This window comes from Enterobacter sp. 22499 (assembly GCF_052044815.1).
Classification (GTDB): domain Bacteria; phylum Pseudomonadota; class Gammaproteobacteria; order Enterobacterales; family Enterobacteriaceae; genus Enterobacter; species Enterobacter bugandensis.
The window spans coordinates 1,417,778-1,531,345 of the sequence record NZ_JBQENR010000001.1 but is presented as its reverse complement, the minus strand read 5'-3'; the positions used below and the strand labels follow the sequence as shown (position 1 = coordinate 1,531,345).

General features: G+C 56.5%; 105 protein-coding genes, 1 other RNA gene and 1 pseudogene (1 of these 107 running past the window's edge). 69 read left to right on the top strand and 38 right to left on the bottom strand.

Annotation, left to right across the window (positions count from 1 at the left end):
• The 3 genes from ACTJI7_RS07490 to ACTJI7_RS07480 form a co-directional block, all read right to left on the bottom strand.
• Nucleotides 1-374, bottom strand: partial view of a catalase family peroxidase gene (locus tag ACTJI7_RS07490; RefSeq protein WP_236327504.1) — the start only. It extends 700 nt beyond the left edge of the window; the window shows 374 of its 1,074 coding nt (coding positions 1-374); its start codon is at nt 372-374; the stop codon falls past the left edge of the window.
• Nucleotides 375-684: 310 nt separating this feature from the next.
• Nucleotides 685-2,469, bottom strand: coding sequence for a diguanylate cyclase (locus ACTJI7_RS07485; protein WP_248177551.1), 1,785 nt, complete (start codon nt 2,467-2,469; stop codon nt 685-687).
• Between the two features lie 119 nt (nt 2,470-2,588).
• A complete protein-coding gene (locus ACTJI7_RS07480; RefSeq protein WP_028012104.1) occupies nt 2,589-3,698 on the bottom strand; it encodes an AI-2E family transporter in 1,110 nt (369 codons plus the stop codon).
• A 337-nt stretch (nt 3,699-4,035) separates the two neighbouring features.
• Between ACTJI7_RS07480 and mmuP the strand changes: the two genes are divergently transcribed.
• From mmuP to tauD, 6 genes are all read left to right on the top strand, one after another.
• The gene (gene mmuP / locus ACTJI7_RS07475) at nt 4,036-5,436 is read left to right on the top strand and encodes an S-methylmethionine permease (protein WP_041911121.1); all 1,401 of its coding nucleotides are present in this window, start codon (nt 4,036-4,038) and stop codon (nt 5,434-5,436) included.
• Complete coding sequence (mmuM, locus tag ACTJI7_RS07470) at nt 5,423-6,355, top strand: homocysteine S-methyltransferase (RefSeq protein ID WP_100170707.1); 933 nt, start codon at nt 5,423-5,425, stop codon at nt 6,353-6,355. The genes mmuP and mmuM overlap by 14 nt, the downstream gene beginning before the upstream one ends.
• Nucleotides 6,356-6,529: 174 nt before the next feature.
• A complete protein-coding gene (gene tauA / locus ACTJI7_RS07465) occupies nt 6,530-7,492 on the top strand; it encodes a taurine ABC transporter substrate-binding protein (RefSeq protein ID WP_028012107.1) in 963 nt (320 codons plus the stop codon).
• A 10-nt stretch (nt 7,493-7,502) separates the two neighbouring features.
• Complete coding sequence (gene tauB / locus ACTJI7_RS07460) at nt 7,503-8,270, top strand: taurine ABC transporter ATP-binding subunit (RefSeq protein WP_048957570.1); 768 nt, start codon at nt 7,503-7,505, stop codon at nt 8,268-8,270.
• The gene (gene tauC, locus ACTJI7_RS07455; RefSeq protein WP_041911117.1) at nt 8,267-9,094 is read left to right on the top strand and encodes a taurine ABC transporter permease TauC; all 828 of its coding nucleotides are present in this window, start codon (nt 8,267-8,269) and stop codon (nt 9,092-9,094) included. The genes tauB and tauC overlap by 4 nt, the downstream gene beginning before the upstream one ends.
• Nucleotides 9,091-9,939 (top strand): taurine dioxygenase, encoded by an 849-nt coding sequence (tauD, locus tag ACTJI7_RS07450; RefSeq protein ID WP_041911116.1) that lies wholly within the window; start codon nt 9,091-9,093, stop codon nt 9,937-9,939. Before tauC ends, tauD begins: the two co-directional genes overlap by 4 nt.
• 106 nt (nt 9,940-10,045) lie before the next feature.
• Here the strand turns inward: tauD and ACTJI7_RS07445 are convergent, their stop codons facing one another.
• Both ACTJI7_RS07445 and hemB read right to left on the bottom strand, forming a co-directional pair.
• On the bottom strand, nt 10,046-11,746 hold the full coding sequence (locus ACTJI7_RS07445; protein WP_440669971.1) for a lysophospholipid acyltransferase family protein: 1,701 nt from the start codon (nt 11,744-11,746) through the stop codon (nt 10,046-10,048).
• 72 nt (nt 11,747-11,818) lie between these two features.
• On the bottom strand, nt 11,819-12,793 hold the full coding sequence (gene hemB / locus ACTJI7_RS07440; protein ID WP_028012112.1) for a porphobilinogen synthase: 975 nt from the start codon (nt 12,791-12,793) through the stop codon (nt 11,819-11,821).
• A 445-nt stretch (nt 12,794-13,238) separates the two neighbouring features.
• Between hemB and ACTJI7_RS07435 the strand changes: the two genes are divergently transcribed.
• Both ACTJI7_RS07435 and ACTJI7_RS07430 read left to right on the top strand, forming a co-directional pair.
• The gene (locus ACTJI7_RS07435) at nt 13,239-16,013 is read left to right on the top strand and encodes an autotransporter outer membrane beta-barrel domain-containing protein (protein ID WP_227442158.1); all 2,775 of its coding nucleotides are present in this window, start codon (nt 13,239-13,241) and stop codon (nt 16,011-16,013) included.
• 89 nt (nt 16,014-16,102) lie between these two features.
• On the top strand, nt 16,103-16,729 hold the full coding sequence (locus ACTJI7_RS07430; protein ID WP_440669968.1) for a helix-turn-helix domain-containing protein: 627 nt from the start codon (nt 16,103-16,105) through the stop codon (nt 16,727-16,729).
• A gap of 2 nt (nt 16,730-16,731) precedes the next feature.
• Here ACTJI7_RS07430 and ampH read toward each other — a convergent pair whose 3' ends face one another.
• Nucleotides 16,732-17,892 carry a D-alanyl-D-alanine-carboxypeptidase/endopeptidase AmpH gene (ampH, locus tag ACTJI7_RS07425; protein WP_041911111.1) on the bottom strand — a complete coding sequence of 387 codons (1,161 nt, stop codon included), beginning with the start codon at nt 17,890-17,892 and terminating at the stop codon, nt 16,732-16,734.
• A 204-nt stretch (nt 17,893-18,096) separates the two neighbouring features.
• On the opposite strand from ampH, the gene ACTJI7_RS07420 reads away from it, so the two are divergent.
• The 3 genes from ACTJI7_RS07420 (at nt 18,097) to ACTJI7_RS07410 (ending at nt 21,077) form a co-directional block, all read left to right on the top strand.
• A complete protein-coding gene (locus ACTJI7_RS07420) occupies nt 18,097-18,630 on the top strand; it encodes an isochorismatase family protein (protein ID WP_440669966.1) in 534 nt (177 codons plus the stop codon).
• Between the two features lie 114 nt (nt 18,631-18,744).
• Complete coding sequence (gene sbmA, locus ACTJI7_RS07415; protein WP_028012117.1) at nt 18,745-19,965, top strand: peptide antibiotic transporter SbmA; 1,221 nt, start codon at nt 18,745-18,747, stop codon at nt 19,963-19,965.
• A gap of 14 nt (nt 19,966-19,979) precedes the next feature.
• Nucleotides 19,980-21,077: a DUF1615 domain-containing protein gene (locus tag ACTJI7_RS07410; RefSeq protein WP_126326894.1), complete on the top strand. Its 1,098-nt coding sequence runs from the start codon at nt 19,980-19,982 to the stop codon at nt 21,075-21,077.
• On the opposite strand, the gene ACTJI7_RS07405 is transcribed toward ACTJI7_RS07410, so the two are convergent.
• Nucleotides 21,074-21,373 (bottom strand): DUF2755 family protein, encoded by a 300-nt coding sequence (locus ACTJI7_RS07405; protein ID WP_014882725.1) that lies wholly within the window; start codon nt 21,371-21,373, stop codon nt 21,074-21,076. The genes ACTJI7_RS07410 and ACTJI7_RS07405 overlap by 4 nt on opposite strands.
• A gap of 249 nt (nt 21,374-21,622) precedes the next feature.
• Here ACTJI7_RS07405 and ACTJI7_RS07400 point away from each other — a divergent pair, with 249 nt between their 5' ends.
• On the top strand, nt 21,623-21,853 hold the full coding sequence (locus ACTJI7_RS07400; RefSeq protein WP_440669963.1) for a DUF2754 domain-containing protein: 231 nt from the start codon (nt 21,623-21,625) through the stop codon (nt 21,851-21,853).
• Here the strand turns inward: ACTJI7_RS07400 and ddlA are convergent.
• Nucleotides 21,850-22,950, bottom strand: a complete 1,101-nt coding sequence (gene ddlA, locus ACTJI7_RS07395; protein WP_440669961.1) for a D-alanine--D-alanine ligase — start codon at nt 22,948-22,950, stop codon at nt 21,850-21,852. The two genes, ACTJI7_RS07400 and ddlA, sit on opposite strands and share 4 nt — an antisense overlap.
• Nucleotides 22,951-23,053: 103 nt before the next feature.
• Here ddlA and ACTJI7_RS07390 point away from each other — a divergent pair, with 103 nt between their 5' ends.
• The 5 genes from ACTJI7_RS07390 to adrA all read left to right on the top strand — a co-directional run bounded on the left by ACTJI7_RS07390 (nt 23,054) and on the right by adrA (nt 27,393).
• Nucleotides 23,054-23,737, top strand: a complete 684-nt coding sequence (locus ACTJI7_RS07390) for an extensin-like domain-containing protein (RefSeq protein WP_440669959.1) — start codon at nt 23,054-23,056, stop codon at nt 23,735-23,737.
• 168 nt (nt 23,738-23,905) lie between these two features.
• A complete protein-coding gene (locus ACTJI7_RS07385) occupies nt 23,906-25,120 on the top strand; it encodes a multidrug efflux MFS transporter (protein WP_440669957.1) in 1,215 nt (404 codons plus the stop codon).
• 210 nt (nt 25,121-25,330) lie between these two features.
• On the top strand, nt 25,331-25,591 hold the full coding sequence (iraP, locus tag ACTJI7_RS07380) for an anti-adapter protein IraP (protein WP_049001853.1): 261 nt from the start codon (nt 25,331-25,333) through the stop codon (nt 25,589-25,591).
• A gap of 275 nt (nt 25,592-25,866) precedes the next feature.
• Complete coding sequence (psiF, locus tag ACTJI7_RS07375) at nt 25,867-26,187, top strand: phosphate starvation-inducible protein PsiF (RefSeq protein WP_041911105.1); 321 nt, start codon at nt 25,867-25,869, stop codon at nt 26,185-26,187.
• A gap of 102 nt (nt 26,188-26,289) precedes the next feature.
• Nucleotides 26,290-27,393, top strand: coding sequence for a diguanylate cyclase AdrA (gene adrA, locus ACTJI7_RS07370; protein WP_219258456.1), 1,104 nt, complete (start codon nt 26,290-26,292; stop codon nt 27,391-27,393).
• A gap of 14 nt (nt 27,394-27,407) precedes the next feature.
• On the opposite strand, the gene proC is transcribed toward adrA, so the two are convergent.
• Complete coding sequence (proC, locus tag ACTJI7_RS07365) at nt 27,408-28,217, bottom strand: pyrroline-5-carboxylate reductase (RefSeq protein ID WP_041911103.1); 810 nt, start codon at nt 28,215-28,217, stop codon at nt 27,408-27,410.
• A gap of 97 nt (nt 28,218-28,314) precedes the next feature.
• Between proC and ACTJI7_RS07360 the strand changes: the two genes are divergently transcribed.
• From ACTJI7_RS07360 to ppnP, 5 genes are all read left to right on the top strand, one after another.
• Nucleotides 28,315-28,773: a YaiI/YqxD family protein gene (locus ACTJI7_RS07360; protein WP_010428006.1), complete on the top strand. Its 459-nt coding sequence runs from the start codon at nt 28,315-28,317 to the stop codon at nt 28,771-28,773.
• Nucleotides 28,774-28,917: 144 nt separating this feature from the next.
• Complete coding sequence (aroL, locus tag ACTJI7_RS07355; protein ID WP_028012127.1) at nt 28,918-29,442, top strand: shikimate kinase AroL; 525 nt, start codon at nt 28,918-28,920, stop codon at nt 29,440-29,442.
• A 44-nt stretch (nt 29,443-29,486) separates the two neighbouring features.
• Nucleotides 29,487-29,678: a protein YaiA gene (gene yaiA / locus ACTJI7_RS07350; RefSeq protein WP_003859135.1), complete on the top strand. Its 192-nt coding sequence runs from the start codon at nt 29,487-29,489 to the stop codon at nt 29,676-29,678.
• Between the two features lie 237 nt (nt 29,679-29,915).
• A complete protein-coding gene (locus ACTJI7_RS07345; RefSeq protein ID WP_028012129.1) occupies nt 29,916-30,593 on the top strand; it encodes an AroM family protein in 678 nt (225 codons plus the stop codon).
• A gap of 71 nt (nt 30,594-30,664) precedes the next feature.
• Entirely contained in the window at nt 30,665-30,952 is a 288-nt protein-coding gene (ppnP, locus tag ACTJI7_RS07340; protein WP_008503270.1) for a pyrimidine/purine nucleoside phosphorylase, read from the top strand.
• A 46-nt stretch (nt 30,953-30,998) separates the two neighbouring features.
• Here ppnP and rdgC read toward each other — a convergent pair whose 3' ends face one another.
• Nucleotides 30,999-31,913 (bottom strand): recombination-associated protein RdgC, encoded by a 915-nt coding sequence (gene rdgC / locus ACTJI7_RS07335; RefSeq protein WP_014882739.1) that lies wholly within the window; start codon nt 31,911-31,913, stop codon nt 30,999-31,001.
• Between the two features lie 123 nt (nt 31,914-32,036).
• On the opposite strand from rdgC, the gene mak reads away from it, so the two are divergent.
• Nucleotides 32,037-32,942: a fructokinase gene (mak, locus tag ACTJI7_RS07330; RefSeq protein WP_063155368.1), complete on the top strand. Its 906-nt coding sequence runs from the start codon at nt 32,037-32,039 to the stop codon at nt 32,940-32,942.
• 80 nt (nt 32,943-33,022) lie between these two features.
• On the opposite strand, the gene sbcC is transcribed toward mak, so the two are convergent.
• Both sbcC and sbcD read right to left on the bottom strand, forming a co-directional pair.
• A complete protein-coding gene (gene sbcC / locus ACTJI7_RS07325) occupies nt 33,023-36,154 on the bottom strand; it encodes an exonuclease subunit SbcC (protein WP_063155367.1) in 3,132 nt (1,043 codons plus the stop codon).
• Entirely contained in the window at nt 36,151-37,356 is a 1,206-nt protein-coding gene (gene sbcD / locus ACTJI7_RS07320) for an exonuclease subunit SbcD (protein ID WP_192979058.1), read from the bottom strand. Before sbcD ends, sbcC begins: the two co-directional genes overlap by 4 nt.
• Nucleotides 37,357-37,543: 187 nt before the next feature.
• Here sbcD and phoB point away from each other — a divergent pair, with 187 nt between their 5' ends.
• The 7 genes from phoB (at nt 37,544) to ACTJI7_RS07285 (ending at nt 48,783) form a co-directional block, all read left to right on the top strand.
• Nucleotides 37,544-38,233: a phosphate response regulator transcription factor PhoB gene (gene phoB, locus ACTJI7_RS07315; protein ID WP_008503265.1), complete on the top strand. Its 690-nt coding sequence runs from the start codon at nt 37,544-37,546 to the stop codon at nt 38,231-38,233.
• 21 nt (nt 38,234-38,254) lie between these two features.
• A complete protein-coding gene (phoR, locus tag ACTJI7_RS07310) occupies nt 38,255-39,550 on the top strand; it encodes a phosphate regulon sensor histidine kinase PhoR (RefSeq protein WP_136486519.1) in 1,296 nt (431 codons plus the stop codon).
• 410 nt (nt 39,551-39,960) lie between these two features.
• The gene (gene brnQ / locus ACTJI7_RS07305; RefSeq protein ID WP_028012134.1) at nt 39,961-41,280 is read left to right on the top strand and encodes a branched-chain amino acid transporter carrier protein BrnQ; all 1,320 of its coding nucleotides are present in this window, start codon (nt 39,961-39,963) and stop codon (nt 41,278-41,280) included.
• A gap of 81 nt (nt 41,281-41,361) precedes the next feature.
• Entirely contained in the window at nt 41,362-42,735 is a 1,374-nt protein-coding gene (gene proY, locus ACTJI7_RS07300; RefSeq protein ID WP_028012135.1) for a proline-specific permease ProY, read from the top strand.
• Nucleotides 42,736-42,876: 141 nt separating this feature from the next.
• On the top strand, nt 42,877-44,694 hold the full coding sequence (gene malZ, locus ACTJI7_RS07295) for a maltodextrin glucosidase (RefSeq protein WP_069733288.1): 1,818 nt from the start codon (nt 42,877-42,879) through the stop codon (nt 44,692-44,694).
• 85 nt (nt 44,695-44,779) lie between these two features.
• The gene (locus tag ACTJI7_RS07290; protein WP_440669952.1) at nt 44,780-47,401 is read left to right on the top strand and encodes a DUF2339 domain-containing protein; all 2,622 of its coding nucleotides are present in this window, start codon (nt 44,780-44,782) and stop codon (nt 47,399-47,401) included.
• Nucleotides 47,398-48,783, top strand: a complete 1,386-nt coding sequence (locus ACTJI7_RS07285) for a DUF3999 domain-containing protein (RefSeq protein ID WP_440669950.1) — start codon at nt 47,398-47,400, stop codon at nt 48,781-48,783. Before ACTJI7_RS07290 ends, ACTJI7_RS07285 begins: the two co-directional genes overlap by 4 nt.
• Nucleotides 48,784-48,826: 43 nt before the next feature.
• Here ACTJI7_RS07285 and ACTJI7_RS07280 read toward each other — a convergent pair whose 3' ends face one another.
• Both ACTJI7_RS07280 and acpH read right to left on the bottom strand, forming a co-directional pair.
• On the bottom strand, nt 48,827-49,429 hold the full coding sequence (locus tag ACTJI7_RS07280; RefSeq protein ID WP_008503347.1) for a peroxiredoxin: 603 nt from the start codon (nt 49,427-49,429) through the stop codon (nt 48,827-48,829).
• Between the two features lie 127 nt (nt 49,430-49,556).
• Nucleotides 49,557-50,138, bottom strand: a complete 582-nt coding sequence (gene acpH, locus ACTJI7_RS07275; protein ID WP_047367600.1) for an ACP phosphodiesterase — start codon at nt 50,136-50,138, stop codon at nt 49,557-49,559.
• A gap of 92 nt (nt 50,139-50,230) precedes the next feature.
• Between acpH and queA the strand changes: the two genes are divergently transcribed.
• The 7 genes from queA to ACTJI7_RS07240 all read left to right on the top strand — a co-directional run bounded on the left by queA (nt 50,231) and on the right by ACTJI7_RS07240 (nt 56,896).
• Nucleotides 50,231-51,301 (top strand): tRNA preQ1(34) S-adenosylmethionine ribosyltransferase-isomerase QueA, encoded by a 1,071-nt coding sequence (queA, locus tag ACTJI7_RS07270; protein WP_047367601.1) that lies wholly within the window; start codon nt 50,231-50,233, stop codon nt 51,299-51,301.
• Nucleotides 51,302-51,354: 53 nt separating this feature from the next.
• Nucleotides 51,355-52,482, top strand: coding sequence for a tRNA guanosine(34) transglycosylase Tgt (gene tgt / locus ACTJI7_RS07265; RefSeq protein WP_045259930.1), 1,128 nt, complete (start codon nt 51,355-51,357; stop codon nt 52,480-52,482).
• A 22-nt stretch (nt 52,483-52,504) separates the two neighbouring features.
• The gene (gene yajC, locus ACTJI7_RS07260) at nt 52,505-52,837 is read left to right on the top strand and encodes a preprotein translocase subunit YajC (RefSeq protein ID WP_000007630.1); all 333 of its coding nucleotides are present in this window, start codon (nt 52,505-52,507) and stop codon (nt 52,835-52,837) included.
• 27 nt (nt 52,838-52,864) lie between these two features.
• The gene (secD, locus tag ACTJI7_RS07255) at nt 52,865-54,712 is read left to right on the top strand and encodes a protein translocase subunit SecD (RefSeq protein WP_072031998.1); all 1,848 of its coding nucleotides are present in this window, start codon (nt 52,865-52,867) and stop codon (nt 54,710-54,712) included.
• 10 nt (nt 54,713-54,722) lie between these two features.
• Nucleotides 54,723-55,694, top strand: coding sequence for a protein translocase subunit SecF (gene secF / locus ACTJI7_RS07250; RefSeq protein WP_045259890.1), 972 nt, complete (start codon nt 54,723-54,725; stop codon nt 55,692-55,694).
• A gap of 141 nt (nt 55,695-55,835) precedes the next feature.
• Complete coding sequence (locus ACTJI7_RS07245) at nt 55,836-56,201, top strand: VOC family protein (protein WP_045259891.1); 366 nt, start codon at nt 55,836-55,838, stop codon at nt 56,199-56,201.
• Between the two features lie 14 nt (nt 56,202-56,215).
• The gene (locus tag ACTJI7_RS07240) at nt 56,216-56,896 is read left to right on the top strand and encodes a helix-turn-helix transcriptional regulator (protein ID WP_028012145.1); all 681 of its coding nucleotides are present in this window, start codon (nt 56,216-56,218) and stop codon (nt 56,894-56,896) included.
• Between the two features lie 118 nt (nt 56,897-57,014).
• Here ACTJI7_RS07240 and ACTJI7_RS07235 read toward each other — a convergent pair whose 3' ends face one another.
• On the bottom strand, nt 57,015-57,899 hold the full coding sequence (locus tag ACTJI7_RS07235; protein ID WP_028012146.1) for a nucleoside-specific channel-forming protein Tsx: 885 nt from the start codon (nt 57,897-57,899) through the stop codon (nt 57,015-57,017).
• A gap of 270 nt (nt 57,900-58,169) precedes the next feature.
• Entirely contained in the window at nt 58,170-58,709 is a 540-nt protein-coding gene (locus tag ACTJI7_RS07230) for a DUF3251 domain-containing protein (protein WP_232948754.1), read from the bottom strand.
• Nucleotides 58,710-58,859: 150 nt separating this feature from the next.
• Between ACTJI7_RS07230 and nrdR the strand changes: the two genes are divergently transcribed.
• The 5 genes from nrdR to thiL all read left to right on the top strand — a co-directional run bounded on the left by nrdR (nt 58,860) and on the right by thiL (nt 62,465).
• Nucleotides 58,860-59,309 carry a transcriptional regulator NrdR gene (nrdR, locus tag ACTJI7_RS07225; protein ID WP_008503337.1) on the top strand — a complete coding sequence of 150 codons (450 nt, stop codon included), beginning with the start codon at nt 58,860-58,862 and terminating at the stop codon, nt 59,307-59,309.
• Between the two features lie 4 nt (nt 59,310-59,313).
• On the top strand, nt 59,314-60,417 hold the full coding sequence (gene ribD, locus ACTJI7_RS07220; RefSeq protein WP_049001889.1) for a bifunctional diaminohydroxyphosphoribosylaminopyrimidine deaminase/5-amino-6-(5-phosphoribosylamino)uracil reductase RibD: 1,104 nt from the start codon (nt 59,314-59,316) through the stop codon (nt 60,415-60,417).
• 87 nt (nt 60,418-60,504) lie between these two features.
• Entirely contained in the window at nt 60,505-60,975 is a 471-nt protein-coding gene (gene ribH / locus ACTJI7_RS07215) for a 6,7-dimethyl-8-ribityllumazine synthase (RefSeq protein WP_006176874.1), read from the top strand.
• 21 nt (nt 60,976-60,996) lie between these two features.
• On the top strand, nt 60,997-61,416 hold the full coding sequence (gene nusB, locus ACTJI7_RS07210) for a transcription antitermination factor NusB (RefSeq protein WP_006809908.1): 420 nt from the start codon (nt 60,997-60,999) through the stop codon (nt 61,414-61,416).
• 77 nt (nt 61,417-61,493) lie between these two features.
• Nucleotides 61,494-62,465 (top strand): thiamine-phosphate kinase, encoded by a 972-nt coding sequence (gene thiL / locus ACTJI7_RS07205; protein ID WP_422711889.1) that lies wholly within the window; start codon nt 61,494-61,496, stop codon nt 62,463-62,465.
• A 49-nt stretch (nt 62,466-62,514) separates the two neighbouring features.
• Here thiL and ACTJI7_RS07200 read toward each other — a convergent pair whose 3' ends face one another.
• The 4 genes from ACTJI7_RS07200 to xseB all read right to left on the bottom strand — a co-directional run bounded on the left by ACTJI7_RS07200 (nt 62,515) and on the right by xseB (nt 66,580).
• A complete protein-coding gene (locus ACTJI7_RS07200) occupies nt 62,515-63,489 on the bottom strand; it encodes an aldo/keto reductase (protein ID WP_028012150.1) in 975 nt (324 codons plus the stop codon).
• Nucleotides 63,490-63,550: 61 nt separating this feature from the next.
• Nucleotides 63,551-65,413 carry a 1-deoxy-D-xylulose-5-phosphate synthase gene (dxs, locus tag ACTJI7_RS07195; protein ID WP_252014912.1) on the bottom strand — a complete coding sequence of 621 codons (1,863 nt, stop codon included), beginning with the start codon at nt 65,411-65,413 and terminating at the stop codon, nt 63,551-63,553.
• Between the two features lie 24 nt (nt 65,414-65,437).
• Nucleotides 65,438-66,337, bottom strand: coding sequence for a (2E,6E)-farnesyl diphosphate synthase (gene ispA, locus ACTJI7_RS07190; RefSeq protein ID WP_028012152.1), 900 nt, complete (start codon nt 66,335-66,337; stop codon nt 65,438-65,440).
• A complete protein-coding gene (gene xseB, locus ACTJI7_RS07185) occupies nt 66,338-66,580 on the bottom strand; it encodes an exodeoxyribonuclease VII small subunit (protein ID WP_048957510.1) in 243 nt (80 codons plus the stop codon).
• Between the two features lie 178 nt (nt 66,581-66,758).
• On the opposite strand from xseB, the gene thiI reads away from it, so the two are divergent.
• Complete coding sequence (thiI, locus tag ACTJI7_RS07180) at nt 66,759-68,207, top strand: tRNA uracil 4-sulfurtransferase ThiI (RefSeq protein ID WP_045259896.1); 1,449 nt, start codon at nt 66,759-66,761, stop codon at nt 68,205-68,207.
• A gap of 87 nt (nt 68,208-68,294) precedes the next feature.
• Here the strand turns inward: thiI and yajL are convergent, their stop codons facing one another.
• Together yajL and panE are read right to left on the bottom strand one after the other, a co-directional pair.
• Nucleotides 68,295-68,888, bottom strand: coding sequence for a protein deglycase YajL (gene yajL / locus ACTJI7_RS07175; RefSeq protein ID WP_045259897.1), 594 nt, complete (start codon nt 68,886-68,888; stop codon nt 68,295-68,297).
• Entirely contained in the window at nt 68,851-69,762 is a 912-nt protein-coding gene (gene panE / locus ACTJI7_RS07170) for a 2-dehydropantoate 2-reductase (RefSeq protein ID WP_049137505.1), read from the bottom strand. The genes yajL and panE overlap by 38 nt, the downstream gene beginning before the upstream one ends.
• Nucleotides 69,763-69,883: 121 nt before the next feature.
• Here panE and ACTJI7_RS07165 point away from each other — a divergent pair, with 121 nt between their 5' ends.
• Nucleotides 69,884-70,375, top strand: a complete 492-nt coding sequence (locus ACTJI7_RS07165) for a YajQ family cyclic di-GMP-binding protein (protein ID WP_023293165.1) — start codon at nt 69,884-69,886, stop codon at nt 70,373-70,375.
• 34 nt (nt 70,376-70,409) lie between these two features.
• Here the strand turns inward: ACTJI7_RS07165 and ACTJI7_RS07160 are convergent, their stop codons facing one another.
• The 8 genes from ACTJI7_RS07160 to ACTJI7_RS07125 form a co-directional block, all read right to left on the bottom strand.
• Nucleotides 70,410-71,771: an MFS transporter gene (locus ACTJI7_RS07160; protein WP_088205232.1), complete on the bottom strand. Its 1,362-nt coding sequence runs from the start codon at nt 71,769-71,771 to the stop codon at nt 70,410-70,412.
• Nucleotides 71,772-71,919: 148 nt separating this feature from the next.
• On the bottom strand, nt 71,920-72,807 hold the full coding sequence (gene cyoE, locus ACTJI7_RS07155; RefSeq protein WP_003859062.1) for a heme o synthase: 888 nt from the start codon (nt 72,805-72,807) through the stop codon (nt 71,920-71,922).
• Nucleotides 72,808-72,818: 11 nt separating this feature from the next.
• Nucleotides 72,819-73,145: a cytochrome o ubiquinol oxidase subunit IV gene (locus tag ACTJI7_RS07150; RefSeq protein WP_006176899.1), complete on the bottom strand. Its 327-nt coding sequence runs from the start codon at nt 73,143-73,145 to the stop codon at nt 72,819-72,821.
• Nucleotides 73,145-73,759: a cytochrome o ubiquinol oxidase subunit III gene (locus tag ACTJI7_RS07145; RefSeq protein ID WP_003859057.1), complete on the bottom strand. Its 615-nt coding sequence runs from the start codon at nt 73,757-73,759 to the stop codon at nt 73,145-73,147. Before ACTJI7_RS07145 ends, ACTJI7_RS07150 begins: the two co-directional genes overlap by 1 nt.
• The gene (gene cyoB, locus ACTJI7_RS07140; RefSeq protein WP_028012157.1) at nt 73,749-75,740 is read right to left on the bottom strand and encodes a cytochrome o ubiquinol oxidase subunit I; all 1,992 of its coding nucleotides are present in this window, start codon (nt 75,738-75,740) and stop codon (nt 73,749-73,751) included. Before cyoB ends, ACTJI7_RS07145 begins: the two co-directional genes overlap by 11 nt.
• Before the next feature lie 16 nt (nt 75,741-75,756).
• Nucleotides 75,757-76,704, bottom strand: coding sequence for a cytochrome o ubiquinol oxidase subunit II (cyoA, locus tag ACTJI7_RS07135; RefSeq protein ID WP_440669944.1), 948 nt, complete (start codon nt 76,702-76,704; stop codon nt 75,757-75,759).
• Nucleotides 76,705-77,181: 477 nt separating this feature from the next.
• Nucleotides 77,182-78,657 carry a muropeptide MFS transporter AmpG gene (gene ampG / locus ACTJI7_RS07130; protein WP_192978584.1) on the bottom strand — a complete coding sequence of 492 codons (1,476 nt, stop codon included), beginning with the start codon at nt 78,655-78,657 and terminating at the stop codon, nt 77,182-77,184.
• Nucleotides 78,658-78,702: 45 nt separating this feature from the next.
• Nucleotides 78,703-79,281: a lipoprotein gene (locus tag ACTJI7_RS07125; RefSeq protein WP_028012160.1), complete on the bottom strand. Its 579-nt coding sequence runs from the start codon at nt 79,279-79,281 to the stop codon at nt 78,703-78,705.
• Between the two features lie 306 nt (nt 79,282-79,587).
• Here ACTJI7_RS07125 and bolA point away from each other — a divergent pair, with 306 nt between their 5' ends.
• The 11 genes from bolA (at nt 79,588) to ACTJI7_RS07070 (ending at nt 90,665) form a co-directional block, all read left to right on the top strand.
• Nucleotides 79,588-79,905 (top strand): transcriptional regulator BolA, encoded by a 318-nt coding sequence (bolA, locus tag ACTJI7_RS07120; RefSeq protein ID WP_003859051.1) that lies wholly within the window; start codon nt 79,588-79,590, stop codon nt 79,903-79,905.
• A 330-nt stretch (nt 79,906-80,235) separates the two neighbouring features.
• On the top strand, nt 80,236-81,534 hold the full coding sequence (gene tig, locus ACTJI7_RS07115; RefSeq protein WP_008503318.1) for a trigger factor: 1,299 nt from the start codon (nt 80,236-80,238) through the stop codon (nt 81,532-81,534).
• Between the two features lie 260 nt (nt 81,535-81,794).
• Nucleotides 81,795-82,418, top strand: a complete 624-nt coding sequence (gene clpP, locus ACTJI7_RS07110) for an ATP-dependent Clp endopeptidase proteolytic subunit ClpP (protein ID WP_010428105.1) — start codon at nt 81,795-81,797, stop codon at nt 82,416-82,418.
• Between the two features lie 125 nt (nt 82,419-82,543).
• Nucleotides 82,544-83,818, top strand: a complete 1,275-nt coding sequence (clpX, locus tag ACTJI7_RS07105) for an ATP-dependent protease ATP-binding subunit ClpX (RefSeq protein ID WP_028012161.1) — start codon at nt 82,544-82,546, stop codon at nt 83,816-83,818.
• Nucleotides 83,819-84,001: 183 nt separating this feature from the next.
• The gene (gene lon / locus ACTJI7_RS07100; protein WP_023334706.1) at nt 84,002-86,356 is read left to right on the top strand and encodes an endopeptidase La; all 2,355 of its coding nucleotides are present in this window, start codon (nt 84,002-84,004) and stop codon (nt 86,354-86,356) included.
• A gap of 210 nt (nt 86,357-86,566) precedes the next feature.
• A complete protein-coding gene (gene hupB / locus ACTJI7_RS07095; protein ID WP_002444653.1) occupies nt 86,567-86,839 on the top strand; it encodes a nucleoid-associated protein HU-beta in 273 nt (90 codons plus the stop codon).
• A gap of 212 nt (nt 86,840-87,051) precedes the next feature.
• Complete coding sequence (gene ppiD / locus ACTJI7_RS07090) at nt 87,052-88,923, top strand: peptidylprolyl isomerase (protein ID WP_028012162.1); 1,872 nt, start codon at nt 87,052-87,054, stop codon at nt 88,921-88,923.
• A 148-nt stretch (nt 88,924-89,071) separates the two neighbouring features.
• Entirely contained in the window at nt 89,072-89,452 is a 381-nt protein-coding gene (locus tag ACTJI7_RS07085) for a helix-hairpin-helix domain-containing protein (protein WP_041911079.1), read from the top strand.
• Nucleotides 89,453-89,549: 97 nt separating this feature from the next.
• Complete coding sequence (locus ACTJI7_RS07080) at nt 89,550-89,948, top strand: YbgC/FadM family acyl-CoA thioesterase (protein ID WP_440669941.1); 399 nt, start codon at nt 89,550-89,552, stop codon at nt 89,946-89,948.
• 47 nt (nt 89,949-89,995) lie between these two features.
• On the top strand, nt 89,996-90,349 hold the full coding sequence (locus tag ACTJI7_RS07075) for a type II toxin-antitoxin system RelE/ParE family toxin (RefSeq protein WP_028012164.1): 354 nt from the start codon (nt 89,996-89,998) through the stop codon (nt 90,347-90,349).
• Nucleotides 90,336-90,665: an addiction module antidote protein gene (locus tag ACTJI7_RS07070; protein ID WP_028012165.1), complete on the top strand. Its 330-nt coding sequence runs from the start codon at nt 90,336-90,338 to the stop codon at nt 90,663-90,665. Before ACTJI7_RS07075 ends, ACTJI7_RS07070 begins: the two co-directional genes overlap by 14 nt.
• A gap of 2 nt (nt 90,666-90,667) precedes the next feature.
• Here ACTJI7_RS07070 and queC read toward each other — a convergent pair whose 3' ends face one another.
• On the bottom strand, nt 90,668-91,363 hold the full coding sequence (gene queC, locus ACTJI7_RS07065; protein WP_008503311.1) for a 7-cyano-7-deazaguanine synthase QueC: 696 nt from the start codon (nt 91,361-91,363) through the stop codon (nt 90,668-90,670).
• 66 nt (nt 91,364-91,429) lie between these two features.
• On the bottom strand, nt 91,430-93,130 hold the full coding sequence (locus ACTJI7_RS07060) for an SgrR family transcriptional regulator (RefSeq protein ID WP_047367610.1): 1,701 nt from the start codon (nt 93,128-93,130) through the stop codon (nt 91,430-91,432).
• A 101-nt stretch (nt 93,131-93,231) separates the two neighbouring features.
• Here ACTJI7_RS07060 and cof point away from each other — a divergent pair, with 101 nt between their 5' ends.
• Nucleotides 93,232-94,053: an HMP-PP phosphatase gene (gene cof / locus ACTJI7_RS07055; RefSeq protein ID WP_048961227.1), complete on the top strand. Its 822-nt coding sequence runs from the start codon at nt 93,232-93,234 to the stop codon at nt 94,051-94,053.
• 39 nt (nt 94,054-94,092) lie between these two features.
• Here cof and ACTJI7_RS07050 read toward each other — a convergent pair whose 3' ends face one another.
• Nucleotides 94,093-95,139 carry a PLP-dependent cysteine synthase family protein gene (locus ACTJI7_RS07050; protein WP_028012169.1) on the bottom strand — a complete coding sequence of 349 codons (1,047 nt, stop codon included), beginning with the start codon at nt 95,137-95,139 and terminating at the stop codon, nt 94,093-94,095.
• Between the two features lie 115 nt (nt 95,140-95,254).
• On the opposite strand from ACTJI7_RS07050, the gene ACTJI7_RS07045 reads away from it, so the two are divergent.
• The 5 genes from ACTJI7_RS07045 (at nt 95,255) to amtB (ending at nt 101,171) form a co-directional block, all read left to right on the top strand.
• A complete protein-coding gene (locus ACTJI7_RS07045; RefSeq protein WP_008503307.1) occupies nt 95,255-95,713 on the top strand; it encodes an Lrp/AsnC family transcriptional regulator in 459 nt (152 codons plus the stop codon).
• Between the two features lie 30 nt (nt 95,714-95,743).
• Nucleotides 95,744-97,516 carry a SmdA family multidrug ABC transporter permease/ATP-binding protein gene (locus ACTJI7_RS07040; RefSeq protein WP_048961228.1) on the top strand — a complete coding sequence of 591 codons (1,773 nt, stop codon included), beginning with the start codon at nt 95,744-95,746 and terminating at the stop codon, nt 97,514-97,516.
• The gene (locus ACTJI7_RS07035; protein ID WP_028012171.1) at nt 97,509-99,290 is read left to right on the top strand and encodes a SmdB family multidrug efflux ABC transporter permease/ATP-binding protein; all 1,782 of its coding nucleotides are present in this window, start codon (nt 97,509-97,511) and stop codon (nt 99,288-99,290) included. Before ACTJI7_RS07040 ends, ACTJI7_RS07035 begins: the two co-directional genes overlap by 8 nt.
• Before the next feature lie 220 nt (nt 99,291-99,510).
• Nucleotides 99,511-99,849, top strand: coding sequence for a P-II family nitrogen regulator (gene glnK / locus ACTJI7_RS07030; RefSeq protein ID WP_008503304.1), 339 nt, complete (start codon nt 99,511-99,513; stop codon nt 99,847-99,849).
• A 35-nt stretch (nt 99,850-99,884) separates the two neighbouring features.
• Complete coding sequence (amtB, locus tag ACTJI7_RS07025; RefSeq protein ID WP_014882787.1) at nt 99,885-101,171, top strand: ammonium transporter AmtB; 1,287 nt, start codon at nt 99,885-99,887, stop codon at nt 101,169-101,171.
• Between the two features lie 94 nt (nt 101,172-101,265).
• Here amtB and tesB read toward each other — a convergent pair whose 3' ends face one another.
• On the bottom strand, nt 101,266-102,126 hold the full coding sequence (gene tesB, locus ACTJI7_RS07020) for an acyl-CoA thioesterase II (protein WP_028012172.1): 861 nt from the start codon (nt 102,124-102,126) through the stop codon (nt 101,266-101,268).
• A gap of 203 nt (nt 102,127-102,329) precedes the next feature.
• Between tesB and ACTJI7_RS07015 the strand changes: the two genes are divergently transcribed.
• A complete protein-coding gene (locus ACTJI7_RS07015; RefSeq protein ID WP_028012173.1) occupies nt 102,330-102,857 on the top strand; it encodes a YbaY family lipoprotein in 528 nt (175 codons plus the stop codon).
• A gap of 33 nt (nt 102,858-102,890) precedes the next feature.
• Here ACTJI7_RS07015 and ACTJI7_RS07010 read toward each other — a convergent pair.
• Nucleotides 102,891-103,287, bottom strand: a pseudogene (locus ACTJI7_RS07010) (MGMT family protein).
• 84 nt (nt 103,288-103,371) lie between these two features.
• Between ACTJI7_RS07010 and ffs the strand changes: the two are divergent.
• The 3 genes from ffs (at nt 103,372) to ACTJI7_RS06995 (ending at nt 104,190) form a co-directional block, all read left to right on the top strand.
• Nucleotides 103,372-103,468: signal recognition particle sRNA small type (ffs, locus tag ACTJI7_RS07005), an RNA gene on the top strand.
• Between the two features lie 258 nt (nt 103,469-103,726).
• Complete coding sequence (locus ACTJI7_RS07000; RefSeq protein WP_063155355.1) at nt 103,727-103,978, top strand: hypothetical protein; 252 nt, start codon at nt 103,727-103,729, stop codon at nt 103,976-103,978.
• A complete protein-coding gene (locus tag ACTJI7_RS06995) occupies nt 103,975-104,190 on the top strand; it encodes a hypothetical protein (protein ID WP_028012176.1) in 216 nt (71 codons plus the stop codon). The genes ACTJI7_RS07000 and ACTJI7_RS06995 overlap by 4 nt, the downstream gene beginning before the upstream one ends.
• An 80-nt stretch (nt 104,191-104,270) precedes the next feature.
• On the opposite strand, the gene yczR is transcribed toward ACTJI7_RS06995, so the two are convergent.
• Nucleotides 104,271-105,692, bottom strand: a complete 1,422-nt coding sequence (yczR, locus tag ACTJI7_RS06990; protein WP_192978577.1) for a MocR-like transcription factor YczR — start codon at nt 105,690-105,692, stop codon at nt 104,271-104,273.
• 86 nt (nt 105,693-105,778) lie between these two features.
• On the opposite strand from yczR, the gene yczE reads away from it, so the two are divergent.
• From yczE to ACTJI7_RS06975, 3 genes are all read left to right on the top strand, one after another.
• Nucleotides 105,779-106,390: a membrane protein YczE gene (yczE, locus tag ACTJI7_RS06985; protein ID WP_028012178.1), complete on the top strand. Its 612-nt coding sequence runs from the start codon at nt 105,779-105,781 to the stop codon at nt 106,388-106,390.
• 76 nt (nt 106,391-106,466) lie between these two features.
• Nucleotides 106,467-107,537, top strand: a complete 1,071-nt coding sequence (locus tag ACTJI7_RS06980) for a LacI family DNA-binding transcriptional regulator (RefSeq protein ID WP_063155418.1) — start codon at nt 106,467-106,469, stop codon at nt 107,535-107,537.
• 102 nt (nt 107,538-107,639) lie between these two features.
• Entirely contained in the window at nt 107,640-110,732 is a 3,093-nt protein-coding gene (locus ACTJI7_RS06975; protein ID WP_440669936.1) for a beta-galactosidase, read from the top strand.
• A 33-nt stretch (nt 110,733-110,765) separates the two neighbouring features.
• On the opposite strand, the gene ACTJI7_RS06970 is transcribed toward ACTJI7_RS06975, so the two are convergent.
• Nucleotides 110,766-111,590 carry a nickel/cobalt efflux protein RcnA gene (locus ACTJI7_RS06970; RefSeq protein WP_193052464.1) on the bottom strand — a complete coding sequence of 275 codons (825 nt, stop codon included), beginning with the start codon at nt 111,588-111,590 and terminating at the stop codon, nt 110,766-110,768.
• A 133-nt stretch (nt 111,591-111,723) separates the two neighbouring features.
• Between ACTJI7_RS06970 and ACTJI7_RS06965 the strand changes: the two genes are divergently transcribed.
• Nucleotides 111,724-111,996: a metal/formaldehyde-sensitive transcriptional repressor gene (locus ACTJI7_RS06965; RefSeq protein ID WP_028012182.1), complete on the top strand. Its 273-nt coding sequence runs from the start codon at nt 111,724-111,726 to the stop codon at nt 111,994-111,996.
• On the opposite strand, the gene ACTJI7_RS06960 is transcribed toward ACTJI7_RS06965, so the two are convergent.
• Complete coding sequence (locus tag ACTJI7_RS06960; RefSeq protein ID WP_045259911.1) at nt 111,989-113,554, bottom strand: EAL domain-containing protein; 1,566 nt, start codon at nt 113,552-113,554, stop codon at nt 111,989-111,991. The two genes, ACTJI7_RS06965 and ACTJI7_RS06960, sit on opposite strands and share 8 nt — an antisense overlap.
• Nucleotides 113,555-113,568: the final 14 nt, after the last annotated feature.

The window sequence follows — 113,568 nt, the reverse complement described above, 5'->3', positions numbered from 1 at the left end:
TTATCGTCTGTTCTGAACATCAGGGCCATGCTCAGAGTTTTCGTTGAGCTATCCGCCGCGTGGGGGTCGCCAGTGCCGATGGAAAACCGTCCGACAACAGGGGTGTGCTGCTGGGAAAAAAGGCGCGCGGTTGACAAAGACGTTGCTGAACCGGCTGGAATGAAGTTTCCCGTAAAACACATTCCTTTGCCATGTGCCCGGCGAAATCCGGGAGGAAACGGCGTTGATGTTTCCGAGACTAATGCCTGACTGGTGGTGCGAGAACCGATCCAACCCGCCGTCCACGCAAATGCGGATGCTATCGCGCCCACGATCGCGGCGATGATGGCCAGCGCTACCCAGGATTTTTTGGATCGTAAATCCACATTAGACATAGACGTTTTTCCAGTGTGAAAGAATAATGCCTGACACGCGCACGAACATCTGCGAGCCACGCATTAATACAGGGATAAAGTTGAGGCGATTATTTTTTTATAATCGCGGTAATATGCCAGAGGATATTTTTATGATGAGGCGATTATAGACGCGCTAAAGAATAATAGACTGAAAAGCCACTATTTTTATAACGTGCGTTTTACGCTCTGAGAAGAGTATATAAGGTAAACTTTATTAAAAAAGAATATCACGAAAAGTTTATAATTTTTTGATGCCAGATATTTTCGCGTTCGCCACCCGGCGGGCGGTCTAGCCCGCCTCCAGCATCCCAAAACTCACAATTCGCGAGCGTCCCAGCTCTTTCGCCCGGTACAGTGCCACGTCCGCGGCGCGCAGCAGGTTGTCACTTTGAGCATGCTCTGGATAGCTGGCGATACCAATCGACACATCCACCGGCCCAATCTCGGTCAGCCCGTAGCGAAGCGATAGCGCATGCACGCCGTTGTAAATCTTCTGCGCGCAGGCGTGCGCTTCTGCTTCACCGGCCCCGGGAAGCAGAACCAGAAACTCCTCGCCCCCGTAGCGGAATGCCAGCCCGCCGTCGTGCGCGGCCCGCTGAACAATCGTCGCCACGTTTTTGATTACCTGATCGCCGGCCTCGTGACCAAAGCGGTCGTTAATGCTCTTGAAGTGATCGATGTCGATCATCATGCAGCTTAACGGCTCGCCGTTGCGCATGGCCTGCGTCATTTGCGTGTGCAGGGTGTCTTCCAGATGATGACGATTACGCAGGCCGGTAAGCGGGTCAAACAAGGCTTTTTCCAGCAGCGCGTCGCGCAGGCGCTGATTCGCCAGCGCCAGTCCGAGCGCCTCGGCCATCAGTTCCAGATACGCGCGTGCAGGAGCATTTTCCGGGGCGATGTTCTGGAACGAGAGCAATCCAATGGCCTCGCCCTGGGCGATAAGCGGTACGCACAGCGCGCTTTCCGCCTGTGATTCCGGGAGATGATAGCAGGCGACATCCGGTTCACCGTTAACCGGCGGGTGGCTCTGACCGCGACGCACGGCCCAGCACGCATCGGGGTGGAATGTGGCCTTATCATCTGCCGGTGAAAGCCACTGGGCGACGCAGCGCATTTGCCACGGATCGCGGTCAAAAACGTAGAGCCGGCCCGCTATCCCCGGCGCGATATTGGGCGCAAACAGCTCCGCCACGTTGATCACATCGTCAAAGTTTTCACACCCCTGCAGCCGCTGCGTCATGCGCGCCAGCAGCTCGCGGATGGCCCAGTCGGCGTCACGCTCTTTTTCCAGACGTTGTCGCGCAAGGCCGTTTTCACGAAAGATGCGGATGGCCTGGGCCATATCGCCAATCTCATCAATCTGGTTAAAGTTGGGCGTTTCAACGGCGAAGTCCTGAGAGGCCAGACGGTGAACCACGTCGCTCAGGCGTACCACCGGGCGCAGCACGCGGCGTTTTAATATAAAGCCGAGCACAAACAAGAACAGCAGGGCGGTCAGGCCAACCATCACTTCAGAAGCCGTGCGCAGCGCTTTCGATTTTTTCGTCGCCTCCCGCACGGAGGCGATGACACGTTTGTCGAGTATCTGGCGAAAGCGATCGATTTGGGTTTGTGCGCGCTCAAGCTCCTGCTCGTAGGGCATGCCATAGAGCAGGGCAACGGCCTGCGCATCTTCACCCCGGGCCGCGCTCGTCAGTGCCTCCTGCTGCTCATCCTGCAGTGCATCAATGATTTTTAAACCATCATGTAGCAGGGCCAGCTCGTCATCTGAAGCGCCGGTGTCCTGCAGTTTCTCCAGCTTCAGCTCGATGCTCTTCAGTTTTTTCTCTGACGCATTGTACTCATCGAGGATTTGCGGATTTTTTTTGATGACATACAGGCGCGCTAAATCGGACTGTTTCCAGGCGTCGGTTTCAATATTTTCTGTAAGCTCATCAAAATTTTGACGTAGTTCAATGGCCTGACGTTCGGCGGTGTCAGCTCCGGAGGCCATCAGCATGATAATGCCGGAGGCGATAGTCAGGCAGACCGTGGCACCGTAGGCCCAGTTGGTTATTGTCGCGATTCGCACCTGGAGATCCTTTTACCGCATAAAGAGGATGGCGTTCTTCAAATTATAGAAAACGTTTGATTTAAGGCGAAAAAAAAGGCGGCACAGCGCCGCCTGATGTGGTCGTTATCGTCACGTCCCTACAAATCTGGAGAGTTTTTTCCCTCTTCGATGAACTCGGCGTCCAGCTCTTCGGCATTACCCGCGTGATCGCGGCCGGAGAAGAGGTTCCAGCAGGCGATAAACAGCGCGGCGATGAGCGGCCCAATCACAAAGCCGTTAATGCCGTACAGCTCCATGCCGCCGAGGGTGGAGATCAGAATCAGGTAGTCCGGCATTTTGGTGTCTTTCCCCACCAGCAGCGGGCGCAGGATATTGTCCACCAGCCCGACAATAATCACGAAGAAGCCAACAATAAACAGCCCCTGCCAGAGCTGGTGCGTGGCGAACAGGTAAATGGCGGCTGGCACCCAGACAATCGCCGAGCCGACGGCGGGGACCAGCGAGAGGAACGCCATCAGCGCACCCCAGAGCACGCTGCCGTCGATGCCCACGATGGCAAACGCGATCCCGCCGAGCGTGCCCTGAACGACGGCCACCACCGCCGTCCCTTTCACCGTCGCCCGGGAGACGCCGACGAACTTGGCGAACAGGTGCTGTTTAACAAAATCAGACAGCGGCAGGGAGTCGAGGATCTGGCGTACCAGATACGGTCCATCCTTCAGCAGGAAGAACAGCAGGTAAAGCATGATGCCGAAGCTAATCGCAAAGCCAAACGTGCCTTTGCCGATCAGGAACGCGCTGCCTGCCAGATACTGCCCGCCCTGCAGCGCAACGTCGGAGAGTTTTTTCTGGATCTGCGCCGCGTTGGTCAGGTTGTGATCCGCCAGGAAGCCGCTGGCCCAGTCCGGCAAGTGGTTGAAGATGCTCGCCACTACCTCCGGGAATTGGGTGTTGTTCTCCTGAAGCTTCGTGTAAACCACGTTCAGCTCGATGGCGAGCGAGGAGAGGATCACCATCAGCGGGATAAAGACGATCAGGCAGATAATGCCAATCGTCAGCAGCGAGGCCAGCCCGTTGCGATCCCCCAGCGCGGCGCGCAATTTGTTTTTTACCGGGTTGAAAATGACGGTCAGAATAGCGGCCCACAGTATCGCGGAGAAGTAGGGCGACAGCACGTCGAAGAAGGCCCAGGTCACAAGGGCGAGAATGAAAATAAAGAAACCTTTGGTCAGTCCGTTAAAGCGCATCAGTCAGTCCTGGTTACTAAGAAACTGTGACGACTATAGAACCGATTGCGAGAATTACCAACCCGGCGGCCAGTTCAGCAATATCGCAGTATGAATTTGCGCTTCACGGATAGCACTTTTGACTGACCGAAGATCGCATGCTCCCGCACCATGCTGTTAGTATCTGCTTGCGGAGGTGCTTATGGCCTGGCGTCCCATTCTTTATGTGATCCTCACAACCCACCCCAGACTCAGCGCGCGACGTGCCCGTTTACGTCTGGTCATCTAGCTTTTTATTAACAATCGCGGTATAACACCTTCTTTGGATGTTTAGATGTCCATACGTATAGAAGGTAATATGCAAACACAACAAGAAAATGGACAGCTTAAGCGCACCATGAAAACACGCCACCTGATTATGCTCTCGCTGGGCGGCGTGATTGGGACAGGGTTATTCTTTAATACCGGATACATCATTTCCACCACCGGTGCGGCGGGCACGCTGCTGGCGTACCTGATCGGCGCGCTGGTGGTCTGGCTGGTGATGCAGTGTTTGGGTGAACTCTCCGTGGCGATGCCGGAAACCGGCGCGTTCCACGTCTACGCCGCCCGCTATCTCGGCCCGGCGACGGGCTATACCGTGGCGTGGCTCTACTGGCTCACCTGGACGGTGGCGCTCGGCTCGAGCTTTACCGCCGCCGGGTTCTGCATGCAGTACTGGTTCCCGCAGGTGCCCGTCTGGGCGTGGTGCGTGGTCTTTTGCGTGGTGATATTCGGCCTTAACGTCATCTCCACGCGCTTCTTTGCCGAAGGGGAATTCTGGTTCTCGCTGGTGAAGGTCATCACCATCATCGCCTTTATCATCCTCGGCGGGGCGGCGGTCTTTGGTTTCATCCCGATGCAGGACGGTTCACCCGCGCCGGGCTTAAGCAACCTCACCGCCGAGGGCTGGTTCCCGCACGGCGGCCTGCCGATCCTGATGACCATGGTGGCGGTGAACTTTGCCTTCTCCGGGACCGAGCTTATCGGCATCGCGGCGGGTGAAACGGAAAATCCGCACAAGGTCATTCCGGTTGCGATCCGCACCACCATCGCGCGGCTGATCATCTTCTTTATCGGCACCGTGTTTGTGCTGGCGGCGCTGATCCCGATGCAGCAGGCGGGCGTGGAAAAAAGCCCGTTCGTGCTGGTGTTTGAAAAAGTCGGTATTCCTTATGCCGCTGATATCTTTAACTTCGTGATCCTGACGGCGATCCTCTCGGCGGCGAACTCCGGGCTGTACGCCTCCGGGCGCATGCTGTGGTCGCTCTCGAATGAGAAAACGCTCCCGCGCTGCTTTGCCCGCGTGAACAAAAACGGCGTGCCGCTGACGGCGCTCTCGGTTTCCATGCTCGGCGGCGTGCTGGCGCTGTTCTCAAGCGTGGTGGCCCCGGACACGGTGTTTGTCGCACTCTCGGCCATTTCTGGCTTTGCGGTGGTGGCGGTGTGGATCAGCATCTGCGCATCGCACTTCGTTTTCCGTCGCCGTCATCTGCAGTCTGGCCAGCCGCTCTCTGCGCTGCAGTACCGCGCGCCGTGGTATCCGCTGGTGCCGGTGCTCGGTTTTATCCTCTGCGTGGTGGCCTGCGTCGGCCTGTGGTTTGACCCCAGCCAGCGCATTGCCCTTTATTGCGGGCTTCCGTTCGTCGCCCTGTGTTATGGTGCCTACTACCTGACCCGAAATATGACATCGCAGGAGCCTGAACATGTCGCAGAATAATCCGCTTACCGCCATCCTTGAAAAACAGCCGTTTGTGGTGCTGGATGGCGCAATGGCAACGGAGCTGGAAGCGCGCGGCTGTAACCTTGCAGACAGCCTCTGGTCGGCCAAAGTGCTGGTGGAAAACCCGGATCTTATCCGTGAAGTGCATCTTGATTACTACCGCGCGGGCGCGCAGGTGGCGATCACCGCCAGCTACCAGGCCACGCCTGCGGGCTTTGCGGCACGCGGTCTGGATGAGGCGCAGTCCCGCGCGCTGATTGGCAAAAGCGTGGAGCTGGCGCGTAAGGCGCGCGAAGCGTACCTGGCCGAAAACCCGCACGCGGGCACGCTGCTGGTAGCGGGCTCCGTTGGGCCGTACGGCGCGTATCTGGCAGACGGCTCAGAGTATCGCGGCGACTACGTGCGCAGTGCCGAAGAATTCACAGAATTCCATCGCCCGCGCGTGGAAGCGCTGCTGGACGCGGGTGCAGACCTGCTGGCCTGCGAAACGCTGCCGTCGTTCACGGAAATAAAGGCGCTGGCCGCGTTGCTGACGGCGTATCCCCGCGCGCGGGCATGGTTCTCCTTCACCCTTCGCGACAGCGAGCACCTGAGCGACGGCACGCCGCTGCGGGAGGTGGTTTCTTCTCTGGAGGACTATCCGCAGGTCGTCGCGCTGGGCATCAACTGTATCGCGCTGGAAAACACCACGGCGGCGCTGAAGCAGTTGCATAGCCTGACGCCGCTGCCGCTGGTGGTCTACCCGAACTCGGGCGAGCATTATGATGCGGTAACCAAAACCTGGCACCACCACGGCGAAGCGTGCGAGACGCTGGCGGGGTATCTGCCGCAGTGGCTGGCGGCGGGAGCGAAGTTAATCGGCGGATGCTGTCGCACCACGCCGAAGGATATTGCAGAGCTGAACGCGCAGCGCTGAGTTTGTGCCGGGTAAGGCGCAGGCGCCACCCGGCACAAACCAACCGCACAAAATCAACTATCCTTTCCCGCTTTTTTTCTAAAAACGAATCGTCATTAGCGATTCTTTTTTATTCCTTTATCAAAATTCCCGCGCCGGAAATACTGCCCTCATAACAACAGGGGAGCAGGCACTATGGCAATTTCATCGCGAATCACACTTCTCGGCGCGCTGGCGCTGTGGGCATTTCAGGCGCAGGCGGTGGACGTTACCGTCGCGTATCAAACCTCGGCTGAGCCGGCGAAGGTTGCGCAGGCGGACAATACCTTTGCGAAGGAGAGCGGCGCGAAAGTCGACTGGCGCAAGTTCGACAGCGGCGCGTCCGTCGTGCGTGCGTTAGCGTCCGGCGACGTGCAGATTGGCAATATCGGCTCCAGCCCGCTGGCGGTCGCGGCCAGCCAGCAGGTGCCGATTGAGGTTTTCCTCCTCGCCTCTCAGCTCGGTAATTCCGAAGCGCTGGTGGTGAAGAAAAACATCACCAAACCGGAAGACCTGATCGGCAAACGCATCGCCGTGCCGTTTATCTCCACCACCCACTACAGCCTGCTGGCGGCGCTCAAACACTGGGGCATCAAGCCGGGGCAGGTGCAAATCATCAATCTTCAGCCGCCGGCGATTATCGCCGCCTGGCAGCGCGGGGATATTGACGGGGCCTACGTGTGGGCACCGGCAGTAAACGAGCTGGAAAAAGACGGCACCGTGCTGACCGACTCCGAGAAAGTGGGCCAGTGGGGCGCGCCGACCCTCGACGTGTGGGTGGTGCGCAAAGACTTTGCCGAGAAACATCCTGAGGTGGTGAAAGCCTTCGCCAAAAGCGCAATTGCCGCCCAGCAGCCGTACATCAGCAACCCGGATGAGTGGCTGAAGCAGCCCGCCAATCTGGAAAAACTCTCCCGCCTGAGCGGCGTGCCGGAAGCGGACGTGCCGGGGCTGGTGAGGGGCAATACTTATCTGACCCCCGCGCAGCAGGTGCAGCAGCTAAACGGGCCGGTGAGCAAAGCGATTGTGGATACCGCAACCTTCCTGAAAGAGCAGGGCAAAGTGCCTGCGGTCGCGGCGGATTACAGTCAGTACGTCACCGATCGCTTTGTGAAATAAGGAGTCCGCCATGCTGAACATTACGAACCTGTATGCCGATTACGGTGGTAAACCCGCGCTGGAGGACATCAACCTGACGCTGGGCAGCGGTGAACTGCTGGTGGTGCTCGGCCCGTCCGGCTGCGGAAAAACCACGCTGCTGAATCTGATTGCCGGGTTTGTACCGTATCAGCACGGTACCATTCAGCTGGAAGGCAAAAAGGTGGATGGCCCTGGCGCCGAGCGCGGCGTGGTCTTTCAGAACGAAGGATTGCTTCCGTGGCGCAACGTGCAGGAGAACGTGGCGTTTGGGCTACAGCTTGCGGGTGTGAACCGTGAACAGCGGCTGGCAACCGCGCGGGCGATGCTGAAAAAAGTGGGGCTGGAAGGGGCGGAAAAACGCTTTATCTGGCAGCTTTCCGGCGGCCAGCGTCAGCGCGTCGGGATCGCCCGCGCGCTGGCGGCGAATCCGCAGCTGTTGCTGCTGGACGAGCCGTTCGGGGCGCTGGACGCCTTTACCCGCGAGCAGATGCAAACCCTGCTGCTGCGCCTGTGGCATGAGACGGGCAAGCAGGTGCTGTTAATTACCCACGATATCGAAGAGGCGGTGTTTATGGCGACCGAGCTGGTGCTGCTCTCGCCGGGGCCGGGGCGCGTGCTGGAGCGGCTGCCGCTGGATTTCGCCCGCCGCTACGTCGCGGGAGAACCCGTGCGCAGCATCAAATCCGATCCGCGGTTTATTGAGCAGCGTGAATACGTCTTAAGCCGCGTGTTTGAACAGCGGGAGGCCTTCTCATGAGCATCGTCTTCAGTGAAAAAACGCGTCGCACGCGTCTGGCGCTGCGCTGGCCTTTCTCACGTCAAATTACGCTGAGCGTCGGTACGCTGCTGGTGCTGCTGGCAGCGTGGTGGGCGGTTGCGGCCCAGCAGTGGGTCAGCCCGCTGTTTCTGCCGCCGCCGGGACAGGTGCTGGCAAAACTCATCTCCATCGCCGGGCCGCAGGGCTTTATGGACGCTACGCTCTGGCAGCATCTCGGCGCAAGCCTGACGCGCATTCTGGTGGCGCTGCTGGCGGCGGTGGTTATCGGTATCCCGGTCGGGATCGCGATGGGCCTAAGCCCGACGGTGCGCGGCATCCTTGACCCGCTCATTGAGCTTTACCGCCCGGTGCCGCCGCTGGCCTATTTGCCGCTGATGGTGATCTGGTTCGGTATCGGCGAAACGTCGAAAATTCTGCTGATTTATCTGGCGATTTTCGCGCCGGTTGCCATGTCGGCGCTGGCGGGCGTGAAGAGTGCCCAGCAGGTGCGCATTCGTGCGGCGCAGTCGCTGGGGGCCAGCCGTACGCAGGTGCTGCTGTTCGTGATTCTACCCGGTGCGCTGCCGGAGATTTTAACCGGGCTGCGCATCGGCCTCGGCGTGGGCTGGTCCACGCTGGTGGCGGCAGAGCTGATTGCCGCCACGCGAGGATTAGGGTTTATGGTTCAGTCGGCGGGAGAGTTCCTGGCGACTGACGTGGTGCTGGCAGGGATCGCGGTAATTGCCGCGATCGCCTTCGGATTAGAACTGGGGCTGCGCGCGCTACAGCGCCGCCTGACGCCCTGGCATGGAGAAATACAATGAGTGAACGACTGACCATCACCCCGCTGGGGCCGTACATTGGCGCGCAGGTGTCGGGCCTGGATGTGTCCCGCCCGCTGAGCGATAACCAGTTTGAGCAGCTGTACCACGCGGTGCTGCGCCATCAGGTGGTGTTCCTTCGCGAGCAGGCGATCACCCCGCAGCAGCAGCGCGCGCTGGCGTTGCGTTTTGGCGACCTGCATATTCACCCGGTCTATCCGCATGCGGAAGGGGTGGAGGAGATTATCGTTCTGGATACCCACAACGATAACCCGCCTGACAACGACAACTGGCACACGGACGTCACCTTTATAGAGACGCCGCCCGCCGGGGCAATTCTGGCAGCAAAATTACTGCCAGAGACCGGTGGCGATACGCTCTGGGCGAGCGGGATTGCGGCGTTTGAGGCGCTCTCTGCGCCGTTCCGGACGCTGCTGAGCGGCCTGCGGGCGGAGCACGACTTCAAAAAATCGTTCCCGGAATACAAGTACCGTAAAAGCGAAGAGGAGCATCAGCGCTGGCTGGAAGCGGTGGCGAAGCATCCGCCGCTGCTGCACCCGGTGGTGCGCACCCATCCGGTCACGGGCAAGCAGGCGCTGTTCGTGAACGAAGGATTCACGACGCGCATTGTGGACGTGACGGAGAAAGAGAGCGACGCGCTGCTGGGATTCCTGTTCGCACATATCACTAAACCGGAGTTTCAGGTGCGCTGGCGCTGGCAGGAGAACGACCTGGCGATCTGGGATAACCGCGTGACGCAGCACTACGCCAACGCGGACTATCTGCCGCAGCGAAGGATTATGCAGCGGGCGACGATTTTGGGTGATAAGCCGTTTTACCGCCCCTGATCCTGGAGTACCCGTAGGCCGGGTAAGCGCAGCGCCACCCGGCGAAAACGGTGCACAATTGCCTGGTGGCGGCTACGCCTTACCCGGCCTACCTATCCCCGGCCAATTAAAGGTGCGCCTCAATATACCGCTGATAGCGGTTCGCCTTCAGGTAGCACAAATCCACCAGCACCAGACCGTCTACGCAATTGTTGAACGCCGGGTCGCTGCCAAAATCAATAAACTGCACGCCGCCGGGCTCGCATAGTTCGGAATACTGTTTATACAGCGGCGGTATGCCGCAGCCCAGATTGCAGAGCAGGGATTTCAGCTTCGTCAGATCGTCCACGTAATCCACGCCGCCAAACTGTGCCAGCACGTCCGGTAAGGATGCCGGATACGGCTGACGTGACGCGGCTAGCGGATGCGTCGCCGGGAACCACAGGCGGTAAAAGGCGACCAGCAGATCCCGTGCCGCAGGCGGTAAGCCGCCGGAGATGGAGACGGGGCCAAACAGGTAGCGATAATGTGGGTAACGCGCCAGGTAAGCCCCGATGCCGGACCATAAATAGTCCAGACCGCGACGCCCCCAGTAGCGCGGCTGAATAAAGCTGCGCCCGAGCTCAATGCCGTGCTCAAGCACGTCCTGCATTTTGTCGTCGTAGTGGAACAGGCTGTAACTGTACAGACCTTCAACGCCGCGCTTTTCGATCTGCATGGCCGTCGGCATAAAGCGATACGCCCCGACGATCTCCAGATCCTCTTCATCCCAGAGGATCAGGTGCAGATAATCGTCATCGTAGCTGTCGGTGTCCCGGCGTTTACCGCTCCCTTCCTCCACCGCGCGAAACGCAATCTCGCGCAGGCGGCCCAGTTCGCGCAGAAGAGGCGCCTCTTCCTGCCCGTTGCGCTGCCACAGGTAGATGGTTTTACCGTCGCTGGTTTTACCCAGACACTCCGCCTGCGCCAGCTCGCGTTTCAGGGTGGCCCGGTCTTCCGGACGGGCAATGGCGCACTGGGTTTTGAAGACGCCAGGCAATCCCTTGCCAAGACGTATCACGTGCTGACGGCACTGCTCGGCCATCTCACGTGACGAAAGCGTGGCGCTATGCCAGTGATGCCAGGCGATTTGCTGGCCGATTTTAATCGGCAGCTGGCTGTGGCGGCGGCGGAACATCTGCTGCATTAGCAGCAGCATCGACAATGTCGGCGACACCAGCGTGCTGGCATAAAAGAGCAGGCTGTTATGCGCCGGAATATGCACCGGCAGCAGCGGGGCGCGCAGCTTGCTGGCGAGTTTGATAAAGCCGGAGTGCCATTTTTTATCGCGAATGCCTTTGCGCGTGGGGCGTGAAACTTCACCCGCCGGGAAGAAGATCAGCACGCCCGCGTTTTGCAGATGCTGCTCCATCTGAACCAGAGACGATTTCGCCGTCCTGCCGCCCATATTGTCCACCGGAATAAACAGCGAACTGAGAGGCTCAAGGTGGGTCAGCATCCGGTTGGTCACGACTTTAACGTCGCGCCGCACGCGGGAGACGGCATACATCAGCGCCAGCCCGTCCAGCGTGCCTGTCGGGTGGTTGGCAATAATAACCAGTGGGCCATGTTCGGGGATTTGTTCGAGATCGCGGGCGGAAACGGTGCAGAGAATATCAAGGTGCTCCAGAACTTGCTCCACCATATCCAGTCCTTTCAGGTGGCGGTGAGCGGCGGCAAACTGCTGGAATTCTTCTTCGTAAAACAGCCTTTTTAACAGACTTTTTTGCCAGGGTGCAGGCCTCGCCTGAGGCCAAAGATCGTCGAGAACGCTATCGAGGCTAAACATGATTACTCCTCCTGCCGTCTTGCGAAGACAGTAGAAGGAGCAGATGTCGGTTGTATTGCAGTTTGGTGAAGATTAGCGGAGGATTTTTTTCTCGGCCAGATCCAGCGCGAAGTAGCTGAAGATCAGATCCGCGCCCGCGCGTTTGATCGCGCCCAGGCTTTCGAGGATCACTTTCTCTTCGTCGATGGCACCGGCCAGCGCGGCGAATTTGATCATCGCGTATTCACCGCTCACCTGGTATGCCCCCAGCGGCAGTTCGGTGCGCTCGCGGATGTCGCGCAGAATATCGAGATAGGCGCCAGCAGGTTTCACCATCAGGCAGTCTGCGCCCTGGGCTTCATCAAGCAGGGATTCACGAATCGCTTCCCGGCGGTTCAGCGGGTTCATCTGGTAGGTCTTACGATCGCCCTTCAGCGCCGTACCCGCTGCTTCACGGAACGGACCGTAGAAGGAGGAGGCAAACTTGGTGGAGTAGGACATGATGGCGGTGTCGGTAAAGCCTGCCGCATCCAGCGCCTGACGGATAGCCTGAACCTGTCCGTCCATCGCCGCAGACGGCGCGATGAAGTCCGCACCCGCAGCGGCAGCCACGACCGCCTGCTTGCCGAGGTTCAGCAGGGTGGCATCGTTGTCCACGCCGTGATCGCACAGCACGCCGCAGTGCCCGTGGGAGGTGTATTCGCAGAAGCAGGTGTCGGACATGACCACCATTTCTGGCACGGTATCTTTGCAGATGCGGGACATGCGGGCCACGAGGCCATCCTCTTTCCATGCATCGCTGCCGGTGGCGTCGGTATGGTGGGAGATGCCGAAGGTCATCACCGAGCGGATCCCCGCGTTGGCAATGCGTTCAATCTCGCGGGCCAGATGCTTCTCAGGAATGCGCATCACGCCCGGCATGGCTTCGATGGCTTTGTAGTCATCAATCTCTTCTTCAACAAAAATCGGCAACACCAGATCGTTTAAGGTCAGTGTTGTCTCTTCAAACATAGCGCGCAGTGCGGGTGACTTACGCAGGCGGCGGGGACGTGCAATTAAATCGGTCATGGTATGCCTGATGTTTGTGGAACAAAGAAGGTTAGTGTACCTCAAAGTGAAGTGAGGTGTTTTACTAAAGTGGGCATTTTGATACCGATTAATGCGGCCTGTCTATGATTGCCAGTGAAATATATATAATTAACTAATCCTGCGGAATGTCGGTTCGAATTATTGATGTTAATTCTATTACGAAGGGAATGTATAAATAAAAATGATCTGTTTATAAAACTTATATTACCTTTGCTTGTTTAGTTTATTTTGACTTTTTCTTTATAGTATTTATATTTAGCGCTCTTTTTCTCTCGTTTTACATCTGCTGATTGTCTGTATACGGACTTAAATGAATCATTCATTGAACCTTTTCTGAATGAAACTGCATAATTCACTCCGCAATTAAACATTGCTAATTGATTTACGGACAAACATGCTTACGTCCCTGAGGAGGGATGACCCAATGCAAACATGGAAAAAGAAACTGGTTGTATCTCAACTTGCATTAGCTTGTACGCTGGCTATCGCTTCTCAGGCTAATGCGAAAGATATTTCCGGTACGACATATAATACTTTTGGATATGATAATACCGCATCTACGCCGTGGTATTATGGCTACGCAGATTGGGATTACTCGGATGCCACCCATGATGGTGACATTTATCCGGTCATCAATAAATCAACCGTAAACGGTGTTATTTCGACTTACTATCTGGATGATGGGGTCAATGGCCGTACGAACGCGTTGAGTATTTCTAACAGCACCATTAACGGCATGATCACGTCAGAGTGTATGACCACGACGTGTGCAGATGGCGTGGATACTGACGGCACCAGTCATACCCAGTACGATCGTTTTAGCCTGACCGTTGATAACTCCACCATCAACGATGCCTACGAGCATTACGCGTATGATGTCGTCAATGGCGAGAATACTGAAACGCATTATCTGGACACCTATGGTCTGGGTAACGCAATTACCCTGGACGTTGAATCTGATATCGTTATTCAGAACAACTCCCACGTCGCGGGTATCACGCTGACGCAGGGTTATCAGGAACTGGATAACACACCATACGACGGCGTTGAAGGCGTTGCTAACAGCAGCAATGTCTTTACCGATACGCTGGTGGTGAAAGACTCCGTGCTGACCTCTGGTGCGTACAGCGATCTGGGCACCAACGGGTTCTACGGTCAAACGGCGAAGCCGAGCGACTACGGTGAAACCAACGCCTCGGCTGCGGATGATGCGGCGTTGATCGTTGCGGCCGGCGCGTCTGATAACGCCATGCAGACCACCGCTACCTTCGATCACTCTACCGTAACGGGTGACATTCTTTTCTCCAGCACCTTTGATAACAACTTCTACGAGAATGGCGATCCGGCAACGGATACCACTGAAGATGGTGTCTATAACCCAACCACCAACGGCTGGGACGGTACCGATACACTGGATGTTACGCTGACTAACGGCAGTAAGTGGGTCGGTGCAGCGCAGTCCAGCGTTGAAGCTATCGGCACTGCGCAGATGTATGGCCAGGGCTACAGCAACGTTGACTGGCACGCTCTGTCCCCGAACAGCATCTGGCCTGATTCTACCTTCGACAGCAACGGTCACGTTGCCGGTGAAGAGGTGTACCAAAGCGGCCTGTTCAATGTGGCGCTGGATAACGGTTCCGAGTGGGATACCCGCAAGGTCTCCAACATTGATGCGCTGACGGTGAACAACCAGTCTCAGGTCAATGTTGAAAACTCCGGCCTGCTGGCGGATTCAATCACCCTGACCAATGCTTCAACCATGAATATTGGCGACAGCGGAGCCGTGGCAACCGACAGCTTGTATCTGGACAGCTATAGCCGTGCGGCACTGACTGAAGAGACAGCAGAGCTGTATGCCAACACCATTACCGTAGACAACGGTGCCGAGCTGGCGCTGGGTCTGGGTCAGGTTGATACGCACAATATGGTACTGACCGATGGCGGCGTGCTCAACGTTGCCAGCCGCGATTATGTGCTGAACAGTGATCTGAACAACGCACGCTATATCACCAACGATCGCTACAACGCGGAGTATGACTACGGTGTTGTCGCGCTGAACTCCGACGGCCATCTGGCGGTGAACGGTGACGTTGCCGGTAACTACAAGGTGCGCATCGACGATGCAACCGGCGCTGGTTCAGTTGCCGACTACAAAAACAAAGAGATCGTTCGCGTCTACGACAATAACGCAGATACCGCAGCCAGCTTTACTGCTGCAAACAAAGCTGATTTAGGTGCTTACACCTATCAGGCGCAGCAGGAGGGTGACACCGTTGTTCTCCAGCAGAAAGAGCTGACTGACTACGCCAACATGGCGCTGAGCATTCCTTCTGCCAACACCAATATCTGGAATCTCCAGCAGGATACCGTGGGTACGCGTCTGACCAACAGCCGTCATGGCCTGGCAGACAACGGCGGAGCGTGGGTGAGCTATTTCGGCGGCAATTTTGACGCGGATAACGGCACCGTCAGCTACGATCAGGACGTAAGCGGCATTATGGTCGGTCTGGACACGCAGATTGACGGTAATAATGCTAAGTGGATCGTCGGTGGTGCAGCTGGTTTTGCGAAAGGCGATATCAGCGATCGTACGGGTCAGGTCGATCAGGACAGCCAGACTGCGATGATCTACGCGTCTGCGACGTTTGCGAACAACGTCTTCCTCGACAGCTCACTGAACTACACCCGCTTTAACAATGACCTCTCTGCAACCATGAGCAACGGTCAGTATGTTGACGGTGACACCACCTCTGACGCTGTTGGCTTCGGGATGAAGCTGGGCTATGACTGGAAACCAAACCTGTCAGGCTACATCACTCCTTACGCGGCGGTATCTGGCCTGTTCCAGTCAGGCGACGACTACCAGCTGAGCAACGACATGCGTATCGATGGTCAGTCTTACGACAGCATGCGTTATGAACTTGGCCTGGATGCGGGTTATACCTTCAACTACGGCGGCGAACAGGCGCTGACCCCGTACTTCAAGCTGGCTTACGTCTATGACGATGCTGACAATAATGCTGATATCAACTCTGACAGCATTGATAACGGCGTCGAAGGCTCTGCGGTTCGCGTGGGACTGGGCACCCAGTTCAGCTTCACCAAAAACTTCAGTGCTTACACCGATGCGACTTATCTGGGCGGCGGCGACGTTGACCAGAACTGGGGAGCAAACCTGGGTGTGAAATATACCTGGTAAATAGAAAGCGCGGGGGATATTTTCCCCCGCTTTTTTATATGGTTTAAAAATAATAAAGAACCGACAGATACAGATGCTTTGAGGTATGCATGAACGTTAATGCGAAACCACTTTCTGAATTAAGCCGGCTCGCAAAATGTCTGGAAGTCGCCGGTACCCCCTTTAAGATCGAACCACAGCAATTAATAACAACCGGCAATAATGATGATGAGCCATTTACTTTTGTAATACAGTCTGGTCTTACCGCTATCCATCGTAAATCTGATGAACTTCTGATGGGCATTGCGCAGGCACCTTTTATCTATGGTTTGAATGCATGGATAAATGATAGTTATCTGGAATATTCCATGATGACACACACAACCTGTTCTGGATTTTATTTACCGGTCTCTGCCACGCGTCAACTTATTCAGCAAAATCATCTCTGGCAGGATGCTTTCTGCTGGGTGTCATGGATTAACCATATTCTGGGCAAGCGTGACCTGCAGCTGGTGGGAAATAACTCTTATAGTCAGATCCGGGCGATGTTGATCAATATGGCCGAGTGGGATGACTCGCTGCGCTCAAAAATTGGCGTTATGAATCATATTCAGCGTAGCACACGTATTTCACGTTCGGTCGTTGCAGAAGTCCTGGCTGCGCTGCGTCAGGGGAACTACATCAATATGAGCCGGTGCAAGCTGGTCAGCATCAACCGCTTGCCCACGGAATATTAAGATCAGTTAGACGCAGTAAGCACCTGGGCTTTATTGGCGCTCAGCTCGGCCACCAGGTTATTGATGCCGTCACTCATATTAACGAAGCGCGTGTTCGGAGAACGGGTGACTACCACAAACGCGCCCACGTTGGACTGCGGAATCATTGCCATGTAGGTAATGAATCCGCCGCCGCCGCCGGTTTTCTGAATGATGCCCGGACGACCATTTTTCGGTGCCATATAGACCCAGCCCAGGCCGAGCGCATCGGCTTTACCCGGCACGTCCATCCCGATGACGCGATGCAGCTGAGTACGCTGATAGATAAGAGTCTGCATACGATCGGCCTGGCTGCTGCGGGAGTAAAAATCCGAAGAAAGGAACTGCTGCATCCAGCGCATCATGTCGCCAGGGGTGGAATAGACCCCGCCGCTGCCCACGGCCGCCAGCGTGTTGTTACAGGGGCTTGCGCCTTTCTCTGCCACCATCAGGCGTTTGCACTGGTCCGGGGAAGGGGTAAAGGTGGTGTCTTTCATGCCCAGCGGACGCGTGATCTGCTCTTCAAAAAGCTGCGGGTAAGGTTTGCCCGCCGCCGTTGAAAGCGCATCCGCCAGCAGATCGAACGCCAGGTTCGAGTAAGAGGCCTGCGAGCCCGGGGCGGATTTCAGCGTGGCGGTGCTCAGATAGTTCCAGCGCTGTTGGCGCGTTGGCCAGACAAAAACGTCGCGGTGCGCCGCGCCGCCCGGCTGCTCGCGCGGCAGAGCGCTGGTGTGCGTCGCGAGGTTCACCAGGCGAATTGGCGTGCCCTGATACGTCGGCACGCGGGCACCCGGCGGGGCGTATTTGCTGAGCGGATCGTCGAGCTTTACCACGCCCTGGTCGAGCAGCTTCACCAGCATTTCGCTGGTCATCAGCTTGGTTAAGGACGCGACGCGCACAACGGAATCCAGCTGCGGGCGAACGTTATTACCAGGACGCGTTTCACCAAAGCTGCGGAAAACGCGCTGGTTGCCGTCGATGACCACCATTGCCATTCCTGTCGCGCCGCTGCCGTAATAGATAAGGTTCGCGTAGCGATCGGCAATATCGGAAGCCAAAACGGGCGCCGTCAGCGGCTGGGCTGCCTGGGCGGTGGAGAAGCTCACCGCACACAGCGCGGCAAAAGAGAGCAGACAACGTTTCAACGAAAAGCATCCATGAAGTGAATGAGGAAAGTAATGGGTATTTATACTACTAATCGGCACCGTGCAATGCCCCGAATAGCATAACCATAGCGAGAAAAACGTAACCATGGGTAAATATGAAGAATTTCCCTGCGAGCGCTCTCCCATTTTGTGACATCGGGCTTATGATAGGCACCAGTGTTACTCAATCTTGCGGAGAACGGTATGTCTGAAAAGCGTGTGGTAATGGTGGTTGATATGCAGAACGGGGTGTTTGAAACCCCGCGTCATCAGCGCGAGACGTGTGTCTCTCTGATCAACCAGCTTACGCAGGCTGCCGACACGGTGATTTTTATTCAGCATACCGAGGCCGGGGGGCTGGAAGAGGGAAGTGACGGGTTTGCGTTGCTGCCTGAACTCCATCAACCTGCCGGCGCGCTGTACGTGACCAAAACCGCCTGCGATGCCTTCTATAACACCGGGCTTGAGGCGCTGTTACGCGAGCAGGGCATTCGCGAGTTTGTCATCTGCGGCTGTGCCACCGATTACTGCGTTGACGCCACGGTCAAGAATGGCGTCAGCCGGGGTTACCATATTACCGTGGCGGAAGATGCCCACACCACCGCCAACCGCCCGGCTGCCGAAGCACAGATCCTGATTCACCACCACAACGACGTCTGGCGAAACTTCATTGCGCCAGCGAACCCTGTCGCGGTGAAACGCACCGAAACAATTCTCGAAAACTGGAAAGCGAACTAATAATCAACCCACGGGTCTGACCTTTTTGCCCGAGCCGGGGTCCGGCTCGGGCAAGGTATTCGTGTGGTAATGTGTTGAGCACAGCAACAACCATAACAACAAGAAGGAAGTATCATGTTTAAGTCTTTTTTCCCAAAGCCGGGGCCTTTTTTCCTGTCGGCATTTATTTGGGCACTGATCGCAGTCGTGTTCTGGCTGGCGGGCGGCGGTGCATGGCTGACGCGCATCGTGGGGGCGACAGGCGAGGTGCCGATTAGCGCGGCGCGCTTCTGGTCGTTCAGCTATCTGCTGTTTTATGCCTATTACGCGCTTTGCGTCGGGCTATTTGCGCTGTTCTGGTTTAATTATTCCCCTCATCGCTGGCAGACGTGGTCCATTCTCGGAACGTCGCTGATTATTTTTGTCACCTGGTTTCTGGTCGAAGTGAGCGTAGCCATTAACGCGTGGTATGCCCCGTTCTACGATCTCATCCAGAAAGCGCTTAGCGCCCCTAACAGGGTGCCAATTGGCGAGCTTTATAATCAGTTAAAAATTTTTATGGGCATTGCGATGATCGCTGTCACCGTGGCGGTGCTGAATAATTTCTTCGTCAGCCATTACGTCTTCCGCTGGCGTACGGCGATGAACGAATTCTACATGACTCACTGGGAGCGTCTGCGCCATATTGAAGGTGCTGCTCAGCGTGTTCAGGAAGACACCATGCGTTTTGCGTCAACGCTTGAGGATATGGGCGTCAGCCTGCTTAATGCCATCCTGAAACTGTTTGCGTTCTTACCGATTCTGGTCGCGCTTTCTCCCCATATTTCAGCATTGCCGATTGTCGGACATTTACCGTACGGCCTGCTCATCCCGGCGCTGATTTGGTCGCTTATGGGCACAGGCCTGCTTGCCGTCGTCGGGATTAAGCTGCCGGGCTTAGAGTTTAAGAATCAGCGTGTGGAAGCGGCCTATCGTAAGGAGCTGGTCTACGGAGAGGACGACCCAACGCGCGCTGCGCCCCCGACGATAAAAGAGCTGTTCCGCAACGTCCGTTTCAACTATTTCCGGCTCTATTTCCACTACATGTATTTCAATATTGCCCGTATTTTCTATCTGCAGGTCGATACTGTTTTTGGACTATTCCTGTTGTTCCCGTCTATTGTTGCGGGAACAATCACGCTGGGCTTACTGACCCAGATTACCAACGTGTTCGATCAGGTCAGAAACTCGTTCCAGTATCTGATCAACTCCTGGACCACGCTGGTGGAGCTGATGTCCATCTACAAACGTCTGCGCAGCTTTGAACATGAGCTGGACGATCGGGACCTGCAGGAAGTCACCAACACATTTAGCTAATACAGGGAGTTGCTATGTCTTTTGCCGTACCGCGTGCGTTACCGCTGTCCTTGCTGGCTGCCCTCGTTCTGGCGGGCTGTGCCGAAAAAGGGGCTGCTCCGCTTAAAAAGGGCGAGAAGCCCGTGGATGTCGCAAGCGTTGTGCGGCAAAAAATGCCCGCCAGCGTGAAGGATCGCAATGCGTGGGCGGATGCGCTGGCAAAAACCTTTGAAAGCCAGAAGATTGCCCCAACCGAGGAGAATATCTGCTCGGTGCTGGCGGTGGCGCAGCAGGAGTCGATGTACCAGTCAGACCCGGCGGTGCCGGGTCTCAACAAAATTGCCTGGAAAGAGATCGACCGCCGCGCGGAATCGATGCATATCCCGGTATTCCTCGTGCATACCGCGCTGAAAATCACTTCGCCAAACGGCAAAAGCTACAGCGAGCGGCTGGACACGGTGAAAACCGAAAAACAGCTCAGCGCCATCTTTGATGATTTCATTAACATGGTGCCGATGGGGCAGAAACTGTTTGGCTCACTGAACCCGGTTCACACCGGCGGCCCGATGCAGGTGAGCATTGCGTTTGCCGAGAAGCATACCGACGGCTACCCGTGGGAAATTGACGGTACGGTGCGTCAGGAGGTCTTCTCCCTGCGCGGCGGGCTGTGGTTCGGCACGTATCATCTGCTGAACTATCCGGCGAACTACAGCGAACCCTTGTACCGCTTTGCAGACTTTAACGCGGGCTGGTATGCCAGCCGTAACGCGGCGTTTCAGAGCGCGGTTAGCCGCGCAAGCGGCGTCAAGCTGGCGCTGGACGGCGATCTTATCGCCTACGGCAGCAGCGAGGCGGGAAGCACCGAGCGGGCGATCCGGAAATTATCGACAACGCTTGATATGAGCAACAGCGACATTCGCCGTCAGCTTGAGAAAGGCGACAGCCTGGCATTTGAGAAAACGGATCTCTACAAGAAAGTGTTTGCGCTTGCCGATAAGAAGAGTGGGAAGACGTTGCCGAGGGCAATTCTGCCGGGGATTCAGCTGGAAAGCCCGAAGATCACGCGTAACCTGACCACCGCATGGTTCGCAAAACGCGTGGACGATCGCCGGGCTCGCTGTATGGGGCTTTAATGGCGACGACGAAAGCGCAGGACGAGCGCGACAACGCCTAAAATCATACACCCCGCGAGGAAGGGAACGAGGCCAAACAGCGTGCTCACGCCAAACCCGATTTCAACCCGCGGGCGTCCGTTATCCTGCACCTGCATCAGGTGTTCATAAACGCCCGGCGCATGCACCAGCATATTAAGCAGCTGTGAGCCAGCCCAGAAGCAGAACAGGACAAACAGGGCATACGCGATATTACCCGCCGTGGAGGTTTTTGGTTTGCCGCCAAAAATCGGTTTCGACAATGTAAAGTCAGCCATGTTGACCTCCCGAAATATCACTCTGTTTTAATACGCGTCTTACGGGGTGAGTTTGACAGGTCATCGCATTTGTCAATATCAGAATCGTGGTAATTTTCGCTCAGGATTTCTCCTGGATTGTTGATTTCTGCAGCATGTCACAATTTGTTAACTTAAATGAAACTGCACCGCATTTCAGAATTTCCGCATCTGCCACAGACCTGGCGGTGAAACTGTGAGAGGATGTCTTTTTTTCCTGCCGGAGTTGTTATGAAGCTCACGTCTAAACTTCGCCGTGACTGGCACTACTACGCCTTTGCTATCGGGCTGATCTTTATTCTTAACGGCGTCGTGGGGCTGTTGGGATTTAAAGCGAAAGGCTGGCAAACCTATGCCGTGGGCCTGGTGACCTGGGTAATCAGTTTCTGGCTGGCAGGGCTGATAATCCGCCGCCGTCCGGAAGAGACGACAGCGGAGGAGACGGCTAAGGGTGCCGATTAGCCGTTAACGGAACTTTTCAGGGCGCTGTCGGCGGCATGACGCTCCAGCGCCAGCTCGATCAGGCGGGTGATCAGCTCAGAGTAGCCAAGCCCGCTGGCCTGCCACAGTTTTGGATACATGCTGATATTGGTGAAACCCGGCAGCGTGTTGATTTCATTGATCACCACCTCGTTCTCCGGCGTCAGGAACACGTCCACGCGCGCCATGCCGCTGCAGCCGAGCGTCTGATAGGCCTGAATGGCGATCGCCCGGATCTTATTGTTGATGGCCGGATCGATTTCCGCAGGAACAACAACCTGGGCGCCTTTATCATCAATGTATTTGGTGTCGTACGAGTAGAAGTCGCTGTTTAAGACCACTTCACCGCAGGTGCTGGCCTGTGGGAAATCGTTGCCCAGCACCGCGCACTCAATTTCGCGGCCTTTGATCCCCTGCTCAACCACCACTTTATGGTCGAACTCAAACGCCAGACGGATGGCTTGCGTGAACTCTGTTTCGGTGGTGACTTTGCTGACGCCCACGGAGGAGCCCTGGTTGGCTGGCTTCACAAACAGCGGCAGACCCAGTTCAGCGCTAATTTGCGCGAAGCTGTGCTTGTCGCGGTTGGCGCGGGTGAGCGTCACGAACGGCGCGATATTCAGCCCGGCATCGCGCAGCAGGCGTTTGGTGACGTCTTTGTCCATGCAGGCGGCGGAGCCCAGCACGTCCGAGCCCACGAACGGCAGGTTGGCCATGCGTAACATTCCCTGCAGGGAACCGTCTTCGCCGAGGGTGCCGTGCACGATGGGGAAGACCACGTCGATCTGGGCGAGAGCCTGCGCGTTGCCGGCGTCGATGAGCTGACCCTTCACGACGCCGGGTACGGTGGCGACGCTAATTTCCGAAGGATTAAGGGCGATGTGTGCCGGATCGTTGGCATTCAGCAGATACTGGCTGGCATCGTTAACATGCCACTGGCCCTGTTTATCAATGCCCAGCAGCACCACGTCGAAACGGCTTTTATCGATCGCATCGACGATATTTTTAGCCGATTGCAATGACACCTCGTGCTCCGCTGATTTTCCCCCAAAGACAATACCTACGCGCTGCTTTGCCATCTCACTCTCTTCCAGTCTGACGAAAAGCCAATAACATACCACGATGCCCTGCGGGTTTCGCGGCCTTCTGCCATAATGTTTTGGGGAACAGTGAGGGGGGAGAGTGAAAGGAAAAACGCTGCTGACCATTTTCATCCTTGGGGCAATCGCAACGGCGGGCTATCGCTGGCTGCCGTCTTACTACAACCCTTTCACGCCGCTGAACCTGGACGACCCGCCTGGCCGCATTACCCAGTATAAGCTGCGGCACTTAACGCCCGAAGCCTGCGCGAGCCTGTTAGCGCAGGCTAATCAAAAAAAACTGATCCGCACGCAGGCGGTCGCTGACAGCGGCGGGGAGTGCCCGCTGAACAACGTCGTGCGCGTGCGTGACTTTGGCCCGGTGAGCCTGAACGGCAGTTTTCTTGCCAGCTGTCCGCTGGCGCTCAGCTCAGCCCAGTTTGTCAGCCAGCAGGCCCGGCCCCTGACTAAACGCTTTACCGGCAGTGAACTGACGCGCATTGAGCACCTCGGGAGCTTTGCCTGCCGCAATATCTACCACCGGCCCGATGCGCGGCGCAGCGAGCATGCCACGGCAGAGGCGCTGGATATCGCCGCTTTTCGGCTGGCGAACGGAGAGCGCGTTATGGTACTTAACGGCTGGAAATCGGCAAAAACGCAGCCCTGGCTGAAGGCTCTGCTGGCGGCAAGCTGCGGTTACTACGGAAACGGTCTTGGGCCGGAATATAACGCGGCGCACGCCAGCCATTTTCATCTGGGAATGCGCGGCTTTGGTCTCTGCCGCTGAAGCATAATCTTCCGCCAGAAAATGGATGAATTGTGACTTATTTCGCAAATATGATGACTGGGAAGATAAAACACCAAAGTCAGCGAGGCCGCATCTCTGGTGCGACGTTAAGACGCGTAACTTGCTAATCTGACGGCGAATTCGCCTAAAAATGAAGACTATTTCTGTATGGAATCCTGGAAAGTTAATCTCATCTCGGTCTGGTTCGGCTGCTTCTTCACCGGGCTTGCCATCAGCCAGATCCTGCCGTTCCTGCCGCTGTACGTGTCACAGCTGGGGGTCAGCTCCCACGAAGCGCTGTCCATGTGGTCCGGGCTGACGTTCAGCGTCACGTTTCTGGTCTCCGCCATTGTGTCACCGATGTGGGGCAGCCTGGCGGATCGGAAAGGGCGCAAGCTGATGCTGCTGCGCGCCTCCCTCGGGATGGCGATTGCTATTCTGCTCCAGGCCTTCGTCACCAACGTCTGGCAGCTGTTTTTCCTGCGGGCGGTGATGGGGCTGACGTCCGGGTATATTCCCAACGCCATGGCGCTGGTTGCCTCTCAGGTGCCGCGCGAGCGCAGCGGCTGGGCGCTGAGTACGCTCTCCACCGCCCAGATCAGCGGCGTTATCGGCGGCCCGCTGCTGGGAGGCTTTTTGGCTGACCATGTCGGTCTGCGCGCGGTATTCATCATCACCGCAATCCTGCTGGTGATCAGCTTTCTGGTTACGCTCTTTCTTATCAAAGAGGGGGGCCGCCCCGTTATCAGTAAATCTGAGCGCCTGAGCGGCAAGGCCGTCTTCGCCTCGCTGCCATACCCGGGACTTGTGATTAGCCTGTTTGTCACCACCATGGTGATCCAGCTCTGCAACGGTTCGGTCGGCCCGATTCTGGCGCTGTTTATCAAGTCGATGGAGCCGGACAGCAACAATATCGCCTTTCTCAGCGGCATGATTGCCGCCGTGCCGGGCGTCTCCGCGCTGATCTCTGCCCCGCGTCTGGGAAAACTGGGCGACAGGATCGGCACGGCGCGCATCCTGATGGCGACGCTGATATTTGCGGTGGTGCTCTTTTTCGCCATGTCGTTTGTTACCTCTCCGCTTCAGCTGGGCGTGCTGCGGTTTTTACTCGGCTTTGCGGATGGCGCTATGTTGCCCGCCGTACAGACATTGCTGGTCAAATATTCCAGCGACCAGGTCACGGGGCGTATTTTTGGCTATAACCAGTCGTTTATGTATTTAGGCAACGTCGCCGGTCCGCTTATTGGTGCGTCCGTTTCTGCAATGGCGGGTTTTCGCTGGGTATTTGCCGCGACGGCGATTGTCGTTTTAATCAATATTATCCAGCTGGCTATTGCCCTGCGTCGCCGCAGGCAATTAGCGGAGGCGAAATCAGCGAAATAATCTTTTCGCAGATGTATTATATATTCTTATGGTAGCCGCATTTTTATATAACAAAATGCGGCGTTTTTTTATAGGAAAACGTTTCGCTGAAAAGATCGCTGCGCTAATTTGGCGGCAATGTCACTTTTGCATAAGATAATACTTTTCTCCGCTTTGCATATTTCATTCCTGGTGTTAATTTCAGAGGAAATCCCATAAGGAAATAGCACGATGAAAAATCTCATTGCTGAGTTGCTGGTTAAGCTTGCACAAAAGGAAGAGGAGTCGAAAGAGCTGGTCGCCCAGGTCGAAGCGCTGGAAATAGTTGTCACCGCACTGCTGCGGCAGATGGCAACATCGGATCAGCAGGCGTTAATTGAAAGCATTGAAGGCGCGCTGGATAAGGCGCGGCCCGATACGCAGGTTCCGCCACAAGATGCCGAGTTGCTGCAGCAATACGTAAAGAAGCTGTTGAGGCATCCGCGCAGTTAAGCCGTTACTGACATGTCATAGGATTGTCATGCAGGATGCCTGGAGTCGCTCTGTTTTATTTTTGTATTTGTACATGAAGAAAATAAATTGAAACAGAGCGCGCTTTTTAGCGCGTTACATTCCCTGTTAATTACCCCTGCCATTTATGCTGATACCGTCAATTCCTGCGTGCTGGAACTGAAATGATAAATTCCCGGCCGAAATCACATCTGCCGGGTGGTTTTTTTCCTGTCACGAACCAGACTTACAGGGAATGTTCACAAAAGGATGGTGCAATGAAAACAACATTACTGGTTACTCTGCTCTCCGGCCTGTTCCTGATCTCCTCGGCGAACGCGGAAGAAAAAACATTAACGCCGCAACAGCAACGCATGACCACCTGTAATCAACAGGCGACGTCCCAGAGTCTGAAGGGGGATGCACGTAAAACCTACATGAGCGACTGCCTGAAAAACGGCGCCGCGAAACCCGGCGAAAAAAGCCTGACGCCGCAGCAGCAAAAAATGCGCGAGTGTAATGCGAAAGCAACAGAACAGTCCCTCAAGGGCGACGATCGCAGCAAGTTCATGAGTGCCTGCCTGAAGAAAAAAGTGTAGTTCTAACGGGTGAGCGGCTCCGGCGGCTCACCCGAAATTTCATACTTTCCCCGCAGACCCCCTCTCTATAATTTGGGAAAATGTTTCAGAATATTCCCAAAAATGATGAATGATGACATTTATTACTACAAAAAGCGCATTCGGGAAGAGTGGAGTTTAACCCTTTCTCAGGATGACCCTCACCGTACCGGCATCCAGTTTGCCAGGCGAGCCCGGCTGGCGCGCGTTGTCGGGCTGGCGGCGATGTTTGTCCCGGTGGCGGAAATTCTGGTCAGCCATTTTTTACCCGGCGGCTGGTGGTTGTTGCTGGTGGGGTGGGCATTCATCTGGCCGCACTTTGCCTGGCAGTTATCCTGCCGCGCCGCTTCACCTCATCAGCAGGAAATTTTTAACCTCAAGATGGATGCCGTTATCGCCGGGGTCTGGATCGGCGTGATGGGGATGTATGTATTACCCACTGCGGCGCTGGTGATGATGGTGGGGATGAACATGATGGGCTCTGGCGGCTGCCGCCTTTTTATCGCGGGGATCGTGCTCACCCTGCTTACTGCGCTGCTTACGTTACCGCTTGCTGGCAGAGCGCTGCCCTTTAATCCGGGGGGGCTGGAGTGGGGCTTAACGCTTCCTGTCCTTATGCTTTATCCCATGCTGTTTGCCTGGCTTAGCCATCGAACGGCCGTCAGGCTGGCGGAACATAAGCGGCGGCTGGAAATGATGAGCACCCGTGACGGTATGACCGGGGTCTTTAACCGCCGACATTGGGAAATGCTGCTGCGTAATGAATTTGAGCACTGTCGCCGGAGCCACTGCACCGCCACGATATTGCTGATTGATATCGACCACTTTAAAAACATCAACGATACCTGGGGGCACGACGCAGGCGACAAGGCCATCGTGGCCATTACCCGCCAGCTTCAGATGTCGGTACGGTCAGGCGATGCGATAGGCCGGTTTGGCGGGGATGAGTTCGCGGTGATTATGTCCCAGACGGCCGCTGAAAGCGCCATCGCCGTCATGTCGCGGGTTCACGCGCGGCTGGAGACGCTGTCGTTACCGTGTGCGCCGAAGGAGCGTCTGCGCATCAGCGTGGGCGTGGCCCCCTGGGGGCCGCAGTTTGTACACTATCGGGAATGGCTGAAGGCGGCAGATGTGGCGCTGTATAAGGCGAAAAATGCCGGGCGCGGCCGCACCGAAGTGGCCGCCTGACGCCCGGCCAGACATCAGGATTTACTCAGCTTCTCTGACTTTTCCATGCATTTTGCCATCGCTTCGATAACCGCAGAACGGAACCCGCGTTCTTCCAGCACCCGCACCGCTTCGATGGTGGTACCGGCCGGGGAGCAGACCATATCCTTCAGTTCACCCGGGTGTTTACCGGTCTCCAGCACCATTTTGGCGGAGCCCATCACTGCCTGCGCGGCGAATTTATACGCCTGCGCGCGCGGCATACCGCCAAGCACGGCGGCGTCCGCCATCGCTTCTAAAAACATGAAAACGTAGGCGGGGGCTGAACCGCTCACGCCGACCACCGGATGGATCATGGATTCTGCAATCACTTCCGCCTCGCCGAAGCAGCGGAAAATGTTCAGCACGTCCGCCACCTCTTCTGAAGTCACCAGCGCGTTAGGGGTGACGGAGGTCATACCGGCGTTGACCAGTGAGGGGGTATTCGGCATCGCGCGGACGATTTTACGATCGTGGCCCAGCGCGCGCGCCAGCTGATCGAGCGTCACGCCTGCGGCAATCGACACGACCAGCGTCTCTTTATTCAGGCTGGAGGTGATGTCGCTTAACACTTTGATCATGATGTTCGGCTTAACGGCACCAAAGACGATATCGGCAACCTGGGCCACCTCCTGCGCGCTTTCGGCGGCGTTGATCCCGTATTGATCGCGCAACGCGGCGACGTTATCCGGTGACGGGGTATAAACCCAAATCTGACCCGGCAGAACCTGCCCGCTGGCGATCAGGCCGCCCAGGATGGCTTTGCCCATGTTACCGCAGCCGATAAACCCGATTTTCTTGTCCATCATGATTCTCCGTCATTATGCGTTGTTTTCTCTGATTGATAGCTTAACAACGAAATGCAGGCGACAATAGTCGGCAGAGTCATTATGGGGAGACAACATGGCGATTTGGGTTGATGCGGACGCGTGTCCGAATGTGATTAAAGAGATTTTATTCCGCGCCGCCGAGCGCGTTCAGATGCCGCTGACGCTGGTGGCGAACCAGAATATTCGCGTCCCGCCTTCGCGGTTCATTCGCTCCCTCCGCGTGCCGGCCGGGTTCGACGTGGCGGATAATGAAATTGTTCGTCTGTGCAGCGCGGAAGATCTGGTCATCACTGCCGATATTCCGCTGGCGGCGGAAGTGCTGGAGAAAGGGGCGGCGGCGCTCAATCCGCGCGGCGAACGTTATTCGCCTTCAACCATCCGGGAAAAACTCACTATGCGTGATTTTATGGATACGATGCGGGCCAGCGGCGTGCAGACCGGTGGACCGGATAGCCTGTCCCAGCGCGATCGCCAGCAGTTTGCTGCCGAACTGGATAAATGGCTGCTGGAAGTGAAGCGCCGTACGGCGTAATGATAATTATTGTCAATATGTGGTACAGTGTGGCCTCCACAGGGTTGTCATCCCGTACCGCTTTGCAGTAAAGTATTCGACACATCTTCTGCAATTATTTCTTTACACTCTTCAGCCATTCGGCATCAAGGGGAACACCTGGCTATGACCCAACCCATCTTTTTAGTTGGCCCCCGCGGCTGTGGGAAAACCACCGTTGGTGTGGAACTGGCACGCGCATGTCATCGTCAGTTTGTTGATACCGACCACTGGCTTCAGACCGAGGCCGGCAAAACCATCGCAGACATCGTGGAGCAAGAGGGATGGGAAAGCTTTCGCGCCCGCGAAACGGCCGCGCTGAAAGCGGTCACCACGCCGTCAGCCGTCATTGCGACGGGAGGCGGTATTGTTCTGGCCGAATGTAATCGTCACTTTATGCGCGAAAAAGGCATTGTGATCTATCTCTGCGCGCCGGTGGCGGCTCTGGTAGGGCGACTTGAAGCATTTCCTGAAGAGGGACAACGCCCGGCGCTGACGTCACGACCGCTCAGCGAAGAGGTGAGCGAAGTGCTGGCCGAGCGTGATGCCCTCTACCGTGAAGCGGCACACCATGTTGTGGATGCCTCTGCGGCCCCGGAAGATGTGGTAATTCAGATTATTACCGCCCTGCGTCTGGCGTGTGCCAGCTAACCGCCGTCTATACTGATAGCTCAGACATAAAAAAAGGATGAGCTATGCCAACCAGACCTCCCTATCCGCGCGAAGCACGTATTGTTACCGTTGAAAAAGGCAATGGCGACCAGACCGTCACCTGGTACCAGCTGCGTGCCGATCACCCCAAACCGGACTCGCTGATCAGTGAACATGAGACTGAACAGGAAGCGCTGGATGCCAAACGGCGCTACGAAGATCCCGAAAAGTCGTGAATGTTTTCCTAAACGCTCCAATACCGTGCCTGAATCACACTTTTTACTCATCGCAAATGTTAAGCAGGAGTTAATATTTAGTTATTACAGGTAGCTCCGTTACCGGCAGGCGATCTTTACATTTCAGGGCAGAGATCGCCTGCTACGCTTGGTGCTGTTTTGTTGAAAAAACGAACTGTACAGCGTAGAGAGCCTGTACCTGTGTATACGTTTTTGTAGTGATGGAAGGCGAAGAAGATGAAGGCAACGTTGGCGATCCTCACCATTGGTGTGGTCCCTGTAAGCGAAGTGTTACCGCTCTTAACCGAGCATGTATCTGAACAACAGATCACGCATCTCAGCCTGCTGGGTAAGATGAGCCGGGAAGAGGTCATGGAAGACTACGCTGTAGAGGCGGGGGAGGATCCCCTGGCGACGTTATTAAGCGACGGTAAACTGGCGCATGTTTCTCGGCAGAAAATTGAGCGTTCGCTACAGGCAGTAATAGAAGTACTCGATAATCAGCAATATGACGTTATTTTGCTAATGAGCACCGCCCCCATTAAGGGACTCATCGCGCGCAATGCGATTTTGCTTGAGCCGATGCGCATTATTCCTCCGCTGGTAGCCTCCATTGTTGACGGGCATCAGGTGGGGGTCATTGTGCCCATCGAGGAGCTTATGGACAACCAGGAAGCAAAGTGGCACGTGCTCGAAAAAACGCCCCTGTATGCGCTGGCAAACCCCTTCTGGGACAGCGAGGCTAAACTCATTGCTGCCGGGAAGGAGCTGCTGGAGAGAGGGGCGGATGTATTGATTCTGGACTGTCTTGGTTTTCACCAGCATCACCGGGATTTACTGCAAAAGGCGCTGGACGTGCCGGTGCTGTTATCCAACGTTCTGATGGCTCGCCTGGCCTCAGAACTTCTGACGTAATGATTTTGCGTGACAGGTGATGAGCATGGCCCCTATAGTGAATTTTTATCTCTGAATATAAGGGCCAGTTCATGCTTCAAAGTAACGAATACTTTTCCGGTAAAGTGAAATCCATCGGTTTTACCAGCAGCAGCACTGGCCGCGCCAGTGTGGGCGTTATGGCTGAAGGGGAATACACCTTTGGCACGGCGGAAGCGGAAGAGATGACGGTGGTCAGCGGCGCGCTGAACGTCTTACTGCCGGGTGAAACGGAATGGAAAGTTTACGCTGCCGGACAAGTTTTCAACGTCCCTGGCCACAGCGAATTTCATTTGCAGGTCGCTGAACCGACCTCTTATCTGTGCCGCTATCTGAAATAATCGTCTTTCCTCTCCCCTTTGGGGAGAGGATCAGAGTGAGGGGAAATTATCTCTGCGCTTCGCCGCCGAGACCTTCCACCAGATTCTGAATTAACGCGGCCAGTTCGCCGGTCATCAGGATAAAGTCCGCGTCAAAGCGCTGGGCGTAATCTTCCCGGTCGATATCTTCGTTTTGATCGCGCAGCTCGTCGCAGAACTTCAGACGCTTCACGGAACCGTCGTCGCACATCACGAACTGAATGCGCTGCTGCCAGTCGAGCGCCAGTTTGGTGACCACTTTGCCCGCTTCAATGTGTACGGCGATCTCGTCGCTCACCAGATCCTGCTTTTTCGCGCGGATCACGCCGCCATCTTCCAGCAGGGCTTTCAGCTCGGCTTCGTCCAGGATCTGGAAACCTTGCGCCGCGGTACCGCTGCGGACCCACTCGGTCAGGGTCAGCTCAATCGGCGTTTCCAGCGCCAGCGGTACGACCGGTAAAGAGCCGATGCTTTTACGCAGCAGGGCCAGCGTATCTTCCGCTTTTTTGGCGCTGGCGCAGTCCACCATGATCAGCCCGTTAACGGTATCGATCCACATCATCGTCTGGCTGAAGCGGCTGAAGGCGCGCGGCAGCAGAGAGTGCAGCACTTCATCTTTCAGCGAATCTTTTTCGGTTTTTTTCAGCTTGCGGCCCTGCTCGGCTTCCAGCTTGAAAATTTTTGCTTCAAGCGCCTGCTTAACCACCGGCGTGGGCAGAATTTTCTCTTCTTTGCGGGCGCAGACGATGATTTGACCCGTGCTGCTGGCGTGGGTCAGTGCATCGCTTTGCGAACCCATTGGCGGAACCCAACCGGTTTTCGCCATATCCTGGCTACCGCAAGGGGAAAAGCTATAAGCGGCTAACTGTTTTTCCATCTCTTCTGCGCGCAGCGAAACGTCGCGGCTGAGACGGTAAACCATCAAATTTTTGAACCACAGCATGATAATTTCCACGGCCTTGTCGTTAAATCAGCGGGCATGATAACGAATTGTCGCATCGCTTGCATTGCTAATCGGGAAGCGTGCTTCTACTCTGTTGATAATCAAAATAATGAGGAGAGTCTTGTGCGTATTGGGATTGATTTGGGCGGCACCAAAACAGAAGTCATCGCATTAAGCGAGCAGGGGGAACAGCTGTTCCGCCACCGTCTGCCGACGCCGCGCGATGATTATCACCAGACGATCGAGACGATTGCCCGGCTGGTTGATATGGCCGAGCAGGCGACGGGCGAGAGGGGCACGGTCGGGATGGGGATCCCCGGCTCCATTTCGCCTTATACGGGTGTGGTGAAAAACGCCAACTCTACCTGGCTCAACGGTCAGCCGTTTGATAAGGATTTGAGCCAGCGTCTGAACCGGGAAGTGCGTCTGGCGAATGACGCTAACTGCCTGGCGGTCTCAGAGGCCGTTGACGGTGCAGCCGCAGGAGCGCAGACCGTGTTTGCGGTGATTATCGGTACCGGCTGCGGCGCGGGCGTGGCCTTTGGCGGACGTTCACATATCGGCGGCAACGGCACGGCGGGTGAGTGGGGGCACAACCCGCTGCCGTGGATGGATGAAGATGAACTCAAATACCGCGCCGAGGTGCCGTGCTACTGCGGCAAGCAGGGCTGTATTGAGACCTTTATCTCCGGCACCGGTTTTGCAACCGACTACCACCGCCTGAGCGGCCAGCCGCTCAAGGGGAACGAGATTATGCGTTTGGTGGAAGAACAGGATCCGGTGGCCGAACTGGCACTTAGCCGCTACGAAATGCGTCTGGCGAAATCGCTGGCGCACGTAGTGAACATTCTCGATCCGGACGTGATTGTGCTCGGCGGTGGCATGAGCAACGTTGACCGGCTGTACGCCACGGTACCAAATCTGCTGAAACAGTGGGTCTTCGGCGGCGAGTGCGAAACCCCGATCCGCAAAGCCGTCCATGGCGACTCCAGCGGCGTGCGCGGCGCGGCGTGGTTATGGCCGCAATAAACGCAAAACGGCAACTTGCGTTGCCGTTTTTGATGTTTAGAGGGCCAGGGAGAGGGCACCAGACCGAATCGACCCAACACTCACCCCACCGCAAACTCCCTGTCCAGCCTGCTATACCCCAGTCCGTTGATCTTCTTCACCTTGATCTGCACCGGAATGCGCTCTTTCATCGCCTCGACGTGGCTAATCACCCCGATGGTTTTCCCGGTGGCGTTCAGCGCGTCGAGCGCATCCAGCGCGGTATCCAGCGTTTCACTGTCGAGCGTGCCGAATCCCTCATCCAGGAACAGGGAATCAATCCGCGTTTTGTGACTGACCAGGTCAGAAAGCGCTAACGCCAGCGCAAGGCTCACCAGGAAGCTCTCGCCGCCGGAGAGCGTGCGCGTATCGCGCACCGCATCGGCCTGCCAGGTGTCGACCACTTCCAGCTCCAGCGCCTCGCTGGCCTTACGCTGTAGGAGATAACGGCCGTGCAGGCGGTTAAGCTGCTGGTTTGCGAGCCAGACCAGGTTATCCAGCGTCAGCCCCTGAGCGAACTTGCGGAACTTGTCGCCGGTGCTGGAGCCGATCAGCGCGTTGAGATAGCCCCAGTCGTCGGTCTGGCGCGCGGCCTCTTCAATTTGCAGCATTAACGCCTGCTGATGCTGGCGGTTATCGCTGTCCTGCTTAAGCTGCTGGCGGATCTCGCCCTGATGCGTGGTGTTCTCACGAAGCCGTTGCGCCAGCTGCTGCAGCTGGCTTTGCAGGGTAGACGCATCCGCGTCAAGTTCTTCCGGGCGCAGCGCAAGGTGCGCCTGCAGCTGCTGATTAGCCTGGCCGGAAAGGGCCGCGGCCTGCTGTATCTGGTTTTCCAGCGACTGTTTCAGCTGTTCGAGGCGGCGAATAGCATCGTCATCCAGCAGCGCGGCAAGGAATGCATCCCGATCGGCAAAACAGCTTGCGGAGAGCGCCGCGGTGAACTGCGTCTGCGATTGCTGCAGGCGCTCGCGCTCCAGCGCCTCCTGCTGCTGCAGGGCGGCGAGCTGGCTTTGCAGCGACACGCATTCATTGTGGATGTCGCGCCAGTCATCAGGAATGGCCGGTTCAGCCTCTTCACCGTGTGTTGCCGGAAGCGTGTCGAGCAGCGGCTTCAGCGCGCTCACGCGTTCCTGAAGCACGCCGTGCTGCGTTTGCTTCTCCTGCCAGTGGGCAAATTCCGCTTCGCGGGCGTGCAGCCAGTCGGCTTCATTGCCCTCTTCGGGAACGCTAAGCGAGAGCGCGAGCAGAGTATGTTCCAGTGCCTGGCGCGTTGCGGTGCGCTGCTGCTGATACTGGCGTTCCTGCGCTTCCTGCTCGTTCAGCTGGTTTTGCAGGGTCAGACGCTGGCTGAGCTGATAAAGCTGGCGCTCGTAGTGTTCCTGCTCGTTCAGCCATGGCGCGATATCCTCCTGAATATTCAAAGCGATATTCAAAGACGCGCACGCCTCCAGCCACGCTTTAGTGAGCGCTTGCTCTTCCTGAGACAAGGCCTGCGCTTCGTCTGTCTCACGCTGGATCTGTTGAGCCAGGGCATTAACCTGTCCCAGTACCAGCAGGCCTTCCTCTTTAAGCGCGGCGACCTCTTTTTCGAGTGCATCACGGCGACGCTGGTTATCCGTCAGCTCAAGCGACCGGTAGGTCTCCACGGCAGGATGCTCGTGGGAGCCGCACAGCGGGCAGGGTTTGCCTGCCTCAAGCCGTGAGCGATAGCTTTCCAGATTTTTAATCGTCGCTTCACGTTCGCAAAGGGCTTTCAGGTCCAGATAGTGCTGGTGTTTCTCTTTGTACTGCTGGCGGCGCAGCGCCAGGGTTTCATTGAGCTTTCTCTGCTCCGCCTGGGCTTTCTGCACGCTTTCACCGTTCTGGCTAAGGCGCTTTTGCAGCGGCTGATAGCGGGCATGCAGCGACGTCAGCTGCTGGCGCAGCGTGCGGGACCGGGACTGCTGCTCCATGGCCGCGCTGACCTCATCCGCCGTCAGCGTCAGCGTATTTTCCGGCATCTCAGCCAGCTTCTGACGTAGCTCAGTCATCCGCGTAGCAAGCGCGACGAGCTGACTTTTTTCACGGTTTAGCTGTGAGAACTGGGCGCGCCAGCCGGCAATTTCCTGGCCCAGCAGGCGATAACGCTCATTCTCCGCCAGCCACTGTCCCAGCGCCGTCAGTTCGGCCTGTAGTCGCTCATGGGTACGCAGGGCGGTATTGCGGATCCGCGCGCGCAGTGCGGTTTTGGTCTGTAAGCGAGTATTTACTTCGTTAATTCGCTGCTGGGTTTGCGTCAGACGTGCGGTTTGCTCCTGCTGATGCTCCCAGAGCGGACGAAGCTGGGCGGCGGGCTGGGCAAGCTGGAGTTTTGCCAGTTCCGGCGCCGCGTTCGCCTGCGCCTGTTGCGCCTGCTGCTGCAGGGCGGCAACGCGCTGCTGCTCCCGCACGAGCTCGTCATGACGCGTAAGCCACTGAAAATCTTTCTGTTGGCTTTGCTGCTGGGCCAGCAGGGTTTTCTCTTCGTCAGTAAGTGCCTGCAAACTTTGCTGCAACTGCTGCTGTTGTTCTTCGCTGAGCAGCACGACACCCGCCGCCTGCGCCTCGCATTTTTCCAGCACGCTGCGGGCGGCTTTGTGTTTCTCAAACACCATCGCGGAAATCTGGCCGTAGATTTCGGTGCCGGTGAGTTCTTCCAGCAGTTCTGCGCGGTCGGCCGGTTTGGCATTCAGGAAGGCGGCAAATTGCCCCTGCGAGAGCAGCATTGAACGGGTAAAACGGCCGTAGTCCAGCCCGGTGAGCGCCGCGGTTTGCTCCAGTTTATCCGACACCTTATCGGCCAGAATCTTGCCATCCTCGCAGCGGGCCAGTTCCACGCGCGGTGCCTGCAAGTTCCCGTCCGGCTGGTTGCGCGCCCGGTTCTGGCTCCAGAATGCGCGATAGGCAACGCCTTTCACCTCAAATTCCACTTCCGCCAGGCACTCGGCGGTATCGCGCGTCATCAGATCGTTTTGCGCCTGAGAGACCTTATTCAGGCGCGGGGTTTCGTGGTAGAGCGCCAGGCAGATGGCATCGAGCAGGGTGGTTTTACCCGCGCCGGTTGCGCCAGTGATGGCAAACAGGCCGTTGCTGGCAAAAGGCTCCGCGGTGAAGTCAATTTTCCACTCGCCCTTGAGGGAGTTGAGATTTTTCAGGCGCAGGCTCAGAATTTTCATGCGTTTTCTTCCTCGTCATTGAGGGCGTGCAGAGTATGGCTGAACAGCTCGTTGAGCCTGACGCGCTTCGCATCATCGAGCTCTTCCTGCGACAGTCGGCGCTCGAACACCTCTTCTACGCGCAGTTCGCTAAGCGTTTCGCGCTGGGCGCCGAGCAGAATTTTCTCGCGCTGCTCGCGGCTGCGGCGCACCAGCAGCACCTCAACCGGCAACTCTTCGGTCAGCGCCTGAATTTTCCGCTGCATATCGTGCAGGTAGTCATCGGTGGTGATTTCAATATCCAGCCAGACGGGCGGGTTAAGCTCAGCGCCACGCCACTGCTCAAGCTGGGCGGTGATGGCAGCCAGATCGCCCTTCAGCACCGCCAGCGGCTGGGTGACCGGCACTTCCAGCGTCTCGACGGCGCTGAGTTTGCCCTCATCAAAGCTCACCAGATGCACGGATTTGGCTTTTCCGGTTTCATCGAAGCTGAGCGAAATAGGGGAGCCACAGTAGCGGATATGCTCGCAGCCGCCGATGACCTGGGCGCGGTGAATGTGCCCGAGTGCGATGTAGTCCGCGGGCGGGAAGTTTTGCGCGGGAAAGGCGTCCAGCGTACCGATATAGATCTCGCGGACCGCGTCACTTTTGCTGGCCCCGACGGTAGTGAGGTGCCCGGTGGCAATGACCGGAATGGCCTGTTCACCGCGCAGGGCACAGGCTTCCGCGTGCTGCTGGTGATAGTAGTCGGTGATGGCCTGCAATAAATGCTGCTGCTTTTCCGCGCCCGACAGTCCCGCCTGGCTTTGCACGATGTCGCGCGGACGTAAAAAGGGAATCGGACACAGTACCGCGCCCGGCGACCCGTCGCGTTTTTTCAGGATCTGCGGCGCGTGCCCGGCGCTGGCGACCACGGTGGTATTGAGAAACGCCAGGATGTCGCGGGATTCATTGAGCGTGGCGACGGAGTCATGGTTACCGGCGACAATCACCAGATGACAGCCGGTCTGCTGCAGGTTCACCACGAAGCGGTTATACAGTTCACGCGCATAGCTCGGCGGCGAACCGGTATCAAAGATGTCACCCGCCACAATAATGGCATCCACCTCGTGCGCCTGGGCCGTTTTCAGAAGCCAGTTCAGGAACGCTTCATGTTCAGCCGCACGGCTTTTGCTGTAAAAATTTTGACCCAGATGCCAGTCCGAGGTGTGAAGTATGCGCATAGGAGATCCGTGGCGAAAAACGATGCGGGCGATTATAAACTGTCAGGGAGAGGAAAATAACCGCTGTAATAAAACAACAGTTTGCCATTTATAGTGGTACTGTTTTTCATAAATCTGTCATAAATCTGACGCATAATGGCGCCGCATTACAAACTTGTAACTTAAATAAGATAAGACAGGGCAAAGTATGGCGAGACGTATTCTGGTCGTAGAAGATGAAGCTCCAATTCGTGAAATGGTGTGCTTCGTGCTCGAACAAAATGGCTTCCAGCCGGTTGAAGCGGAAGATTATGACAGCGCGGTGAACCAGCTGAATGAACCCTGGCCCGATCTGATTCTGCTTGACTGGATGTTGCCCGGCGGCTCCGGACTGCAGTTTATCAAACATCTGAAGCGTGAAGCGCTGACCCGCGACATCCCGGTGGTGATGCTCACGGCGCGCGGAGAGGAAGAGGATCGCGTGCGCGGTCTGGAGACCGGCGCGGACGATTACATTACCAAGCCTTTCTCCCCGAAAGAGCTGGTTGCCCGCATTAAGGCCGTCATGCGCCGTATTTCCCCGATGGCGGTGGAAGAGGTGATCGAGATGCAGGGCCTCAGCCTTGACCCAACGTCACACCGCGTGATGACCGGCGAAAATCCCCTCGACATGGGGCCTACCGAATTTAAACTCCTGCACTTCTTTATGACCCATCCGGAACGCGTTTACAGCCGCGAGCAGTTGCTGAATAACGTCTGGGGAACTAACGTGTATGTCGAAGACCGGACGGTTGACGTACATATCCGCCGCCTGCGAAAAGCGCTGGAACTGAGCGGCCACGATCGCATGGTACAGACGGTCCGCGGTACGGGTTATCGTTTCTCGACCCGTTTCTGAATAATGACAGGAGTGTGACGCGTGCTGGAACGTCTGTCATGGAAAAGGCTCGTCTTTGAACTGATCTTATGCTGTATTCCGGCTCTTCTTCTGGGGGCCTTACTTGGGCATCTGCCGTGGTTTCTGCTGGCGGCGGTCACCGGGCTGTTAGCCTGGCATTTCTGGAACCTGCTGCGTCTCTCCTGGTGGCTGTGGGTGGACCGCAGTATGACCCCGCCGCCGGGAAGCGGCAGCTGGGAGCCGCTGCTGTACGGCCTGCACCAGATGCAGATGCGTAATAAAAAGCGTCGCCGCGAGCTGGGAAGCCTGATCAAACGCTTTCGCAGCGGCGCAGAGTCGCTGCCGGATGCGGTGATCCTGACGACAGAAGAAGGAACTATTTTCTGGTGTAACGGGCTTGCGCAACAGCTGCTGGGCCTGCGCTGGCCGGACGACAATGGTCAGAACATCCTCAACCTTCTGCGTTATCCCGAGTTCACGCTGTATCTGAAAAAGCGTGATTTCACCCGTCCCCACAATCTGAAGCTGAATAACGGTCGCCATCTGGAAATCCGCGTGATGCCCTACAGCGATCGCCAGTGGCTGATGGTGGCGCGCGACGTCACCCAGATGCACCAGCTGGAAGGGGCGCGTCGTAACTTCTTCGCCAACGTCAGCCACGAACTACGCACCCCGTTGACCGTGCTGCAGGGCTACCTGGAGATGATGCAGGAGCAAACCCTGGAAGGCGCGCCGCGTGAAAAAGCGCTGCATACGATGCGCGAGCAAACGCACCGTATGGAAGGGCTGGTGAAGCAGCTGCTGACGCTGTCAAAGATTGAAGCGGCGCCTTCTCTTGCGCTGAATGAGACCATTGATGTGCCAATGATGCTGCGCGTCGTCGAGCGTGAAGCGCAGACGTTAAGCCATAAAAAACATCAGCTGACCTTTGACGTCGACAACACGCTGAAGGTGCTGGGCAGCGAGGATGAACTGCGTAGCGCCATCTCCAACCTGGTGTACAACGCGGTAAACCATACGCCGGAAGGAACGGATATCGTGGTGCGCTGGCAGCATACGCCGGCAGGCGCCGAGTTTAGCGTTGAGGATAACGGGCCGGGGATCGCCCCGGAGCATATTCCGCGCCTGACCGAGCGCTTCTACCGGGTGGATAAAGCGCGATCGCGGCAGACGGGGGGAAGCGGCCTGGGGCTGGCGATTGTGAAACACGCGGTGAATCACCATGAAAGCCGTCTTGATATCCAGAGTACCCTGGGTAAGGGAACCCGCTTTAGTTTCGTTATCCCGGAACGATTAATTGCCAAAAAGAGCGCCTGACGGCAGGCGTGTCATTTTACCTTTCCACGGGTCAGCCATCGCTGGCCCGTTTGCTTTGCAGTCAAGCGAAACGCGTGTGAATTTTATACGGTTGGCTGTTTTTTGTTCGCATGATTAGCCATGGGTTTTTCCTATAATTAGCGCATTGTTCTGGTGCGCGTTTTCATACTGGCATATTGTTCTGGTTTTGCGATCCCTCCTTGCCTTTAAACGTTATAAGCGTTTAAATTGCCCCCCAGATACTGTCAGACCGACTGTATTTGCGTGGTAAATCGAAAAACTATTCTTCTCCACGCCAGGACGGGAGCATTTCCCGCTGAAATTGAGCAAATTTTCGGCTGTATCGTCCCGTCAGGGAAATCGAAAAATCTCAACGTTTTCAACACCACATCCACAGGCAGTAAGGTTTTATGACCCATCACTTAAAATCGCGTGACATTATCGCGCTGGGCTTTATGACATTTGCGCTGTTCGTTGGCGCAGGCAACATCATTTTCCCTCCAATGGTTGGCTTACAGGCGGGTGAACACGTCTGGACCGCCGCGTTCGGTTTCCTGATTACGGCCGTGGGCCTGCCGGTACTGACCGTTATCGCACTGGCGAAAGTCGGTGGCGGCGTGGATAGCCTTAGCACCCCGATTGGCAAAGTGGCTGGCGTTCTGCTGGCTACCGTCTGCTATCTGGCCGTTGGTCCGCTGTTTGCCACCCCGCGTACCGCGACTGTTTCCTTCGAAGTGGGCATCGCCCCGCTGACCGGCGACGGCGCGATGCCGCTGTTCATCTACAGCCTGATTTATTTCGCCATCGTGATTCTGGTTTCCCTCTATCCGGGCAAGCTGCTGGACACGGTAGGTAACTTCCTGGCGCCGCTGAAAATTGTAGCGCTGATCGTGCTGGCCGTGGCGGCCATCATCTGGCCAGCCGGCCCGATTAGCGACGCGATGGATGCCTATAAAAACGCCGCGTTCTCTAACGGCTTTGTGAACGGCTACCTGACGATGGATACGCTGGGCGCGATGGTGTTTGGTATCGTTATCGTTAACGCCGCGCGTTCCCGCGGCGTGACCGAAGCGCGTTTGCTGACCCGTTATACCATCTGGGCTGGCCTGATGGCCGGTGTGGGCCTGACGCTGCTGTATCTGGCGCTGTTCCGCCTGGGCTCTGACAGCGCGATGCTGGTTGATCAGAACGCGAACGGTGCGGCTATCCTGCACGCTTACGTTCAGCACACCTTCGGTGGGGCGGGCAGCATGCTGCTGGCGGCGCTGATCTTCCTGGCGTGTCTGGTAACAGCGGTTGGCCTGACCTGCGCCTGCGCAGAGTTCTTTGCGCAGTATCTGCCGCTCTCTTACCGTACCCTGGTGTTTATTCTCGGTATCTTCTCCATGGCGGTGTCTAACCTCGGTCTGAGCCACCTGATTCAGGTCTCTATTCCGGTGCTGACGGCAATCTATCCGCCGTGCATCGTGCTGGTTGTGCTGAGCTTCACCCGTCCGTGGTGGCATAACTCCTCACGAATTATTGCGCCAGCCATGTTTATCAGCCTGATTTTTGGTATCCTTGACGGGATTAAAGCATCAGCGTTCGCTGAAATTCTGCCAGCCTGGACACAGCGTCTGCCGCTGTCCGAGCAGGGCCTGGCCTGGCTGATGCCTACCGTTGTTGCACTGGTTCTGGCGGTTATCTGGGACCGTGCTGCAGGGCGTCAGGTCACATCGAACGCTCATTAATCAACGGCAACAAACTGTTTAACCACGGGGCTTAAGGCCCCGTGGTTTTTTGTTTTTTTCGTGTTGAATGGCAAGATTTAAATGGAAAGCACTAACAAACTTAAACGTGGATTGAGCACGCGCCACATCCGCTTTATGGCGCTGGGCTCTGCTATCGGCACCGGTCTTTTTTATGGCTCGGCAGATGCCATCAAAATGGCCGGTCCAAGCGTGCTGCTGGCGTACATCATCGGCGGTGTGGCGGCGTATATCATCATGCGCGCCCTCGGCGAAATGTCGGTTCACAACCCGTCTGCCAGCTCCTTCTCCCGCTACGCGCAGGAAAACCTCGGCCCGCTGGCCGGGTTTATCACCGGCTGGACCTACTGCTTCGAAATTTTGATTGTGGCGATTGCCGACGTAACCGCATTCGGCATCTACATGGGCGTCTGGTTCCCGGCGGTGCCGCACTGGATCTGGGTGCTGAGCGTGGTGTTGCTCATTTGCGCCGTCAATCTGATGAGCGTGAAGGTGTTCGGCGAGCTGGAGTTCTGGTTCTCCTTCTTCAAGGTCGCGACCATCATCATCATGATTGTGGCGGGTTTCGGGATCATCATCTGGGGGATTGGCAACGGCGGCCAGCCGACCGGCATCCATAACCTCTGGAGCAACGGCGGCTTCTTCAGCAACGGCTGGCTCGGGATGGTGATGTCGCTACAGATGGTAATGTTCGCCTACGGCGGCATCGAGATTATCGGCATCACCGCCGGGGAAGCGAAAGATCCGGAGAAATCCATTCCGCGCGCCATCAACTCGGTGCCGATGCGTATTCTGGTGTTCTACGTGGGTACGCTGTTCGTGATTATGTCCATCTACCCGTGGAACCAGGTAGGCACTAACGGTAGCCCGTTTGTCCTGACCTTCCAGCATATGGGCATTGCCTTTGCTGCCAGCATTCTGAACTTTGTGGTGCTGACCGCGTCGCTTTCGGCCATCAACAGTGACGTCTTTGGCGTGGGCCGCATGCTGCACGGCATGGCGGAGCAGGGCAGCGCGCCGAAGGTGTTCGCCAAAACTTCACGCCGCGGCACGCCGTGGGTGACGGTGGTGGTGATGACCGTAGCGCTGCTGTTCTCGGTTTACCTGAACTACATCATGCCGGAGAACGTCTTCCTGGTGATTGCGTCCCTGGCGACCTTCGCGACCGTGTGGGTTTGGATCATGATCCTGCTGTCGCAGATTGCCTTCCGCCGCCGTCTGTCGCCGGATGAGGCGAAAGCGCTGAAGTTTAAGGTGCCGGGCGGGGTGGCGACGACCGTGGTCGGGCTGATCTTCCTGGTGTTTATCATTGGCCTGATTGGCTACCATCCGGATACCCGCATTTCCCTGTACGTGGGCTGTGCGTGGATCGTTCTGCTGCTGATCGGCTGGGTGTTTAAGTGCCGCCGTGACCGTCAATTGGCAGAAGCACAGTAATATTTTTATCCCCCCTCCCTCCCGGGAGAGGGGATTTTTGCCTCCTCCCCCGTCCTCCTCCCCCAATAAATCTCGTCATGGTGAGCTATCCTTAACCACCCTGTGGCAAGGTGACGTCAATTTCATCAGAGGGGATTCGTGATGTTAAACGCCTGGCACCTTCCGGTTGCCCCATTTGTTAAGCAAAACAAAGACAACCTTGTGATTACGCTCTGGCTGGCGGGGGAAAATCAGCCGGAACGCGTGACGCTCCGCGCCGAAATTGATAACGAAGAGACCGGGCTGAAAATGCACAAGCTGCGCAGCCAGCCGCAGCCGGGGATTACGGCGTGGCGGGCGAATATCGATTTGCGCAGCGGGCAGCCGCGCCGTCGCTATAGCTTTAAGCTTTTATGGAACAACCGCCAGCTGTGGTTTACCCCGCAGGGGTTTAGCCGTTTCCCTCCGGCCCGGCTGGAGCAGTTCGCCGTCGATTACCCGGATAACGGCCCGCAGTGGGTTAACGATCAGGTCTTTTATCAGATTTTCCCGGACCGCTTTGCGCGCAGCGAAAAACGCACCGCCGGCCAGGACAAGGTCTATTACCATCATGCCGCGGGTCACGACATCATCCTGAAAAAATGGGATGAACCGGTGACGGCGCAGGCGGGCGGCTCGACGTTCTACGGCGGCGATCTCGACGGCATCAGCGAAAAGCTGCCGTACCTGAAAAAACTCGGCGTGACGGCGCTGTACCTCAACCCGGTGTTTAAAGCCCCGAGCGTACACAAATACGATACCGAAGATTATCGCCACGTTGACGAGCAGTTTGGCGGTGACGAGGCGCTGCTGCGCCTGCGTAAGAACACCCAAAAAGAAGGCATGCGCCTCATTCTGGACGGTGTCTTCAACCACAGCGGCGATTCGCACGCGTGGTTTGACCGGCATAACCAGTCGATGGGGGGAGCATGCCATAACCCGGATTCGCCGCAGCGCGACTGGTACAGCTTTAGCGAGGAGGGCCGCGCGCTGGACTGGCTGGGCTACGCGAGCCTGCCGAAGCTGGACTTCCAGTCGCCGTCACTGGTGAACGAGATTTACGGCGGGGAAGACAGCATCGTGCGTCACTGGCTGAAGGCGCCGTGGAATATGGACGGCTGGCGTCTGGACGTGGTGCATATGCTCGGTGAAGCGGGCGGGGCGCGAAATAACCTTCAGCACGTGGCCGGGATCGCGCGTTCGGCGAAAGCGGCTCAGCCGGAGGCGTTTGTCTTTGGCGAACACTTTGGCGACGCGCGCCAGTGGCTGCAAAACGATGCCGAAGATGCGGCGATGAACTATCGCGGCTTTACCTTCCCGCTGTGGGGATTCCTGGCTAACACCGATATCTCCTACGATCCGAACCATATCGACGCCGAAACCTGCGCCGCGTGGATGGATAACTATCGCGCTGGCCTGTCGCATCAGCAGCAGCTGCGGATGTTTAACCAGCTCGATAGCCACGATACCGCGCGCTTTAAATCCCTGCTCGGCAAGGATGTGGCGCGTCTGCCGCTGGCGGTCACCTGGCTCTTCACCTGGCCGGGCGTACCGTGCATTTACTACGGAGACGAAGTGGGGCTGGACGGCAACAACGATCCGTTCTGCCGCAAAACCTTCCCGTGGGAGGCAGAGAAACAGGATAAGGTGCTGTTTAGCCTGTATCAGCGGCTGGCGAAGCTGCGCAAACAGAGTCTCGCCCTGCGCTACGGCGGCTGTCAGGTGGCGTACGCCCACGATAACGTGGTGGTCTTTGTCCGCGTCTATAATCAGCAGCGCGTGCTGGTGGCGATTAACCGGGGCGAGGCCTGCGAGGTGGTGCTGGATGATTCGCCGCTGCTTAAGGTGGCGACGTGGACGAACAAAGAGGGCAAGGCGACGATACAGGATGGCGTGCTGGCGCTGCCTGCGGTATCCGCGACGGTCTGGCTCGGCAGCTAATGCGCTAAAGTTTCCCCTTTTAAGATGGCGCAAATGCAACGATTTGTGTCAATCTTAACGGATCGTTTACGGTGAAGGTGGAAACATGGACGAGCTTTACATCCTTGGCTGTTTATTCCTGGTTTTTGCGCTGCTGGTTGCGCCCGTGCTTGCGGTTATCGGGTTTAATCGAAGCACGGCGGCGCAGCAGGAGATCGCCCGGCTACGCCAGCGCATTGAGGTGCTTGAGCAGCGCGGCGCAGCTCAGGTAGCGCCGGAGGCAGAACAGGTGCATGCGGTCACTCCGGCTGTCGTGACCGCGCCTGTGGCTGAGGACGCGCCCGCGCCTGTCGATCCCTGGCGTCCCGACATTCCCGCAGCCGAGGCAAAACCCGCTCCGGCCTCTGCGCCTGCGGCTAAACAGCCTTCTGCCTTTGGTGGCATAGTGACGTCGCTGACGCGCTGGTTTATGCAGGGTAATCCCCTGGCGAAGCTTGGCATTCTGCTGCTCTTCCTCGGCCTCTCTTTCCTGCTGCGCTATACCGTTGAACACTCCCTGTTCCCGCTTGAGCTGCGCCTGGTGGCGACGGCGCTGTTTGCCATCGTGCTGCTGGCGGTTGGGTGGCGGCTGCGGCACAAGCAGCCGATCTACGCGCTTATCTTACAGGGCGGGGCGACGGGCATTCTCTACCTGACGGTCTTCGGCGCCTTCCGGCTCTGGCAGATGCTGCCGATGACGCTGGCCTTTGCGCTACTGGTGGTGATTTGCGCCGCGAGCGTTGGGCTGGCCGTGCTGCAGAAAGCGCTGAGCCTTGCCATGCTGGCGAGCCTCGGCGGGTATCTTGCGCCGCTGCTGCTATCTACCGGGGGCGGCAGCTTTGTGGCGCTGTTTTCCTTCTATCTCCTGCTTTCCACCGGCATTCTCGCCATCAGCATCTGGCAGCACTGGCGCGAGCTCAACCTGCTCGGGCTGCTCTTTACCTTTGGCGTGGGCGGCCTGTGGGGGCTGAGTGAGTACCAGCCTGAAGACTATTGGATCTGCCAGCTGTTCCTGATTGCCAATACGCTGATATTCGGCGTGCTGAGCGTGGCGCTGTCGCTGCGGGCGCAGGAGAAAGGAAAGCAGATTATTGACGGCGTGCTGCTGTTTGCCCCGCCGCTGATAGGCTTTGGGATGCAGTACGGTATGACCCGGCACTGGGAATATGGTCCGGCCCTGAGCGCTTTGGGATACGGCGCATTTTATCTTGCCCTCGCTTTCCTTGCGCTGCGCCGCTATCCGTCCATCGGGCGACCGCTGGTGATGGCGGCGCTGGCGATCGGCGGCGGGTTTGCCACGCTTGCGATTCCGCTCGCGCTCTCCGCGCGGTGGACGGCGATGGCCTGGGCGCTGGAGGGGCTGGGCATCCTCTGGCTGGGCGTGCAGCAGCACCAGCGACGCATGAGCTATAGCGGGACGGCGCTGCTGGGGCTGGCGCTCGGCAGCGCGCTGTGGGCGCAGATGAACGGCGTTACGCCGCTGAGCCTGCTGCTTATCTTCGCCATCCTTAGCCTTTGCTGGCTGGCTGCGGCCTGGCTGTGGCGGAACCTCTTTCTGCCGGTTAGCTGGGCGCTGCTGGCAGGCGGGCTGCTGTTCTGGCTCGTGGCGCTATTTGGCGCGTCGCGGCTGGTGTTGAAGCAGGAACTGCCTGTTCTGGCAGGCGTGCTGGCGCTGACGGCGGCGTCGGTCTGGGGCTGGCGGCAGGCTGCCGTTCGTCTGGCGTGGCGGGAGCTGGATGCCAGCAAATGGCTGCTGTGGCCGCTGATGCTGGTGATGGTGGGCTATCAGCTCTCGCACCAGCAGATGTTTGCCGCCGGCTGGTCAAATCTGGCCTGGGGTATTGCGCTTCCCGCCGCGCTGATGCTGCTGCGGCGCGACGGCGCTCGTTTAGCGCCGCGCATCTCTATGGGGCTGCATCTGGCGCTGTTCTGGATGATATTACTGGCGCTGGCGGCGGAGCTTTACTGGTTTGCCCGGTCACTGCCGTGGGGCATGGCGGCCTGGGGCAGCGGGCTGGCGATGGCCGCAGGCGGCGGGGTGATTATGGCGCTCTCTGCGGCGGTGCGCCGTCGCGGGTGGCCGTTCCGGGAGTGGCCCGCGCTCTACGCGTGCATAGCACCGATCCCCGTGCTCGCGGCGCTGCTGGTATTGCTGGTGGTGACCAATTTCCAGGACGGCGTGGTTTATCGTCAGACCTGGCTGCCGCTGGTGAACCCGCTTGAAGAAGGCGCGGCGTTCGCGCTGCTGGGGCTGGTGGTCTTTTACCGGGCGGTGGATCGTTACTACCCGACGCAGCTCTCGCAGGCCCGTCCGTGGCCTGCCGTCGCGATTATGGCGTTTGGCTTCTGGTGGCTTAACGGTGCGTTGATGCGCGCCCTGGCCTGGTACGGCGACGTGGCCTGGAATATGGCGTCGCTGTGGGATTCGCGGCTGATCCAGACCACGTTTGCCCTGTTCTGGATGCTGAGCGCGCTGGTGATCATGGTCCACGCCACCCGTAGGGTTTCCCGTCAGGAGTGGCTTGGCGGTGCCGCGCTGCTGGGCGTGGTGATGGTTAAACTGATGCTGGTGGACAGCGCGGGTGGAGGCGGTCTGTCGCGTGCGGTGGCGTTTATCGGCGTGGCAATACTGGTGCTGATCGTGGGGTATTTCTCGCCGCTACCGCCCAAAACAGGAGATGAAAAATGAAATGGATGAAAGCGGTAGCTTGTACCGCTCTGCTGGCGCTTGCAGGCCCGGCGTTCTGCGACGAGGTACAAACGGAATCGCCCCGGGACTATGCCTTTGGCCGCTCGCTGGATACGTCTGCTCCTTCCCAGTGGTATCGGGTGACGCTGCCGCTCGCCGTCTATACGCAGAGCACGTCGCCGGATCTGCATGACGTTCGCGTCTTTAACCAGTCGGGCGAGCCGGTTCCTTTCAGCCTGGTCACCGCGACGCGTCCGCAGGTGGCAGCGCAATCCACGGCGCTGCGCCTCTTTCCTCTGGACGCCTCACCGCTTGCGCCTGCGCGTGGGGATGAGGGCAGCGATAAGATCCTGCTCCGTTCCGGAAACGGCGTAGAGATTGTGCTGGAGGGGCAAAAAGCCGCCGCAGCCGGGCAGCATTATCTGCTGACCCTGCCGGAGCAGGCTACGGGTGAGATTGCCCTGTCCCAGCTGCAGCTGCTCTGGAATACCCCTCAGGCGCCGTGGCAGGGAACGGCGTCGGTCTATTACAGCGAGGATCTTAAGCGCTGGTATACCCTGCGCGAGGATATGCCGCTGCTGGACGTGATGAGCGGGCAGGATCGTCTTAAGCTCGATCGGATCGATACCGATATCGTTTTGTCTCCCGATACGAATCGCTATCTCCTGGTTGTGCTGGATGCTCAGAGCCAGGGGGTGACCTTAACCGGCGTTAACGCGATTAGCGCCCCTGCGCGGGCGACGCCGGACGCGATCGATCTTGAGGGGGTAGGGGAGCAGCTATCGACAAGCGAAGCGCAGTGGCACTGGGCGCAGCCGCAGCCGCTGAGTGCTATCAGCATTTTACTGAATGGCGACGGCGTCCTTCCCGTGGAGATAGCGTGGCGGAGTACGGAAAAAGACACATGGCACCCCCTGAAAAAAGAGGTGCTTTACCGTCTGGAGGGCAAAACGTCTCCACCGGTTTCGCTTAGCGGAGGCCTGGTGCAGGCGGTGAAAATCACGACGCTGAATGCGCGCCTGCCGGAATATCTGCCGGGCGTCACCGGGCATCGTGACCGCTATGACCTGGTGTTCAACGCGCAGGGAAAAGCGCCGTACGTGCTTGCCTGGGGCAATGGCGCTGCAAAGCCTGCCAGCGTGGAACCTGACATGCTGATCCCCGCCGACCTGCGCAAAACCTATGATATGGAGCGCCTGCCGCAGGCCGACATTCTGGATGATGTCGCGTTAGGCGGCGAGGGGCGTCTGACCGCTACCTCTGCGTCCGAGCGGGAGAGCCGGATGAACGCGCTGCTGGTGTGGGGCGTGCTAATTGCGGGCGTAATTCTGCTGGCGGGAATGGCCTGGCGCATCTGGCGAGAGACGCAGCGTAAGGCATAAAAAAAGGCCCGCATAAGCGGGCCTTCTTCGTAAACCGTGCCGATTACAGGCTGGATACGTTCTCTGACAGGTATTTAGCAACGCCGTCTGGGGAAGCAGCCATACCTTCTTTACCTTTTTCCCACTGAGCCGGGCACACTTCGCCGTGCTCTTCGTGGAACTGCAGCGCGTCAACCATGCGCAGCATTTCGTCGATGTTACGACCCAGCGGCAGATCGTTCACAACCTGGTGACGAACGATGCCGTTTGCGTCGATCAGGAAGGAACCGCGCAGCGCAACGCCAGCGTCCGGATGTTCGATACCGTAAGCCTGCTGGATTTCGCGTTTGATGTCCGCAACCATCGCGTATTTCACCGCACCGATGCCGCCTTTGTCGACAGGGGTGTTACGCCATGCGTTGTGTACAAATTCAGAGTCGAAGGAGACGCCAACCACTTCCACGCCACGCTTCTGGAATTCTTCATAACGTTTGTCGAACGCGATCAGCTCAGACGGGCAAACGAAAGTGAAGTCCATTGGCCAGAAGAACAGAACGGTCGCTTTACCGTTGGTGTGCTGTTTGAAGTTGAAGTTTTCAACGATTTCACCGTTGCCCAGAACTGCTGCAGCTGTAAAATCCGGAGCCGGACGAGTTACCAGAACCATATGATTCTCCTGTAGATACTAAGGTTATTTGGAACGCAACGCGAGCCAGTATAGAGAGTGTTCGTTGATAAGACAAAGAGGTGGTGACAATCGTTCCGCCAGCTTTTACCTATCAATGATCGTGCTGTCAGAGCTGCTTGTTTTTCGCCTGCGCCATCATGCGCGGATAGAACTGCCAGAATTGGCTCTCCAGCGCATCGTAATGCTCATCCAGGTCGTACCAGGAGTCGCGCAGCGCATCCAGCCGCGGGCGACGGCTCGCCATGCCATTCAAGACATTCTGGATAAAGTCCATCTCGCGATAGCGCTCCAGCCAGCGCTCCGACCACAGGTAGTTATTCAGATTCACAAAGCGCGGCGGCGAGTCGGGCAAAATGATCGACACCTGCTGGTGGGCGTAGCGCACAAAAGCCGGCAACGGCATCTCCGGCGAGAGCTGTTCCCAGTGGCGAGACAGGAAGTGGTCCCACATCACATCGAGCGTGATCGGCGCAACGCGGCGCGTTTCAGGGCGAAACCACGCTTTCGCTTCCGCCACCTCGGGCAGATTATCAGTGATGACATCAATGCGGCGGTGCATAAAAATCCCGTCGACAACCTCGGGAGAATACGCTTCAGCGGGGTTGCCGCGCACGAAATCGGCCAGCAAATTGCCGGAAAGGGAGCTGTCAGCGAGGTGTGCGAGATGCAGGTGAGCGAGAAAATTCATGCGTTTTATTTGTCCAGTGGCGGCTAGTTGTTGCAGCAAAAGGGTGTGAGCACTAGACTATGCCGCCTGTTTTTAAGTCACGAGTATACGTCATGCGCGTCGCCGATTTCTCCTTTGAACTACCTGAATCCCTGATTGCTCACTATCCCATGCCTGAGCGCAGCAGCTGTCGCTTACTGTCACTGGATGGGCCAACGGGCGAGCTGACGCACGGTACTTTCACCGATTTGCTCGACAAGCTCAACCCTGGCGATCTGCTGGTCTTTAACAATACCCGCGTGATCCCGGCGCGCCTGTTTGGCCGTAAGGCCAGCGGCGGCAAGATTGAAGTGCTGGTCGAACGTATGCTCGATGATAAACGTATTCTGGCACATATTCGCGCTTCCAAAGCGCCGAAGCCGGGCGCGGAGCTGCTGCTGGGTGATGACGAAAGCATCAAGGCGACCATGACCGCGCGCCACGACGCGCTGTTCGAGGTGGCGTTCGACGACGAGCGCACGGTGCTCGATATCCTGAACGCCATCGGCCATATGCCGCTGCCGCCGTACATTGAGCGCCCGGACGAAGAGGCCGACCGCGAGCTGTACCAGACCGTCTACAGCCAGAAGCCTGGCGCGGTCGCGGCGCCAACCGCAGGTCTGCACTTTGATGAACCGCTGCTGGAAAAGCTGCGCGCGAAGGGCGTTGAGATGGCGTTTGTGACGCTGCACGTTGGCGCGGGCACCTTCCAGCCGGTGCGCGTGGACAGCATTGAAGACCACATCATGCACTCCGAGTATGCCGAAGTGCCGCAGGATGTGGTGGACGCGGTGCTGGCGGCGAAAGCGCGCGGTAGCCGCGTCGTGGCCGTCGGTACGACGTCCGTGCGTTCACTGGAAAGCGCCGCGCAGGCTGCAAAGCGCGATCTTATCGAGCCGTTCTTTGGCGATACGCAGATCTTTATCTACCCGGGCTATCAGTACAAAGTGATTGACGCGCTGGTGACCAACTTCCATCTGCCTGAATCGACGCTGATTATGCTGGTCTCTGCGTTTGCGGGTTATCAGCATACGATGAATGCGTACAAGTCTGCGGTAGAACAAAAATATCGCTTTTTTAGCTACGGGGACGCGATGTTTATCACGTACAATCCGCTGGCTTTGAATGAGCGTGTCGGGGAATAAGTCCGCGGCACCGTATGACAACGTTGGACTGTTTTTCTGACGTCGGAGAAAAAATGAAATTTGAACTCGATACCACCGATGGCCGCGCGCGTCGCGGTCGCCTGGTGTTTGATCGCGGCGTGGTGGAAACCCCCGCGTTTATGCCTGTGGGCACGTACGGCACCGTAAAAGGGATGACGCCGGAAGAAGTTGAAGCCACGGGCGCACAGATTATCCTCGGCAATACCTTCCACCTGTGGCTGCGTCCAGGTCAGGAGATCATGAAGCTCCACGGCGATCTGCACGATTTTATGCAGTGGAAAGGCCCGATCCTGACCGACTCCGGCGGCTTCCAGGTCTTCAGCCTGGGCGATATCCGCAAGATCACCGAGCAGGGCGTACACTTCCGTAACCCGATCAACGGCGATCCGATTTTCCTCGATCCAGAAAAGTCGATGGAGATTCAGTACGATCTCGGCTCCGACATCGTGATGATCTTCGACGAATGTACGCCGTACCCGGCAGACTGGGACTACGCGAAACGCTCTATGGAGATGTCTCTGCGCTGGGCGAAGCGCAGCCGCGACCGTTTTGACTCCCTGCAGAACAAAAATGCGCTGTTCGGCATCATTCAGGGCAGCGTTTACGAAGATTTACGCGATATCTCTGTTAAAGGTCTGGTAGAGATAGGTTTTGATGGCTACGCTGTCGGCGGTTTGGCTGTGGGTGAGCCGAAGGAAGACATGCACCGCATTCTGGAGCACGTCTGCCCGCAAATCCCGGCGGATAAACCACGATACCTGATGGGTGTGGGTAAACCCGAAGATCTGGTGGAAGGCGTACGTCGCGGCATTGATATGTTCGACTGCGTGATGCCAACCCGCAACGCGCGTAACGGTCATCTGTTCGTTACCGATGGCGTGGTGAAAATCCGTAACGCGAAGCATAAGAGTGACACCAGCCCGCTCGATTCCGAGTGCGATTGCTATACCTGTCGCAATTATTCTCGCGCGTATCTGCATCATCTCGATCGTTGTAATGAGATTTTGGGCGCGCGTCTCAATACGATTCATAATCTTCGCTACTATCAGCGCTTAATGTCTGGTTTACGCAAGGCTATCGAAGAGGGTAAATTAGAGAGCTTCGTGACCGATTTTTACCAACGTCAGGGGCGGGATGTTCCACCGTTGAACGTTGATTAATATTAATAATGAGGGAATTTGAATGAGCTTTTTTATTTCTGATGCGGTAGCGGCAACAGGTGCTCCGGCGCAGGGCAGCCCGATGTCTCTGATCCTGATGCTGGTTGTGTTCGGTCTGATCTTCTACTTCATGATCCTGCGCCCACAGCAGAAGCGTACCAAAGAGCACAAAAAGCTGATGGACTCCATCGCGAAAGGCGATGAAGTGCTGACCAACGGTGGTCTGGTCGGCCGCGTAACCAAAGTGGCTGAAAGCGGCTACATTGCTATCGCCCTGAACGACACCACTGAAGTGGTTATCAAACGTGACTTCGTAGCTGCCGTTCTGCCGAAAGGCACCATGAAGGCGCTGTAATCCCAACTTTTCCCAAAGGGAACTGCCGTGTTAAACCGTTATCCTTTGTGGAAGTACATCATGCTGGTCGTCGTGATTATCGTCGGCCTGCTGTACGCGCTTCCCAACCTGTATGGTGAGGATCCGGCCGTTCAAATCACTGGCGCGCGCGGTGTCGCCGCCAGTGAGCAAACGCTGATCCAGGTCCAGAAAACGTTACAAGAAGAAAAAATTACCGCTAAGTCTGTGGCTCTGGAAGAGGGTGCAATTCTTGCTCGCTTCGACACCACCGACACGCAGCTCCGCGCTCGCGAAGCGCTGATGGGCGTGCTGGGTGACAAATATGTCGTGGCGCTTAACCTTGCTCCTGCAACCCCTCGCTGGCTGGCTGCGCTGAACGCAGAGCCAATGAAGCTGGGTCTTGACCTGCGTGGCGGCGTTCACTTCCTGATGGAAGTGGATATGGATACCGCGCTCGGCAAGCTGCAGGAACAGAATATCGACAGCCTGCGCAGCGATCTGCGCGACAAAGGCATCCCATACACTACCGTGCGTAAAGAAGATAACTACGGCATGAGCATCACGTTCCGCGACAGCGCGGCGCGCGATCAGGCTGTAGATTACCTGACCCAACGTCACCGTGACCTGGTGATCACCTCTCAGGGCAGCAACCAGCTGCGCGCGGTGATGACCGATGCGCGTCTGAAAGAAGCGCGTGAATATGCCGTTCAGCAGAACATCAACATTCTGCGTAACCGTGTAAACCAGCTGGGCGTGGCTGAGCCGCTGGTACAGCGTCAGGGTGCTGACCGTATCGTGGTTGAACTGCCGGGTATCCAGGATACCGCGCGTGCGAAAGAGATCCTCGGTGCGACCGCGACGCTGGAATTCCGTCTGGTGAACTCCAATGTCGATCAGTCTGCCGCGGCGTCTGGCCGTATTCCGGGTGACTCCGAAGTGAAACAGACCCGCGAAGGTCAGCCGGTTGTGCTGTACAAGCGCGTGATCCTGACCGGTGACCACATCACCGACTCCACTTCAAGCCAGGATGAGTACAACCAGCCGCAGGTTAACATCTCGCTGGATAGCGCGGGTGGTAACATCATGTCTAACTTCACCAAGGACAACATCGGCAAACCGATGGCGACCCTGTTCGTGGAGTACAAAGACAGCGGTAAGAAAGATGCAAACGGCCGTGCGGTGCTGGTGAAAGAGGAAGAGGTGATTAACATCGCCAACATCCAGTCTCGTCTGGGTAACAGCTTCCGTATTACCGGTATTAGTAACCCGAACGAAGCGCGTCAGCTCTCGCTGCTGCTGCGTGCCGGTGCGCTGATTGCGCCAATTCAGATTGTTGAAGAACGTACCATTGGTCCAACCCTGGGTATGCAAAACATCCAGCAGGGTCTGGAAGCGTGTCTGGCCGGTCTGGCGGTCTCTATCCTCTTCATGATCTTCTTCTATAAGAAGTTCGGTCTGATTGCGACCTCCGCGCTGATCGCAAACCTGGTGCTGATCATCGGCATTATGTCCCTGCTGCCGGGGGCGACGCTGACCATGCCGGGTATTGCGGGTATCGTTCTGACCCTTGCGGTGGCGGTCGACGCCAACGTACTGATTAACGAACGTATCAAAGAAGAGTTGAGCAATGGTCGCTCTGTTCAGCAGGCGATTGATGAAGGTTACAAAGGCGCGTTCAGCTCTATCTTCGATGCGAACGTAACAACACTGATTAAGGTTCTTATCCTGTATGCAGTGGGTACTGGCGCGATCAAAGGCTTTGCGATTACAACCGGTATCGGTGTCGCAACGTCAATGTTTACCGCTATTGTCGGCACCCGTGCCATCGTGAACCTGCTGTACGGCGGCAAGCGCGTCAAAAAGCTGTCTATCTGAGGAGTGCGTTGTGGCACAGGAATATACTGTTGAACAATTGAACCACGGCCGTAAAGTCTGGGACTTTATGCGCTGGGACTACTGGGCCTTCGGCATTTCAGGTTTCCTGCTGATTCTGTCCATCGTCATTATGGGCGTGAAAGGCTTTAACTGGGGTCTCGATTTCACCGGTGGTACGGTCATCGAGATCTCCCTGGAAAAACCGGTCGATATGGACCAGATGCGCCTGTCTCTGCAGAAAGCGGGCTTTGAAGAGCCGCTGCTGCAGAACTTCGGCAGCAGCCGCGACATCATGGTGCGTATGCCGCCGGTGCACGATGCCAACGGCAGCCAGGAGCTGGGCAGCAAGGTCGTACAGGTCATTAACGAAACCACCAGCCAGAGTGCGGCGGTGAAGCGTATTGAGTTCGTCGGCCCGAGCGTGGGTGCGGACCTGGCGCAAACCGGCGCCATGGCGCTGCTGGTGGCGCTGATCTCCATCCTGGTGTACGTCGGTTTCCGCTTCGAGTGGCGACTGGCGGCCGGTGTGGTTATCGCCCTGGCGCACGACGTGGTGATCACCATGGGCATACTGTCTCTGTTCCACATTGAGATTGACCTGACCATTGTGGCATCCCTGATGTCCGTAATCGGTTACTCACTGAACGACAGTATCGTGGTATCTGACCGTATCCGTGAAAACTTCCGTAAGATCCGTCGCGGCACGCCGTACGAAATCTTTAACGTGTCGTTGACCCAGACGCTGCATCGTACCTTGATCACCTCCGGTACTACCCTGATGGTGATCCTGATGCTGTTCCTCTTCGGTGGCCCGGTGCTGGAAGGCTTCTCGCTGACCATGCTGATCGGTGTCTCCATCGGTACGGCGTCGTCTATCTACGTGGCGTCCGCCCTGGCACTGAAGCTTGGCATGAAGCGCGAGCACCTGCTCCAGCAGAAGGTCGAGAAAGAAGGGGCAGATCAGCCGTCCATTCTGCCGTAAGGCGACGTTTAGCGCGTTATCGGAATCCCGGTCTGTTGACCGGGATTTTTTTATCTGCTCCTGACAAACACTCCTGACAGTATGCTGTCAGGAGCCCTGCCGTAGACTCCTTCTGAACCCAAACAACAGGCAGGAGGATGTATGAAAAGCGTAATTAACTGGTTTGAAATTCCGGTTTCGGATATGGATCGCGCCATCAAATTTTATGAGCCGGTGATGCAGCTCGCGCTGCGTCGCGAGAAAATGGACATTGCCGAGCTGGCGGTTTTCCCGCATGAGGATCCCGCAACCGGAGGAGCGCTGGCAAAATTTGACGGCGTTACGCCCTCTTTGCAGGGCGCTATTATTTACCTGCATACTGACAATCTGGCGGCCACGCTCGATCGCATTGCCTCTGCGGGCGGCGAGTGCGTGTTTGGCCCGCTGGAACTGCCGCATGGTATCGGCACTATCGCACTGTTTACCGACAGCGAGGGTAACCGCGTCGGCCTTCATCAACCTGCCTGAGAGCGAATGACGTTATGACCCGACGCGCTGACCGTTTGTTTCAGATTGTGCAGATCCTGCGGGGCAGGCGTCTGACAACGGCAGCGCATCTGGCGGACCGGCTTGGCGTGTCCGAGCGCACGGTCTACCGCGATATCCGCGACCTGTCGCTTTCCGGCGTGCCGGTGGAAGGCGAGGCGGGAAGCGGATATCGGCTGATGTCGGGTTTTGACCTGCCGCCGCTGATGCTGACAAATAAGGAATCCGAAGCGCTGATGGTCGCGATTCGCCTGCTCAAAACCTGGGGAGGTGAATCGCTGTCGCGCGAGCTGGAGTCGGCCCAGGAGAAGGTGCTGGCTATTCTGCCCGAGGAGAGCCGCAGAAAGGCGGAGCAGACGCGGATCTACGCCCCGGATTTTTGCATGCAAAGCCACTCCCGCAGCGATTTTGACATGATCCATCAGGCGATTTCCGCTCAGCGCGTATTGGCGCTGCATTATCGTGATGAAGCCGGGCTGCTCTCAAAACGTGAGGTACAGCCGCTGGGGTTATTCTTCTGGGGGGAGCGCTGGCTGCTGGCGGCATGGTGTGAACGGCGCGATGACTACCGCTGTTTCCGGCTCGACCGGTGTCTCAATGTTGTAATGACGGAGAGGCGGTTCAGTGAGAGTGCGGACAGGTCTTTGGCGGATTTTTTGCGCAAGGTGAAGCAGTAAAAAGCCGGGTGGCGAGGTAAAAGCAAAACGGCAACGATGTTGCCGTTTTTTGTGTTTGCGCCCTCTCCCGTGGGAGAGGGAAGGGGTGAGGGCACCAGCCCGCACAATCCCGCATTGATTAGAAGTTGTAACCCACGACCAGGTAACCACCCCAGCCGGTAGAGCGGACGCTAAAGTCGCCGTTACCGAAGTTCAGGCTCGCGTCGTCGTTCCACTGGCCACCGTTGTGCCAGTAACGCGCAACAACAGAGTAGTGCCAGTGATCGTAGTTCAGCGCCAGGATGTGGCTGGAGGCGATGGAATCGTTGGTACGCGCTTTCTTGCCGTTCAGGTCACGGAAATCGTCGTCGCCCAGGTCTGAGCCCCAGTCAAAGTTAGTGAAACCGATGTAGCTCAGATTACCGCCCCACAGCTGGGTAATTGGCACGAAGTATTTCACTTTGAAACGGTAGCCGTCCCACTCGTTTTCATTCGCTGCGCCGTAGTTCTGCCACTGGTATTTTGCATACACGTTCAGGGACAGGCTCATCGGCAGGCCGGTGTCAATGTCAGTACCCAGACCCATATACCAGGTGCTCTGACGACCGGACTTATTGCGGCCCATGTCGTAGATGTAGTTGTTCGCGAAGTACCACTCTTTGAACGGACCAAACGCCAGGCTGGTACCGGTCAGTTTGTCGATGGAGAAGCGCGGTTCAATCTCCATGAACAGTGGGGAACCGTGGTTCCAGATACCTTTTGCATCGGTGTTACCACCGAAGAACACAGGCGCATCCATATAGCCGTAGAAATCAAACCAGTCTTTCTTGGCGAACGCTTCATATTCCAGGTAGGTATCGTTGCGGATCTGCGGTCCGAAACGGGTGTGGTAGCTGCCTACCACGTTAACGCTCTGGTGCCACCAGTCGGATAGGTATTGTGGTTTCTCGTTTTCCGCTGCGTTAACAGTGAAAGAGGAGGACAGTGCCAGAACTGCACCGGCTGCGAGTAATGTTTTTTTCATAATCATGCCACTGATTGAAATTCCCTTCCGGGAGTGAAAAATGCGCGAATTGCGTTTCTAAATATTTCGTGTTTCTGCGGTGCCTATTATAGGAATCCCTGCTCACAAAAATATGTGTTGTTTCACATATCTCTCACACGCGTAATCGATTGCGTTCACGTTTGCGTACTTTAAACGGCCGGGATTGTAGCGGCAATCATTTCTGTTGCCAATCCATACGAAATGTAAATGTTAGCGGAGTGACATTTCACTCCGCTCAAAAGGAAGGGATTACTGCGCGGCAGGTTGGATGTCGTGAATGCGGATAAAGCCTAACTGCTCAGGCGTAAGTCCGCTTAGCTGAAGTGGAATATCCACATCGCTGGGCGCTAACACGCTGGCCGGAGCGGTGAACAGCTGGTTCTTCACGTTCACCTCCTGGTAGCTCTCCGTGGTGCCCTGGATCTGGCCCCACTCTACGGTGCCGCTGAAGGCGGGCAGCGGCTCGTTGGACTCACCGTGAATACGTAATGTTGCGCGCGTACCATCCGCATTCGCCGCCACATTCACCAGAGACATCTTCAGCGCGCCAATCTGGCTATTAAGCAGGGCAGGCGTATTCGCTCCAGGCAGCAGATATACCCCGCTGGTGGATTTGGCGTTCAGCGCGTTTTGCTGGGTGATCTTCACCGTTTCTTTGTTCAGTTTGTCCATCGCCGTGTTGAGCGTATTCACGCTTTGTTTCATCTGGCGGACTTCGGTTTGCTGTGCACAGGCACTAAGGGTGAAGAGGCTCCCCACCAGTAAAATTTTCAGGTAACGTCTTGTCATAGCGTTTATTCCTTGAAATGACGGATCCCCATAATGGTAGCCAGCAACGTACCGCCAGACATAGATCCTTTATCTCAAAAGCTCCTCCTTTGTTGTCAGGCCAGATCAGGGTAAAATGAAAATCAGTTAACCAGATAACAGGGATACCGTATGCATTGCCCATTCTGCTCCGCTGTGGATACCAAAGTCATCGACTCTCGCCTTGTGGGCGAAGGGTCTTCTGTGCGCCGTCGTCGGCAGTGTCTGGTGTGCAACGAGCGTTTCACGACCTTTGAGGTTGCAGAGCTGGTAATGCCGCGCGTGGTAAAAAGTAACGACGTGCGCGAGCCGTTTAACGAAGAGAAACTGCGCAGTGGAATGCTGAAGGCCCTCGAAAAACGGCCCGTCAGCGCGGATGACGTCGAAATGGCGTTAAATCACATTAAATCTTACCTGCGTGGCTTGGGCGAGCGTGAAGTGCCGAGCAAAATGATCGGTAACCTGGTGATGGAGCAGCTGAAAAAGCTCGATAAGGTCGCCTATATCCGCTTCGCCTCTGTCTACCGCAGTTTCGAAGATATCAAAGAGTTTGGCGAAGAGATCGCCCGCTTACAGGATTAAGCCCATGCAGGATGAGAAGTACATGGCACGAGCCATGAAGCTGGCGCAGCGCGGTCGTTTTACCACTCACCCTAACCCCAACGTCGGGTGCGTTATCGTGAAAGATGGCGAGATCGTGGGGGAAGGGTTTCACTATCGCGCAGGCGAGCCGCATGCTGAAGTGCATGCCCTGCGTATGGCGGGGGAGAAAGCGCGAGGCGCGACGGCCTACGTGACGCTGGAGCCATGCAGCCACCACGGGCGCACGCCGCCGTGCTGTGAAGCGCTGATTGCGGCAGGGGTTTCGCGCGTGGTCGCCGCTATGCAGGATCCTAACCCGCAGGTGGCGGGCCGCGGCCTGTATCGTCTGCAACAGGAAGGGATCGACGTCAGCCACGGCCTGATGATGCAAGATGCGGAAGCCATCAACAAAGGCTTCCTGAAGCGCATGCGCACCGGCTTCCCGTTTATTCAGCTCAAGCTGGGCGCCTCGCTGGACGGGCGTACGGCAATGGCGAACGGTGAAAGCCAGTGGATCACCTCGCCGCAGGCAAGGCGCGATGTGCAACGTCTGCGTGCGCAAAGCCATGCTATCCTAACCAGCAGTGAAACCGTTCTGGCTGACGATCCTGCCATGACCGTGCGCTGGGATGAGCTGAATGCCGATACCCAGGCGCTTTATCCGCAGGAGAACCTGCGCCAGCCGCTGCGCATTATTATTGATAGCCAGAACCGCGTGACCCCGGCGCACCGCATCGTGCAGCAGCCGGGTGAAACCTGGATTGCGCGCACCAAAGAAGATACGCGTGAATGGCCGGAAGGCGTGCGCAGCATTATGGTGCCGGAGCATAACGGACATCTGGATCTCGTGGTGCTGATGATGTTGCTCGGCAAGCAGCAGGTGAACAGTATCTGGGTCGAAGCCGGTCCGACGCTCGCGGGCGCGCTGCTCCAGGCGGGGCTGGTGGATGAACTGCTCGTCTACGTTGCGCCTAAACTGTTAGGTCATGACGCGCGCGGCCTGTTTGTGCTGCCTGGCCTTGAAAAACTGGCCGACGCACCGCAACTCACATTCAGCGAGATTCGTCCGGTGGGTCCGGATGTCTGCCTCCATTTAACGACAGCGTAATTGCTCCCGAAATAGGGAAGCAGTGCGCAAAGTATTATGATAAAATCCGCCCCCCTGCGGGGCCAAATGAACCCGTAAAGGAAGAGTATGAACATTATTGAAGCTGCTGTAGCTACCCCGGACGCTCGCGTCGCCATCACCATTGCGCGTTTCAACAACTTCATCAACGATAGCCTGCTGGAAGGTGCGATTGACGCCCTGAAACGTATCGGCCAGGTTAAAGATGACAACATTACCGTTGTTTGGGTTCCAGGCGCTTATGAACTGCCACTGGCGGCGGGCGCGCTGGCGAAAACCGGTAAATACGACGCGGTGATTGCGCTGGGTACCGTTATTCGTGGCGGCACTGCGCACTTCGAATACGTTGCGGGCGGTGCAAGCAACGGTCTGGCACACGTTGCGCAGGATGCTGAAATTCCTGTCGCGTTCGGCGTGCTGACCACCGAAAGTATTGAACAAGCCATCGAACGTGCTGGCACCAAAGCCGGTAACAAAGGTGCAGAAGCTGCACTGACCGCGCTTGAAATGATCAATGTATTGAAAGCCATTAAGGCCTGATTTTTTTGTAAGGGGAATTCCGTGAAACCTGCTGCTCGTCGCCGCGCCCGTGAATGTGCCGTCCAGGCACTTTACTCCTGGCAGTTGTCCCAGAACGACATCGCTGATGTTGAATACCAGTTCCTGTCAGAACAGGACGTGAAAGACGTTGACGTTCTGTACTTCCGTGAACTGCTGTCGGGAGTGGCGACTAATAGCGCGTATCTCGATGGCCTGATGAAGCCATACCTGTCCCGTTTGCTCGAAGAGCTGGGTCAGGTGGAAAAAGCAGTGTTGCGTATCGCGCTGTTTGAGCTGTCTAAACGTGATGATGTGCCGTACAAAGTGGCCATCAACGAAGCGATCGAACTGGCGAAAACCTTCGGCGCTGAAGACAGCCATAAGTTCGTTAACGGCGTACTTGATAAAGCCGCACCTGCGATCCGTCCCCACAAAAAGTGATCCGCAAACCGGAGTTCTGCATTGCCTGACGGGCAGTGCGGCTCCGGTTTTTTCTTTTATTTGCTGAGGCATAACGTATGGCATGCGGCGAATTCTCCCTGATTGCCCGTTATTTCGACCGTGTCAGAACCTCTCGTCTTGATGTTGAAACCGGCATTGGCGATGACTGTGCACTTCTCAATATTCCTGAAAAGCAGACGCTGGCAATCAGCACCGACACCTTAGTGTGCGGACGTCATTTCTTACCTGATATCGATCCTGCCGATCTGGCGTATAAAGCGCTGGCGGTCAACGTCAGCGATCTGGCGGCAATGGGCGCCGACCCGGCCTGGCTGACGCTGGCTCTGACGCTGCCGGAGGTGGATGAAGCCTGGCTTGAAGCGTTCAGCGATGCGCTGTTTGAACAGCTGAACTACTACGATATGCAGCTGATTGGCGGCGATACGACTGCCGGGCCGCTGTCGATGACGCTGGCGATCCACGGCTATGTGCCGCTCGGTCGCGCGCTGAAGCGCTCGGGCGCTAAACCGGGCGACTGGATCTACGTGACCGGTACACCGGGAGACAGCGCGGCAGGGCTGGCGATCCTTCAGGAACGCTTAAACGTGACGGACGCTGACGATGCGGCGTATCTGGTGAAGCGCCACCTGCGCCCGACACCGCGTATTCTGCACGGTCAGGCGCTGCGCGAGCGGGCCAGTTCGGCTATCGATCTCTCTGACGGTCTCATCTCGGACCTCGGCCATATCCTGAAGGCCAGCGGGGTGGGCGCGCGCGTTGACCTGGATCTGTTCCCGCTTTCGGAGCAACTGCTTCGCCATGTGGAGCCTGAGCAGGCGCTGCGCTGGGCGCTCTCCGGTGGGGAAGACTACGAGCTGTGTTTCACGGTGCCAGAGTTGAACCGTGGAACGCTGGATGTGGCATTGGCCCATCTTGGCGCAAAGTTTACCTGCATCGGTCAGATCATGCCGGAGAGTGAAGGGCTGAAGTTTGTGAAAGACGGTGCGCCCGTTACGCTGGACTGGAAAGGGTACGATCACTTCGGGTAAGTTTGTGCGCTCAGTATTGCCGGGTAAGCGTACGCCACCCGGCAAGTGTTTACTTAAACCCCACCACCGGATGCTGCTGATACGGCGTCTCCAGCTCGGCAACCTGCTCCGGCGTCAGCGATAAATCCACCGCGCTTAACAACTCGTCGAGCTGTTCTTCCCGCGATGTACCAATAATCGGTGCGGCGACACCCCGCTTGCCCAGCAGCCACGCCAGCGCCACCTGCGCGCGCGTTGCGCCGATATCGTCGGCGATCCCGGCTAAACGTTCGGCAATCAGCGCATCGCTGGCTTCGGTACCGGAATAAAGATTTTTACCCACTTCATCCGATACCAGCCGCGCCGTGGTTTCTCCCCACGGACGAGTTAAGCGTCCGCGCGCCAGCGGGCTCCACGGGATCACCGCCACGCCTTCCTGGTAGCAGAGCGGCAGCATCTCGCGTTCTTCTTCCCGGTAAATCAGGTTGTAGTGATCCTGCATGGTGACAAAGCGTGCCCAGCCGTGCTGCGCCTGGAGATCGAGCGCCTGAGCAAACTGCGACGCGTGCATTGACGACGCGCCGATATAGCGCGCTTTACCCGCTTTCACGACATCGTTCAGCGCTTCAAGGGTTTCTTCAATTGGCGTGTTGTAATCCCAGCGGTGAATTTGCAGCAGGTCGACGTAATCCATGTTCAGGCGTCTGAGACTGTCATCAATGGAGCGCAGGATCTGCGCGCGAGAGAGGCCTTCAGCCAGATCGCCTGACGGGTAATACACCTTGGTGGCGACCACAATCTCATCCCGACGAGCAAAATCACGCAGAGCGCGGCCCACAATCTCTTCGCTGCTGCCGTCAGAGTAGCTGTTGGCGGTATCGAAGAAGTTGATGCCGCCGTCTATGGCGCGCTTGATGATAGGGCGGCTGCTCTCTTCCGGCAGCGTCCAGGCGTGATTTCCCCGGTCAGGCTCGCCAAAGGTCATGCAGCCCAGGCAAAGCCGGGACACCCTGAGGTCCGTTTTTCCTAATGTCGTGTATTGCATGGTTCCGCTCCTGCTGTTTAAACAATACGTTTAAGCATAGCAGGAGCGGAAAAGGGAGGGATCAGGCCAGCCAGCTGCGGATTCTGGCTTCGATACCGGCGGCGTCCAGGCCGATGTCGGTGCGCGCCTCGTCCTGTGTGCCTTGCGGGATGAAGTGGTCCGGCAGGCCGAGGTTCAGCACCGGAACCAATTTACGGTTCGCCATCAGCACTTCGTTAACGCCGCTGCCCGCACCGCCCATGATGGCGTTCTCTTCCAGCGTGACCAGCACGTCATGGCTTTCCGCCATGCTCAGAATCAGAGATTCATCGAGCGGCTTCACAAAGCGCATATCCACCAGCGTCGCGTTCAGGGTTTCAGCGACTTTTGCCGCTTCCGGCATCAGCGTACCAAAGTTCAGGATCGCCACTTTTTCGCCGCGACGTTTCACCAGACCTTTACCGATGTCCAGTTTTTCCAGCGGCTGAAGTTCAACGCCCAGGGCATTGCCGCGCGGATAGCGTACCGCGCAGGGGCCGTCCTGATAGTGGTAGCCGGTATACAGCATCTGACGACACTCGTTTTCGTCGCTTGGCGTCATGATGACCATGTCCGGAATGCAGCGCAGGAAGGAGAGGTCAAACGCCCCCTGGTGCGTCTGGCCGTCGGCCCCCACGATGCCCGCGCGATCGATAGCAAACAGCACCGGCAGCTTCTGGATGGCAACGTCATGGATCACCTGGTCGTAGGCGCGCTGCAGGAAGGTGGAGTAAATCGCCACCACCGGCTTGTAGCCGCCAATCGCCAGGCCCGCCGCGAAGGTGACCGCGTGCTGCTCGGCAATGGCGACGTCAAAATACTGGTCCGGGTATTTTTTGGAGAACTCGACCATGCCGGAGCCTTCACGCATAGCAGGAGTGACCGCCATCAGCTTGTTATCTTTTGCCGCCGTCTCGCACAGCCAGTCGCCAAAGATTTTTGAGTAGCTCGGCATTCCGCCGCTGCTTTTCGGCAGGCAGCCGCTGGTATGGTCGAATTTGGGCACCGCGTGGAAGGTGATCGGATCTTTCTCCGCCGGTTCGTAGCCACGCCCTTTTTTGGTCATGATATGCAGGAACTGCGGGCCTTTCAGGTCGCGCATGTTTTTAAGCGTGGTCACCAGACCCAGCACATCGTGCCCGTCCACCGGGCCGATATAGTTAAAGCCCAGCTCTTCGAACAGCGTGCCCGGCACGACCATGCCTTTGATGTGTTCTTCGGTACGCTTGAGCAGCTCTTTGATCGGCGGCACGCCGGAGAAAACTTTTTTCCCGCCTTCCCGCAGGGAGGAGTAAAGCTTGCCGGAAAGAAGCTGCGCCAGATGGTTGTTCAGCGCGCCGACGTTCTCGGAGATCGACATTTCGTTATCGTTGAGGATAACCAGCATGTCCGGCTTGATATCGCCCGCGTGGTTCATGGCTTCAAAAGCCATCCCGGCGGTGATGGCCCCGTCGCCAATCACGCAGACGGTACGGCGCTGCTTATTCTCTTTCTCGGCGGCAACGGCAATACCGATGCCCGCAGAAATGGAGGTCGAGGAGTGGCCGACGCTCAGCACGTCATACTCGCTCTCACCGCGCCACGGGAACGGGTGCAGGCCGCCCTTCTGACGAATGGTGCCAATTTTATCGCGACGTCCGGTCAGAATTTTGTGCGGATAGGCCTGGTGGCCCACGTCCCAGATAAGCTGATCGAACGGCGTGTTATAGACGTAATGCAACGCCACGGTCAGCTCAACCGTGCCAAGCCCGGAGGCGAAGTGGCCGCTGGAGCGGCTAACGCTGTCGAGCAGGTAACGACGCAGCTCGTCACACAGCTTCGGCAGACTCTCTTTCGGCAACAGACGTAACTCCTGGGTGGAGTCAACTAACGCCAGTGTCGGGTATTTGGCAATATCAAAACTCATCAAAGGCTCATCGAGATATATAGTTTATTTATCACGCTGGATTATATAGTCCGCTAGCGCTTCCAGTGCCGAGGTATCCAGCGATTGCGCGGCCAGCTCATTCAGCGACTGGCGGGCATCGTCAATCAGATCCCGGGCTTTACGTTGGGCTTGCTCAAGACCCAGCAGGGCGGGATAGGTACTTTTGCCAAGCTGCTGGTCCGCACCCTGACGTTTACCCAATGTTGCAGTATCGCCCACCACATCCAGAATGTCATCCTGAACCTGGAATGCCAGACCGATACTTTCTGCGTATCTGTCCAGAATCGGCAGGGCTTTGCGCCCTTGCTCACCCGCGCTCAGCGCGCCCAGGCGAACGGCGGAACGAATAAGCGCGCCCGTCTTATGGCGATGAATACGCTCCAGCTGTTCCAGATTAACCTGACGTCCTTCCGCTTCAAGATCCAGCGCCTGACCGCCGCACATGCCAGCCACGCCGCTGGCCATTGCCAGTTCGGAGATCATCGCCAGGCGGTCGCGGTCGGCCACTTCCGCCATCGGCGCATCACTGAGAATCGAGAACGCCAGCGTCTGCAAGGCATCGCCCGCCAGAATGGCATTCGCCTCGCCAAACTTAATGTGGCAGGTTGGCTGACCCCGGCGCAGATCGTCGTCGTCCATCGCCGGGAGATCGTCGTGGATCAGCGAGTAGGCATGGATGCACTCCACGGCGGCAGCCGGGGCGTCCAGCGTATTATCACTGATGCCAAACATGTTGCCCGTGGCATACACCAGGAACGGACGCAGGCGTTTTCCCCCTAAGAGTGCGCCATAGTGCATGGCTTCAACCAGTGGAGTGTTCTGAAAAGGCTGCGGCTCAATAAAACGGCGCAGAGCGTCGTTGGCGCGAACGACGCGCGCCTGAAGCGCGTTGGTAAAATCCATTTACTCGGTGTCCGGTGTGAATGGCGTGGTTTTAGCGTCTTCGCTGTCGGAAAGCAGGATCTGCACACGCTGCTCGGCCTGCTGGAGTTTTACCTGCCCCTGGCGCGCAAGCTGCACACCGCGCTCAAATTCGTTGAGGGCGTCTTCCAGCGGTAAATCGCCGCTCTCGAGGCGGGTAACAATCTGCTCAAGCTCACTCAGCGCAGTTTCAAAACTGGCCGGTGCGTCGTTCTTCTTCGGCATAGTGAATTAACTCTTATATTCTTCGCCCCAACATGGTAACGGACTCGGGGCAATTATCAAATAACGCGAGTGGCGCGATGGTGGTATACTTGCGCGCCTGGATGCAGCCACGGGTGTGGGCTGCTGTATCATTTTCCACTACAAGCCTTTATAAGCTTGCCTAAGAAACATTGCCGCCATGAAGTTTATCATTAAATTGTTCCCTGAAATCACCATCAAAAGCCAATCTGTGCGTTTGCGCTTTATTAAAATTCTCACCGGGAACATTCGTAACGTATTAAAACACTACGACGAAACGCTCGCCGTGGTGCGTCACTGGGACCACGTTGAAGTCCGCGCGAAAGACGAAAGCAAACGCCTTGATATTCGCGACGCGCTGACCCGTATTCCAGGTATTCACCATATTCTGGAAGTGGAAGACGTTCCGTTCAGCGATATGCACGATATCTTCGAAAAGGCGCTGGTACAGTACCGCGACCAGATCGAAGGCAAAACCTTCTGCGTGCGCGTGAAGCGTCGCGGTAAGCACGAGTTCAGCTCGATTGAAGTCGAGCGCTACGTTGGCGGCGGTCTGAACCAGCACGTTGAGACGGCGCGCGTGCGCCTGACTAACCCGGACGTCACCGTTAACCTTGAGATCGAGAACGATCGTCTGTTGCTGGTTAAGGGCCGTTATGAAGGTATTGGTGGTTTCCCGATCGGCACGCAGGAAGATGTGCTGTCGCTGATCTCGGGCGGCTTCGACTCCGGCGTCTCCAGCTACATGCTGATGCGTCGCGGTTGCCGCGTGCACTACTGCTTCTTCAACCTGGGCGGTGCGGCGCATGAGATTGGCGTTCGTCAGGTGGCGCATTACCTGTGGAACCGCTTCGGCAGTTCCCACCGCGTGCGTTTTGTGGCGATCAACTTTGAGCCGGTAGTGGGCGAAATCCTTGAAAAAGTGGACGACGGCCAGATGGGCGTGATCCTCAAACGTATGATGGTTCGCGCGGCGTCCAAAGTCGCCGAACGTTACGGCGTGCAGGCGCTGGTCACCGGCGAAGCGCTGGGCCAGGTCTCCAGCCAGACGCTGACCAACCTGCGTCTGATCGACAACGTATCAGATACGCTGATCCTGCGTCCGCTGATCTCCCACGATAAAGAGCACATCATCGACCTGGCGCGTGAAATCGGCACCGAAGACTTTGCCCGCACCATGCCGGAATACTGCGGCGTGATCTCAAAAAGCCCGACCGTCAAGGCAGTGAAGGCGAAGATCGAAGCGGAAGAAGAGAACTTCGATTTCAGCATCCTGGAAAGAGTAGTGGCAGAAGCGTCCAACATCGACATCCGCGAGATTGCCCAGCAGACCGAGCAGGAAGTGGTTGAAGTGGAAACCGTGAGCGGTTTCGGTGCGAACGATGCGATTCTGGATATCCGCTCCATTGACGAGCAGGATGACAAGCCGCTGAAGGTTGAAGGCGTGGAGGTGGTTTCTCTGCCGTTCTACAAGCTGAGCACTAAGTTTGGCGACCTCGATCAGAGCAAAACGTATCTGCTGTGGTGTGAGCGCGGGGTGATGAGCCGCCTGCAGGCGCTGTACCTGCGCGAGCAGGGATTCGCGAATGTGAAGGTGTATCGTCCGTAGCGTGCGGCCTGGTGCCCTCACATTAAAAACGGCAACCAAAGGTTGCCGTTTTGCTTTTACCTCGCGCCACCCGGCTTTTTTTATGCACTACTCTTCATAGTAATTATAAATCCCCGCCGGCATCACCAGCGACGACGCCACTTCGTAGGCCTTCTCCCGCCCGACCAGCAGATCAATAATCTTTAAGCCAAAATCAATCGCGGTGCCGGGGCCCTGGCTGGTCAGCAGGTTGACGCGCGGATCCCAGACGACGCGTTTATCCACCCAATGTTCTTCCGGGATCGTATCCTTAAGCCCCGGGAAGCCGGTCATATTGCCGATAGGGAAGATATCGTGCGGAATCAGAACCGTTCCAGCGGCGGCACAGATTGCCGCGACGATACGACCCGACAGATGAAACTGACGCACGGTTTCAACCAACAGCGGGCTGTCGCGGAAACATTCCGCGCCTTTTAAGCCGCCGGGCAGGACGATGATGTCGTAATCGCCGTCAGCAACCTGGACAAGCGGTGCGTCTGCCAGGATTTTCACCCCTCGTGAACAGGTGATTGCCAGATTGCCGTCGCTGGCTACGCTGGCGGTTGTTACCTTAATGCCGCCACGTACCAGTAAATCAATGGTGGTGACCGCTTCCATCTCTTCGCTACCAGGAGCGAGGCAAATCAGTGCCGACGCGCTCATATTCACTCTCCTTACGTTTAACCAGGTCATACAGACGGGCGTTTTCCGGCACGGCGATGCCGTGCGAGCGGGCGCGCTTTAGCAGATAACCGGTAATGTAATCTATCTCCGTATGGCGAAATGCCCGAACGTCCTGCAGCATCGAGGAGATGTTCTCAGCCGTGCTCTCAATAACCTGCTCGACATAACAGCGTAAATCCTCTGCTGAGGTGTGCAGGCCTTCTCGCTCAATGACCGACGCGACTTCTGCACACAGGGACGCCACCTCCTGCGGATGGTTTTTCAGCTCCCCGTTCGGGCAGTTCCACAGCGCCGTCAGCGGATTGATCACGCAGTTTACGGCCAGCTTGCGCCACAGCTGAGGGCGGATGTTGTTGTGCCAGGCGACGTCCGGCAAGACCTTTTGCAGAACATCGGCCAGATAGCTATAGTCGCCATCCTGTGTTCTGGCCGGGCCGATGTGCGTCACGCCGCTGGCGACATGCACGATAATAGTCCCGTCGCGACGCGCAGCGTGGGTGGTGGTCGCCATTAGCAGAGGCTGCGGGACGCTTTTCAGCTCATCAAGGGTTCCCATACCGTTATGCAGCAGCAGAATGGGGGACGTGGGGGGGAGCTGCGCGGCCAGAGTCTTAACCGCATCTGAGACCTGCCACGCCTTGAGCGTCACCAGCAACAGGTCGCTTTGCGCCAGGAAATCAGGATCGTTCGCGGTGAGGGATTCGTTAAAAATGCTTCCGTCTTCACCAATCAGGTTGACACTGCAATAGGGCTGGGGCACGCGCAGCCAGCCCTGAACCTCATGTCCATGCTTGCACAGCGCGGTCAGCCACAGCTGGCCGAGCGCTCCGCATCCGAGCACCGTAATTTTCATTGTTCCTCCTCACCTGCAACTGCGCCAGGTGTTACAGCTTAATTATACAGCTAAGCTTCTGTTGAGTTATGCCTCGTAGCGGGTATTATGCAACGCAACAAAAGTGAAGGGAGAAGAAAAGATGCCATCTTTCGATATTGTTTCCGAAGTTGATATCCAGGAAGTTCGCAACGGCGTTGAGAACGCAACCCGCGAAGTTGAGTCACGTTTCGATTTTCGCGGCGTTGAGGCGTCGTTTGAGCTGAACGACGCAAATAAGACTATTAAGGTGCTGAGCGAGTCTGATTTCCAGGTGAATCAGCTGCTCGACATTCTGCGCGCCAAGCTGTTAAAACGCGGCATCGAAGGAACGTCTCTGGACGTGCCGGACGAGTTTGTCCACAGCGGAAAGAACTGGTTTGTAGAAGCCAAACTGAAGCAGGGCATCGAGAGCGCGGTGCAGAAGAAGATCGTGAAGCTTATTAAAGACAGCAAGCTGAAGGTGCAGGCGCAGATCCAGGGCGAAGAAATTCGCGTAACCGGAAAATCTCGCGACGATCTCCAGTCCGTGATGGCGCTGGTGCGCGGCGGGGATTTGGGACAGCCGTTCCAGTTTAAAAACTTCCGCGATTAAGACAAAAAAAAGCCCGGTTCAACCGGGCTTTTTTTCACGCTTTAAGCGCCTGCTCCACCTCGAAGCGGTTCGTCACTTTGCTGTCAATTTTGACATAAGCACTGCGCTCTTCGGGAACAATCAGCACCTCAGTGACCCCTTCTTTTCCTTCCAGACGCTGCTTCAGCGCGTCGCTAATCCCCACGTCATCCGGGATCTCCACGCGCAGGCTGCTCACATAGCGCGGTTCTTTCATGGTGCTGGCAACCAGCAGCCAGACTGTTGCCAGCAGCGCGCCCGCGAGAAACACGGTTTGTGAATCAAACAGGCCGTCGACCCAGCCGCCAAGCGATCCGCCGATCGCCACGCCGAGGAACTGGCTGGTGGAGTAAATGCCCATTGCCGTGCCTTTGTAACCGGCGGGGGACTCTTTGCTGATCAGTGACGGCAGCAGCGCTTCCATCAGATTAAACGCCAGGAAGAACAACTGCACGCCTGCGATCAGCTCCCAGAAGTGCGGGCCGGCGCCCCAGAGCACAATCTCGGCAATCAGCAGTAACGCCACGCAGCCCACGAAGACGCGTTTCATTTTGCGCTTCACTTCGGCGTAAATAATAAAGGGCACAACGGAGACAAACGAAATCAGCATTGTGACCAGATAAATTTTCCAGTGCTCGGCCGCCGGGAAACCTGCTGCGGCAAGCTGGCCGGGCAGGGCGACGAAGGTGGACATCAGCAGAATATGCAGGCACATAATGCCGAAGTTAAGCTTTAGCAGACGCGGCTCGGCGATGACTTTGCTAAAGCAGCCTTTAACCATCCCGGATTCACGGTTAAGGACATGATTTTTACTGTCTGGCACAACCCACAGGGTGAGTGCGATCCCGATGGTCGCCAGCACCGCAATCATCCAGAACAGGGCGTGCAGACCCAGTTTGTGCGTAATGATGGGACCGAGCACCATCGCAATCGCAAACGTCACGCCAAAGCTCACGCCAATAAACGCCATGGCTTTGGTACGGTTTTGCTCACGGGTTAAATCTGACAGCAGCGCCATCACCGCGGCGGCAATCGCACCGGACCCTTGCAGGGCGCGGCCAAGAATAATGCCCCAGATGGAGTGGGAGAGGGCGGCAATAACGCTCCCGAGCACAAAGACCAGCAGCCCGCCGACAATCAGCGGCTTGCGGCCCACCCGATCAGAGAGCAGGCCAAAGGGGATCTGGAACACCGCCTGCGCCAGACCGTAAATGCCAATAGCAAGGCCAATCAGCGCTTCGCTGGCACCCTGTAACGCCATGCCGTACGTGGTCAGAACGGGCAGGACCATAAACATGCCAAGCATCCGCAGCGAGAAAACAGTCCCTAAACCCCAGGTCGCACGCAGCTCGCCCGGCGTCATTTTATAATCGTTCATTACCACCTCAGTTCAAAAGCAGGCCATAGTGTAGTGCGGGGAAGGGGCGGGGTAAATAAAGGCTTATTTAACAAATATTACATGCGCAATTAATAGATTTCGTGAATAAAAAAGGGTGCCGAAGCACCCTTTTCATCATCACATAAACTTACCAGACGTAAGTCAGCAGGTTTTGCGAGTCCGGCACCATGAAGTCTACGGACATCATCACGGACAGGGAGGTGATGGCGACAATCGAGAACACAAACAGCTTGCGTGCCCAGACTTTGTCATCTTCCACCTTGTAGCCGCGCAAGGCCATGCCGAGCCACCAGACGCTCACCGCGGCTGCTACCACCAGATATTTATATCCGGCGTAACCGCCCAGAGAAAGCATCAGCGTTGCCACGGCAAAAGCGATGATGTAGAGCGTGATGTGGTTCTTGGCAACTGAAATGCCCTTCACGACCGGCAGAACCGGAATGTTCGCTGCCTGATAATCCTTGAAGCGGAAAATCGCGATGGCATAGGAGTGCGGCATCTGCCACAGGCTAAAGATAGCCAGCAGGATGAGCGCACCGCTGTCGAACTCGTTCGTGACGGCGCAGTAGCCAATCACCGGCGGCGCAGCGCCGGAGAGAGAACCAATCAGCGTGCCGTAGACGGAGTGACGCTTCATATACAGGCTGTAGACGCCTACATACACCACGAACCCCATCACCCCCAGCCAGCAGGCCAGCGGGTTAGCACCAAACCACAGCAGCATAAAGCCAGCAATACCCAGCAAGGTGGCGTACACCAGCGAGACGGAAGGGGCAATCAGGCCTTTAACCAGCACCCGATTCTTGGTCCTTTCCATCTTCTTGTCGATATCCATGTCGATGTAGTTGTTAAATACACAACCGGACGCAACCACCAGTGACACACCGACCAGCGTGTAAATAAAGAGGGTGTAATCAATGCTGCCTTTAGAGGCCAGCAGGAACCCTCCGATTACGGAGATCAGGTTGCCAAAGATGATGCCTGGTTTCGTGACTTGCAGGTATTGCTTAAACATACTCGCCGCTCTTAGTGAACCATCATGTTGTAGTTGAGGTTCCACATAATCCAGATGGAACCGACTACCAGGATAGCGATGATAATCACGGTAAAGATAAAGGCAGTCATATTCCAGCCTTCATCGGACTTGGTGTTCATGTGCAGGAAGCAAACCAGATGCACCAGAATCTGAATCACCGCGGTCACCAGGATTGCTCCCAGGATAACCGGCTTGGACGCAGAACCGCTCATCACCATCCAGAACGGGATCACCGTCAGGATGATCGACAGGATGAAACCTGTCATGTAGGTTTTTACGCTGCCGTGGGAAGCGCCATGATCGTTAGAATGACTCATTACATCGCCCCCATCAGATAGACAACAGAGAACACGCAGATCCATACCACGTCCAGGAAGTGCCAGAACAGGCTCAGGCACATGATACGGGTACGGTTAGTGCTGGTCAGGCCGCGGCGGGAGATCTGGAACATCAGTACTGCCATCCAGATCAGACCCGAGGTCACGTGCAGACCGTGGGTACCCACCAGCGCGAAGAACGCGGACAGGAAGCCACTGCGATCCGGACCGAAGCCTTCCATAATCAGGTGGTGGAATTCATAGATTTCCATCCCGATAAAGCCAGCACCAAACAGCCAGGTCAACGCCAGCCAGGAGACAACCTGGCTCTTGTTGTTTTTGTACATGGCGATAGCCGCCATGCCGTAGGTGATGGAGCTGAATAACAGCAGTGCGGTTTCAACCAGAACGAACGGCAGTTCAAAGATGTCCTTGCCGGTCGGGCCGCCCGCTGTGCCGTTCACCAGAACGGCATAGGTCGCGAACAGACAGCAGAACAGAATGCAGTCGCTCATCAGGTAGATCCAGAAACCGAAGACTTTGGTCGGTCCTGTATCATGGTGCGCATGTTCATGCGCGTGGGCAGTTGAGTGCGCCAGAGTATCAGTTGCCATTTTTCAGCCCCGCTTTAGAAATCTCGTCGAAATGCTGATTTTCCAGCTTTTCAACTTCACGGACTGGTACGTAGTAGTCCACGTCCTCGTCAAAGCTCTTCACAATCCAGCTGATTACGATGCCAGCGAAGCCAACAATCGCCATCCACCAGATGTGCCAGATCATTGCGAAACCAAATACCGTTGCGAAAGCGGCAATCACGATGCCCGCAGCGCTGTTTTTCGGCATATGGATCTCTTCGTAATGCTCAGGTTGCTTGTACGCTTCACCTTTTTCTTTCATTTCCCAGAATGCGTCACGCTCGTGAATGTGCGGCACTACGGCAAAGTTATAGAACGGTGGTGGAGAAGAGGTTGCCCACTCCAGCGTACGGCCACCCCATGGGTCACCGGTCAGGTCGCGGTTCAGGTTACGGTCGCGGATGGACACGTAGTACTGAATCAGCTGGCACAGAATACCGCAGGCAATCAGCGCTGCACCGCCCGCTGCAACCATCAGCATTGGGTGGAACTGCGGATCGATCTGCTGGCTCAGACGACGGGTCATGCCCATGAAGCCCAGCACGTACAGCGGCATAAACGCCACGAAGAAGCCAATGATCCAGAACCAGAACGCGCGTTTACCCCAGGTTTCGTTCAGCGTGAAGCCAAACGCCTTAGGCCACCAGTAAGTCACACCTGCGAAGCAGCCGAAGACCACGCCGCCGATGATAACGTTATGGAAGTGCGCAATCAGGAACAGGCTGTTGTGCAGAACGAAGTCAGCACCTGGCACCGCCAGCAGTACGCCGGTCATCCCACCTACGGAGAAGGTCACGATGAAGCCGATGGTCCACAGCATTGCTGAGTGGAACACGATACGGCCCTGGTACATGGTGAACAGCCAGTTGAAGATCTTCACCCCGGTAGGGATGGCGATAATCATGGTGGTGATACCGAAGAAGGCGTTTACGTTCGCGCCCGCACCCATGGTAAAGAAGTGGTGCAGCCAAACGATGAACGACAGAACGGTAATACACACGGTTGCCCACACCAGAGAGGTGTAACCAAACAGACGCTTACGCGAGAAGGTTGCCGCGATTTCGGAGAACACACCGAAGACAGGCAGAACCAGAATGTACACTTCCGGGTGACCCCAGGCCCAAATCAGGTTGATGTACATCATCATGTTGCCACCCATATCATTCGTGAAGAAATGGGTGCCCAGGTAGCGGTCCAGGGTCAGCAGCGCGATGGTGACGGTCAGAATTGGGAACGACGCGATAATCAGTACGTTGGCGCACAGAGATGCCCAGGTAAATACCGGCATCTTGAACATCGTCATACCTGGTGCACGCATCTTCAGGATGGTCACGAAGAAGTTGATACCGGTCAGGGTGGTACCGACACCGGAGAGCTGAAGCGCCCAAATCCAGTAGTCAACGCCTACACCCGGACTGTACTCAATTCCCGAAAGCGGTGGGTAAGCCAGCCAGCCGGTCTGTGCAAATTCGCCCACGCCCAGTGACAGGTTAACCAGGATAACGCCGACAACCGTGAACCAGAAGCTCAGGTTGTTCAGGAACGGGAACGCTACGTCGCGCGCGCCAATCTGCAGCGGAACGACAACGTTCATCAGACCGATTACCAGCGGCATCGCCACGAAGAAGATCATGATAACGCCGTGGGCGGTAAAGATCTGATCGTAGTGGTGCGGTGGCAGGAAGCCGGCTTCGCCCGCAGACGCGAGTGCCTGCTGGCTACGCATCATGATTGCATCCGCAAAGCCACGAATTAACATGACGATACCGACGATGCAGTACATGATACCGAGTTTTTTGTGGTCAACCGAAGTCAGCCACTCATTCCACAGGTAGCTCCACTTACCGAAGTAAGTGATCAGGCCAACTAAGGCCGCGCCACCAATGATAATTGCAGCCACCGTAACCATGATAATCGGTTCATGGTAGGGCACTGCATCCAGTGTCAATTTTCCGAACATTTTCTTCCTCGGCCCCTTAGTGAGCGGTTTCCGCGTGGCTCATGTCCATGCCTTCCATACCTTCGTGCGCGCTGTGCTCGCCTTCTGGCTGGGTCATGTCCATGCTCTTGCCGTGATTCATAAATTTGCCAATAACGTCTTTGAACAAATCTGGTTTCACGTTAGAGAAGTACTCCACCTTGTTGTATTCGCTAGGTGCAGCCACTTTTTCGAACGCCGCCATGTCAGACATGGTGTTTGGAGACTGCTTCGCTTTTTCAACCCACTGGTCGAAAGCGGCACGGTCCGGCGTCGCAATAGCTTTGAACTTCATACCTGAGAAGCCCGGGCCGCTATAGCTGGCGGAGATACCATCGTAGGTGCCTGCTTCATTCGCGATCAGATGCAGGTTCGTCTGCATACCGGCCATCGCGTAAATCTGGCTACCCAGACGCGGGATGAAGAAGGAGTTCATTACGGAGTTGGAGGTCACTTTGAACTGAACCGGAGTGTTCGCCGGGAAGGCGATTTCATTCACGGTAGCAATGCCCTGCTCTGGATAGATGAAGAACCATTTCCAGTCCATGGAGACCACTTCAATGGTAATAGGTTTTTCATCGTGAACCAGCGGCTTGCTTGGCTCAAGTGCGTGAGTGGTTTTCCAGGTCAGTACGGCAAGGAACAGGATGATCAGGATAGGTACCGTCCAGACCACAGCTTCAACTTTGTTGGAGTGTGACCAGTTCGGGCTATACTTCGCATCTTTATTGCTCGCACGATACTTCCAGGCGAAACCAACAGCCATCAAAATGGCAGGAATAACCACAATCAACATCAGGCCAAAAGCCGTCAATATCAGTGAACGTTGTTCCAGTCCAATCTGTCCTTTGGGGTCTAGTAGTGCAGAATCACAGCCACTGAGTAATACAGTACCTGCGAATAATGACAACCATCCCAAACTTTTATTGTATTTCCTGAGTCTCATTTAACGACCTCAATTCCACGGGAGTCTGGTGGCGTTTAAAGTGTGCGGGCATTTTACGGGAAGGTTACATTACTGTAAACATCATTAGGCCTGTGTCAGGAAGGTGTTACCGGGTTCTGCCGCACGTGTCACAAGTGTTGCAGATTATGTCGGTTTTTATGACCGAAGCCGCATGATATGGGCTTTATAACGAAAGGACCCCCAAGCATACCCTAAAAGGGGCAATTGGTATAACCATTGTTAAAAATATACAAAAAATTAACAATTAATTATCAATAAAAAGACATCTAAAAAACGAAAAATCAAACTTTCCAATGCTGAATCGTTTAATGAAAAATAGCGCTTTGGAATTAGCTCCAATAATTTCCAAATCCTATCCCGCACAAAACAACAAATATTTTTTTAGCGGCTGTTGGCTATTTCACCGTTATAATTTCGGTTAGTGATTACAACGGGAAATAACCTTTCACTTTTTCTTCAGGTCATCTGCGTTTTACGCAATGCCATAAAATCGAGCAGACCGCCCGTCAGGATCCCGGCGATGGCCAGCAGGGCTCCAGCATCCAGCAGAAGGGCTTCGAGGGGGAGCGCCAGAGACGTACTGGCGTTAACGATAAGTACCACAAGCCATAGCGCCAGCGCGCCGCAGCCCGCCATTAGCAGACGTAACGCAAATCGGTAGGCGCGGTGATATTCAGTGCGCGGCATAAAGTGTTCGGTCCGCTGGGTATATTCCAGCGTCTGGCGACACACCAGCAATAATAAAATCCCCGGCACGGCAGCCGCGACCGAGAAGAGATAAAACGTTGGCCAGCCGTGGGCTTCTACAAACCAGCCGGCAATCGGACCTACGTACACGCGGCCAACGGCCGAGAGTGCCGAGAGCAGCGCAAACTGCGTGGCGGAAAACGATTTATTGCACAGAGTCATCAGCAGGGCGACAAATGCCGCCGTCCCCATGCCGCCACAGAGATTTTCAAAGAACACCGCCGCGGCCATGCTGAACATATGCTTGTCAGTCACCGACAGGAGCCAGTAGCCCGCGTTAGATGCGCCCTGCAGGATGCCGAAGATCAGCAGCGCGCGGAACAGCGTCAGGCGCTGCATCAATGCGCCGCCATAAAGCGCACCGACGATGGTCGCAAACAGCCCCAGCGTTTTATTCACCACGCCCACTTCACCGGCATCAAAACCGACGCCGCGGATCAGGAAGGTGGTGGTCAGGCTCATGGCAAAGGCATCGCCCAGCTTATAAAGGACGATGAGCAGCAGGATCAGCCAGGCATTGTTGCGGCCAAAAAAGTCACGCAGCGGTTCGGCCACGGCCTGTTCCAGCGAGCGGGGAACCGGAATGACGTCGCTCGGTTCGGGCGCAAATAGCGTAGCGATAATGCAGGGGATGAGCAGGGCAGCCATCAGCCAGTACATACCCTGCCAGCCGAGATAACGGTCGGCCAGCCACAACGCCAGCCCGCCGGAGACCAGCATCCCGAGGCGATAGCCCAGCACGCTGATCGCCGCACCGGCACCGCGCTCTTCCGCAGGTAACACGTCCGTCTTCCAGGCGTCGAACACGATATCCTGAGAGGCGGAACAGAAGGCTATCACCACCGCAAGCGCGGCCATCCAGCGGAGCTGTGTGGTCGGCTCAAGAAAGCCCATCGCCGCAATCGCCAGCAGCAGCAGGACCTGTGTCATCACTAACCAGCCGCGACGACGCCCCAGAAACGGCGGCGTATAGCGATCCATCACCGGCGACCACAGGAACTTAAAGACATACGCCTGACCGACAAGCGAGAAGAAACCAATGGTTTTGAGATCGATGTTCTCAACCGTCATCCACGCCTGAAGCGTGCCGGAGGTGAGCGCGAGGGGTAAACCGGAGGCAAAGCCTAGGATCAGCAGAATCGCTGATTTCGGTTGCTGGAAAATGCGTAAGTAGTGACTGGACATGTTCTTATGAACTGACCCGGTGAAGCACCGGGTCAGTGAGCAGGATTAACGTGCGTTCTGCTTGATAAAGTCGTGAATGCTGGTGTCCTGCGCCATATCGGCGATGGTGTCCGTCAGCACGCTGTTAACGGCGTTAGCAATATTCTTGTTAGAGGCCTGGAACGCGCCTTCAACAGAGTAGCTGGCGCGGTAGTTTTTGGTCATCTTGTTGCCGTTCTTCGCGGTGGCAATGATGGCGATATCCGCTTTGGTCGCAATGTTGTAGCGCACGTTGCCCTGAGAGACGTCTGCGTACAGGTTGTTGACGATAATCTGCAGATCAACCGCGCCGCTTGGGCCAATCATGTAGCCGCGAGCGGTCATTTGCTTCTCAAGCACTTCCTGCAGCAGGAAGCGCAGGTCGCGGGACGCGGTCAGCGTCACCTGCTGGTTGTCGCGGGTCACTTTTGCCAGCGCCTGGTCCTGACGCTGATCGGCACCGTTAATGCTCACGGTGACGCCCATCAGGCTTGGGTCCTGCTGAGGCAGGGTGATTTTTGGTGAGACATCAATAGTAGTAGGCGGAGTCGCACAGCCTGCCAGCATAAAAAGGGCTACCAACGGAAAGAAGAGTTTTTTAAACATTTTCAGGTTCTCAACGAATCGTAAGCATTAAAGAGAGAAAAATTGCCGCCATCATATCATCGACTACGGCCAGGGGAAGTGGTCAACGCATGTAAATTCATCGTCTTGTCTGAAAACTGACCAGCTCATCCTTTTTCTCCTCCCGCCAGAGACGACAGGTATGAGTCTCACAGTGAACTTCATGCATTTGAATGAGAAAATCAGACGAAAGCTAAATATTTGTTGTCAAGGTGTAATGGAAACGGTAAAAGCGGCTAACATTTAAAGGGATGGGTGACATCTTAGCGTTGTCGGAGGAGTAATTTCATGATGATACGTGAACAGATAGAAGAAAAATTAAGGGCAGCGTTCAACCCTGTGTTCCTCGAAGTCGTCGACGAAAGCTATCGTCATAACGTGCCGGCAGGTTCTGAAAGCCACTTTAAAGTGGTTCTGGTTAGCGATCGCTTCACGGGAGAACGTTTCCTGAACCGACATCGCCTGATCTACAGCACCTTGACGGAAGAACTCTCCACGACCGTGCATGCGCTGGCACTGCATACCTACACCATTAAGGAATGGGAAGGCTTGCAGGATACGGTTTTTGCGTCGCCGCCTTGTCGCGGTGCAGGCACCATCGCCTGATAAATCGGATTTGCAACGGCTGGAGCTTTTCCAGTATGTTGCTTACAGATTTCCTCAAAACGGCCTCCGGGCCGTTTTGTTTTGTCTGAGTTTTGAGCGGATGGTGCGATTTTAAGGCTAAAAATAGCCTTAAAGTGTGAAAAAAGCCGCAGCAACATGCTCCAACCGTTCTCGACTCACCTAAGTGATGCCGCTATAATGCCGCGTCTTATTGAATGTCTTCGGGATGATTCTGGCGACAGGGAATGTGAATCTGCACTAAGAGAGCATCCCGGTATAACAGACAGATTCAGAGTTGACCGAGCACTGTGATTTTTTTGAGGTAACAAGATGCAAGTTTCAGTTGAAACCACTCAAGGCCTTGGCCGCCGTGTAACGATTACTATCGCTGCTGACAGCATCGAAACTGCTGTGAAAAGCGAGCTGGTCAACGTAGCAAAAAAAGTACGTATTGACGGCTTCCGTAAGGGCAAAGTACCAATGAATGTTGTTGCTCAGCGTTATGGCGCTTCCGTGCGTCAGGATGTGCTGGGTGAACTGATGAGCCGCAACTTTATCGACGCGATCATCAAAGAAAAAATCAATCCAGCCGGCGCGCCAAACTACGTGCCAGGCGAATACAAACTGGGCGAAGACTTCACCTACTCCGTAGAGTTCGAAGTGTACCCGGAAGTTGAGCTGAAAGGCCTGGAATCTATCGAAGTTGAAAAACCGATCGTTTCCGTGACTGACGAAGACGTTGACGGCATGCTGGACACCCTGCGTAAGCAGCAGGCGAACTGGAAAGAGAAAGAAGGCGCTGTTGACGCGGAAGACCGCGTAACCATCGACTTCACCGGTTCTGTAGACGGCGAAGAGTTCGAAGGCGGCAAAGCGTCTGACTTCGTACTGGCAATGGGCCAGGGTCGTATGATCCCAGGCTTCGAAGACGGCATCAAAGGCCACAAAGCGGGCGAAGAGTTCACCATCGACGTGACCTTCCCTGAAGAGTACCACGCTGAAAACCTGAAAGGTAAAGCAGCGAAGTTCGTCATCAACCTGAAGAAAGTTGAAGAGCGCGAACTGCCAGAACTGACTGAAGAGTTCATCAAGCGTTTCGGCGTGGAAGATGGTTCTGTTGCTGGCCTGCGTACCGAAGTGCGTAAGAACATGGAGCGCGAGCTGAACGGTGCTGTGCGTAACCGCGTGAAATCTCAGGCGATTGAAGGTCTGGTAAAAGCGAACGAAATCGACGTTCCTGCTGCCCTGATCGACAGCGAAATCGACGTGCTGCGCCGTCAGGCTGCACAGCGCTTCGGTGGCAACCAGCAGCAAGCGATGGAACTGCCGCGTGAGCTGTTCGAAGAGCAAGCGAAACGCCGCGTTGTTGTTGGCCTGCTGCTGGGCGAAGTGATTCGTACCCACGAGCTGAAAGCTGACGAAGAGCGTGTGAAGGGCCTGATCGAAGAGATGGCGTCTGCATACGAAGATCCATCAGAAGTGATCGAGTTCTACGGTAAGAACAAAGAGCTGATGGACAACATGCGCAACGTCGCACTGGAAGAGCAGGCTGTTGAAGCGGTACTGGCGAAAGCGAAAGTGACCGAAAAAGCGACCTCTTTCAACGAACTGATGAACCAGCAGGCGTAATTTCGCTCTAACGGTTTAAAGTTTGAACAAAAAACCCGTTGCCTTCCGGCGACGGGTTTTTTTTATCGCTGCATGGGTTCTGGAAGGGTGCTAAAACGCCCTTTCAGTGTTAGCGTTACAACAAAAGGTTGTTATGCTTGAAATAGGGCGTGGCGAACCCCATAAGTATGTAATCACGATGATTGAGACTGGCTGATAATCCGTCCATAAGGTTACAATCAGTACAGCAGGTGTTTTCAATTTTGAACCAGGAGACGGAAATGTCATACAGTGGCGAACGAGATAACTTTGCACCCCATATGGCGCTGGTGCCAATGGTTATTGAACAGACCTCACGCGGTGAGCGTTCTTTCGATATCTATTCCCGTCTGCTCAAGGAACGCGTTATCTTTCTGACCGGCCAGGTAGAAGACCATATGGCTAACCTGATCGTGGCGCAGATGCTGTTCCTGGAAGCGGAAAACCCGGAAAAAGACATTTACCTGTACATCAACTCGCCTGGCGGTGTGATTACGGCGGGCATGTCCATTTATGACACCATGCAGTTCATCAAGCCAGATGTCAGCACTATCTGTATGGGGCAGGCTGCATCCATGGGGGCCTTCCTGTTAACCGCAGGGGCGAAAGGTAAGCGTTTCTGCCTGCCTAACTCCCGCGTGATGATTCACCAGCCGCTGGGGGGTTACCAGGGGCAGGCGACGGATATCGAAATCCACGCCCGCGAAATTCTGAAAGTAAAAGCGCGCATGAATGAACTTATGGCGCAGCATACGGGTCAACCTCTCGAGCAGATCGAGCGCGATACCGAGCGCGATCGCTTCCTCTCTGCTCCAGAGGCAGTTGAGTACGGCTTAGTCGACTCCGTATTGACCCATCGTAATTGATGCCCGCGACGCGAGTGTGCCGCTATACTAAGGTAGGGCGGCACGCTGCTTAAAGCACACGCGTCTTAGAATGGCATTTGCGTCGTCATGTGCGGCACAAAGAACTTAAAAAGAGGTTTGGACTCATGACAGATAAACGCAAAGATGGTTCGGGCAAACTGCTGTACTGCTCTTTTTGCGGCAAAAGCCAGCATGAAGTGCGTAAACTGATTGCCGGGCCGTCCGTGTATATCTGCGACGAATGCGTCGATTTATGTAACGACATCATTCGCGAAGAGATTAAAGAAGTTGCGCCGCACCGTGAGCGTAGCGCATTGCCAACGCCGCATGAGATTCGTCATCACCTTGACGACTATGTCATCGGTCAGGAGCAGGCCAAGAAAGTGCTGGCGGTGGCGGTATATAACCACTACAAACGTCTGCGTAACGGCGACACCAGCAATGGCGTAGAACTGGGCAAAAGTAACATTCTGCTGATCGGGCCAACCGGCTCCGGTAAAACGCTGCTGGCGGAAACCCTGGCGCGCCTGCTGGATGTTCCGTTTACCATGGCGGATGCCACCACCCTGACCGAAGCCGGTTATGTGGGTGAAGACGTTGAGAACATCATTCAGAAGCTGCTGCAGAAGTGCGATTACGACGTTCAGAAAGCACAGCGCGGGATTGTTTATATTGATGAGATCGACAAGATCTCCCGTAAATCAGACAACCCGTCCATCACCCGTGACGTGTCGGGTGAAGGCGTGCAGCAGGCCCTGCTGAAGCTGATCGAAGGTACGGTTGCGGCCGTTCCGCCGCAGGGTGGACGCAAACATCCGCAGCAGGAGTTCCTGCAGGTCGATACCTCCAAGATCCTGTTCATTTGCGGCGGCGCGTTTGCTGGTCTGGATAAAGTCATTTCCCACCGTGTTGAAACCGGCTCCGGCATCGGTTTTGGCGCAACGGTGAAGGCGAAGTCCGAGAAAGCCAACGAAGGTGAACTGCTTTCGCAGGTTGAGCCCGAAGATCTGATCAAATTTGGTCTGATCCCTGAATTCATTGGCCGTCTGCCGGTTGTGGCAACGCTGAATGAGCTGAGCGAAGACGCGCTGATTCAGATCCTGAAAGAGCCGAAAAATGCGCTGACCAAGCAGTATCAGGCGCTGTTCAATCTGGAAGGCGTTGAGCTGGAATTCCGTGACGAAGCGCTGGATGCGATTGCCAAGAAAGCGATGGCCCGTAAAACCGGTGCGCGTGGTTTGCGCTCTATCGTTGAAGCGGCATTGCTCGACACCATGTACGATCTGCCGTCGATGGAAGACGTTGAAAAAGTGGTTATCGACGAGTCCGTGATCGGCGGCCAATCCAAGCCGCTGCTGATTTACGGTAAACCGGAAGCCCAGCAGGCATCTGGCGAATAATTCACCAAATCATACAAGCAGTTAATCAAAAAGGGGGGATTTTATCTCCCCTTTACTTTTTCCGTATTCATAGCGTTGAATGTGTGGGAAACATCCCCATATACTGGATACATGTTAATGGTTATGTGAAGCACTGTGACATGACCAGCTTACCTGGCGGACACTAAACTAAGAGAGAGCTCTATGAATCCTGAGCGTTCTGAACGCATTGAAATCCCCGTATTGCCGTTGCGCGATGTGGTGGTTTATCCGCACATGGTCATACCCTTATTTGTAGGGCGGGAAAAATCTATCCGTTGCCTCGAAGCCGCCATGGATCATGATAAAAAAATCATGCTGGTGGCCCAGAAAGAAGCATCAACGGATGAGCCGGGTGTAAACGATCTTTTCACCGTCGGGACCGTGGCCTCTATTTTACAAATGCTGAAGCTGCCGGACGGCACCGTGAAGGTGCTGGTCGAAGGCTTACAGCGTGCGCGTATTACCACGCTGTCAGACGATGGCGAACACTTCTCTGCCAAGGCAGAGTACCTTGATTCGCCTGAACTTGATGAGCGCGAGCAGGAAGTGCTGGTACGTACCGCGATTAGCCAGTTCGAAGGCTATATCAAGCTGAACAAGAAAATCCCACCAGAAGTGCTGACGTCGCTGAACAGCATCGACGATCCTGCGCGTCTGGCGGACACCATCGCTGCACACATGCCGCTGAAGCTGGCTGACAAACAGTCCGTGCTGGAGATGTCCGACGTTAACGAACGTCTGGAATATCTGATGGCGATGATGGAGTCTGAAATCGATCTGCTGCAGGTTGAGAAGCGCATTCGTAACCGCGTGAAAAAGCAGATGGAAAAATCTCAGCGTGAGTACTATCTGAATGAGCAAATGAAGGCCATTCAGAAAGAGCTGGGCGAGATGGACGACGCACCGGACGAAAACGAAGCGCTGAAGCGTAAGATCGACGCGGCGAAGATGCCGAAAGAGGCGAAAGAGAAAGCCGAAGCAGAACTGCAGAAGCTGAAAATGATGTCTCCGATGTCGGCTGAAGCAACCGTCGTGCGCGGTTACATTGAGTGGATGGTGCAGGTTCCGTGGAACGCCCGCAGCAAGGTCAAGAAAGACCTGCGTCAGGCCCAGGAGATCCTCGATACTGACCACTACGGCCTGGAACGCGTGAAAGACCGCATCCTTGAGTACCTCGCGGTACAGAGCCGTGTAAACAAAATTAAAGGCCCAATTCTGTGCCTGGTAGGACCGCCGGGGGTGGGTAAAACCTCTCTGGGCCAGTCCATCGCCAAAGCGACCGGACGTAAGTACATCCGTATGGCGCTGGGCGGCGTGCGTGATGAAGCGGAAATCCGCGGTCACCGCCGTACCTACATCGGTTCTATGCCGGGTAAACTGATCCAGAAAATGGCGAAAGTGGGGGTTAAAAATCCGCTGTTCCTGCTTGATGAGATCGACAAAATGTCGTCGGACATGCGCGGTGACCCGGCGTCTGCTCTGCTGGAAGTGCTTGATCCAGAACAGAACGTGGCGTTCAGCGATCACTACCTGGAAGTGGACTACGACCTCAGCGATGTAATGTTCGTGGCAACGTCCAACTCCATGAACATACCGGCACCGCTGCTGGACCGTATGGAAGTGATCCGCCTCTCCGGTTATACCGAAGACGAAAAGCTGAACATTGCTAAACAGCACCTGCTGCCGAAGCAGATTGAGCGTAACGCGCTGAAAGCCAACGAGCTGACCGTCGAGGACAGCGCGATTATCGGCATCATTCGCTACTACACCCGTGAAGCGGGCGTGCGTAGCCTTGAGCGCGAAATATCTAAGCTGTGCCGTAAGGCGGTAAAACAGCTGCTGCTGGATAAGAGCCTGAAGCACATCGTGATTAACGGTGACAATCTGCATGCCTACCTCGGCGTTCAGCGCTTCGACTATGGCCGCGCGGATAACGAAAACCGCGTGGGTCAGGTGACCGGTCTGGCATGGACGGAAGTGGGCGGCGATCTGCTGACCATCGAAACCGCCTGTGTGCCGGGCAAAGGCAAGCTGACCTACACCGGCTCGCTGGGTGAAGTGATGCAGGAGTCCATCCAGGCAGCGCTGACTGTGGTGCGCGCGCGCGCGGAAAAACTGGGTATCAACCCGGATTTCTACGAAAAACGCGACATTCACGTTCACGTTCCTGAAGGGGCGACGCCGAAAGATGGCCCAAGCGCGGGTATTGCCATGTGTACCGCTCTGGTTTCCTGTCTGACGGGCAACCCGGTACGTGCCGATGTGGCAATGACTGGTGAAATTACGCTGCGCGGTCAGGTCCTGCCAATCGGCGGATTAAAAGAAAAACTGCTGGCGGCACACCGCGGTGGGATCAAAACCGTATTAATCCCTTACGAAAATAAACGCGATCTGGAAGAGATTCCGGACAACGTGATTGCCGATCTGCAGATCCATCCTGTTAAGCGAATTGAGGAAGTTCTCAGTCTCGCACTGCAGAATGAACCCTCCGGAATGCAGGTTGTAACCGCAAAATAGTGACCTCGCGCAAAGAGCGTCAATAAAAACAAGGCTGGTAAGTCATTTCGCACTTGCCAGCCTTTTTTTGTATAGCTAATTTAGATTGCTGATTAGGTCAGCCATCAACAACGGGTGTTGTAAGGTCATGGCAGGCCTGATATAACTGCTGCGCGGTCGCGTTGTGAAGGACTCAGGCGCGATATAAATTATAAAGAGAGGAAGAGAACAGTGAATAAATCTCAACTGATTGACAAAATTGCTGCTGGTGCTGATATTTCTAAAGCTGCAGCTGGACGTGCGTTAGATGCATTAATTGCTTCTGTTACTGAATCTCTGCAGGCTGGGGACGACGTTGCACTGGTAGGCTTCGGTACTTTTGCTGTTAAAGAGCGTGCTGCCCGTACTGGCCGCAACCCTCAGACCGGTAAAGAGATCACCATTGCTGCTGCTAAAGTGCCGGGTTTCCGTGCAGGTAAAGCGCTGAAAGACGCAGTAAACTGATTGCTTTCCCGTTTCAGGGAAGCCGGATAGTACAAGGGCGCATCGTTTGATGTGCCTTTTTTGTTTGTCCAGACCTGATTTGTGCGAGTTTATGCGAGTTGTGGGCTGACAATCGCCCCGTTTTCTTGTCACAATACGCCTTCACGCGCGACGGGCAGGATTTTCCGTCAGCGTCAGGTAACCAGTCACCTACAGCGGAGTGTTGTTACACCATGATGGACAGCTTACGCACGGCTGCTAACAGTCTCGTGCTCAAGATTATTTTCGGTATCATTATCGTGTCGTTCATATTGACCGGCGTGAGCAGTTACCTTATTGGCGGTGGCGCGAATTATGCCGCAAAAGTGAATGGCCAGGAAATCAGCCGTGGTCAGTTCGAGAATGCTTTTGCCGGTGAGCGTAACCGTATGCAGCAACAGCTGGGCGACCAATTCTCTGAACTGGCGGCGAATGAAGGGTACATGAAAACCCTGCGCCAACAGACACTGAACCGTCTTATCGACGAAGCGCTGCTGGATCAGTATGCCAAAAAGCTGGGCCTTGGCATCAGCGACGAGCAGGTCAAAAAAGCGATCTTCGCCACTCAGGCATTCCAGTCTAACGGTAAATTCGACAACGCGCGTTACAACAGTATCGTTAACCAGATGGGCATGACGGCGGATCAGTACGCGCAGGCGCTGCGTAACCAGCTGACGACCCAGCAGCTCATTAACGCTGTCGTGGGTACCGATTTCATGCTTAAAGGTGAAACCGACGAACTGGCCGCGCTGGTGGCCCAGCAGCGCGTGGTCCGTGAAGCGACCATTGATGTGAACGCCCTGGCGGCGAAACAGCAGGTGAGCGACGCAGACGTTAATGCTTACTACGAGCAGAATAAAAACGCCTTTGTTTCTCCGGAGCAGTTCCGCGTCAGCTACATCAAGCTGGATGCAGCTGCGCTGCAGGAAAGCGCGTCTGATGCCGAGATCCAGTCTTACTACGACCAGCATCAGGATCAATTCACTCAGCCGCAGCGTAACCGCTACAGCGTGATTCAGACCAAAACTGAAGCAGATGCTAAGGCGGTACTGGATGAGCTGAACAAAGGCGCTGATTTCGCCACCCTTGCGAAAGCGAAATCCACCGACATTATCTCTGCGAAAAACGGCGGTGATATGGGCTGGCTGGAAGACGCAACCACGCCCGACGAGCTGAAAAATGCCGGCCTGAAAGAGAAAGGCCAGCTGTCTGGTGTGATTAAATCATCCGTTGGTTTCCTGGTCGTGCGTCTGGACGACATCACCCCGGCGAAAACCAAGCCGCTGGCTGAGGTTCGTGATGATATTGCCGCGAAAGTGAAACAGGAAAAAGCCCTGGATGCCTACTACGCGCTGCAGCAGAAGGTGAGCGATGCTGCCAGCAACGACAACGAATCTCTGGCAGGTGCAGAGCAGGCGGCGGGTGTGAAAGCGGTTGAGACCGGCTGGTTTGGTCGCGACAACCTGCCGGAAGAGCTGAACTTCAAACCGGTTTCTGATGCCATCTTTAACGGTGGTCTGGTGGGCGAGAACGGCACGCCGGGCAGCAACTCTGACATCATTACCGTTGACGGCGATCGCGCCTTTGTTCTGCGCGTCAGCGAGCACAAGCCAGAAGCGGTCAAACCGCTGGCGGAAGTGAAGGATCAGGTCGTCGCTCAGGTTAAGCATAACAAAGCAGAACAGCAGGCTAAACTGGACGCTGAGAAGATTCTGGCCGATCTGAAAGCGGGTAAACAGGACGCGCTGAAAGCGGCAGGTCTGAGCTTCGGTGAGGCGAAAACGTTGAGCCGCACCGGTCAGGACCCAATCAGTCAGGCCGCGTTTAGTCTGACGCTGCCGGCAAAAGACAAGCCAAGCTTCGGTACCACCACCGATATGCAAGGTAACGTTGTTCTGCTGGCGCTGGACGACGTGAAAGCCGGCACTCTGCCAGAAGCGCAGAAGAAGGCGATGGTTCAGGGCATTACTCAGAACAATGCTCAGATTGCTTTCGAAGCCATGATGAGCAACCTGCGTAAAGACGCCAAAATCAAGCTGGGCGATGTCATGACTCAGCAGCAGTAATTACGTGTCTGCTCGCAGATTTTCGTAACGCTGTGCAAAAACTAAAGGCCGCTTTCGCGGCCTTTTCCATTTCTGCAATCTGCTGTTTGTGCCTGTTTTCACAGGCGGCTATCGTTGCGTGGCTGTCAACAAACAAGGAGATAACAGCATGAAATGTGGAATCAAAGCACTGTTAATTACGCTGGCTATTGCCACCACCGGGATGAGCGCGGGCGCGCAGGCGGCGGCGACCGCCGCCAAACCACAGGCTACGCAGAGCAAGTCTGACGCGGCCGCGCCGGTACAAGGGCAGACCAAAGCGGCTGACGTCGGTAAAAATGCGGATGATGACGGTACGCGGGTCAGCATTAACTCGGCCTCGGCAGAGGATCTCGCCCGTGCAATGAATGGCGTGGGCCTGAAAAAAGCGCAGGCTATCGTCAGCTATCGTGAAGAGTACGGCCCATTCAAAACGGTCGACGATCTCAAACAGGTTCCGGGCATGGGCAGCGCGCTGGTTGAGCGCAACCTCTCACACCTGACACTGTAATAACGCAATTTCTTGCACTGCGGCAAAAGTTTGCCAGGATAAAGAGGTCATACCAGTTATGACCTCTGATCCTAAAACAATGAAAGGCTATTGCGCTATGCAGACAAAAATCAAAGTACGCGGTTTCCATCTTGATGTTTATCAGCACGTCAATAACGCTCGCTATCTTGAGTTTCTTGAAGAAGCGCGCTGGGACGGGCTGGAAAACAGTGAAAGCTTTCAGTGGCTGACCGCGCACAACATCGCGTTCGTGGTCGTCAATATCAACATCAACTATCGCCGTCCGGCCGTGCTGGGCGATGTGCTCACCTTGACCAGCCAGGTACAACAGCTAAACGGCAAGAGCGGCGTGTTAAGCCAGGTGGTGACGCTCGATCCAGAAGGGCAGGTGGTGGCTGATGCACTGATCACCTTTGTCTGTATCGATCTGAAAACTCAGAAAGCGCTGCCGCTGGAAGGGGAGCTGCGGGAAAAGCTGGAGTTGATGATCGCGTAGGATTTTGTCTTTTATAAAAGACAAAAGGATTTTTCAGGGATAGAATAATGGACAGGGACTACGTTGTTGAACGTTACCGGACCCGTGACGGGAAAGTGCCGTTTGAGGAGTGGGTAGCCAGAATGAATCGAAGGGATCCGGATACGGTTTTCCGGATCCTTATGCGGATCAACCGCGCAATAAAACGTAATTTTGGCGATTACAGATACCTCAGGGAAGGTGTTTGGGAGATGCGAGTCGACAGTGGCCCCGGCTACAGAATCTATTTTGCAGTAAAGAATCGGCAGGTTTTATTGTTACTTATCGGTGGTGACAAAAAGAGCCAAAAAGCGGATATCAAACTGGCAATAGATTACTGGAAAGATCATCAAATTAAAGGACAATCGAATGAGCGCCACTGAACGAAAATATTCGAGTTCTGTTAGCCATCATGATGCTGTTGTGAAAATGCTACGAGAGAATCCTTCCTACGCTCAGCGTTATTTGCAAACAGCCCTGGAAGAAATCTATGAAGACCAGGGGATCCCTGCCTATCTCATTGCACTCCGCCAGGTTATCGAAGCACGCGGTGGCATCGGAGAAATTTCTGCTAAATCAGGCCTCTCTCGTCAGCAGCTATACCGAACCTTATCAGACAACGGCAACCCAACGCTGACAACGCTGATGAAAGTCACCCGTGCTGCCGGTGTGAAACTGTTCGACAGCACGGTTAAGTAGCCCTATTTAAGCCCGGTCTTTTTCTGCATCGCGGCCATCACGCCGGCTTTATCGGCAAGATAGTGGTTAAGCCCGTTAGCGCGCAGATTACAGGCGGCGCACTGGCCGCAACCGTCGCCTTTGATGCCGTTATAGCAGGTGAGGGTTTCGCTGCGAACCAAATCCAGCTTGCCCCAGTAGTCGGCCAGCGCCCAGGTTTCGGCTTTATCCAGCCACATGAGCGGGGTTTCAAAGCGCGTCTCTTTCGCCATCCCCAGATTGACGGCGTGGTTGAGCGCTTTGACAAACTCATCGCGGCAGTCCGGGTATCCTGAGAAGTCGGTCTCGCATACGCCCGTAATTACCGCTTCGGCTTTTACCTGATAGGCATAAATCGCCGTCAGGGTCAGGAACAGAATATTACGCCCCGGCACAAACGTGTTCGGAATGCCGCTGGCATCGGGTTCGTAGTCCGGTACAGGAATACTGTCCCGGGTGAGGCTGCTGACGGCCAGTTCATTTAACAGCGTAACGTCCAGCACCTTGTGCGCGCGTGCCCCCAGTTTAAGGGCCAGTTCACGGGCAACGTCGATTTCAGCGCGGTGACGCTGGCCATAATCGAAAGTCACACAGTGAACTTCATCATACTGATGAAGGGCCTGAACCAGGCAGGTTGTAGAGTCTTGTCCTCCGCTGAACACGACGACGGCACGTTTCATAAATCATCTCGACTGTTACGGTAAAAACGTTATGTTACCGTCTGGCTACGGCGGCGACCAGCTTCTTCACGATTTGGGGGCGGGAAGCCAGGCTTCGGTAAAATCAAACCAGCCGCGGGTGTTGAGGCGTATGCCGTTGACTCCCGGCGGGGCGCTGATTTGATATTGATAGTTAAAAAGCGGCGTCAGCACCGCATTCTCCATCAGGCGGTTGAAAATGGCTTGCAGACCGGCGTGTCGGTCCCGAGCTTCGGCCTGAGACTGCACCGCATCCAGCGTGGCTTGCAGATGGGCGTAGGCCGGTGCGCTTAACACGTGCGGCCACAGGGCATCGCAGCGCAGCCACTGCTCAAGCGTATACGCTGGCGCTTCGCCTATCAGCCTGTCCCCCATCATGATGTCTGCATCGGCAAGCTGCTGGCATCCGTCCCACGTCTTGGCGTCGTGGAAGATGACGGTCAGGTCACAACCCTGTCGCGCCAGGTACGCCTTTAACTGGCTGGCCATGGTGTGAAGCTCAACGGGAAGATGGTAAACCAGCGTCAGCGCCTCAGGCAGGGCAACTTCCGTTAAGTCAGGCCATTCGGGGATTGTCCAGCCGGGAAGCAGTTCCCCGGTGGGCGTAATGAGTCCTTCGTTGAGCGGAAGCGTGTGCAGAAGCCTGGAGAGATGGATGATATTGATAAGCCGCTTCGCCTGGATCTCACTCACACGCGCGCTCTGTTTCAGCGTGAGGTAACAGAAGCCCAGGCTGGTGCTGCTGCTGACCAGCCTCAGGGTTTCAAGCTCATCGGCCTCGCCAATCGCGATTTGCACCGGGTGACGACAGCTGGTGCCCAGCCTGTAATCAAACAGCTGGGGAGTGATCCAGTATTCGATGGCTTTGAGCAGAGGATGGCTCAGGTGGTATTGCTCATGGCTTTCCAGACGAACCAGGTCGGGCTCAAAGGCGGCCAGCCGGAAGGGGCCGCAGCCAAGTTCAGGGTAGTCGGGATGCGCCAGACGGCTGCAGTAGGTTGCCAGCCTGTGCGCCAGCCAATAGTCCGGTTGATGCAGCACAAATGTCAGACACTGTGGATGCGTTGTTTCGATACGTAAAACGCTCCTGAACAGGGTGCGCAGGGCGGGAAGCGTCAACAGTGCCGTCAGGCTTCGCTGGAGCTGCGCCGTTTCTATTTTATCGCCGTTATGCCAGTGCAGGGTGGAGCGAATGTAGAAATGCCAGCGCAGCCCGTCAGCAGAGACCTCCCAGTGATGCGCGAGATCGCCCGTGGGTTCACTGCTGTTACCGTTAAAACGCGTCAAGCCAGAAAATACCTGTCCCGCCAGATGCTGCTCCGCCCGGCCAGGCAAAAAGCCCGGCTGAAGCGGCTCCAGCGAGCGATAGTAGGGGATGCGCAGCGTCGGCGTGTCGTTTTGCCACTGCCCGCCTAAAAATGGATGCAACAACGATCTCAGCGCTTCAGGAGCAAGCTGGGCCAGCTCCAGCGCGTTATGCTGCTGCCCGCTCTTCAGCGCCTCTTCCATCATCGCATTGCGCAGTGACTCCGGGCTGGCATGGAACGTCAGCTCACCGCGCTTGCCGCGACCAGACCGCGCGTGCCAGCTGAGCCAGCCCGCCTCCTGAGCCTGACGCAGCAGGGTGCGGACATGTCGCTCGCTACAAAAACAGCGGCTGGCAAGCTCACTTATGGTGACCTGCTGTGGAGCGCCAGCGGAAGGTTGCCACAGGCGTTGATACTGGTTAAGACGGTTAAGCTGGCGCATAAGAAACCCGGAACAATAATTTTCATCTATTCACTATTACTTCCGTATATATCACACGATACTGATGCACAAGTTAATCGCATCACATTTCAGGAGTAATCATGGCCCGCCTCGCTGCATTTGATATGGACGGTACGTTGTTAATGCCGGATCACCGTCTGGGGGAGAAAACGCTGAGTACCCTGAAGCGTCTGCGCGAGCGTGATGTCACCCTGACGTTTGCCACTGGCCGCCACGTGCTGGAGATGCGTCATCTGCTGGGCACGTTTTCCCTGGATGCGTTTTTAATCACGGGTAACGGAACGCGCATTCACACCATTGAAGGAGAGGTGCTGCACCGCCAGGATCTCAACCCGGAAGTGGCGGATATTGTTCTGCACAGCACGTGGGACACGCAGGCCAGTATCCACGTATTCAACGATCAAGGCTGGTTTACCGGAAGCGAAATCCCCGAATTGTTGCACGCGCATGTTTATAGCGGCTTCAAATACCAGCTTATGGATCTGCGCCGGATCCCCGCCCACGCGGTGACCAAGATTTGCTTCTGTGGCGATCACGACGATCTTTGCCGCTTACGCATTCAGTTAAATGAGGCGCTGGGCGACCGGGCGCACCTGACCTTCTCGGCGGTTGATTGTCTTGAAGTCCTGCCGGTGGGCTGTAACAAAGGTTCAGCCCTGGCGGTGCTCAGCGACCACCTGGGCTTAACGCTGCAGGAGTGTATGGCGTTTGGCGACGCCATGAATGACCGCGAAATGCTGGGCAGCGTTGGGCGCGGCCTGATTATGGGGAATGCGATGCCGCAGCTGATCGCAGAGCTTCCTCATCTGCCGGTTATCGGACACTGCGGCAACGAAGCGGTGTCCCATTTTTTGACGCATTGGCTGGACAACAACAACCTCCCATATTCCCCCGAATTGTGAGACCCTTCCAGCAAGCCAGACTTCGGTCTGGCTTTTTTTTTATTTCAGCAGCTGCGCAATTTGCGCTTTCCACGGGGTGATGTCGCCGATGTTGGCCTGTACCCACTCCGCATTGTAGTAGGTCTCAAGGTAGCGCTCGCCGCTGTCGCACAGCAGCGTGACGATTGAGCCGGTACGCCCTTCCTCGCGCATGCGTGCCGCAAGCTGCAGTGCGCCCCACATGTTGGTGCCCGTTGATGCGCCCACCTTGCGGCCAAGCTGCGTTTCCAGCCAGTGCGCGGTGGCGACGCTGGCGGCGTCCGGCACGCGGAGCATTTCGTCGACAACGTCAGGAATGAACGACGGTTCCACGCGCGGGCGGCCAATTCCTTCAATTTTACTGCCCACCGGACTGCGCAGGCCGGCATCGCGGCTTTGCCAGTAGTCGAGGAACACGGAGTTCTGGGGGTCAACTACCATCAGCTGGGTATCGTAGCCCTGACAGCGAATGTATCGTCCGATAGTGGCTGACGTGCCGCCCGTACCGGCGCTCATCACAATGTACGACGGAACCGGATGCGGCTCGTGGGTCATCTGGCGGAAAATACTGTCGGCAATGTTGTTATTGCCGCGCCAGTCCGTTGCGCGCTCGGCAAAGGTGAACTGGTCCATATAGTGGCCGTTTAGCTCGCGGGCGAGCATTTCAGAGGCGGCGTAGATCTCGCAGGCGCTTTCCACAAAATGGCAGCGTCCGCCGTAAAATTCGATCTGCTCGATTTTTCGTTTTGCGGTGCAGGAGGGCATCACGGCGATAAACGGCAGGCCCAGCAGACGAGCGAAATAGGCTTCAGACACCGCCGTTGAACCGGATGAGGATTCAATAATGGTCGTGCCTTCTTTGATCCAGCCGTTGCACAAACCGTATAAAAACAGAGAGCGCGCCAGGCGATGCTTCAGGCTACCGGTAGGATGGGTGCTTTCATCCTTCAGGTAGAGATGAATACCGTCAAATCCCGGCAGGGGGAGGCGAATCAGGTGGGTATCCGCCGAGCGCTGGTAGTCGGCATTGATTTCGCTGATGGCATGTTTAACCCAGGTGCTATTCATCGTAGTTATCCGTTTGTCATTTTGTGCCCAGCATAGCGAAAAGCACAGAAAAAATTGTTGCTATCTGGCCTTTAAAATAGAATGAAGGGAGAAAAATTTTCTCTATGAGGTGGGTATGCTAGATAAAATTGACCGCAAGCTCCTTTCATTGCTGCAAAGTGACTGTACCCTCTCTTTGCAGGCGCTGGCAGATGCCGTTAATCTGACCACCACACCGTGCTGGAAGCGCCTAAAAAAGCTGGAAGATGACGGCATTCTTCTGGGGCGCGTCGCATTACTCGATCCCGAAAAACTGGGGCTTGGGCTGACGGCATTTGTGCTGATAAAAACCCAACACCACAGCAGCGAGTGGTATTGCCGCTTCGTCACTCAGGTGTCTGAGATGCCCGAGGTGCTCGGCTTCTGGCGTATGGCCGGCGAGTACGACTACCTGATGCGCGTCCAGGTGGCTGACATGAAGCGCTATGATGATTTCTACAAGCGGCTGGTGAACAGCGTCCCGGGCTTGTCGGACGTCACCTCAAGCTTCGCCATGGAACAGATTAAGTACACCACAGCCTTACCCATTGAATAACTTCGTAAAATACCTTCAGGAACAAACCGCGTGCGATTATTTGCCCAATTAAGCTGGTACTTTCGTCGGGAGTGGCAACGCTACCTCGGTGCAGTCGCCCTGCTTATTATCATTGCCATTTTGCAGCTGATCCCGCCGAAGGTGGTGGGCTACGTCGTGGATGGCGTCACTGAACAGCATTACACCACCGCACGGGTGTTGATGTGGGTCGGCACGCTGGTGCTGACGGCGGTCATTGTTTATCTCCTGCGCTACGTCTGGCGCGTGCTGCTGTTTGGTGCGTCCTATCAGCTGGCCGTTGAGCTGCGTGAAGATTTTTACCGCCAGCTGAGCCGACAGCATCCCGAATTTTATCTGCGTCATCGCACCGGGGATCTCATTGCCCGCGCGACGAACGACGTCGATCGCGTGGTCTTTGCCGCCGGGGAAGGGGTGCTGACGCTGGTGGACTCGCTGGTGATGGGCTGTGCGGTGCTGATCGTCATGTCCACGCAGATCAGCTGGCAATTAACCCTGCTCGCCCTGCTGCCGATGCCGATCATGGCGCTGGCGATCAATCGCTACGGCGAACAGCTGCACGAGCGCTTCAAGCTGGCGCAGGCGGCGTTTTCTTCTTTGAACGATCGCACCCAGGAGAGCATGACCAGCATCCGCATGATCAAAGCGTTTGGCCTGGAAGATCGGCAGTCCGCGCTGTTTGCGGCCGATGCGGCAGACACGGGGGCGAAAAACATGCGCGTCGCGCGCATTGATGCGCGATTTGATCCAACGATTTATGTCGCAATCGGCATGGCAAACCTGCTTGCCATTGGCGGCGGGAGCTGGATGGTGGTGCAGGGCACATTGACCCTGGGGCAATTGACCAGCTTTGCGATGTATCTGGGGCTGATGATCTGGCCGATGCTGGCGCTGGCCTGGATGTTTAACATCGTAGAGCGCGGCAGCGCCGCCTACAGCCGCATCCGCGCCATGCTGGCCGAAGCGCCGGTGGTCAATGACGGCAGCGAAGCGGTGCCGGAAGGGCGCGGCGTTATGAACGTCGACGTTCGCAAATTTGTCTATCCGCAAACGGAACATCTGGTGCTGGAGAACGTTAGCTTTACGCTGCGGCCGGGCCAGATGCTGGGCATCTGCGGCCCGACGGGGTCCGGAAAAAGTACCGTGCTCTCTCTGCTTCAGCGCCACTTTGACGTCACCGAGGGCGATATCCGTTTCCATGATATCCCCCTGGCGAACCTGCTGCTGGACGAGTGGCGTGGCCGTCTGGCGGTAGTCAGCCAGACGCCGTTTTTATTTTCGGACACCGTGGCGAATAACATTGCGCTTGGTCACCCGTCGGCGACGCAGGAAGAGATCGAACACGTGGCGCGCTTAGCCAGCGTACATGACGATATTTTGCGTCTGCCGCAGGGCTACGAAACGGAAGTCGGGGAACGTGGCGTCATGCTGTCCGGCGGGCAGAAACAGCGAATCTCGATTGCCCGCGCGCTGCTGCTGAATGCTGAAATCCTCATTCTGGATGATGCGCTCTCCGCCGTGGATGGTCGTACCGAGCATCAGATTCTGCATAACCTGCGCCAGTGGGGCGACGGACGCACGGTGATTATCAGCGCCCACCGTTTGTCAGCGCTCACCGAGGCCAGCGAAATTCTGGTCTTACAGCACGGACACATTTTCCAGCGCGGGCAGCATGAAACGCTTGCCGAGCAGCCGGGCTGGTATCGCGATATGTACCGCTATCAACAGCTTGAGGCGGCGCTGGACGATGCGCCGGAACAGGATCAGGAGGCCACCAATGCGTAAGCTCGGAACGATGTGGCCGACGCTCAAACGTCTGCTGGCCTACGGCTCGCCGTGGCGCAAACCGCTCTCCGTGGCCGTGCTTTTACTCTGGATAGCGGCGATTGCTGAGGTAAGCGGACCGCTGCTCATCAGCTACTTCATCGACAATATGGTCGCCAAAAGCTACCTGCCGCTGAGGCTGGTGGCGGGCTTAGGCGTGGCCTACGTTGGGTTGCAGCTGGCGGCGGCAGGGCTGCACTATGCGCAGTCGCTGCTGTTTAACCGTGCCGCCGTGGGTGTGGTTCAGCAGCTGCGCACGGATGTAATGGACGCGGCGCTTCGCCAGCCGCTCAGCGAGTTTGATATCCAGCCGGTCGGGCAGGTGATTTCGCGCGTGACCAACGATACCGAAGTGATCCGCGACCTGTACGTCACCGTGGTCGCGACGGTGTTACGCAGCGCGGCGCTAATCGGCGCGATGCTGGTGGCGATGTTCAGCCTCGACTGGCGCATGGCGCTGGTGGCGATTACCATCTTCCCGGCGGTGCTGATCGTGATGATCATCTACCAGCGCTACAGCACGCCGATCGTGCGTCGGGTGCGCGCCTATCTGGCCGACATTAACGATGGCTTCAACGAAGTGATTAACGGCATGAGCGTCATCCAGCAGTTCCGCCAGCAGGCGCGCTTTGGCGAGCGGATGGGCGAAGCCAGCCGATCGCACTATATGGCGCGTATGCAGACGCTGCGCCTTGACGGCTTCCTGCTGCGTCCGCTGCTCAGCCTTTTCTCTGCGCTGGTGCTTTGCGGTTTACTGATGCTCTTTGGCCTGAGCTCAAGCGGTACGATTGAAGTGGGCGTGCTGTACGCTTTTATTAGCTATCTGGGGCGCCTTAACGAGCCGCTGATCGAGCTCACGACCCAGCAATCGATGCTGCAGCAGGCGGTCGTCGCCGGCGAGCGCGTGTTTGAGCTGATGGACAGGCCGCGCCAGGCCTACGGTCATGACGAGCGACCTCTGCAAAGCGGTGCCATTGCCTTTGATAACGTCTCGTTTGCCTATCGCGAAGACCGGCTGGTGTTGCAGGACATTACGCTGGATGTCCCGTCGCGCGGTTTCGTGGCGCTGGTGGGACATACGGGCAGCGGCAAGAGCACGCTCGCCAGCCTGTTGATGGGCTACTACCCGGTCACGCAAGGCGAAATCCGCCTCGACGGTCGCCCGCTCGCGTCTCTCAGCCACAACGTGTTGCGTAAAGGCGTCGCGATGGTGCAGCAGGATCCGGTCGTCCTGGCCGATACCTTCTACGCCAACGTGACCCTGGGGCGAGACTACTCTCAGGAGCAGGTATGGGAGGTGCTGGAAAAAGTGCAGCTGGCAGACCTGGCGCGCGGGTTTAGCGACGGGATTAATACCCGGCTGGGCGAGCAGGGAAACAACCTCTCCGTTGGGCAAAAGCAGCTTCTTGCGCTGGCGCGGGTGCTGATTGAAACCCCGCAGGTGCTGATTCTGGATGAAGCGACGGCCAGCATTGACTCCGGCACCGAGCAGGCCATCCAGCAGGCGCTGGCTGCGGTACGCGACCATACTACGCTGGTGGTGATTGCCCATCGCCTTTCCACCATTGTCGATGCCGATACCATTCTGGTGCTGCATCGCGGACAAGCCGTAGAGCGCGGGACGCACCGTGAACTGCTGGAAGCCAAAGGGCGCTACTGGCAGATGTATCAGCTTCAGCTGGCGGGCGAAGAGCTCGCGGCCAGCGTGCGCGAGGAAGAGTCGCTCAGCGCCTGATGCACCAAAACAAAGCAACGCGCTAACAGTCATTCCTGTTGGTGCAATACTGAAACGCACCGTGCACCGACATGGTGCGTTTTTTTTCGCCGGTTCGTTAAGGAAGACGGCATAACGCTCGTCGCACCGCTTTTCTCTCTCGTTTTCATTTCTGGCACACCCCTTGCAATACCTTCTGCGTGAGCTGCGGCCATTACCGAATTCTGACTGGAGGGGATCTATGAAGCTGGTTACGGTGGTAATCAAACCATTCAAACTGGAAGACGTGCGTGAAGCATTGTCCTCAATGGGTATTCAGGGACTGACTGTCACCGAAGTGAAAGGCTTTGGTCGTCAGAAGGGTCATGCCGAGCTTTATCGCGGGGCGGAATACAGCGTTAACTTTCTGCCAAAAGTAAAAATTGATGTCGCGATTGCTGACGATCAGCTTGATGAAGTGATTGATGTGATTAGCAAAGCGGCCTACACCGGCAAAATTGGCGACGGCAAAATTTTCGTTGCCGAACTGCAGCGCGTCATTCGCATTCGTACCGGCGAATCTGACGAAGCGGCACTGTAAATAACGCCTGGCACACAGTGATAGGGATCGAGAAAATGAAGATAGCAACACTTAAAACGGGTCTGGGTTCGCTGGCACTGCTGCCGGGCCTGGCGCTGGCTGCTCCTGCCGTGGCAGACAAAGCCGATAACGCCTTTATGATGATCAGCACCGCGCTGGTGCTGTTCATGTCTATCCCGGGCATTGCGCTGTTCTACGGCGGCCTGATCCGCGGCAAAAACGTTCTCTCCATGCTGACGCAGGTTGCCGTGACGTTCGCGCTGGTCTGCGTGCTGTGGGTGGTTTACGGTTACTCGCTGGCATTCGGCACCGGCAACGCCTTCTTTGGTAACTTCGACTGGGTAATGCTGAAAAATATTGAGCTGACCGCGCTGATGGGCAGCTTCTACCAGTACATCCACGTCGCGTTCCAGGGCTCGTTCGCCTGCATTACCGTCGGGCTGATTGTGGGGGCGCTGGCGGAGCGCATCCGTTTCTCTGCCGTTCTGATCTTCGTGGTGGTCTGGCTGACCCTCTCCTATGTGCCGATTGCGCACATGGTCTGGGGCGGTGGTCTGCTGGCAACGCACGGCGCGCTGGACTTTGCGGGCGGTACCGTTGTCCATATCAACGCCGCGGTAGCGGGCCTGGTGGGCGCATACCTGATTGGCAAACGCGTGGGCTTCGGTAAAGAGGCGTTCAAACCGCATAACCTGCCGATGGTGTTTACCGGTACGGCTATCCTCTACTTTGGCTGGTTCGGCTTCAACGCCGGCTCCGCAAGTGCCGCGAACGAAATCGCCGCGCTGGCCTTCGTAAACACCGTTGTGGCGACGGCGGGTGCAATTCTCTCCTGGGTATTCGGTGAGTGGGCGGTACGCGGTAAACCTTCCCTGCTGGGTGCCTGTTCAGGGGCGATTGCCGGTCTGGTCGGTATCACCCCGGCGTGTGGCTATGTGGGTGTCGGTGGTGCGCTGCTGGTGGGACTGGTCGCGGGCCTGGCAGGTCTGTGGGGCGTCACCGCACTGAAACGCGTGCTGCGCGTGGATGACCCTTGCGATGTGTTCGGCGTCCACGGCGTGTGCGGCATCGTCGGCTGTATCATGACCGGCATCTTCGCCGCGAAATCACTGGGTGGCGTGGGCTACGCAGAAGGTGTCACCATGGTTCATCAGGTGCTGGTGCAGCTGGAAAGTATCGCTATCACCGTGGTGTGGTCTGCCGTTGTCGCCTTCATTGGCTATAAGCTGGCGGATATGACCGTTGGGCTGCGCGTACCGGAAGAGCAGGAGCGCGAAGGTCTGGACGTCAACAGCCACGGCGAGAATGCGTATAACGCCTAATAAAAAGCAAAACGGCAACTTCGGTTGCCGTTTTTAATGTTTATTCCCTCTCCCATGGGAGAGGGGCAGGGTGAGGGCATCAGGCCGCACACTATCACCCGCGATTACGCATTACCCCTTCCTGCACCGTAGAAGCGACCAGCACGCCGTCCTGGGTATAAAACTCTCCACGCACAAACCCGCGAGCGCTCGACGCTGACGTACTCTCCACGCTGTAAAGCAGCCACTCATTCATATTGAACGGACGGTGGAACCACATGGAGTGATCGATGGTTGCGACCTGCATCCCTTTTTCAAGGAAACCAACGCCGTGCGGCTGTAGCGCAACCGGCAGAAAGTTAAAGTCTGACGCGTAGCCCAGCAGATACTGATGCACGCGGAAATCTTCCGGCACGGTGCCATTGGCGCGGATCCAGACCTGACGTTTCGGCTCGGCGGTGTGGCCTTTCATGGGGTTGTGGAACTCAACCGGGCGGATCTCCAGCGGTTTATCGCAGAGAAACTTCTCTTTGACCTGCGGCGGAAGCAGATGCGCCAGCGCGCGGGCGATATCAGTCTCTGATTTGAGTTCGTCCGGCGACGGTGCTGGCGGCATCACTTTCTGATGTTCATACCCCGGTTCCGGCGCCTGGAAAGAGGCGGTCATATAAAAGATAGGCTTACCGTTCTGAACGGCCGCCACGCGGCGTGCGCTGAAGCTGTTACCGTCTCTCAGGACTTCAACGTCATACACGATCGGTTTTGCGCTGTCGCCAGGGCGTAAGAAATAGCTGTGGAATGAGTGCACCAGACGGTCTGCAGGGACGGTCTCCTTTGCAGCGTAGAGCGCTTGTCCAACGACCTGGCCGCCGAAAACCTGACGTAAGCCGAGGTCTTCGCTCTGCCCGCGATAGAGTCCTTCCTCAATTTTTTCCAGATTCAGTAATGTCAGCAGATTGTTCAGTGCCTGACTCATAATTGTCCTCAATAAACGCCGTAGCGAAAGATAGGCAGAGTATAACGCAGAAATGAAAGTGGTCCGATGGGTAGAATAATCTGAATGTCGGCACGTTTTTAGGCATTAATCGGTGATCTGTGCCACACTTAAAAACGTTATGTGATTGAAACGACATCGGATGGGATCGATCCCGCTGGTGCATTGATGATAAGGAGACTTCAATGAAACTCGTGCCCATGCTAAGTGGTGTAGCTATTGCGGTGGCGTTGTCCGCCTGTGCCGGTAAGAGCGCCCAGGTGCCGGTACCAGCTGCAGATCCGAACGGGATTAATACCCTTTCACAGCAATCCATTCAGCAGCCTAACGTTTCCGGTACAATCTGGATTAAACAGAGAGTCGCTCTGCCGCCGGATGCGGTATTAACGGTCACGCTGTCTGATGCTTCCCTGGCGGACGCGCCGTCGAAGGTGCTGGCTCAGCGCGCGGTCCGTACTGAAGGTAAGCAGGCTCCGTTTAGCTTCGTGTTGCCATATAACCCGTCAGACGTGCAGCCGAATGCCCGTATTCTGCTGAGCGCAGCGGTAACCATCAACGGCAAGCTGGTCTTTATCACCGATACGGTCCAGGAAGCGATTAACCACGGTGGAACCAAAATCGACCTGAATCTGGTGCCGGTGCAGCAAACCGAAGTCCCGGTTGCTCCACAGACCAATCAGCCGTCTCTGCCAACCCCACCGACCCAGATGTAACTGTTGCTCTTACCCTCTCCTTCGGGGGAGGGTTTAGCACACCCAGCGGTATTTCTGCAAATCAATCTGTCCTGCGCCCGACACCTGCACACCCTCTGAAAGCAATGCCTGACGCTGACGCTGGAGATTCGGCCCGGTCAGCGAGATAGCGCCATGACGGTTCACCACCCGATGCCAGGGCAGCGTACTTCCCTCCGGCAGCCGCTTCAGAACGCCACCGACCTGTCGCGCCGCGCGTGGAGAGCCTGCCAGCCTTGCCACATCACCATAGGTGGTGACATAGCCTTCCGGAATCGAGGCCACGATTTGCCATACGCGCTGGGGAAAGGAGTCGTTTTCGTCCATACCTTCACCTGTGGGGATGTTTGGACCGTCATGGTAAACGAAGATCGTCCTGATTGCTGCGCCTGTTTGCGCAAGAAACCAGCATCCGGTTCCTGGTCGCTTGCAATTGGCTCTTCGCACAGGGATAATGCGCCAGCGCGTTGGTTATCAACGCTCTCAATGGGGGCTCTGTTGGTTCTCCCGCAACGCTACTCTGTTCACCAGGTCAGGTCCGGAAGGAAGCAGCCAGGGCAGACGACGTGGGTGCCGGGATGTAGCTGGCAGGGCCCCCACCCATTTGTGGCCTCATCCATCTTTCCTGTTTCCATCTCTTTTTAGCCTTTATTCCACAATAATATAATGCCTATACCGTGTAATATATATTTCATCGCTCTGAAATATTACTGTCATAAACATGTAATAATAGACTGGCATTTTATAATTGGACGTCTATTTTCGTCAAAATTCAAAAAAATATAGATCTGGATAACAGTGATAACTTCGTGTATTAAATAAAGTACTTATTCCGAAGGGAAGTGACAAACATGGCTACTGCAGTTTTAAATGTTAAAATTGACGAAGCGCTAAAAGAAAGACTCCGCCACTATGCGGAAGTAAATAACGAAAATTTAAGCGTGACCACAGAGAAACTGCTGCTGCTGGCGTTTGAAGCAGTAGAAGAGGCGGGAGTATCGGAAGAGGATATTGATAATCAGCATACGGAAGAAGAGAGTGTTTCTCCTTTTACTCCTAAAGAAATCAAGGCTCTACGTAAAATCCTGAAGAAGAGAAAATGAAACAACAACTGTCAACTGCCAGTGACTACAACGAGGCCTGCGCTCTGTTGCGTTCAGGCTACGTGAAGCATGTACGTCTTGGCTGGAATGTTGGAAGCGATGAGTTCTTTCGTATTGCGTCTGACTGGTGTGATACCGGTGCAAAAATAAAGAAAGACGGTGATAATTTCGTTATTTCCCTGAAAGGTTTCCCCATTCCTCCTCAGCACTAAATCCTGACCAGTGAAAACTGCTGACTGCATATATTACAGTCAGCAGTTTTTATTTTATGATCCAGTTCAAAATTTTAATATTAAACCAGGCGGCGTTTGACTGCTGGCGTATTTGAATTTAGCGCGAGCCATAACGGTTTAATCCGCAGCAATGCCGCTTCCAGCTCCGCTGGCTCCAGCGAAAAGGGCATACGTAAAAAGCGGTCAAACGCCCCCGATAAGCCAAACCGCGTTCCGGTTCCCAGGTTAATCCCGATGATTTCTGCCCGTGCGGCAAGCTGTGTCGCCAGCATGCCAGGAAGTTCGATCCAGTAAGAGAGTCCGCCCTCCGCCTCATGAAACGTCCACTCCGGGAAATGTTCTCGCAGCAGGTTACTGCATCGATCGCGCCGTTCCGCCAGCATCTTGCGGCGAGCGGGCAGAAAACGCTCGCTATTGTCGATAAGCCACAGCGTCGCCAGCTGCTCAAGCAGCGGCGAGCCTAAATCCAGCGTATCGCGCGTCTGGGCGAGCGTGGCGATAGTACGCGAGGAGGCGCGGATCCAGCCGAGACGCAGCCCGCCCCAGAAGCTTTTTCCGGCAGAGCCTAGCGTAATCACGCTGGCCTGCGGGTTAAACGATGCCAGCGGTGGCGGCGGTGGCGAATCAAACCAGAGATCGACCATCGTTTCATCCACGACCAGCGCCGTGCGGGTCTGGGCTGCTATATCAGCGATTGCCTGACGGGTGGCGATATCCATGCATCGACCGGTTGGGTTGTGAAAATCGGGCATCAGGTAGGCCAGGCGCGGCGCGGTCTGGGCAAGCGTAGCCGCAAAGCCATCCGTATCCCAGCCCGTTTCCGGCAACGACACTCCTACTGGCCGACACTGTGCTCCCTGAATAGCGGCAATCGCCAGCGGATAGGTGGGGTGATCGACCACGACGCGATCCCCCGGTCCGGCCATCATCCGCAGCACCAGCGCGAACCCGCTGACGGCACCGTTGACCACCATCACCTCGTCTGCCCGGGTTAGAAGACCTCGCGCGGTATAGCGCGCAGCGATGGCCTCCCGTAGCGCCGGCAGCCCAAGCTGCTCGTAGCCCGTCAGCGAGAGGTGTTGAGTAATAGCCGTAAGTGCATGGGTGTAAGCCTGGTGGATCTCCGGCCCGGCGCTGAGGGCGGCAGTGGAAAGATCCAGGGCGACGCTCGCTGCGGAAAGGGTGGGAACGGCGCGTGCATCCGGGAGGATGACGCGCGACCCGCTGCCGTGGCGGCTTTCAAGATAACCCTCTTCACGCAGGTGGGCGAGGGCGCTACTGACGGTGGTTCGGCTGACGTTCAGCGCCGTCGCCAGCTCACGCTCACCCGGCAGGCGCGTATGCAGTGCCAGCCGGCCATCAAGGATTAATAAGCGCAGCGCGTCGGCCAGCTGGCGCCAGAGCGGAGTGCGGGATGAAGTTTGCTGCCAGTGCCCTAAAAGGCGTACCACAGACTGGCTTCCGAAGCGGCGTGATGACATGTGCAGTCCACTATTTAAAAACTGGACATTAATCTTAGTGCCATTTTGGGTCAGGATGAAAGTCGGGTTCACTGGAGAAGATAAAAATGGTACGTCGTCTGCTACAACTTTATGTCGGTTTAGGGCTGTATGGGCTTTCCACCGCGATGTTTATTCGTGCGGATCTGGGGGTCGATCCGTGGGATGTGTTTCACCTTGGCGTGGGAATACAGCTGGGGATGAGCATCGGAACGGTGATCATTTTGACCGGGGCTGCGGTGCTCTTACTGTGGATCCCGCTGCGTCAGATGCCTGGTCTTGGCACGATCAGCAACGTGATTTGTATCGGTCTGGCGGCGGACGCCAGCATGGCGCTTATCCCCGAACTGAGTTCGTTATCCGTGCGCATCGCTTTCCTGGTGTCGGGCATCGTGATGAACGCGATCGCCACCAGCATGTACATCGGGGCCGGTTTCGGGCCTGGTCCGCGCGACGGCCTGATGACCGGCATTCACGCCCGGCTGGGGTGGTCCATTCGCAGCGTGCGTACCTCCATCGAAGTGTCCGTCCTGCTGATTGGGTGCGTGCTGGGTGGCTCGTTTGGGGTGGGAACTGTGGCGTATGCTCTGACCATTGGCCCGCTTATCCAGCTCTGTTTGCCCTGGTTCCGCCAGAAGCCGCGCGGTGAGAAAATGACGCAGCCGGAGCGGGTTGTTTAATTTGCGAAGCGCTCACATGTTTTAACGGCGTCGCTGTGCCAGAATAGACGCTTCGAAAATCGCGATGCCAGAACGCATGAAAGCAATCACTCTTTATGATGTCGCCCTCCTTGCGGGGGTTTCTTATCAGACCGTTTCCCGCGTGATTAACGACGCGGAGCACGTCTCTGCCCGCACGCGGGAAAAGGTGCAGCAGGCAATGGCTGAGCTGCATTACGTTCCCAATCTGCGGGCGCAGCAGCTGGCGGGGAAACGCACCCGTACGCTGGGGCTCATCACCACCGATCTGGCGCTGCACGCGCCTTCGCAAATTGTCTCGGCGGTAAAATCCCGGGCTGCAGGGCAGGGGGCGAGCGTCCTGATTTCCATGGTGGAGCAGCCGCAGCAGTGTCAGGCGGCGCTTCAGGCGCTGCTGGGGCAGCGGGTAGACGCGCTGCTGGTCAATGTGCCGCTTGACGATCCGCACGCCGAAGCGCTCAGGTCGCTGGCGACGCCCGTCCCGGTGCTGTTCCTCGACGTGTCACCGTCAGCGCAGGTAAATAGCCTCGTGTTTAACGCCGAAGAGGGGGCACGCCTGGGCGTTGAGCATCTGCTTTCGCTGGGGCATCAGCATATTGCCCTGCTGAGCGGGCCGGAAAGCTCGGTCTCTGCGCGCGCGCGTCTGGCGGGATGGAAAGCGACGCTGGCGCAGGCGGGTCTCGACGCGGCTGCGGTGGCCTACGGCGACTGGAGCGCGGCCAGCGGCTATGAGAAGGGACATGTGCTGCTCTCGGGGGCGGTACTGCCGGATGCCATTCTGGTGGCGAACGATCAGATGGCGCTTGGGGTAATGCGCGCCTGTGCGGAAAAAGGGATAGCTGTTCCTGGCCAGATATCGGTGGTCGGGTTTGACGATACGGCCGACAGCGCCTGGTTTTCTCCGCCGCTGACGACCATTCGTCAGGCGTTTCGCGAGGCTGGCGAGCGCAGCGTGGAGTGGCTTCTGTCCCCCAGCGGGGGGGAGGAATGCTGGCAGGTTCAGCTGCCGGTAACGCTGGTGACCCGACATTCCAGCGCGCGCCGCACCCCGCAGCAGGCCGAACGCGAGGATCTGGCGCAGCAGCTCAGAAGCCTGGCCCTCCTTGCCGGGCAGCTTGCCCGCAAATAAAACTTTGTGATCGGACTCGCTACCCCGCGATTGTGTGCTTTACCGTCGCCGGGTGCCAGGGCATGTTAACCAAAATTGTGAGCGCTTCGCAAAGAGGTTAATATGCCCAACACTTTATCGCTGACTCTCAGCGCCATTCTGGCCCGACGGGACTGGGAAAACCCGGGTGTCACCCAGTGGAACCGTCTGGAGGCACATGCGCCGTTACACAGCTGGCGTCTTGAACAGCCTGCCCTGGATGATGCTGCATCCGCCAGCAGACGCTCCCTCAATGGGGTGTGGCGATTTAACTACTTTCCTGCACCCGAGCAAATCCCGGAGGCGTGGGTAACCGAAGACTGTGCGGATGCCGTTGCGATGCCCGTGCCGTCGAACTGGCAGATGCAGGGGTTTGACACGCCCATCTACACCAACGTCACCTATCCTATCCCCGTTAATCCGCCTTTTGTGCCGCAGGAAAACCCAACCGGCTGTTACTCGCTCACATTTAATGTGGATGACGCGTGGCTTAAGAGCGGGCAGACCCGCATCATCTTTGACGGCGTGAACTCTGCGTTTCATCTGTGGTGCAACGGGCGGTGGATGGGCTATTCCCAGGACAGCAGGCTGCCTGCCGAATTCGATCTCTCGACGGTCCTGCGGCCAGGTGAGAACCGCCTGGCGGTCATGGTGTTGCGCTGGTGCGACGGCAGCTATCTGGAAGATCAGGACATGTGGCGCATGAGTGGTATTTTCCGCGATGTGACGCTGCTGCATAAACCCGAAACGCAGATTGCCGATTATCGCGTGGTGACGGACCTGAATGCGGAACTGGACCGCGCGGTGCTTAAGGCAGATGTCGCGCTGGCAGGGGCGGGCTTTGCAGACTGCGAGGTGGTCTTTACCCTGTGGCGCAAGGGTGAAAAATGCGCCAGCGTTTCCCGGCGTCCGGGGTCTGCCGTTGTGGACGAGCGCGGCAGCTGGGACGAACGCTTAACGGTGGCGATCCCCATTGACCGTCCCGCGCTCTGGAGTGCTGAAACGCCGGAACTGTATCGCCTGACGATGGCGCTTCTCAGCCCGCAGGGTAAGGTGCTGGAGGTTGAGGCGTGCGATGTGGGCTTCCGCCGCGTTGACATCAGCAACGGCCTGCTGAAGCTTAACGGTAAGCCGCTGCTGATCCGCGGGGTTAACCGTCACGAGCATCACCCGGAAAACGGTCAGGTGATGGACGAGGCGACCATGCGTCGCGACATCGAAATCATGAAGCAGCATAACTTCAACGCCGTTCGTTGCTCGCACTACCCGAACCATCCGCTGTGGTACCGGCTTTGCGATCGCTACGGGCTGTACGTTGTTGACGAAGCCAATATTGAAACCCACGGCATGGTGCCGATGAGCCGCCTCGCTGACGATCCACGCTGGCTGCACGCCATGAGTGAGCGCGTAACCCGCATGGTGCAGCGCGATCGCAATCATCCCTCAATTATCATCTGGTCGCTGGGTAACGAGTCCGGCCACGGCGCGAATCATGATGCGCTGTACCGCTGGCTGAAAACCACCGATCCCACGCGCCCGGTGCAGTACGAAGGCGGCGGGGCGAATACGGCGGCGACCGATATTGTTTGTCCGATGTACGCCCGGGTCGATTGGGATCAGCCTTTCCCGGCGGTGCCTAAATGGTCAATCAAAAAATGGATCGGTATGCCCGACGAAACGCGTCCGCTGATCCTCTGTGAATACGCCCACGCGATGGGAAACAGCTTCGGCGGGTTTGCGAAATACTGGCAGGCGTTTCGCAGCCATCCTCGCCTGCAGGGTGGGTTTGTCTGGGACTGGGTCGATCAGGCGTTGACGAAGAAAGACGAAAAGGGCAACGCGTTCTGGGCCTACGGCGGGGATTTTGGCGATACGCCGAACGATCGCCAGTTCTGCCTTAACGGACTGGTATTCCCCGATCGCACGCCGCATCCGGCGCTGTACGAGGCGCAGCGCGCCCAGCAGTTCTTTACCTTTACGCTGGTCAGTACCTCTCCGCTGGTGATTGAGGTGCAAAGCGGCTACCTGTTCCGCCCTACCGATAACGAAGTGCTGAGCTGGACGGTTGCCCGGGATGGGAAGGTACTGGCTTCGGGCGAGGTGACGCTGGCGATAGCCCCTGAAGGCGTTCAGCGTCTGGAGATCGCTCTGCCGGAATTGAAAGCCGAGCCGGGGGAAGTCTGGCTGAATGTTGAAGTGCGCCAGCCGCGGGCAACGCCGTGGTCACCCGCAGGCCATCGCTGCGCGTGGGAACAGTGGCTGCTTCCGTCTCCGCTGTTTGTCGCACCGCCAGCCTCTGCGGGCGAGCCGCCGGTTTTAACGCAAAACGATCGCATCCTGGTGGTCACGCATCGTCAACAGCGATGGCAGTTCGATCGCGCATCCGGATACCTGACTCAATGGTGGCGAAATGGCGTTGAAACGCTGCTTTCACCCGTGACGGATAACGTCAGCCGCGCGCCGCTGGACAACGACATTGGGGTGAGCGAAGCGACGCGCATCGATCCAAACGCGTGGGTTGAACGCTGGAAAGCGGCGGGCATGTACGATCTCACCTCGCGCATGCTGCACTGTGAGGCAGAGCAGCATGCGCGTGAGGTGGTGGTTACCACGCTTAATGTCCTGGAGCATCGCGGCAGGGCGCTGTTCCTGAGCCGTAAAATCTGGCGGGTGGACGAGCAGGGTGTTCTGCATGGCGACATTCAGGTCGATATTGCGTCTGATATCCCGGAGCCCGCGCGCATTGGCCTGAGCGTTCATCTCGCTGAAACGCCAGAAAAGGTTGACTGGCTGGGGCTGGGTCCGCATGAAAACTACCCGGACAGAAAGCTGGCGGCGCAGCAGGGGCGCTGGACACTACCCCTGACAGACATGCACACGCCGTATATCTTCCCGACGGAAAATGGTTTGCGCTGCGATACCCGCAAACTTGTGCTGGGTGCGCATCAGCTGAATGGCGCGTTCCATTTCTCAGTGGGCCGCTATAGCCAGCAGCAGCTGCGTGAGACAACCCATCATCATCTGCTGCGGGAAGAGCCGGGGTGCTGGCTCAACCTCGATGCGTTTCATATGGGGGTGGGCGGCGATGACTCCTGGAGCCCCAGCGTTTCGCCGGAATTTATCCTGCAGACGCGCCAGCTTCGTTATACCTTTAGCTGGCAGCAGACTCTTACCTGACCAGAGAGGCGGCCACCGGGCGTGGCCGCCTGCTTACGCCAGAATGCCGCTCAGGCCATGCAGGCTCATGTAAATCCCTACCACGATAATCAGCGCAGCGGAGATCCACGGCGCTTTGCGGGAAAGTTCGCTAAATCCGGGCCAGCGTTTTGTCGCGTGCTTAAGGCTTAAGGCGGCAATCGCGCCGGAAGCGACCAGCGTTAATGCCAGACCGATGCTGAAGCTGAAAACCAGCGTCGCGCCGAGCGCAAAATGCTTCAGCTGCAGGCAGATCAGCAGAACGGTGATGGACGCTGGGCAAGGGATAAGCCCGCCGGTCAGGCCAAACATCGCGATCTGTCCTGTCGTCACGTTTTGTCCGTTGAAACGCCGGTTGATATCCTGCGCGTGCGCGCGCTGGTGGGCGTCCTGCCACTCCTCTTCAACCAGCGGGTGTTCATGGTGATGATCATGGTGGTGGTCATGGTCATGGTCATGGTCATGATGGTGGTGGCAATCGTGATGATGATCGTGTGGCCGGCTCTCTTTCCAGGTTCGCCACGCCATCCACAGGGCGATTGCAACGATCAACACCCCGGAGATCAGCTGGAACCAGGGTTCGGACGTATGTGCGTCCCAGCCACGGCCAAACCATAGTCCTGCCATGGCAATGATCCAGACTACCGCCGTATGGGAAAGCGTAGCCGCCAGACCGAGCAGCACCGCCTGCTTCAGCGTGCCGCGGATAGCCACGATAAAGGCAGCCATCATTGTTTTTGAGTGGCCCGGCTCCAGGCCATGCAGCGCACCGAGCAGGATAGCGCTGGGAACAAACAGCCAGGCATTACCCTGCTGCAGGAGTGAAGCAAAATCGTTCATTGAAATTTCCAGTATGGAAAGCGTGCGCAAATAGTACTCCCCCCCAGTAGGTTAATACTACCCCCCAGTAGAAAAATACTCAGGGGGAGTAGAGCGTGATATGCTTTAAAAGCCAAAACTGAGGGAGACAGAGATGTCACATACCGTTCGCGATAAGAAGATGTTATTGACTCGCCTGAAGAAAATTCAGGGGCAGAGCACCGCGCTGGAGAAAATGCTCAACAGCGATCACGAATGTGCCGAGGTGTTACAGCAGCTGGCGGCGATCCGTGGCGCGGTCAATGGCATGATGATGCAGGTGATTGAAGGGCATCTTACCGATCATGTCGTGAAAGAGCCCGAAGAGGCGCAGCGTGAAGCCGATCTTGGCGTCGTGCTGCAGGTGATCAAATCCTATCTTAAGTAGAGCGCGTGGCGAGGTTGTTCTCTGCCCAAAGGATAAATTCCGTCTTTGGCAGCGCCTTACTGTAGAACCACCCCTGCCCATACTGCACGCCGTGGCGGTGCAGCCAGGTAAGCTGCCCTTCGGTCTCCACGCCTTCCGCCACCATTGCCAGCTGCAGCGACTTCGCCATTTCGATAATGTGCGGCGTTACGTTTTTGTACTCCAGTGCATCCACGAACGATTTGTCAATTTTTAGCGTGTCGACATCGAGATGCTGCAGATAGCTGAGGCTGGAATAGCCCGTGCCAAAATCATCAATGTAGACAGGGTGGCCCGAACGGCGAAACGCGGCGATAGCCGGCGCGCTGATTTTGGGGTCGGCAAAGCCACGCTCGGTTAACTCAAGGGCGATTTGTCGGGGATGAATCTGCCACTTATTCAGGAGTTGGCTCAGTAAAGGCGGCAGATTACCGGAGGTCAAATCGGCCGGGGCGAGGTTGATGGAGATATGCTGATCGGGGTGGAGCTGCAGCCAGTGGCCCATATCTTCAAACACTTTTTCCATAACTAACTGCGTCAGCTGCGAGATGAGGCCGGTTTGCTCGGCAAGCGGCACAAATATATCAGGCGAGAGACTGCTTCCGTCTGGCTGGGGCCAGCGCGCAAGCGCTTCCGCACCCACGATTTTTCCACTGCACAGCGCCACGATGGGCTGATAGTGAACCACAAAATCGCGGCTGTTAATGGCGTCCAGCAGGCGATTGCGCGGCGACTGAATACGTCGCAGGATCCGCAGGACAAACAGTGCCGCCAGCAGGCTTATCAGGACGCCAAACGGCAGCCAGAAAAGCAGCTGTCGGTGCCAGCTTTCAGCCAGAGGGGTGAGCGCTGCCCACGTGACGACAGTAAATCCAAGCTCAGGGACTGGCTTCATGACGTACATGGAGCCCTTGTACTGAACGCTGGAGACGCCTCGATCGTTGATCCGATCGCGGATATGCGGATCAAGCGTGTTACTGCTGGCGAAAATAAGATGCGTTGCGCTTCCCACCAGAGCGGCATCAATGGCAATCGCCCCGAAAGGGATCACATCCACAAGCGAGGCAGGATCGACCAGAACAAGGTAATGGCCCTTCCCGAGCACGGCCATATAGCGGTGAAAGCCAAGATCGTTCTGTGCGGTAAGCCACGCGCTGTAGCCATCTTCGGTGATACGCATGGGGGGAGGATAAGCGGCGGATTTACTGGCCTGCTCAAGCGAAGAGCAGAGGGGTTTGAGGTTGTCGATATAGATCACCTCCTGGATATAGCGCCACGAGAACGCGACCCGACGTATTTCCCTCAAATGCAGCGGACTACAGGGAACGCCCTTAAATCCCTGCAGGTGATTTAACGCTTCTTTAGCCTGATCCACGACTCTGTCGGTGCGCATCAGCACCCGAGAAGCATAGCTATCCAGCGCATCAACAAATTTCTCTTCTGCCTGGCGATGGGCAAGCCAGATGCTGAGGCAAATGGGAACCAGCACGGAAAAGATAAGTACGCCAGTCACCAGACTGACCAGATGTCGGGTTTTCATGCTGTCGTTTCCTT

What these genes read in the sequence shown, in the direction of transcription:
- ACTJI7_RS07435 (WP_227442158.1), top strand. Translation starts at nt 13,239, where the DNA reads ATGCAAACATGGAAAAAGAAACTGGTTGTATCTCAACTTGCATTAGCT.
- yczR (WP_192978577.1), bottom strand. Translation starts at nt 105,692, where the DNA reads ATGTCATCACGCCGCTTCGGAAGCCAGTCTGTGGTACGCCTTTTAGGG.
- queA (WP_047367601.1), top strand. Translation starts at nt 50,231, where the DNA reads ATGCGCGTCGCCGATTTCTCCTTTGAACTACCTGAATCCCTGATTGCT.
- ACTJI7_RS07245 (WP_045259891.1), top strand. Translation starts at nt 55,836, where the DNA reads ATGAAAAGCGTAATTAACTGGTTTGAAATTCCGGTTTCGGATATGGAT.
- ampG (WP_192978584.1), bottom strand. Translation starts at nt 78,657, where the DNA reads ATGTCCAGTCACTACTTACGCATTTTCCAGCAACCGAAATCAGCGATT.
- ACTJI7_RS07085 (WP_041911079.1), top strand. Translation starts at nt 89,072, where the DNA reads ATGAAATGTGGAATCAAAGCACTGTTAATTACGCTGGCTATTGCCACC.
- thiI (WP_045259896.1), top strand. Translation starts at nt 66,759, where the DNA reads ATGAAGTTTATCATTAAATTGTTCCCTGAAATCACCATCAAAAGCCAA.
- ACTJI7_RS07290 (WP_440669952.1), top strand. Translation starts at nt 44,780, where the DNA reads ATGGACGAGCTTTACATCCTTGGCTGTTTATTCCTGGTTTTTGCGCTG.
- bolA (WP_003859051.1), top strand. Translation starts at nt 79,588, where the DNA reads ATGATGATACGTGAACAGATAGAAGAAAAATTAAGGGCAGCGTTCAAC.
- psiF (WP_041911105.1), top strand. Translation starts at nt 25,867, where the DNA reads ATGAAAACAACATTACTGGTTACTCTGCTCTCCGGCCTGTTCCTGATC.
- queC (WP_008503311.1), bottom strand. Translation starts at nt 91,363, where the DNA reads ATGAAACGTGCCGTCGTCGTGTTCAGCGGAGGACAAGACTCTACAACC.
- ribD (WP_049001889.1), top strand. Translation starts at nt 59,314, where the DNA reads ATGCAGGATGAGAAGTACATGGCACGAGCCATGAAGCTGGCGCAGCGC.
- ACTJI7_RS07070 (WP_028012165.1), top strand. Translation starts at nt 90,336, where the DNA reads ATGAGCGCCACTGAACGAAAATATTCGAGTTCTGTTAGCCATCATGAT.
- thiL (WP_422711889.1), top strand. Translation starts at nt 61,494, where the DNA reads ATGGCATGCGGCGAATTCTCCCTGATTGCCCGTTATTTCGACCGTGTC.
- ACTJI7_RS06960 (WP_045259911.1), bottom strand. Translation starts at nt 113,554, where the DNA reads ATGAAAACCCGACATCTGGTCAGTCTGGTGACTGGCGTACTTATCTTT.
- ACTJI7_RS07200 (WP_028012150.1), bottom strand. Translation starts at nt 63,489, where the DNA reads ATGCAATACACGACATTAGGAAAAACGGACCTCAGGGTGTCCCGGCTT.
- ACTJI7_RS06965 (WP_028012182.1), top strand. Translation starts at nt 111,724, where the DNA reads ATGTCACATACCGTTCGCGATAAGAAGATGTTATTGACTCGCCTGAAG.
- clpX (WP_028012161.1), top strand. Translation starts at nt 82,544, where the DNA reads ATGACAGATAAACGCAAAGATGGTTCGGGCAAACTGCTGTACTGCTCT.
- cyoB (WP_028012157.1), bottom strand. Translation starts at nt 75,740, where the DNA reads ATGTTCGGAAAATTGACACTGGATGCAGTGCCCTACCATGAACCGATT.
- iraP (WP_049001853.1), top strand. Translation starts at nt 25,331, where the DNA reads ATGAAAAATCTCATTGCTGAGTTGCTGGTTAAGCTTGCACAAAAGGAA.
- ACTJI7_RS07050 (WP_028012169.1), bottom strand. Translation starts at nt 95,139, where the DNA reads ATGAATAGCACCTGGGTTAAACATGCCATCAGCGAAATCAATGCCGAC.
- ACTJI7_RS07235 (WP_028012146.1), bottom strand. Translation starts at nt 57,899, where the DNA reads ATGAAAAAAACATTACTCGCAGCCGGTGCAGTTCTGGCACTGTCCTCC.
- xseB (WP_048957510.1), bottom strand. Translation starts at nt 66,580, where the DNA reads ATGCCGAAGAAGAACGACGCACCGGCCAGTTTTGAAACTGCGCTGAGT.
- ACTJI7_RS07000 (WP_063155355.1), top strand. Translation starts at nt 103,727, where the DNA reads ATGGCTACTGCAGTTTTAAATGTTAAAATTGACGAAGCGCTAAAAGAA.
- dxs (WP_252014912.1), bottom strand. Translation starts at nt 65,413, where the DNA reads ATGAGTTTTGATATTGCCAAATACCCGACACTGGCGTTAGTTGACTCC.
- adrA (WP_219258456.1), top strand. Translation starts at nt 26,290, where the DNA reads ATGATGAATGATGACATTTATTACTACAAAAAGCGCATTCGGGAAGAG.
- ACTJI7_RS07410 (WP_126326894.1), top strand. Translation starts at nt 19,980, where the DNA reads ATGTCTTTTGCCGTACCGCGTGCGTTACCGCTGTCCTTGCTGGCTGCC.
- tauA (WP_028012107.1), top strand. Translation starts at nt 6,530, where the DNA reads ATGGCAATTTCATCGCGAATCACACTTCTCGGCGCGCTGGCGCTGTGG.
- tesB (WP_028012172.1), bottom strand. Translation starts at nt 102,126, where the DNA reads ATGAGTCAGGCACTGAACAATCTGCTGACATTACTGAATCTGGAAAAA.
- ACTJI7_RS06970 (WP_193052464.1), bottom strand. Translation starts at nt 111,590, where the DNA reads ATGAACGATTTTGCTTCACTCCTGCAGCAGGGTAATGCCTGGCTGTTT.
- mmuP (WP_041911121.1), top strand. Translation starts at nt 4,036, where the DNA reads ATGCAAACACAACAAGAAAATGGACAGCTTAAGCGCACCATGAAAACA.
- ACTJI7_RS07405 (WP_014882725.1), bottom strand. Translation starts at nt 21,373, where the DNA reads ATGGCTGACTTTACATTGTCGAAACCGATTTTTGGCGGCAAACCAAAA.
- glnK (WP_008503304.1), top strand. Translation starts at nt 99,511, where the DNA reads ATGAAGCTGGTTACGGTGGTAATCAAACCATTCAAACTGGAAGACGTG.
- panE (WP_049137505.1), bottom strand. Translation starts at nt 69,762, where the DNA reads ATGAAAATTACGGTGCTCGGATGCGGAGCGCTCGGCCAGCTGTGGCTG.
- yajL (WP_045259897.1), bottom strand. Translation starts at nt 68,888, where the DNA reads ATGAGCGCGTCGGCACTGATTTGCCTCGCTCCTGGTAGCGAAGAGATG.
- ACTJI7_RS07015 (WP_028012173.1), top strand. Translation starts at nt 102,330, where the DNA reads ATGAAACTCGTGCCCATGCTAAGTGGTGTAGCTATTGCGGTGGCGTTG.
- ispA (WP_028012152.1), bottom strand. Translation starts at nt 66,337, where the DNA reads ATGGATTTTACCAACGCGCTTCAGGCGCGCGTCGTTCGCGCCAACGAC.
- ACTJI7_RS07345 (WP_028012129.1), top strand. Translation starts at nt 29,916, where the DNA reads ATGAAGGCAACGTTGGCGATCCTCACCATTGGTGTGGTCCCTGTAAGC.
- sbcD (WP_192979058.1), bottom strand. Translation starts at nt 37,356, where the DNA reads ATGCGCATACTTCACACCTCGGACTGGCATCTGGGTCAAAATTTTTAC.
- ACTJI7_RS06975 (WP_440669936.1), top strand. Translation starts at nt 107,640, where the DNA reads ATGCCCAACACTTTATCGCTGACTCTCAGCGCCATTCTGGCCCGACGG.
- proY (WP_028012135.1), top strand. Translation starts at nt 41,362, where the DNA reads ATGGAAAGCACTAACAAACTTAAACGTGGATTGAGCACGCGCCACATC.
- ACTJI7_RS07145 (WP_003859057.1), bottom strand. Translation starts at nt 73,759, where the DNA reads ATGGCAACTGATACTCTGGCGCACTCAACTGCCCACGCGCATGAACAT.
- ACTJI7_RS07430 (WP_440669968.1), top strand. Translation starts at nt 16,103, where the DNA reads ATGAACGTTAATGCGAAACCACTTTCTGAATTAAGCCGGCTCGCAAAA.
- sbcC (WP_063155367.1), bottom strand. Translation starts at nt 36,154, where the DNA reads ATGAAAATTCTGAGCCTGCGCCTGAAAAATCTCAACTCCCTCAAGGGC.
- lon (WP_023334706.1), top strand. Translation starts at nt 84,002, where the DNA reads ATGAATCCTGAGCGTTCTGAACGCATTGAAATCCCCGTATTGCCGTTG.
- cof (WP_048961227.1), top strand. Translation starts at nt 93,232, where the DNA reads ATGGCCCGCCTCGCTGCATTTGATATGGACGGTACGTTGTTAATGCCG.
- ACTJI7_RS07080 (WP_440669941.1), top strand. Translation starts at nt 89,550, where the DNA reads ATGCAGACAAAAATCAAAGTACGCGGTTTCCATCTTGATGTTTATCAG.
- ACTJI7_RS07150 (WP_006176899.1), bottom strand. Translation starts at nt 73,145, where the DNA reads ATGAGTCATTCTAACGATCATGGCGCTTCCCACGGCAGCGTAAAAACC.
- ACTJI7_RS07035 (WP_028012171.1), top strand. Translation starts at nt 97,509, where the DNA reads ATGCGTAAGCTCGGAACGATGTGGCCGACGCTCAAACGTCTGCTGGCC.
- ACTJI7_RS07230 (WP_232948754.1), bottom strand. Translation starts at nt 58,709, where the DNA reads ATGACAAGACGTTACCTGAAAATTTTACTGGTGGGGAGCCTCTTCACC.
- hemB (WP_028012112.1), bottom strand. Translation starts at nt 12,793, where the DNA reads ATGACCGATTTAATTGCACGTCCCCGCCGCCTGCGTAAGTCACCCGCA.
- ribH (WP_006176874.1), top strand. Translation starts at nt 60,505, where the DNA reads ATGAACATTATTGAAGCTGCTGTAGCTACCCCGGACGCTCGCGTCGCC.
- ACTJI7_RS06995 (WP_028012176.1), top strand. Translation starts at nt 103,975, where the DNA reads ATGAAACAACAACTGTCAACTGCCAGTGACTACAACGAGGCCTGCGCT.
- aroL (WP_028012127.1), top strand. Translation starts at nt 28,918, where the DNA reads ATGACCCAACCCATCTTTTTAGTTGGCCCCCGCGGCTGTGGGAAAACC.
- ACTJI7_RS07160 (WP_088205232.1), bottom strand. Translation starts at nt 71,771, where the DNA reads ATGAACGATTATAAAATGACGCCGGGCGAGCTGCGTGCGACCTGGGGT.
- amtB (WP_014882787.1), top strand. Translation starts at nt 99,885, where the DNA reads ATGAAGATAGCAACACTTAAAACGGGTCTGGGTTCGCTGGCACTGCTG.
- cyoE (WP_003859062.1), bottom strand. Translation starts at nt 72,807, where the DNA reads ATGTTTAAGCAATACCTGCAAGTCACGAAACCAGGCATCATCTTTGGC.
- ACTJI7_RS07420 (WP_440669966.1), top strand. Translation starts at nt 18,097, where the DNA reads ATGTCTGAAAAGCGTGTGGTAATGGTGGTTGATATGCAGAACGGGGTG.
- yajC (WP_000007630.1), top strand. Translation starts at nt 52,505, where the DNA reads ATGAGCTTTTTTATTTCTGATGCGGTAGCGGCAACAGGTGCTCCGGCG.
- clpP (WP_010428105.1), top strand. Translation starts at nt 81,795, where the DNA reads ATGTCATACAGTGGCGAACGAGATAACTTTGCACCCCATATGGCGCTG.
- ACTJI7_RS07240 (WP_028012145.1), top strand. Translation starts at nt 56,216, where the DNA reads ATGACCCGACGCGCTGACCGTTTGTTTCAGATTGTGCAGATCCTGCGG.
- proC (WP_041911103.1), bottom strand. Translation starts at nt 28,217, where the DNA reads ATGGACAAGAAAATCGGGTTTATCGGCTGCGGTAACATGGGCAAAGCC.
- ACTJI7_RS07285 (WP_440669950.1), top strand. Translation starts at nt 47,398, where the DNA reads ATGAAATGGATGAAAGCGGTAGCTTGTACCGCTCTGCTGGCGCTTGCA.
- rdgC (WP_014882739.1), bottom strand. Translation starts at nt 31,913, where the DNA reads ATGCTGTGGTTCAAAAATTTGATGGTTTACCGTCTCAGCCGCGACGTT.
- phoB (WP_008503265.1), top strand. Translation starts at nt 37,544, where the DNA reads ATGGCGAGACGTATTCTGGTCGTAGAAGATGAAGCTCCAATTCGTGAA.
- yczE (WP_028012178.1), top strand. Translation starts at nt 105,779, where the DNA reads ATGGTACGTCGTCTGCTACAACTTTATGTCGGTTTAGGGCTGTATGGG.
- brnQ (WP_028012134.1), top strand. Translation starts at nt 39,961, where the DNA reads ATGACCCATCACTTAAAATCGCGTGACATTATCGCGCTGGGCTTTATG.
- ACTJI7_RS07075 (WP_028012164.1), top strand. Translation starts at nt 89,996, where the DNA reads ATGGACAGGGACTACGTTGTTGAACGTTACCGGACCCGTGACGGGAAA.
- ACTJI7_RS07060 (WP_047367610.1), bottom strand. Translation starts at nt 93,130, where the DNA reads ATGCGCCAGCTTAACCGTCTTAACCAGTATCAACGCCTGTGGCAACCT.
- ACTJI7_RS07480 (WP_028012104.1), bottom strand. Translation starts at nt 3,698, where the DNA reads ATGCGCTTTAACGGACTGACCAAAGGTTTCTTTATTTTCATTCTCGCC.
- ppnP (WP_008503270.1), top strand. Translation starts at nt 30,665, where the DNA reads ATGCTTCAAAGTAACGAATACTTTTCCGGTAAAGTGAAATCCATCGGT.
- tauB (WP_048957570.1), top strand. Translation starts at nt 7,503, where the DNA reads ATGCTGAACATTACGAACCTGTATGCCGATTACGGTGGTAAACCCGCG.
- acpH (WP_047367600.1), bottom strand. Translation starts at nt 50,138, where the DNA reads ATGAATTTTCTCGCTCACCTGCATCTCGCACACCTCGCTGACAGCTCC.
- ddlA (WP_440669961.1), bottom strand. Translation starts at nt 22,950, where the DNA reads ATGGCAAAGCAGCGCGTAGGTATTGTCTTTGGGGGAAAATCAGCGGAG.
- tgt (WP_045259930.1), top strand. Translation starts at nt 51,355, where the DNA reads ATGAAATTTGAACTCGATACCACCGATGGCCGCGCGCGTCGCGGTCGC.
- tauC (WP_041911117.1), top strand. Translation starts at nt 8,267, where the DNA reads ATGAGCATCGTCTTCAGTGAAAAAACGCGTCGCACGCGTCTGGCGCTG.
- tauD (WP_041911116.1), top strand. Translation starts at nt 9,091, where the DNA reads ATGAGTGAACGACTGACCATCACCCCGCTGGGGCCGTACATTGGCGCG.
- malZ (WP_069733288.1), top strand. Translation starts at nt 42,877, where the DNA reads ATGTTAAACGCCTGGCACCTTCCGGTTGCCCCATTTGTTAAGCAAAAC.
- ACTJI7_RS07400 (WP_440669963.1), top strand. Translation starts at nt 21,623, where the DNA reads ATGAAGCTCACGTCTAAACTTCGCCGTGACTGGCACTACTACGCCTTT.
- tig (WP_008503318.1), top strand. Translation starts at nt 80,236, where the DNA reads ATGCAAGTTTCAGTTGAAACCACTCAAGGCCTTGGCCGCCGTGTAACG.
- ppiD (WP_028012162.1), top strand. Translation starts at nt 87,052, where the DNA reads ATGATGGACAGCTTACGCACGGCTGCTAACAGTCTCGTGCTCAAGATT.
- ACTJI7_RS07280 (WP_008503347.1), bottom strand. Translation starts at nt 49,429, where the DNA reads ATGGTTCTGGTAACTCGTCCGGCTCCGGATTTTACAGCTGCAGCAGTT.
- yaiA (WP_003859135.1), top strand. Translation starts at nt 29,487, where the DNA reads ATGCCAACCAGACCTCCCTATCCGCGCGAAGCACGTATTGTTACCGTT.
- sbmA (WP_028012117.1), top strand. Translation starts at nt 18,745, where the DNA reads ATGTTTAAGTCTTTTTTCCCAAAGCCGGGGCCTTTTTTCCTGTCGGCA.
- ACTJI7_RS07045 (WP_008503307.1), top strand. Translation starts at nt 95,255, where the DNA reads ATGCTAGATAAAATTGACCGCAAGCTCCTTTCATTGCTGCAAAGTGAC.
- mmuM (WP_100170707.1), top strand. Translation starts at nt 5,423, where the DNA reads ATGTCGCAGAATAATCCGCTTACCGCCATCCTTGAAAAACAGCCGTTT.
- nrdR (WP_008503337.1), top strand. Translation starts at nt 58,860, where the DNA reads ATGCATTGCCCATTCTGCTCCGCTGTGGATACCAAAGTCATCGACTCT.
- ACTJI7_RS07445 (WP_440669971.1), bottom strand. Translation starts at nt 11,746, where the DNA reads ATGTTTAGCCTCGATAGCGTTCTCGACGATCTTTGGCCTCAGGCGAGG.
- ACTJI7_RS07385 (WP_440669957.1), top strand. Translation starts at nt 23,906, where the DNA reads ATGGAATCCTGGAAAGTTAATCTCATCTCGGTCTGGTTCGGCTGCTTC.
- ACTJI7_RS07125 (WP_028012160.1), bottom strand. Translation starts at nt 79,281, where the DNA reads ATGTTTAAAAAACTCTTCTTTCCGTTGGTAGCCCTTTTTATGCTGGCA.
- ACTJI7_RS07165 (WP_023293165.1), top strand. Translation starts at nt 69,884, where the DNA reads ATGCCATCTTTCGATATTGTTTCCGAAGTTGATATCCAGGAAGTTCGC.
- ACTJI7_RS06980 (WP_063155418.1), top strand. Translation starts at nt 106,467, where the DNA reads ATGAAAGCAATCACTCTTTATGATGTCGCCCTCCTTGCGGGGGTTTCT.
- ACTJI7_RS07360 (WP_010428006.1), top strand. Translation starts at nt 28,315, where the DNA reads ATGGCGATTTGGGTTGATGCGGACGCGTGTCCGAATGTGATTAAAGAG.
- cyoA (WP_440669944.1), bottom strand. Translation starts at nt 76,704, where the DNA reads ATGAGACTCAGGAAATACAATAAAAGTTTGGGATGGTTGTCATTATTC.